The following is a 115,343-nucleotide window of genomic DNA, read 5'->3' on the forward strand; positions in this document are numbered from 1 at the left end:
GCAACTTTCGACGGCCGGGCACACAGCCGGTCGGGACAGGCAACCCTCGTCCACGTATATCCTTAGAACAAAAAACACGTTCGCAGCGGCGCGCCTGATCACTAACATGGCAGATCAGTCGGGTCGTCCGGCCCTGCACGCGCACCCCGCCGTGCGGCGCCTCCGGCCGCTACGGAAGGAGTATTGCGTTGACCAGTTTCGATCACACTCGCCGGCCGCTCGTCGTCGGAATCGGCGGTACGACGCGCGCCGCATCGTCGACCGAGCGCGCGCTCGGCTTCGCACTGCGCGGCGCTGAAAGCGCGGGCGCGCGCACGCACCTGTTCGGTGGCACGTTCCTGCACAGCCTGCCGCATTACGCGCCGGAAAGCGCGTCGCGGACCGATGAACAGCTCCAGCTGATCGAAGCCGTGCGCGACGCCGACGCCGTCATCGTCGCGACGCCTGGCTATCACGGCGGCGTTTCCGGCCTCGTCAAGAACGCACTGGATACCCTCGAAGAACTGCGCGCCGATGAGCGCCCGTATCTGGACGGCCGCGCGGTCGGCTGCATCGTCACCGCCTATGGATGGCAGGCCGCCGGTTCGGTGCTGACGTCGTTGCGCTCGATCGTCCATGCGCTGCGCGGCTGGCCGACGCCGTTCGGCGCCGGCATCAACACGCTCGAAACGCGCTTCGAAACTGTCGATACCTGTTCCGATCCGAAGGTTGTCGAGCAGCTCGCCACCGTTGGCCGCCAGGCCGCCGGATTCGCCCTGGCATTCGGCGCGCATCGCCCGGCAGAACGTGAGAGCGTTGCCCCGCAACCTCCTCGCGCGGCAAAAATCCTGTCGCTCGCCAGCTGAACGGCGCGCGTCATGCGCGCTTACCTGCCGGGCCGGCGTTCCCGGCATCGCCCGTCACCCGATACCCGTCACCCGCCGCCGGCATCCGTCGCGCGGCGGGCCTGCCTTCAGCGTGTGCCATCGCACACATCCCGCCTGGCCGCTCACGCAATGCGTATGCCATGCAACATACGGAAGCGTGTACGCGCCGGATAGTGTGAATAAGCGCATACGACACCGCCACATCCGGATCACCGATGACCGCCCAGGGCCACCCCTGATTTGCTTGCGACGAAAGATTGGTTCACTCGATACACGGCACGGCCTACGCTTGTCTCTGCCCGCTCATTGATCGATCGTCGCACTTCGCGTGAACTGCAAACGCAAGCGGGCACGATCACCGGCACGACCATGAAGAGACTCATTCACTATAAAGGCTACGCAGTTGCGCCGGCAGCACAGCAACTTCCTAACGGCCTCTTCGCCGCCAATCTGACCATCGAGAAGACCACCGCACCCCGGAGCCACCCGTACTCGTTCGACGCGCTCGACTACTTTTTCGACGAAGAACACGCGCTGGCCTACGCGTTCCGCTGGGGACGCCTGTGGATCGACAGCCACAGATAAAGGCCGCCGCGGCGTCCGGACTGTCGGAGTTGCCCACTTCGACGCCGTTTTTTCGGGGTTGTGACAGAATAAGCGACATGTCCGCTGACCGTTCTCGCTGCCATGTCCGATACCCTGACACATGCTCCCGAAGATCGCGCCCTGCGCCACTGGACCTTTCCTGACCCGGCGCGCGTCAAGATCGGCTCCGATGCTCACGAGCAGATGTTCTGCCGCATGCTGCTTGAGACACACAATCCCTACCGGCCCGCCGTTCTCGACTGGCCGCCGCTTCCGCCCGATGCACTACACCGCCTCACCTCGCTGCCCATCTGGGACATCGCCGTGCAGACCGAAGGCCACGCGGCGATCCGCGTCGCCACCTACGCCGCGCAGTTAAGCGACCCGCTGCTGCGTGAAACGATAGAAATGGACGCCGCCGAAGAAGCCCGCCACAAGATCGTGCTCTCGAAACTGGTCGCGGCCTACGGCATCGAGCTCGCGCCTGAGCCCGAATACCCCTCGCCGCGCGACGCCGAATGGGCATGGATGCTCACCGGCTACAGCGAGTGCATCGACAGCTTCTTCGCCTTTGGCCTGTTCCGCTCGGCGCAGCAATCCGGCTATTTCCCCGAAGCGCTCGTCGAGACGTTCGAACCCGTGATCCAGGAAGAAGCGCGGCATATCCTCTTCTTCGTGAACTGGGTCACGTGGTACCGGCGCACCATGCCGTGGTGGCGTCGGCCATGGCATTCGCTGCGCGTCGGGGCAATCTGGTTCAAGCTCGTATGGGAGCGCGTGGCGATTGCGAGGGGCATCGATGCGAACGGCGTCGCGCAAGATGCGAATTTCCTGGCGTCAAACGGTGGCTCGGTCGGCAAAGCGCTAACGACGCGCGAGCTCGTCGAACTGTGCCTCGCCGAAAACGAACGGCGAATGAGCGGCTACGACGCGCGACTTGTGCGGCCGGCCGTCGTGCCACGACTCGCGCGCCTCGCGCTGCGGTTTCTGAAGTAGCGGCGAAGGGCGGCCGCTGCATCTAGCAAATGCCGCCGCAACACGGGAGACAGCATGACATGGACGGTCGATGAACAACTTGCGCTGACGGCCACTGAAGCCGTCGCCGCGATCCAGCAAGGGCGCCTTCTCGCCACCGATTATGTCGCGACGCTGCTGGCCCGGGCGGCAGCGCTCTCGACGTTGAATGCGCTCACCGCCCTGAACATGGAAGGCGCACTCGACGCTGCAAGGCGTATCGATGCGCTATCGACCGCTGAAAAAGCCCGCCTGCCGCTCGCCGGCCTGCCGGTCGTCGTGAAGGACAACATCAACACCGTTGGTTTGCAGACTTCGGCCGGCACGCCTGCGCTCGAAAATTTCATTCCGAAGACCAACGCGCCATCTGTTCAACGGCTGCTCGATGCAGGCGCAATCGTGCTCGGCAAGGCCAACATGCATGAACTCGCGTTCGGCATCACCAGCACGAATCTGGCGCCGCACGCCGGGCCGGTGCGCAATCCGTACGATCCATCGCTGATTCCCGGCGGGTCGTCGGGTGGGACGGCTGCGGCGATTGCGGCGCGCATCGCGCCCGCCGGACTCGGCACCGACACCGGCGGCTCGACGCGCATTCCCGCCGCGCTGACCGGTACCGCGGGCTTTCGTCCGTCGGTGGGCAATGGCGGTGCCGCGCGCCGCTATCACGACACGAACGCCGTCGTGCCGATCAGCCGCACGCGCGACACGGTCGGTCCAATGGCACGCACCGTTGCCGATATCGCGCTGCTCGATGGCGTCATTACGGGCGACACCGCGTTGCCAGCAGTTTCGCTTGCGGGCCTGCGCATCGGCCTGCCTGCGCAGCTTTGGGAAGACCTGGAACACGCGCTGGCACGCGTTGCCCGCGATGCCTTGGCGCGCCTCGAAGCAGCCGGCGTGATTTTCGTCGACGTCGACATGCCCGACCTGATAACGCTTAACGACAAGGTCAGCTCGCCGGTGGCACTGCACGAACCCGTCGACGATGTACCCGCCTGGCTCGTCGCCAACGATGCGCCCGTAAAAACCGTGGTGGACATCGCGGTGCGCATCGCGTGCCCGGACGTGCGCAGCGCGTACGACGCGATCATCGCCGATGTGTTCGCCAGCCAGTACGAAGCGGCCATGAACACGTGGCGGCCGCAGCTTCAGGAGCTATATGACGCCACGTTCAGCACGCATCGGATCGACGCACTGCTGTTTCCCACCACACCGCTCGCCGCCGTGCCGCTCGACGAAGTGAACGGCTCGTCATCGGTGACGATCAATGGTGGCGAACCGCTCGATGAAATGTCCGCGTTCCTTCGCAATACCGATCCGGCGAGCAACGCAGGCATTCCGGGCCTCTCGGTGCCCGCTGGACTGACGAAGGACGGACGCCCCGTCGGCATCGAACTCGACGGACCGACTGGCAGCGACCGACGGCTGCTGGCAATCGGCATTGCGTTCGAGCAGGTACTGGAGCCGTTGCCTGCACCCGTGCTCTAGCGGCCTGACGCACACATTACGGCGCATCGCGGGGCATGCCTGCGCGGACGCTATAATCGCTGCGTTCCGGCGACGGCGGCCCTGCCTCGCGTCAACGACGTATATCGGGCCACGTCGTCGCCTATCGCCACGCCCGCCGACGCCATGCAATTTCGCCCGATTCCGACGTTCACCCGCAAGCGCCTCTCCGACGTCGTGTCGGACCAGATCAAGGCATTGATCTCGGACGGCGCACTGCGACCGGGCGACCGCCTGCCCGCCGAACGCGACCTCGCGACACAGCTCGGCGTATCGCGCCCTTCGCTGCGCGAAGCGCTGATCCGGCTGGAAGCCGACGGCTACATCGCGATGACAGGGCGTGGTGGCTTTGTGGTCGCCGACATGACGGCCGCGGTCATTTCGAAGCCGCTCGCTGAACTCCTGTTGCAGAACGCGCGTACCCGTTCCGACATTCTTGAGTTACGGCAAGGTCTTGAATCGATCGCTACCGTCTACGCCACCGAGCGCGCAACACCTGACGATCTCGAAGCGATTGGCACGGCCTTCGAAGCGTTGAAGGCCTGCGCGCTTTCATCCGACCGCACACACCTTGCCGATCTGGATGCCGCGTTTCATCTTGCGATCGCCGACTCGACACACAACGTCGCACTGGCGCATGTAATGCACGGCATTCATGCGCTAATCCGCGAATCGATGCGCCAGTCGCACCGGCTCATCGATTACGACGACGCAATGGAACAGCAGCTGCTCGACCAGCATCAGGCCATCTACGACGCAATCAGGGCACGCGACGCGCAAAAAGCGCGCAGCGCGGCCGAGCAGCATCTGGTGTACGTGCGAGCGCTTTACGAGCAGCACGCTACACCGCAACCATAAATCACCGAACGGAACGGACGCCCCATGCGCCTCGCTCTCTGGGCCTTCATCAGCATCGCCTTTGCCGCAACCAGCACCGGCTGCGCGACACTCGCAGCCGCCGATTCGAACGCGCTGTGGCGCATCGTCGACGGGCAATGCGTGATGTCGATGCAATCGTCCGGCACGCCGGGCTTCTGCACGCGCGTCGATCTGCAGGGGCGCTACGCGATTCTGAAAGACATCAACGGTACATCGCAGTACCTGTTGATCCCGACCGATCGCGTCTCGGGCATTGAAAGTCCGCAGATTCTCGACAAGGACGCGCCGCCCTACTGGTCGGATGCATGGGAAGCACGCACCTACGTGGAAAAGGCCGTCAAACAGCCACTCCGCGACGAACAGCTCGGGCTCGAAATCAACTCCACGTATCGCCGCTCGCAATCTCAGCTGCATATCCATATCGATTGCATGCGCAACGATGTGATCGACGCGTTAGCGCGGCATCATAGCGACACGCCCGGCAAATGGCGGTGGGAGGTGATCGACGGAAATCGTTACCGGATCATGCGCGTTACTTCGCTCGCAGCGGCCGACGATCCGTTCAGGGTTGTCGCGCGCGGTCTCCCGAAAGACGCTGTGATGGCCTCGCAAACGATCCTCGTGACCGGCGCGGGGCCGTCTGCTGCGAGCGATGGCTGGTTGATTGTCAACAGCAGCCTCGATCTCGACAATGGCAGCGGCTCAGCGGAGCCGCTGATGGATCACGCGTGCAGGCTTGCACGAAAGAGCTAGCGGCACGGCATGCGGCCGATATGCAATCGTCCCCATCCCGATCTGTTGAAACGTGCTTTTCCGCTTTTACGCACATGCTTTCCGCGAGAAATTGGTTCTGTCAGGAAGTGGAAGCCTTTACGATCGGCTCCAGTGTGCGTGCCGTCTGGGAGACGTCGCGCGATATCAGCAGCCTGACGAAAACGGTGCGAACCAGCCTATGGCCACGTATCTCGACGACACCCAGCGCCGTACGCTGGCCCACCTGACCACCACGTTGACGTGGCGCACGGAATGGCCGACATGGGTGTTGATCGCGACGATTTATGGGTCATGGTTCGGCGTCGCGATGCATGCGCGTATGCTCGGTTTGCCGGTCGGCACGGCTCTTCTTGCGCTCCTCAGCGCGTGGTACATGTCACTGCAGCACGAGCTGCTGCACGGCCATCCAACGCGTTCGCGCGTTGTAAACAGTCTGCTCGGATTCGCACCGCTTGCGGTGTGGTTTCCGTATCGCATCTATCACGACCTGCATCTTCAGCATCACAACGATCCGCATCTGACGCATCCTTCGTTCGACCCGGAAAGCTACTTTGTGACACATCAGATGTGGCAGCGCAGTGGGTCAGTCATGCGTGCACTGCTGACCGTGCGCAACACGTTCGCGGGACGCCTGCTGCTAGGGCCCGCGTTTTCAATTGTCGCGACCACGAACGACGCGGTTCGCAGGATCGCGGGCGGCGACTGGCGCGATGTACCCGTGTGGCTCGCGCATTTCGTTGCGCTCGCTGGATTGACGTACTGGCTGGACAGAGCGTGCGGTCTGCCCGCATGGCTTTTTATTGTTGTCACTGGCTATGCGGCACTCTCAGTCGCGTGTGTACGCTCGTTTCATGAGCATCGCACTGCTGGCCCCGATCAACATCGATCGGTCGTCAACGAGGCCGCTTTCTTCTGGCGGATCCTCTTTCTGAACAACAACTACCATCTAGTCCACCACGACTTGCCTCATGTCCCGTGGTTTGCACTCCGGGAAGTCTATGAAACGTCCCGCCAGCAATACATAGAACGCTCAGGAGGCTTTCTCGTACGGGGTTACAGCGAATGGTTGAGACTTTACGCATTTGCTCCGGTTGCGCGTCCGGTGCATGGCAATCTGTCCGGTTCCAACCAGAGGAATCCGCCTGCTTTGCGGGTAAATTGCGGGTAACACGCATGGCAGTTATCCGTCGAGGCCTTCCGATCCGGTCCTTGCGCGCCAGCCTCGAATCCCACTCGATTGTCAACGGCAGACCCCATTCCCCACATGCCCCGCGTTAATATGGAGAGATGACTGGCAAAGTGAGGATGCTTCATGAACGCATCGGTTATCTCTGCCCTGGCTGCGCTCGTCGGCGCCACCATTGGCGGCCTGACTTCGGTTCTTGCCACATGGCTGACCCAACGCACCCAGGTTCGCGCGGAGTGGCTAGCGCATGACCGCATGCGGCGGCAAGAGCTGTACAGGGAGTTCATCGAGGAAGCGACGAAATGCTATGTCGACGCGCTGCAACACGACAAGCCCGATCTCGCCGCACTCGGCAACCTCTACGCGAAGATCAGCCGCATGCGCGTCCAGTCGTCGCGCAAAGTCGCAGACGAAGCCGACGTGATCGGACGCAAGATCGTGGACACTTACCTTGCGCCGGACAAGACCTTCATCGAGATTCGCGAGATGCTCGCAGATGGCTCGATCGACATTCTCGGCAAGTTCGGCGACGTGTGCCGCGCGGAGTTCGAATCGCTTCGCGCACAGCAGTTCTGAACCCCATTGGCGCGCCGTTTAACGCGGCTTCAGTTCGACGGGCGGATCGGCGCGATAGCCGCCGCCGAGCGCCTTCGTCAACGCAATCTCCTGATTGAGCATCTGACCGTTGAGCGTGAGCAGCGCAACCTGTTCGGCGATCACCGGCTGGCGCGCTTCGAGCGCCGCGAGCCGGCTCGTCAGTCCGCGTTGATAATAGGCTTCGACGCTGTCCCTCGCGAACGCAACCGATTCGATCCGTTGCTTCTGCAACCCGGTCTCCGCATCGAGGTCCTGTAGACGGCTACCCGTTTGCGCGACGTCGCGTACCGCGTTGAGGACAGCCTGGTTGTACTGCTCGATCAACAGGTTGCTGCCCTCGCGTGCGCCGTTCAGGTTCGCGTTGAGCCTGCCGCCGTCGAAGATCGGCAAGGTCAGACCCGGAATCAGGTTGATCTGCTGGCTTGCATGCGTGAAGAGGTCCGCGAGGTGCAATGCGTTAAAGCCGAAGAACGCCTTGATGTCGAAGCTCGGATAAAAGGCCGCCTTCGCCGCGTCGATCCGGTCGAACGACGCCTCTACATACCATCGCATCGCCTGCAGGTCGGGCCGCCGGGCAAGCAGTTCGTACGCGAGCGTCGCCGGCAAGGCCGCCTGCGAGCGCGGCAGCGCGACGGGCTCGATCGCGGGCAGGCCATCGGGCCCCGCGCCGACCAGCGCCCGCATCGATTCGCGAAACTGCTTTATCTGCCCTTGCGCCGACACGATCTGCCGTTCGATGGCCAGTTGCTGCGCTCGTGCTTCTTCGAGCAGGGTGCGGGCTTCGAGGCCGCGCGCCGCACGCGCTTCATGTGCCTGCACCGCGAACACCGCTATCTCATGCGATTCGTTCAGCAGATCGATCAGTTGGTAAGTCGTTTGAATGCCGTAGTAAAGCTGCGTGACATCCGTCGAGATTTCGAGTTCGACAGCGGACGTCTCAGCGAGCCGCGCATTGCTCACGCCGAGCGAGGCGGCGACCTGCGCGCGTTGCTTGCCCCAGATGTCGATGTCCAGGCTTGCGCCAAGCCCGACGATGCCCTCGGTGTACCACGGCCCCGTCAGCCCCGCAGCCGGTTCGTTCTTCGCGAACGGGCCGAGAAAGCCGTTCGCGGAAATATGCTCGCGATCCAGCGACGCCAGCGCGACCACCTGAAGGTTCGTCCCCGCTCTGACAAGCTCGACATCAGACTTCGCCTGCGCGACACGCGTGCGTGCAATCACCATCGTCGGCGCATCGGCGAGCGCCTGCTCGATCAGCGCGTCGAGCTGCGCATCGCGATAGCGTGTCCACCAGCGCGCGGCGGGCCAGCCGTCGCGCGCGAGATGGATGTCGTTCGCGAGATTGATCTGCCCGGGCGCGATCTCGGTATAGGGCGTGCCGTTATGATGGATCAGCGCGCAACCCGACAGCACGGACGACATCCACGCGACGCATAAAAGGCATCGACGCCATCGCCAGTCGCGTACACCCGCTCGCGCGTTCATGATGCCTCTCGCCGGGCCGCCCCAAGGGAGGCACCCGCCCCCTCGGGGGGCAGCGAACGATAGTGAGCGTGGGGGGCGTTCATGTTCGTATGGCCTGAGATGAGGGCGCCGCAACGGGTGCCTCGACGCGCCAGTCCGGCAATCCCGCGATCTGCCGCGACAGTTCGTCCGCTGCGGCGATGAGCGAGCCGTCGGCCGGTTGGGTCGGTTGGGCCGGTTCGACAGCTTGCGCAGCGATCCCGATGCGTCGCGGCGCGCGGGTGTCGGGCGGGTTGGCCGCAAGTTCATCCGCGTACCGGTTGAGTTCGACGGACGCCTGTTCCTGCATCGAGCGCACTGCATCGACCGTTCGTGGGCTCGACGATCCCGCTTGCGCCGCCAGCGTGTTGCGCAGCGCATCGCCAGCGAGCATGATCTCGCGCCCCTGCGCGAGGACGGTTTGCGCGCGCAGTGTCAGCTGGGCCTGCTCCACTTCCTGCCAGTCGGGCTCGAGCGCGACGCGCGACAGCGTCGCTTCGCATTCGGCCAGCACGGCCCACGCCTGCAACTGGCGCTGCGCATAGGGCAACTCGTCCCGCTGGTCGACGCCCGCCTGTTGCGCACGCAACTGTGCGGCAATGGCGCGCAGCATCGTGGCGAGTTTCTGCCGCAGCACGTCGCCCTCGCCCTCGCGCCAGAACGACATCTGCACGAAGGTCGCCACGCAAACGCCGAGCAGAATGCCGACCATCCGGTCGCGGATTTCAGTCAGATTCGTGGTTGGGCTGAACTGGTCGAGCAACGCGAGCGAGAAGGTGAACACCACCTGCAGGCCGGCATAGCCGATCCGCTCCGAACCCGCCGCTATCCACGCCCCGAACGCGACGACAGGCAACGCCATCAGCAGCAGGCCGACGACATCGTCGAGATGCGGAACGACGAACACGACCATGAACAGCGCCAGCGCACTGCCGATGGCGGCCCCGGACAGCCGCAGCAACGCACGCTGCGTCGATGCGCCGAGGCTCGGCAGCGCGACGATCAAACAGGTCAGCATGATCGTGTGGATGCCCTGCCAGTCCACGGCGTTGTAGAACACGTAGCAGACCAGAACAGCAAGCAGCGTCTTCAGCGAAAAGCGCATGTACGCAGGATTGGTCCACGCGTCCGGCGCGACCATTGGCTCGCTCGCGGGCGGCTTGCCGGGTTCGGCATCGCTTGCAACGAGATCGGCGAATGCATGCAGCGCCCGCTGCAATTCGCCTGCGGCGGGAATCGCGTCGGCTGCATTGCGTTCTTCTGGTGTTGCCGTGCCGATGTAGCGATAGCGCTCGCCCGACATCACCGATTCGTCGAGCGCCTGGACGTTTGCGCGCAGCTCGCGCAACATCGCAAGCCGCGCCGCCGATGCCCCCGGCCACGTATCGGGCAACTCGCTCGCGCCGCGATAAAGACGCGACACCGTCGCGATGCACGCAAGCTGCAACGCCTGATGATCGCGATAATGGGCATCGCGCATGGTCGTGAACCGTAGCAGCTTCTGCAAGGTCAGCGCGCCTTGCTGGACGGCCGCCAGCGTAATCGGCGCGGCGCTCGTCGTGCCGTCGATCAGTTGCGTCAGGCGCGTTTCCAGCGCCGCGAGTTGCCGATGGATTTCCGCCTTGAGCTGCAACTGCGGTTCGGCAGGCAACAGCAACGCGTTAACCACGAGCGTCAGTGCGATCGGATAGTTGACGGCGACCCACACCCACAGCACCGCGCGGATCAGCAAGTCGGCCTGATCGGTCTGGTCCACGAAGCTCTGCACGTAGATCACGACGATGGCGACGATGAAGAACACCACGCCGATCTTGAGAACGCGAATCAGATAGACGCTGCCGAAGAACAGCAGACTCGCGGTCACGATGCGTAGCAACGGATAGTCGAATGTGAACTTCAGCACCAGAATCGACAGGCCGATCGCGAGCGTCGATCCGACCATGAACATCACGCCGACCAGCCGCGTGACCACCACATTCGACTGCGTAACGTAGAACACCACCAGCAGCGACAGCGCGAGCTCCGGCACTTCGAGCGCCATCGACGCGACGATCACGATGGCGCTCGTCAGCATGCAACGCAACATCACGTTGAGCCGCCCGGGGAAAGGCGCAAGCTCGCGCCTCAGGAAAGCGCCTGCATCGCGCAGCGTGACGGGCAGGTAGTCGGCGGCGGCCATGGGCGCTCCTCAATGGCGCTCGCCGTCATTGCCGCGCCCGGGTTCCAGCACGGCCACCGCCGACGTACCGATGCGAAACAGCTCCGGGTTCGGATTGTCGACCCGTATCTTCACCGGGAAGCGCTGCGATACATGGACCCAGTTAAGCGTGCGTTGAATGCGCGGCAAGCCGCCAGGCAATGCAAGGCCGGCTTCATCGGGCGCGACGCCGTAACTGATCGAATCGACCGCGCCCTGGAAGCGCTGGCCTGTATCGCTCATCAGGTAGACCGTGGCGGGCGTGCCCGTCCTGACGCCCTTGAGCTCGGTCTCGCGAAAGTTTGCGACCACGTACCAGTGGCGCGTATCGATCAGCGTGAAGACAGGTTTGAGCGCCGTTGCAAACTGGCCTGTCGATGTCTTCAATGACACAATGCGTCCGTCGAACGGTGCTCGGACCGTCGCATACTCGAGGTTCAATTCGGCAATCGCGATCTCCGCCATGACGACGGCACGTTGCGCGACCAGCGCATCGACGCCGCTCACGGCCGCTGCCGCCTGCTGCGCCTGCAGTTGCGCGGCGCTCAGTTCGGCCTGCGTCGCGCGTTGCGCGGTGCGCGCACGGTCGACGTCCTCCGCCGACACATAACCGTGTGACAAAAGTGGCTCCATGCGGTGCAGCGTATCGGACGCCTGGCTGGCTGCGGCTCGCGCGCGCTCGACGGCCGCACGCACCGACTGCGCGTTGTACTGCTGCGCATTGACCGTGCGCTGGGTCAGTTCGATCTGGCGGTCGAGCGCGACGAGGGACGCCTTGCCCCGCGTCAGCGCATCCTGATACGGACGCGGATCGATGCGGAACAGCAGATCGCCCTGCTTCACCGCCTGGTTGTCGTGCACGGCCATCTCGACGATGCGCCCGTTGACCTCGGGCACGACGTCGATCGTATCCGCGTAGACGTAGGCGTCGTCGGTGCGCGGCGCACGGTCAAGCAGCCGGATGACGAAAACCAGCAACAGCAGCGTCACCACGACCAGGATGATGGCCGGCCATTTGCTTTTCGATGTTTTGCTGGCAGTTGTCGCCATTGCATCCGCCTGAGGAGCTTCAGTGTTGGAACAGCATCAACCAGACAGCGAGCGCGAGGAAAGCGACAAGCGTGGGATACACCACGGCCGAAGGTCCCAGCAGATGGTCGGCCTGAAAACGCTTGACAATCAGATAGATGACGACCGTGAGCACAACGCCCGCGACGATACAGAACAGCCAGTCGGGAAAGTACGCGCCGAGCACGCCAATGGATGGCGAACCTGCACACCCTGACACGAGAACCGCGGCAATCGCGGCCATCCCGATTGCACGCTTTGAACATCTGCCTCTGGCGAGCGGAATATGTCGTTTCAAAGTCGTCCCTGCGGTTGGAATCAATGTCACACGAGAAGCTCCAACAAAGCATCGCCATCCAGGGGTTTTCTGAACAAACCGACGAGCGCCTTTTTCAAGTAGTAGCCCGCGCTCCGCTCGCCGAAAGATTGTAGATGTAGCAATTCGTCACAATAGCGCCGAAAGAGGCATTCCGCATTACATGAATATGCAATGTCTCCGCAAGAAACAACCATGCAAAATTGGGCACTGAGTTCGTCGCCACACGGTGCATGCCTCGACAGATTCCCGGGCTTTCGGCCCGGTTCTGCACACCCGCGGGCGTCACGTTGCCGCTAGCCGCTATCATAGATCGTTCGAGCGATAGTGATATCCAGACACGCTACTAGCCCATTTCAATCCAGAATCTGACACCAACCGTTCAAACGATACTATCCAGCAGATCCAGCAACGCATCCCCGTCGACAGGCTTTCTGAAGAAACCTAATGCGCCTCTCTGCAGATAGTAGTCTTCCGTATGCTCGCTCGGTTTGCCTGTGATAATGATAACCGGCGTGGCTGCGTCCGAATGAACCGTTCTTTCGAGCACTTGAATGCCGTCAATGGGCCGCATTCCCAGGTCGGTGATAACGCATACCAGTCCCGAGTGGCCGTCAGAAAAAAAATCGAGTGCAGATTCGTAGGCCCGTGTTCCGTAACCGCCAGAGGCCAGCAGATTCGCCAGAGACGTCAGAACGCGTCGGTCATCATCAATCACGGCAACGGTTCGAACCGGAGGCGTGGGCATTTTTTTCTCCAGATCCTCGAGTCCAACAACGAATTAGCGTTAGCGTCAGGCATCGGAGGTGGTCGTCGACGATGTTTCGAGCTGCAGTTTGCTCGCCTGCCTGACCAGAGCGGCAAATGAATTCACCTGCATTTTTCTCATGATGTGGCCGCGATGTACCTGCACGGTGTATTCAGTGATACCAAGGACTGCCGCCGCCTGCTTGTTGAGCAGGCCGCTTGCGAGTAACGGCAAAAGCTCCTGCTCTCGAGGCGTCAGCGATTGGTAGAGCGCCTGGAGCGCCGCTGTATCTTCCGCCTCCTTGCGAAGAACGTGCGCCCTGGCGAGTGCCGCATCAACCGCGCGCATCAACGCATCTTCATCGAGGGGCTTGGTGAGGAAGTCAACCGCCCCGCCCTTCATGGCCAGGACCGTGGACGGTACATCTCCCCTTCCGGTAATGAAAATGACGGGAATCTGTGAGTCCCTGCTGACAAGCTTCTGGACTTCCAGCCCACTCATGCCCGGCATTCTCATATCCAGGATCAGACATGCAACGACGTTTTGACGCGGTGTGTCCAGAAACTCCCTGCCGGATTCGAATGCGTGGACGTTCCTTCCGTTTGCGCGCAGCAGCGCAGAGAGTGCTTCTCGCACCCGCCTGTCGTCGTCGACCACATACACCAGCTCGCTTGCGGATTCCATGGAACCCCTCTGTGGTTAGGTGAAAACCTCTCCTAACGTTGGCACAGCCGGTCCACGATAATCTCGCTGAATGCCCCTCTCACGCGGTCGTGCCGACAAAAAATTATAGCCGTCGGAATCGTCGCCCGGAAGCACGGGCAGCCGTGTTTCGTATTACATGAATATGTAATGGCACCACAAAATATGAAGTTGTAGCCTTAGAAGCTGCTGCGAAGTGACCCATAGAGTCTGTTGAGGAAGGTCTGCAAAAGTCCTGGCATTGACGTGTGGGTGAACTATCCTGGGATGAGGGAAGTTAGTTGAGGAGAGCCTTGAGACACAACCTGGTCCAGGTCTGGATCTGTCAACGCGCTGTTGCGTTCGACCTCTCTATCGGAAGGCTGAAGCTGAAGGTTACGCCGCGAGACACATTGCGCACGGCCCAAATCCGACCGGCGTGTGCTTCGATGATGGACCGGCAGATTGCCAGTCCCATGCCCATCCCTGTTTCCTTCGTGGTGAAAAACGGCTCGAAGATCTTCTCAAAGTCCACATGTCCCGTACCGTGATCTTCCACGTCGATCACCACATTGTCCTCATCGCGACGCGAGCGGATCACTAGCAGCCTCGGTCGTTGCTCCGTTGCCGCTAACGCTTCGATTGCGTTGCGCACGAGGTTCACGATCACCTGCTGAATCTGAACTGCGTCCGCCCTGATCTTCGACACGTCTTCGCCCAATATTGTCTCGAGCGAAACCGCGTTGCGCTGGATGTCGTCGGCCATCAGCGTGCATACCTGAAGAATCAGCTTATTGATATCAAGATCGACCTTTTGGGGAGCCGTGTGCCTGAAGAGCGCCCGAATGCGGCTTACTACGTCTGCCGCGGCATTCGCGTCGCGGACGACCTGCTCGGCCGAGTATCTGGCTTCGTCGAGCTTGGGCGGCGTTGCAGCAAGCCATCGCACGCATGCGCTCCCATGCGCCACGATGGCCTGGAGCGGCTGGTTGAGTTCGTGGGCGATGGAGGCGGACAGTTCGGCGACAGCCGCGAGCCTCGACGCCTGCGCCAGCCTCTCCTGCGCATCGCGCAAGGCCTTCGACAGTTCTGCGCCGTCATCGATGTCGACATCGAGGCCGAAGAACTTCATCACTTGCGCGCCGGCCGCTTCAGTACCGCGTTGCTCTCGAGCGTAGTCGACTTCGAGCCTTGACAGCAGGTCCGGCTCGTCCGATAACTGCTCGAGGAGTGCGACGAGATGGTGTCGCACGCTTTCGGATCGACGCGCGCCTTCCTCGATTGCGATGGCCAATCCCGCCCACCGCGGCTGCCCATATTGCTCAGCCAGATAGGCCCGGACAATGATCTGCGCAATGAGATCGAAGTAGTCCAGGAGATACAGCGAGACGTCGGCCAGAAGTTCTTTGGCAATACGCTCGTCCAACTCTCCCAGCGCGATGTGTGTGCTCCAGATTTCTCGCAACCCCAGGCGCAGCGCCTGAAGGAAGCTCTGCAGCGGCACGCGCGGATGCTCACGTCTTTGGCTGATTTCCCGAAAGACGTCCATGTCCTGTGCCGATGGGGGTTCGCCCGACAACAGTGTCTCGAACCATACTTTGGCTGACAGCGCAACGGATTCGTAAACGTCCCGTTTCGCTGCCGGTGCGAGCAACTTGTATCCGTCGAACTGCGTCAGTATCGCAAGCGTGCGTTCGACGACGAGCGTCAGATCGGCTGCGATGGACACAGTCTTTTCCCGCAAGTGACTACTGATTCTTGGAACTTTGGCTAACACGGAAATATATCTATCAGTAACGGGCACACGATTTCGACTGACAAGGAGCGTCGGCGCAGCGACTTTTACGGGTGCGCACCGACCGGTTCCCGCCTGACACCCTGCAATGGGATTCGATGCGGCGTATCATCTGGCGAAAAACGAGTCGTTCCCGGCGAAGCGCCAGTGAGCCGCCCGGCAGTGATCGACAAGCGCGCTGCCCGTTGTCCGGGGTCGCGCTTCGATCTCAATCCGGTTCACGCATGGTCCCCTGGCGCGGCGCGGGCTACCATCCCCCTTATGGGGGGATGCCCACCATCCCCAGTAAGCGGGATGCGCTTCGATAGATGGGGGATGGCGGCAAGCACGGCCACCCCCAATAACAATGTGTGACTGAAAAATGCGTGTGGTTGGAGAATCGTTCGCGAGCGGGCCGCACCTTTTCCTTGCAACGAAGGTCGTTCCGCCGCGCCTGCCGGTGGATTTGATCGGTCGTCCGCGGCTCGGCGGTCTGGCTGGGCGCGCGGCGAGCAAACGTCTCACTGTGATCAAAGCGCCCGCCGGATTCGGTAAAACTTCGCTGGCGCTCATCTGGCTCGACTGGCTGCGCGCGAACGGGGCACAGGTGGCGTGGCTGTCGCTCGACGCAGAGGACGACGAACCTGCACGCTTCCTCAACTATCTGGCGCATGCGCTGCGGCATGCCTGCGGCAATGTAGGCGCTGCGGCGATCAGCCTGACTGCCGACGCCGCGTTCGTCCCTCCACACGCCGTCGTTTCCACGCTGATCAACGAGCTTGTCGAAGTCGACGACGAGGTCGTCCTGTTTTTGGACGACTATCACCTGGTCAGCCTTCCAGCAGTACACGACGCGATGTCGTTCTTTATCGAAAAGGCACCGCCACATGTGCATGTGGTCCTCTGCAGCCGCACAGAACCATCGCTGCCGCTCGCGAGGCTGAGAGCAGGAGACGACCTGCTGGAAATCGATGCGTCGGCGTTACGTTTCGACTTCGACGAAACGAGGCGCTTCGTCGAACACGCATTGCCCGGCATGCTGAACGCTTCCCGCATCGAGACGCTTTTTGCGAGCACAGAGGGCTGGGCTGCGGCGTTGCGGATCTCGATGTCCGTGCTGTCGCGCAAGGAATGCCAACCGCCTCGGGAGCGTAATGCGCCGTCAGGTACGTCGCGGCCGTTCGCCGCCTATATCGAACACATGTTCGAGCGGTTGCCCGCCGAAATGGTCGAGTTCATGCTGCGCACGTCGATACTCGATCGGTTGAGCGCGTCGCTCTGCGAGGCGATAACGGGCCTGCGCACGAGCCAGCGCATGCTGGACGAAATCTCCGAGGGCCAGTTGCTGTTGCAAGCACTCGACTGCGACGGGCAATGGTTCCGCTATCACCATCTGATGGGCGACTACCTGCGGGCGAAGCTCGGGGCACAGCACGCCGACGAGGTAGCGGAACTGCATTGCCGCGCGTGCGATTGGTATGGCGGGCAGGAGTTGTGGACCGAGGCAGCCAAACATGCGATCGCCGCAGGCAACACAGATAACGCGATTCGTCTTATGGAACGGTGCGCGATGGAGCTGGTCAAGAAAGGCGATCTGCTCACGCTGCTCGATTTGCAGCGTCGGTTTCCCGCGGGTCTGGCCGGTGCACAGGTGAAGGTGACGCTGGCGATCGCCTGGGGAATGGCGCTCGCCATGCATTTCGACGAGGCGCTCGCGATGCTAGATGCGGTCGAACATGATCTCCCGTCCCACACTGGCGCCGAACCCAAAGACATCCGGTGGGAATGCCAGGCGATCCGCTCGGTCGTCGCGGCACTGCAGGACGATCCTGAGCGGGCGCTCGCAATCGCTGAGCCATGCCTCGAGCGGCCGTCTGCCAATATCTGGACAACCAATGTGGCATCCAACGTCGTGCGCTTCGGGCATTGGAAAGCCGGCAACCTCGAAGCTCTTTACGCAACGCCGTGGATGTCCTATTCAATCGAAGAAGACCAGCGCAACCTGTATTCTTCGGTCTACCGGCTGTGTCTGCTGGGTCATGCGGAGATGCAACAGTTGCACGTTGGGCTTGCCGAACGGTATTTCACGGAATCGATGCGACTGGCCGAACGCTATACCGGTCCCGATTCGATCTCGGTAGCGCTGTGCGCACCGATGATCGGACAAATCTGGTACGAACAAGGCCGACTGGACGAGGCTGAAACGCTCGTTGCCGGGTTGATGTCAGTTATTGACGTTGCGGTCTTGCTCGATAGCGTGTTGATTGCCTATCGCCTCCTCATCCGAATCGCAGCCGCGCGTTCGGACGTCCGGCAGGCGTACGCATTGCTCGATCGGGCGCAGGCGTTGGGTTGCGCACGTCAATGGGAACGGTTGACCGCCGCCGCCCTTGTCGAACGCATACGGCTATATCTTGCGGAAGGCAGGATGCTCGAGGCTGATGCGTGCGTTGCGCAACTCGATCAGGTGGCGCGCTCCAATTCCCATCCTTCACGTTCCATCTCGCTCGAGATCGAGAACTATCGTGCACTCGGGGCGGCCTCTGTTGCCGCGGCCCAGCACCGGACCGAAGAGGCCACCGGGGTGCTGAGCGCCGCGCTGCAGAGCGCCGAACGACGACATGGAGATTTCCTGGCGATACGTTTGCGAACCCTGCTTGCGCTGGTCTGGCTGGCAGCGAACGAACGCACCCGTGCGATCGAGGTCTTTCGCGAAGTCCTGAAGGTCGCCGCGCCCGCAGGCGTGTACCAATCCATTCTCGACGTGGGTCCGGAAATCGGATCGCTGCTGCACGCCGTTTGCGAAGACGCGCGGCACACGGCGCAAACGAACGAGCTGATCTCCTACATCGATCATCTGCTCGATGGCTGGCGGATACTCTATCAGCCCGGCGGCAACCGTCAGCGAGACACTGAGCGCGGATCGCTGAGCTCAAGGGAGCGCGAAATCGTCGACTTGATTGCCCGAGGACAGTCGAACAAGGAAATCGCGAATACGCTCGGGATTGGAACTGAAACCGTCAAATCCCATGTGAAGAGCATCTTCATGAAACTAGGCGTCGATAAGCGAGCTCAAGCCGTTGCACGTGCGCGGGACCTCGGTCTTGTGGGTCCAGACTAGGCCGCATGCCGAGGTTATCGCTCAGCGCGTGAAGACGACGTTGCCGGGCACGCCTGCGAGATATGCGAATGCCGCGTCGATCTCCGCCGGCAGCCGCCGCGGCGGGTGGACGCCGCCATCGATCCAATCCGCGGGATAGTGGCGCTCATGATTTCTTCACGCGCACGGCCTTCGGCGCAGCCGGGCACCTGCTGGCAGGCTTCGCCACCCGCCAGAGGCCAACAGGTTCGCGAGAGACGTCAAAATGCGCCGGTCGTCATCAATTACGGCAACGGTTCGTCTCACGAAGAATTAATTAACGTCAGACATCGGACGTAGTCGTAGACGATGTTTCAAGATGCAGTTTGCTTGCCTGCCTGACCAGCGTGGCAAATGAATCCGCCTGCATTTTTCTCATGATGTGGCCGCGATGTACCTGCACGGTGTATTCGGTGATGCCAAGGACTGCCGCCGCCTGCTTGTTGAGCAGGCCGCTTGCGAGTAACGGCAAAAGCTCCTGCTCACGAGGCGTCAGCGATTGGTAGAGCGCCTGGAGCGCCGCTGTCTCTTCCGCCTCCTTGCGAAGAACGTGCGCCCTGGCGAGTGCCGCATCAACCGCGCGCATCAACGCATCTTCATCGAGGGGCTTGGTGAGGAAGTCAACCGCCCCGCCCTTCATGGCCAGGACCGTGGACGGTACATCTCCCCTTCCGGTAATGAAAATGACGGGAATCTGTGAGTCCCTGCTGACAAGCTTCTGGACTTCCAGCCCACTCATGCCCGGCATTCTCATATCCAGGATCAGACATGCAACGACGTTTTGACGCGGTGTGTCCAGAAACTCCCTGCCGGATTCGAATGCGTGGACGTTCCTTCCGTTTGCGCGCAGCAGCGCAGAGAGTGCTTCTCGCACCCGTCTGTCGTCGTCGACCACATACACCAGCTCGCTTGCGGATTCCATGGAACCCCTCTGTGGTTAGGTGAAAACCTCTCCTAACGTTGGCACAGCCGGTCCACGATAATCTCGCTGAATGCCCCTCTCACGCGGTCGTGCCGACAAAAAATTATAGCCGTCGGAATCGTCGCCCGGAAGCACGGGCAGCCGTGTTTCGTATTACATGAATATGTCATGTCACCTCCAGAAATGAGGTTGTAAGCTTAATTGTTTCGCCTCATCGGCTCGACCGGAAATTCTCGATGCGGCGCGCCTGGATACGCGTCACCGCTATCAGCCCGAGCATGCTGCGCGTCGACGCGAAGGGCAAACAGACAATCAGTCTGGCGGCGGTTGGACCCTTGACAGTTCGACTATGTTCTTCAAAACTGCGGCTTCGAAAAAGCTGATCCCCCAGATGCAGGCAGCCACTCGCAATGGTCTGACATATCTCCATTGCCCTCGTATTCGATTCGTGCCACAACGGTGTGCGCGACCAGACCTCGCCAGTACTACACAAAATAACCGGCGACACTCCCCGCTCAATTTGCCGGCAAGGCCCCGATGCGCTGGAAATCCCGTCATTTGCAGGGAAATGCAGAGTACCACTATCCAATGCGCCGACGAACTCCGAGGTTGACATGCTTACCGTGTTGATACCGCCCCCGTCCCGGGTTGTCGCCCTCAGCATCGCCATAGCCGGTGCGTCAGGAGTGGCAGGGCTACTCGAACCGATTACGGGCAGCCTCGGCCTCGTTTTGATTGTCCTGTTCACGCACTTTTTCGGCCGCAGCTGCGGGCGTCTGGCCGCTGGGTTCGCCTCGCTTGGGGTAGCCGGAGCGGTGTTGGCTTCCAGTCCCCCTCCTCTCGCCTCCGGTTCTATCGCCCGCTCCGCCCTCGCAATCGCCGCGGCATGGCTTTGTGCCGAGCTGGTCTCCCGGCGCCCCCGGCAGCCAGGCTCAACTGCCGGATTGAAGGATGAGCCGTTTGGCGAGCAAGTCTGCCAACAAAGCCAGACACTTCAAAGCATCAGCAATCTCTTTCCCGGGCGTGCGTGGACTGCGCTGCCCGATGGCTCCACCGAATACCGCAGTCCCAGCCTGTTCGAATACACAGGCATAAAAGAAGCACATAACTGCGACTCTTTCCGAGCCGCAATCCACCCCGACGACCTGCAGGCAAACGACCGATATTGGGCCGCACTCCGGGCCGGAAACGACCCGGAAGAGCTCGAGTTTCGACTCAGGCGGTCCGACGGCGAGTACCGGTGGTTCCTCTGCCGCGTCAAAGCCATAAGAAACGGCAGTGGACGGCTACTGCGATGGGTCGGCGTGAGCTGGGACATACATGATCGGAAGACTGCCGAATCGCTTCTTCGAACCGAAGAGGAAACCTGGCGGCGCATTGTGGATAGTGTGCCGGCATGCGTATGTGTCGGCGGTCCAACCGGCGACCTTCTCTACGTGAATAAAGTCGGTGTCGCCGCGCTTGGAAGACCGATGGAGGATTTAGCAGGCGACCGATGGATGGCTTACATTCACCCCGATGACGTGCAGGCCGCACGGCAACAATGGACAGCGTGCATTGCCGCGCGTGAACCGGTCGACATTGCCGTGAGGATGCTACAGCATGACGGTGTATACCGCTGGCAGCGTCTTCTAGCGGAGCCATCACGCTGCCAGAACGGGGACGTCATCAACTGGTACCTCGTCGGAATAGAAATCGAAGAGACCATCAAGGCTCAACAGGCATTAGCGGCAACTGAGAGAGAAGCCAGAGAGCTCCTCCACCGATTACCGGGCCGCTTCGCGACCCGGACAGAGCACGATTTCGACTTCATCAGTCAGCAGACACTTGAGGAAACGGGAACTACGCTTGAAGGCATAAAAAGTCTCGGCTATCTGAGTTTCATTCACCCCGATGACCGCGACAGAGTAAAGGAGGGGCATCTTCGCTCTGTTCAGGAAAAGAGTGCGCACGATACTACCTACCGATGGGCGGACCGCGACGGTAATTATCGATGGCGTCACTCGCGCTCTGTTCCCTACTTTAACGAAGACGGAAGTGTCTACAAGTGGTATTCCGTGACCGTCGACATTGATGATCTTTACAGGTCCAAAGAGGTCATTCGTGAACGGGAAGCGCAACTGAACTGGTTGACAGAGAATGTTCCTAGCCTGCTCTGGCGTACGGACTCCGATGGCCGCCTGGAATACGCAAACAAGCGCACTGAAGACTACACCGGGCTACAGCTCAATGATTTGAAAACGAACGGCTGGCTTCACCTGGTGCACCCGGATGACTCTGCGTCAACCATTGATGCCTGGCAAGATTCCCTCGATAGCGGGAGACCTTACGACCGGGTCCATCGGCTCCGCGCGGCCGACAACACGTATCGCTGGTTTCAATGCAAAGGCACCCCCATGCGGGATGCCAACGGCGATATTGTGAAATGGTATGGTCTTTCGACGGATATCCACGAGCGGCAGTTAGCCCAGGAGGTCCTTCGCACGGAAGAGCTTAATTTGCGAAGGCTCGTAGACGCATTGCCCGCGATGATCTGGAGGGCCACACCGCAAGGAGAAATCGACAGATGGAATCGGCAAATGCTAACGTTCATGGGAAAGAGCGGGGAAGAAATTGACAAAGAAATGTTACTTAACCTCATCCCGGAAGCTGACCGTCTTCGCGTCCGCTCGCGCCGGAAGCAAGCTGTCGACGAAGGTGCGTCGTACCAGGACACGTATCAGGTTACTGGCGCCGATGGGAAACTGCACTGGTACCTCGTTCGCGGCGAACCGTTTCGCGACGAAAGCGGGCAGGTTCTACACTGGTACGGCGTATGTACGGACATCAGCGATCTCAAACAAACGGAAGCAATGCTCGAACAGCGGGAGCACCAGCTACGCGCGCTTATCGACACCATCCCGGCCATGCTCTGGTGCAATGACCCACAAGGGCGGCTCACTTACATCAATCGGAAAACCTCTGAATTCCTTGGCCTGGGCATTTCGCAGCTCGTGGACCTTGGCGATATGTATCCCGTCCACCCTGACGACCTGGGCAGCCTGGCTCAAGCCTGGACACACTCGATCGAGACTGGCGAACCGCACTGCCACGTTGCCCGGCTTCGCCGAAAAGACGGTGTTTATCGATGGTACCAGCACACCGCTGAAGCAATGAGAGACGCCGACGGCAACATTGTTCAATGGTATGGACTCAGTCTTGATATTGACGAACGAACGCGTGCGGAGGACCGGCTCAGACAGACTCAGGCTGAACTCGCGCGGGCAACCCAGATTGCCACGGTCGCAGAACTCTCGGCATCCATCGCACACGAACTCAATCAGCCTCTCACGTCCGTTATCGCCAATGCGCAGGCCTGCAAACGGTGGCTCGCAGCGTCTCCGCCAAATTTGAGCGAAGCCAGGGCTTCTGTGGAAAGCGTCGTTCGAGATGCCCGTTCCGCTGACGAGACGATGCAAAGCATCCGCGCGCTGTTCAAGCGGCAAACATTCCGGAAGCGGGAACGGAATGTGAAAGACATGGTCCTCGAAGCCGTACGACTGCTACGGGAAGATGAAACCAGGCGTACCGCCGACATCGAGTTCGACTTGCCTGATGGCCTGCCTCCAGTGTTCGTAGACCAGATACAGGTTCAGCAGGTCCTTCTTAACCTTATCTCGAACGGGATAGAGGCCACGGAAAACTCGGGACGCACACCTAAAATTCTTATCACCGCAAGCCCCCTTGACGACCGGTTCGTGCTGCTCGAGGTCATCGATAACGGTTCGGGCATCGTCGGTGGCGACAGCATATTTGACGCATTCGTCACGACCAGGAGCAAGGGAATGGGCATCGGGCTTGCGGTGTCCCGCTCCATTATCGAAGCTCATGAGGGTCGTCTTACTGCCACCAATAACGAGGGCTACGGAGCAACCTTCAGCGTCGTCCTGCCAGTCTTGCCTGTCCAGATTTCCCAACAGGATGTGTGGGCGCCAAATAATGCATCCGGGGCGGCTTTTGCCGGTCATACCTCTACACGGGGGCTGTAGAGGAACTTGATTGGCTTTCGGAAAATTAGCCAGATAACTTCCGTTTTGGGCAGATTCCGCGTCGAAACGTCGATGTGAGTGCGGTGGTCAGTTATTTCGGACAGGCAGACAGGTTCTTTCACTGTCGACCTGTCTGGGGAGATTAGACCACTACACTGATTACATACCAGGCAGGCTTAACCTGAAGCTAACGCCGCCTTAATAAAGCAATCAGGTCGGCGATTCGAACATGACAAGACCCACCAACACGTTCAAGCGATACTATCCAGCAGGTCCAGCAACGCGTCCCCATCGACAGGCTTTCTGAAGAAACCCAATGCGCCTCTCTGCAGATAGTAGTCTTCCGTATGCTCGCTCGGTTTGCCCGTGATAATGATGACGGGTGTCGTTGCGTCAGAATGAACCGTTCTCTCGAGCACTTGAATGCCGTCAATGGGCCGCATTCCCAGGTCGGTGATAACGCATACCAGACCCGCGTAGCCGTCGGAAAAAAAATCCAGCGCAGATTCGTAGGCCCGTGTTCCATACCCGCCAGAGGCAAGCAGGTTCGCAAAAGACGTCAGAACGCGTCGGTCATCGTCAATCACGGCAACGGTCCGAACCGGAGGCGTGGTCATTATTTTCTCCGGGTCATCGAGCCCAACAAAGAATTGACGCTAACGTCAGGCATCGAATGTTGTCGCCGACGATGTTTCGAGTTGCAGTTTGCTTGCCTGCCTGACCAGCGAGGCAAATGAATCCGCTCGCATTTTTCTCTTCTCGCACCCGTCTATCGTCGTCGACCACATACACCCGTTCGCTTGCGGATTCCATGGAACCCCTCTGTTGTCAGGTGAAAGCCTCCCCTAACGTCGCACAGCCGGTCCACGATAATCTCGTTGAATGTCCCTCTCACGCGGTCGTGCCGACAAAAAAATTATAGCCGCCGGAATCGTCGGACGAAAGCACGGGCTGCCGTGTTGTGCACTACATGAATATGTAATGGCACCACCAGATACGAAGCTGTAAATTTATCGCTTCGCCTCGAAAATAAATCCCTTTGACGCTGACCGCGCCCTTTCCCACCGGTTGCCATTCCTGCGCCCAGCAGACGCTGGGTCAGGGCTCGGTGCAACTCAGCAATCACCTTTTCGACAAGCACGGTCGTCTGTACCTACCGAGATGGGTTTATCTTGGACGACTAATATCTTGTATTCTCTGATACTGTTTCAACGGTCGTAATGAATCGATCGTAGGCGCTCGATCATCGCCAGCCAGCCTGCCGCGCGCGGCCTTACAGCGTTCTCGCGGAGTACAGGAAAGGCGTCGCTCCTGCAGGCGTCGCAGGCCGGCCGCTCACGACGCGGGCAAGCACCAGAATGGACCGGCATTCCATGAACCAGATCGAACTCGATATGGATCGCGCTCCGTGGCTCCGTGCGCGTGACCGAATAGTCCTTGTTCCCGAAGATTCCAGCTACAAGCTTCTCGACGGTCTCCTCGATGCACCGATGGACTCTGGGACCTTCCTGCGCCTCGCTATTGGCATCGCGTCGGCGCTGGCCAAAGTCCACCGGAGTGGGCTCGTGCACAAGGACGTCAAGCCGGCCAACATCCTGGTCAATCCCGATAGTGGTGAGGCCAGGCTCACGGGTTTTGGCCTCGCGTCGCGGCTTACGCGAGAGCGTCAACGGTCCGAACCGCCCGAGTCCATCGCCGGTACGCTCGCCTATATGGCGCCGGAGCAGACCGGGCGGATGAATCGTTCAGTCGACTCCCGCAGCGATCTCTACGCATTCGGCGTGACGCTCTACCAGATGCTCACGGGAAGTCTGCCATTCACTGCAACCGATCCGATCGAATGGGTGCACTGCCACATCGCGAGAGAGGCGGTGCCGCCGCACGTGCGTGTCGCCCACCTGGCACCGGTCCTCTCCGCGATTGTGGTGAAGCTGCTCGCCAAGACCGCGGAGGAGCGCTATCAGACCGCGGAAGGCGTTGAAGTGGACCTGCGACGCTGCCTGGCGCTTTGGGAAACCGGGCGACGTATCGGTGAATTCCCGCTCGGCGAGAACGACACGCCAGACCAGTTGATGATTCCCGAGAAACTGTACGGGCGGTCGCGCGAGGTCGAGACATTGCTTGGCGCCTTCAGGCGCGTCGTCGAAGGGGGGGCGCCAGAACTGGTGCTGGTCTCAGGATATTCCGGCATTGGCAAGTCGTCCGTCGTCAACGAACTACACCAGGTGTTAGTGCCTTCGCGCGCGCTCTTCGCCTCCGGCAAATTCGATCAGTACAAACGCAACATCCCCTATTCGACACTCGCGCAAGCCTTTCGGAGTCTGCTACGGCCACTGCTTGGCAAAAGCGAGGCGGAGCTTGCGGCCTGGCGCGACGCGCTTCGGGAAGCGTTGGGACCGAATGCCGGACTCATCGTGGATCTCGTTCCTGAAGTGGCGCACATCATCGGAGAGCCCGCGCCAGTCCCCGAGTTGCCTCCACAAGAAGCGCACCAGCGGTTTCAGCTCATGTTCCGGCGGTTCATCGAAGTTTTCGCCCGGCCGGAACATCCGCTCGTGCTATTCCTCGACGATTTGCAATGGCTCGATGTGGCGACGCTCGACCTGATAGAGGACCTGTTGACCCGGTCCCATCCGCAGAACCTCATGCTGATCGGCGCCTATCGCGACAACGAAGTCAATTCCGCGCATCCGCTGATGTGCAAGCTCGATGCCATCAAGGCCGCCGGTGGCAAGGTGGCGGAGATCACGCTCGCGCCGCTTGCCCGGGAGCATCTGGAACAGTTGATGGTGGACGCGCTTCGCTGCAAGCCCGAGCGGGTCGCGCCGCTCGCGGCGCTGGTGCATGACAAGACCGCCGGAAATCCATTCTTCGCCATTCAGTTCATTGCTTCGCTGACAGAAGAGGGGCTGCTTTTCTTCGATCATGATGCGGCGCGCTGGTCGTGGGACCTCGATCGCATCCACATGAAGGGCTATACCGACAATGTGGCGGAGCTCATGGTTGGCAAGCTGACCCGCCTGTCGACCGAAACGCAACACGACCTGCAGCTGCTTGCGTGCATGGGGAACAGCGCCGAGCTCGCCCTGCTGGAAACAGTTTCCCGGCGGCCGGCAGACGATCTCCATGGCCGGCTTTGGGAAGCAATTCGAGCCGGTCTCATCGCCTGCACGGAGCAATCCTGCTGCTTCGTGCATGACCGGGTTCAGGAGGCGGCGTACTCCTTGATCCCGGAGGAGGCGCGTGCGCGGATCCATCTCCGGATAGGCAGAGTTCTCGCTGACTGCATGCCGCCGGAAAAGCTGCCGGAGATGATCTTCGAGATCGTCAACCAGCTCAACCGCGGCGCACACCTCATCACGTTACAGGACGAGCGCGAGAAGCTCGCCGAGCTGAACCTGATCGCCGGCAAGCGCGCGAAGACCTCATCCGCCTACGCCTCTGCGCTGACGTATCTGCGCGCCGGCGCGGCACTGATGCGGGAGGATGCGTGGGAGCGCCGGCAGGAGCTTGCCTTCGCACTAGAACTGCATGGGGCCGACTGCGAACTCTGGATGGGCACACTGCCGTCCGTGGAGGAACGTTTCGCGGCGCTGGCTACGCGCGCTGTTGACACGGTCCAACGAGCGGCCGTCGCGAGCCGGCGCGTGGATCTTTACACGATGCTCGGGGCAGGCGACCGCGCGGTCGCGCTGGGTTTGGAATACCTCCGGCATGTGGGCATCGATTGGGCAGCCCATCCCACCCAACAGGAAGCGCATCGCGAGTACGAGCGGATCTGGTCACAGGTCGGAAGTCGGCCAATCGAAGATCTCATCGACCTGCCGCTGATGGAGGATCCGGAGTCTCGCGCGACGCTCGACGTGCTGACCGCCCTTGGACCGCCGACGTTATACACCGACGAGAATTTGTACGCGCTCACCACCTGCAGGGCGGTGAATCTCAGCCTCGCGCGTGGCAACAGCGACGCCTCACCTGCGCATTATGTCGCGGTCGGGATTATCGCCGGCGACCGCTTCGGCCACTACGACGAAGGTTATCGACTTGGAGAGATGGCGTGCGATCTGACCGAACGCCGCGGATTGAAGCGCGTGGGAGGAAAGACCTATTCGATCTTCTCGCTCGTGGTACCTTGGACACGACCGCTTCGGGAGGGTATCGATCCGGCCCGACGTGGCTTTCAGATCGCGAATGAGCAGGGCGACCCGTCGTTTGCTGCATACGCCTGCAGCAATATCAGTTCCATTCTGCTGGCCTCAGGCGATCCACTCGATCAGGTTGCACGTGAAGCCGAGCACGGTTTGGAGTTCGCGCGCACGGTGCGGTTCGAGTTCGTCGTCGACATGATCTCTTCCTCGCTCGCGCTCGTTCGGGCTCTCAGCGGCGAGACCGCGAAATTCGGCTCGCTCGACGATGACTCGTTCACGGAGCACGCGTTCGAGGCGCGCCTCACCGGCCACCCGGCTCTGGCCTTGCCCGAATGTTTCTACTGGATCCGAAAGCTGCAGGCACGCTACTTCGCTGGCGACTACGCATCGGCTATCGATGCCGCGGAAAAGGCGGAAAAATGGTTTTCGACATCAGCGTCGCTTTCGGTCAAGCTGTTGGAGAGAGCGGAATACCACCTCTATGCCGCCCTTTCTCGCGCCGCCTGCTGCGAGCCCACGGGGCCCGATCGGTATGCAAAGCATCGCGAGGCGCTGTCGGCACATGACAAACAACTCCGGGCATGGGCGGAAAACTGCCCCCAGAACTTCGAGGATCGTGCGGCGTTGGTCGGCGCGGAGATTGCGCGCATCGAGGGGCGCCTGCTCGATGCAATGGATCTGTACGAGCGAGCCATTCGCTCTGCGCGTTCGAATGGCTTCGTTCAAAACGAGGCGCTGTCCTACGAACTGGCTGCCCGCTGCTACGCCGCGCGCGGCCTTGAGGAGATTGCACATTTCTACCGGGGAAACGCACGGCGCACCTATCTGCGGTGGGGAGCCTATGGGAAGGTGCGACAACTCGAACAGCTCTATCCCGCGTTGCGGCAGGACGATCGTGTCCCGGGCCCTGCGGGCACGATCGACGCGCCGGTTGGAGATCTGGATCTGGCCACTGTGATCAAGGTGTCGCAGGCAGTGTCGGGCGAGCTCGTCCCGGAAAAGCTCATCGAAACGCTGTTGCGCACGGCCATCGAACATGCCGGCGCGGAACGTGGTCTGCTGATCCTGCCTCGTGGCAACGAATTCCTGATCAAGGCGGAGGCGAAGACTTGCGGCGGATCCGTGACGGTCAGCCTGCGCGAGACGCCAGCTTGCGCGGACACGCTTCCCGAGTCGGTGGTCCGTTATGCCGCGCGTACCCGGGAGAGCGTGCTTCTCGACGATACTTCAGTCCCGGGTCCGCATACCGCCGATCAGTACATCGTTGCGCAGGGCGTCCGGTCGGTACTCTGTCTGCCGTTGATGAAGCAGGGTGCGCTGGTTGCACTGCTGTACCTGGAAAACAGGCTTGCTCCAGGCGTTTTCACGCCTGGCAGGATTTCTGTCCTGAAGGTGCTTGCTTCCCAGGCGGCGATTTCGCTCGAAAACAGCAGTCTGTACGCTGAAATCCGGGAACGGGAAGCGCAGATCCGCCGGCTGATCGACGCCAACATCGTCGGAATTTTGTTTTGGGACGAGGGTGGTCAGATTTTCGAGGCCAATGACGCGTTTCTTCGCATGGTCGGATACGAGCGCGAGGATCTCGTCTCGGGTCGCTTGCGGTGGACCGACTTGACGCCTCCCGAATGGCTCGACGGCCAGCGAGAACAAAACTTGCAGCAGTTCAGGCGGACCGGCAGCCTGCCTCCCTATGAAAAGGAATATTTCCACAAGGATGGCAGCCGGGTGCCGGTGCTGATCGGCGTGGCCGCTTTCGACGAGATATGCGAGCGCGGTGTGGCCTTCGTCGTGGACATGACGGAGCGCAAGCGCGCGGAGGTGGAGTTGCGGCGCAGCCGCCAGTACCTGGCAGAGGCGCAGAAGGTCAGCCACACCGGAAGCTGGGCATGGAGCCCCGTTTCAAATGCCGTTCTGTACTGGTCGGACGAGTGTTATCGTATCCTCGGCCACGATCCTGCGAAGGGCCTGCCTTCGTTCGAGCAATTAGCGGAGGACGTTTATCCGGATGACCGCACCCGGATCGTGGAGAGCCTGGGTAAGGCCGTGCGCGAAGGTTCCGACTGGGAAGCCGAGTACCGGCTCGGAAACTTCGATACCGGAGTGAGAACCGTCCGTTCCGTGGGGCATCCGGTTCTCGACCGCTCGGGCCAGGCGATCGAGTACATCGGCACCGTGATCGATGTCACGGAGCAAAAGCGTGCAGAAGAGGAACGCAGAGAGTACCTGTGGTTCCTCGAATGCATGGACCGCATCAACCGCGCCATGCAGCGAACGAACGAGGTCGAGGGCATGACGCGCGGCGTGCTTGAGGAGGCGCGGGCGATCTTCAATTGCGATCGGGCCTGGCTGGTATATCCCTGCGATCCCGATGCGCCAACGTGGCGCGCGGTGATGGAGCATACGCATCCGGACTATCCGGGCGCCTTCGCGCTCGGCCTGGAGCTGCCGATGGACGCCCGGGCGGCGGAATCCCTGCGCGACATGCTGCACGCCCCAGGGGCGATGGTGGATCCAGGCATCCCGCCGGAGATTCGCCATCGGTTCAACATCCTGTCGACGATCGCGATCGTGGTTCGCCCCAAGGGCGACAGGCCGTACCTGTTCGGGCTGCATCAGTGCTCGCATTTGCGCTCCTGGAGCGCCGTGGAGCGGCGGCTCTTCGAGGAAATAGGCAGGCGCCTGGAAGATGCGTTGACGAGCGCGCTCGCGCACCGCAACCTGCTCGCTAGCGAGGAGGCGCTGCGCACGAGTGAGGAACGCTTCCGAACCCTGGTCGACCACGCGACGGATGCCATTTTCCTGTACGACGAGGAAGGTATCGTGCTCGACGTGAACCGTCAGGCCTGCGAGGCACTGGGTTATACGCGCGAAGAGCTCATCGGCATGCGCAGCTGTCAGTTCGACCACGACATCACGCCGGAAAAGACCCAGTGGATCAGGCGGCGACTGCGCGAGGTCGGAAGTGTGACGTTCAACGGCCGCCGCCGGCGAAAAGACGGAAGTCTCTTTCCCGTCGAGGTGCGTGCACGGGCGTTCAACCGCGGTGGGCGCCTTTACGCCATTGCACTCGCCAGCGACATCACCGATCGCAGGCGCCGTGAGCAGCGGCAGCTCGCGCAATTCAGCGTCACACGGACGCTGTCGGAAGCGGGCTCGCTCGAAGAGGCGGTATCGCGCATTCTGCGCGAAATGTGTGAGGCACTCGAGTGGGATCGTGGCGCATTCTGGCGCGTCGATCCGGAAGCGGGCGTGCTGGTGCGCGTGCAAACATGGCCGTCGGCCACCTTCGCGCGGGCCGGCTCCGGGTTGGTGTCCAGGACGGGCGGCTTCGGCATGGGGCTCCCGGAGCGAGTCTGGTCGAGCGGCGCACCTGTATGGATTCCCGACATGGCGCTCGATCGGGAGTCCCAGCGGGCAGAACCGGCCGCGAAGAAAGGACTCCGTGCGGCCTTCGCCTTCCCGATCACGCTCAGGAGCGGCGTAGTGGGCGTGTTCGAATTCTTCAGCCGCGAGGTCCGCGATGCCGATCCCGAGCTTGTGCAGATGATGAACTCCGTCGGCTTCCAGGTCGGGCAATTCATCGAGCGCACACGAGCGGAAGACGCGCTGCGACACGCACGGGAAAAGCTTGCGCAGGCGTCACAGGTGGCGACTGTAGCCGAGTTGTCCGCGTCCATCGCCCACGAAATTAACCAGCCGCTGCAGGCCGTTGTGGCCAATGGGCAGGCGTGCCGGCGCTGGCTCGCTGCGACGCTGCCCGACATCGACAAAGCCCGACTCAGCGCCGAAGCCATCGTCCGTGACGGATATGCCGCGGCGGACGTGATAAGCCGTATTCGCGCGCTGTTCAAGCGCACGGCGCCGGCAAAGGTCGATCTTGACATCAATAAGCTGATACTTCAGGTCTGCACGCTAATGGCTGACGAAATCCAGGGGAACGCGATCTCGCTCGAGACCCAGCTAGCCCAGGACGTGCCGACGATCAGAGCCGATGCCGTGCAGATTCAGCAGGTGATCGTCAACCTTGTGCGCAACGCCATCGAGGCGTTGTCAGCGACGGAGGAACGACCTAAGTCGCTATTGATCCGCTCCCGGCGCGACGGGGGCAACGTGGTGGTCGACATTCAGGATGAAGGCATAGGGCTCGCGAATCTGGAGACGATATTTGAGCCATTTAACACTACAAAGGAAACGGGCATGGGTATGGGGCTCGCGATCTGCCGGTCGATTGTCGAAGCACACACCGGCCGTATCTGGGTCGTGCGCAATGAGGTCCGCGGCGTGACGTTCAGCTTTAGCCTTCCGACTGAGACTTCGGATACAACGTGAAACCCGCGTTCCCGAGGTGGACTGAGTACCAGGCTGCATCTGGCGGTCGATTCGACGGGTCGTCCGTTGCGACCGACCTCTGGCCAACATTCGACAGGCCTTCATTCGTCTTCCCTGGTTTCGACGGCTGCGAGCGGCAACGCAACGGTCAGTGCGAAGCCTTGATTGGGTGCGGTCTGGATCCGGATGGCGCCGCCCAGGCGGGCAGCACGCTCCCGCATTCCCAGCAGGCCGAAGCGTCCTCGCCGTCCTCTATCACATGCAGCGGATTCAGCACCTTGTAGTAGTCGAGAGGCGGGCTTCGGGCAGACCGGGCCGCTGTCGACGTTCCACGTCTGCGACACCATCGTTCAGGCGATAAGACGCACTCCACATTCATGTAGTAGCGGCCCGCAAGTCTGCTACGTATCATCAAGCCAAGGTCGCGCGTTGGCTCAACCCAGGCACGTCACATAAGACTGCGGCAATCCACTGGCGGCGCATCACCAGAAATTGATCGCGCGCGGCATCTTTTCAGGAATTCGGCGTCGCTACCTGACGGGACCACGCACGACGGTCGTTTGACATGTCATGAGGCTTTCTGTTTTTTTTCAGATCAATCGCCTGACCTCCTGTTTGTCTGGTGAGAATCGAGGAACCGCATCATGCAAGCTCCCTTTGAAGCAGACAGAACGTGGCAGTCAACGATCGCGCTCCTCTCGAGCGAAGGCGAAACAGGGCCGACCATTGTGTCCAGTCGCGTCCGCCCGATATCCGGCGAAGGCTGCTTTTCGAAATGTGCCATCCGGGTTCTGGAGCGCGATGGGCAGAACTGGGCGACCGTTGCGTGGAGCGACGCGACGTCCTGCTGCTACGGCGAACAGCTATGGCGGCGGTGCATCGCGAGGAAAGCTGGAGTTTGCGCCCTGAGTGGCCAGGCCATTGCAAGAGGCAATGCCGTGTATCGACCCAGGCGTGTTCGACTTCCACCACGAAACATCGAAGCGATGATTCTGGCCACAGTCATGGAAACTATCCCTGTGGAGGAAGCTGTCTGACGGTTCAAATCCGGCTTTTTCGTCAACGCCGCCGCGTCTGCCAGGCATCACGACCCGACTGCAGGACAACGGGCGCGCAGTGCAGCGCATCGTCCGCAAAACGTGAGCCGATCGAATACACAGTCACCATCCGAACTTCGCTTCGACGCCCACATAATCCGCATTGTGCGCCCCTAGTGCGCGAATCGAATCGCCGACTTCGAAATGCACCGCTTCCAGCGCGAGCGCCACGTTCGAGCTAACGAGCCAGTCGGCCCGAATCTGCGCATACATCCCCGTCCAACGCGTTCCCTTCCCTGCCGTGCCGGGCACCACAGCCATCCCCTGACCGTAGATCGCATCGGCTGCCGTCGCGCGCCACTGGAGACCGAGCGCCGTCAGTAACGTGACCTTCGGCGACACCTTGAACGTGATCGACGGCTTCACGTGAATCAGGTTGCTGTAGCCGGTGTATCCCGCCAGCGTGAAGTAGTAGCCGTTGGGAAACAGCGGATTGAACGTTTCGACACGTCCATCGCCGGGATGCCGGTCGCCCGATGCGCCATCCACCTGCAAGCCAACACGCGGCGAGCCCGCCACCGATGCGAACGTATAGCCGCCCAGCAGCCCGAACGCCCACGCGCCAATCGTGCTCTTGCCGACGCGCCCCGTCTGCACCATCGTTTCCGCGTCCCAGTCGAACGGCGCGACCTTGCCCGCGTAACGCACGTCGAATACATCGCGATGCTCGGTGCCTGCCGCATCGAGAAAGCGCGCGTTGTCGCGGTCATAGCGCGACCAGTACGCGGACAGATCGCCCGGCCCCGTGTTCGCGCGTTCGACGCGCACGCCGCTGAACGTGAGATGCCGGTTCGACACATCGTCGAAGGCCGTGACGTCGCGGTTCTGCACGGGTTGCGTCATATAGCCGATGAAGCGCCACTTGTCGATTTCATAGTCGGCCCACAGCGCATCGAACGCCTGACGCACGTTCGGCCCGTCGCGCACCGAGACGAACCGCTGCAAGTCGAAAGCCATCTCCTGGCGGCCGACGCGCGCCTTGAGCGTGCCGCCGCCCACCCCATAGACGAACGCGACGAACGCCTGCTCGATATCGAGGGGATTCTTGTCGACGGGCGAAACGGAATCCTTGCCGAAGGGCCGCGCATCCTCGAGTTGAAAAAACGCCTGCACATGCTGACCGATGCGGGCATCGGCATGCACTTCGGCGCGCTGGATCACGTAGCTGTCGGGCCGCGCGCTGCCAAGCCCGAAGAGCGGCGTGTTGTTCAGTTCGAAGCGCTCGCGCAGGTCCGCGCCGAGCGACAGATACGTTGACGGATCGCTGCCGAGTGGGATGTACTTGAGCGCATCGAACGGCTTACGCGGCACGCACGGATTCGCCAGAACCGACCAGTCTTCCTGCCAGCGGTTGAACGACAACGCCGACGGCCGCTTCGCGGTGCATTGAGGCGCAGCGGCCGCGCCCGCATCCGCCGTGTTATCGGCGGCGAACGCGGTCGCGCCGTCTGTCAAACCGCACACCGCCAGCGCGGCGAACGTGGCCGCGGTCGACATCTTGCGTCTTACCGATGGACGCATCGTCATTTGCTCAGTTCGTGAATCTCGGCGACATAGCCGCCGGGAAACTCGACCATCGCCGTGCGCCCTTCGACCGTACGGTTCGGCGCCGCCAGCAGCTTCACGCCGGTGCCCTGCGCCTTCGCAAGCGTCGCCTCGAGATCGGCAACCTGATAACCGGTCATCTCGCGGCCGAACGGATAAGGCAGCTTGCCGTCCGTCACGAACACGAGCATGTTGCCGAAGCCGGACGCGATGCGCACGCGCCGGATCGTCTCGCCGGGCCGGCCGATTTCGCTGCCGTCCGCATGGCGGTTGTCGGAGACGACCTTGCCGTGCGAGAAGCGCAGGAAGCGTCTGATCAAGTTATCCGCGGATTGCCCGGACACATAGACGCGATTGTCGGGCACCGTCTCGAGCGGAGCATACGAAGGCGCCTTCGTATGCCAGTACAGTTGCATGTTCAGGCCGCCGGGCCACTGGATGATCGCATCCTTCCCGATCGGATCGTCGAACGTATCGACGATCACGTCCGCACCCGCTGCGCGTGCGGCACGCACGGCCTTGTCCATATCGGTCACGAGATAGCCCGTGCGCTCGTTGCCGAACGGATACGGTATCGGCGTCTGGAACGCGAACACCGACAACATGCCGACAGGCGTCTGCACGTATTGCGAAGCCGTCTTGCCCGGCGTCGGCGTGACCGTGAAGACCGCGCGCTGCGAAGCCTTGCCGCCGAACGTCGCAACAATGCTGTCGACGAACGCGTCGATGTCCTGGCTCGAGACATACACATGCGTCGTGTCGTACTGCGGACCGACCGACACGACGGGCACGCTCTTGCCCGCGTTCTGATGCTCGGCATCGGCGAAAGCCGGCGAGCCGGCCAGCGCCACGCCGAGCGCCGCGATCGACACGACGGCGGCCCGTAACAATCGATACATCTTGACGGTACTCATAAAAACACTCCTTGCGGGTGATGGATGCCGCAGCTTCGCGCGGTGCAATCAGATTCCGACTTGCGGCGTGCCCGTCTTGCGCGCCAGCACAGCGAGCAGGCATAACGTGGCGAGCGGCAGCAGCAGCGCCCAGAATGACGCGAGCAGATATCCCGCCGCGCCTGCACACGCGCCCATTGCAAAACCGGCGATGGGCGGCAGCGTGCGCAACAACCGGCTGCGCGCCGCGCGCCGCGCTTCCAGGTCGCCGGATGAGAACAGCAGATCAAATGCGTCGATCACGGCCTGCGTGACGTTGCCCGTCATCACCGTGTTCGCGACGACAGAGCGCGCCGTCAAACGCCCATGCGCGTTTTGCACGCCCATCGCTGCTGCGCCGAGCAGGCCGCAGGCGATGGTCATCGGCGCGTCGGCATCGGTGACAGGCACAGCCAGCTCGCCCACAGCCATGTAGCCCGCCAGCAGCGCCGCCTGCAGCATATATAACGCGCATGCGCGCACGCCATGTCCGCGATGAGGCAGCCTGTTGTCGAGCACGCGAGCGAACACGATTCCCGCGATGAATGCGGGAAACGCGAGCCACTTGATCAGCAGGCCATGCCCGGCGTTCGCGAGCTCCGAGCCGATGAGAATGAAGTTGCCCGTCACGTGCGCGGTGAGGAGACCGAACAGCGCAACGAAGCCGAACGTATCGACATAGCCCGCTGTCAAGGCCAGCCACGTGTCCTCGCCCGGGACGTGATCGAGCGGGTGCGCCGCGAGCCGCGCATCTGCGCCTACTGGTCGCTGCTGCATGACGAGGTCGGCTTGCCGCTGGCGACGGGCGGCGCGTTTTGAGTTTGCGCAACGGGCGGGCGTATCTGCGCCTGCACGAGCGGAATCGCATGCTCGCCGATGACGATGCCAAGCAGCCCCGCGAGCGCGATCAGCGGCGGCGCGGGCGATTGCACGCGCACGAAGTAATACAGCAGGCCGACCACGAGGCCCGCGCCCAGTGAAATCAGATATGGCATGGCTCACTCCTCATGCGCAGCTCAGGCCTGCCGTAGCCCGGACGCATGCGTCCATGCACGAGCAGCACGAGCACGCTCGCTGCGACGCGCAGGAACAGCAGCGCGGCGGCGGGGGCGGAAAGGCGGTTCATTGCCTGCTTGCGCCTAGAACGCGAAGCAGCTGCAACCGAGCGCGCCCCAGAACGTATTCGCGTCGCTGGCGGGCACGTTGCTGCGCCACGCCCACGCATGCGCATGACGATGCACGCCACACAGGTTCACACACGCGTCGTTGCACGACTGCTGCAGCGACGCCGTGGGACGATAGCGCGCATAGCCGCCGTACTCCGCGACGGGCGACCACGTCGGGCTGACGGGCAGCGCGGGCGGGCCGAACCTTTCGAACTCGTCGGCAGCGTAGACGACGCGGCCGTTGACAACCGTCAGCACCGAAGTCAGAAGCTTGATGGCGCCTTCGTCGATCGTGAAATAGTCGTCGCTAAGCACCGCGAAATCGGCAAGCTGGCCAGGCACAAGCGCGCCCTTCTTCGTCTCGTCGTTCGAGAACCATGCGCTGCCCACCGTATATCGGCGCAGCGCCTCCATGCGATCCAGACGGTCCTGCGCCGCGTACATCGGCGTGCCGCCCACCGTGCGTCCCGAAACGAGCCAGTACAGCGAAACGAACGGATTGAAGCTCGCGACGCGCGTCGCGTCCGTCCCCGCGCCGACGGGCAGCCCTGCCGCGAGCATCTGCCGAACAGGCGGCGTGTGCGCGACGGCCTCGGCGCCATAGCGGGCGATGAAGTATTCGCCCTGATACGCCATCCGGTGCTGGACGGCGATGCCGCCGTCCAGCGCGGCAATGCGTTCGATATTGCGCGCAGAAATGGTTTCGCAGTGGTCGAAGAACCAGCGCAGGCCGTCGAAAGGTGTGTCCTGATTGACGCGCTCGAATACGTTGAGAAAGCGCTCGATCGACTCGTCGTAGGTTGCGTGCAATCTGAACGGCCAGCGGTTTTGCACCAGCAGTCGCACGACAGCTTCGAGTTCGCTCTCCATTGCGCCCGGCAGGTCGGGACGCGGCTCCAGAAAATCTTCGAAGTCGGCGGCGGAGAACACGAGCATTTCGCCCGCGCCGTTCATCTTCAGGAAATCGTCGCCGTCGCCGGGCTTTGTGAGCTTGACCCACTTCGCGAAGTCTTCGATTTCCTTCTTCGCGTTCTGCGTAAACAGGTTGTAGGCGATACGCACTGTCAGTTCGTTGCGCTTTGCGAGCTCCATGATGACCGCGTAGTCGTCGGGATACGCCTGATAGCCGCCGCCCGCATCGATAGCGCTCGTCACGCCGAGCCGGTTCAGTTCGCGCATGAACTGGCGTGACGAATTCAACTGGTCGTCGAACGGCAGCTTCGGTCCTTTTGCGAGCGTCGCGTACAGCAGGCCCGCATTCGGACGCGCGATCAGCATGCCCGTCGGATTTCCACGCCGATCGCGCTGAATCTCGCCGCCCGGCGGATTCGGCGTTTCGCGGTCATAGCCGACAGCGCGCAGCGCCGCGGCGTTGAGCAGTGCGCTGTCGTAGAGGTGCAGGATAAAGACAGGCGTATCCGGCGCGATCGCGTTGATCTCTTCAAGCGTCGGCCCTCGCTTCTCCGCGAACTGGAATTCGTTCCATCCGCCGACGACGCGCACCCATTGCGGCGCAGGCGTGCGCGCGACCTGCGCACGCAGCATCTCGAGTGCATCGCGCAGCGACGGCACGCCATCCCAGCGCAGTTCGAGATTGAAATTCAAACCGCCGCGAATGACGTGAAGATGCGAATCGTTGAGGCCCGGAACGACGGTGCGCCCCTTCAAATCGATGCGACGGGTGGACTCGTTCGCCCATTGCATCATGTCGTGATCGTTGCCGCTCGCGACGATCACGCCTTTCGCGACAGCGAGCGCAGTCACGAACGAACGCTTGTCGTTCTGCGTCGCGATCTTGCCGTTATAGATCACTATGTCCGCAATGCGGGTGGGCCGAATAGACGCGGTCATCGTCGCTCTCCTTGGTCGTGGTCAGGCGCATCTCACGCGCGACGACAGCGGCGTCGCGCGTGAAAGCATGGTGTGGGAATGCTTGGGGCGATCAGCCCCGATCAGCCCGCCTCGCTCGCGTGTTCGCCGAGAATCTGCTTCGCATAGCGCACGCCAATGCCATACGAGGTGTGCGCCTTGAAGATATCCATGGCGCCGTCGTACGTTTCGCCGCGCGCCCAGTCGCGTTGCAGTTCGCACATGAACTGCACCGACGTCATCGGCACGGCGCCTGCCTGGACGACGCGCTGCACGGCACGCTCATGGGCTTCTTCGGTGATGTCACCGCAGGCATCCGTCGGCACGTAGATCTCGAAGCCTTCGGCCAGCATCTGCACGGTCGGGAAAGCGACGCACACTTCCGTCCACAGACCGGCGATCACGATCTTCTTGCGGCCCGTGGCCTTGATCGCATCGCGAAAGCCCTTGTCTTCCCACGAGTTCATCGACGTGCGATCGATCGGTTTCGTCTCCGGAAACACCGACTGAACTTCCGGCAGCAGATGGCCGCTAAAAGAATCGGCGGCGACCGTCGTCAGAACGGTCGGCACCTTGAAGAGCTTCGCGCTCTTCGCGAGAATCTGGACGTTGTGCAGGATGGTCGAGCGCTCGTGCGAGTGCGTGCCGAAGAACATCTGCGGCTGGTGGTCGATAAGCGCGAGTGCGCATGTGTCGGGCGTCAACAGTTCATAAGCCACGAATAGCTCCATTTTGCGAGAATGCGAGGGACCCGCACGGTTTCATGAAGGCAACTGTGCCAGCGTCCGGTTAGTGGATGAGTTCAGTCGACGTTGCATCGGTGAGGCAAGCGTCCACGGAAACAACATATAACGTTGCGCTCGATCGAGACATTGCATGTTTATGTAATCGGAGGCACGTCCAGGTGCCTGGCCTCGTTGTTCAACAAGTGTCGAGCGCCGATAGCCTCGCTGGGCTGATTCCAGATTCATGTAATAGCCGTCCTTTGCCCCGACAACTATTATCAATAACATGGCACAACGAAACGTTCAGTTCAGTCACTACGGCTTGGTGATTGCACCGCGGACCTCGACGTGACCGCGGGCTAGCGAGACGCAACCGTCCGAATTCATCCATGCACTGGCTTTGATCTGCACGGACTGATCACAGGAGTATGCCGAGATGAAACTCGACGCGACTACTTTCCGGCAACTGCGTCGTCTTGCTCCAGTACTGGACGACGTACTCAACGCGGGCGAGGTTGAGTATCCACATCAGGCCGTGAATCTGGCTGCACTGGCAGCCTTGTGTTCGCAGCTATTCCAGACATACGAGCTCCGCAAGCCAGTCGGGATGGAGCAGGCACGCGTCGACGCGAAATAGGTTGGCCGTCGAATGCAATCCGCAGTCGGTGGAAAACACCGACGACAGCGCAAACGACGGGTAATCAGGTGACGCTATCGAACCGGCCGGCCTTGTGCAATTTGCGCGTAACAGTTCGCCGTGAAAGTAAGGCCCCTCGGGCTTTTTTGAACTGCCACAGGAAAACAGACATGGGCAAAAGGAAAGTAATCCGCGTCTACAGCGACCCTGCAGGCGGTTGGGGCGCGCTCAAGGCAACAGGCGAAGCCCTCGCGCTTCAAGGCATCGCCGTTTCCGGCGCGACGACACTATTGCATATGAATCAGCCGGAAGGCTTCGACTGTCCTGGCTGCGCGTGGCCCGACCCGAAGCACACGTCGTCGTTCGAGTTCTGCGAGAACGGCGCAAAGGCAGTCGCGTGGGAAGCGACGGCGAACCGCTGTACGCCGGAGTTCTTCGCCGCGCACAGCGTGTCCGAACTCACCGCATGGGATGACTACGACCTCGAAATGGTCGGACGCCTCACGCATCCGATGGCCTATGACCGCGCATCAGATCGCTATCTGCCCATCAGCTGGGAAGATGCATTCGCGCTCGTGGGCCGCCACCTGAATGCGCTGGATCATCCCGATCAGGCCGATTTCTACACGTCGGGCCGCGCGTCGAACGAAGCCGCGTTCCTCTATCAACTTTTTGTCCGTGAATTCGGCAGCAACAATTTCCCCGACTGCTCGAACATGTGCCACGAAGCAACGAGCGTCGGCCTGCCGCAATCGATCGGCGTCGGCAAAGGCACGGTCCTGCTCGAAGACTTCGAGCACGCCGACGCGATCTTCATCTTCGGACAAAACCCCGGCACCAACAGTCCACGGATGATGAGCGACCTTCATTCGGCGTCGCGGCGCGGCGCGAAGATCGTGTCGCTCAATCCGTTTCGCGAACGCGCGCTGGAACGGTTCGCTTCGCCGCAGAATCCGATCGAAATGGCGACGCTTGGTTATACCCCCATCAGCACCTTCCTGTACCAGGTACGTGTCGGCGGCGACGTCGCGGTGCTCAAGGGAATGATGAAGGCCATCGTCGAAGCCGACGACGCCGCGCTTGCCGCCGACGTGCCACGCATCCTCGACATTGAATTCATTCAGGGCCACACGCAGGGCGTCGAAGCGCTGCTGGACGACCTGCGCGCGACATCGTGGGACGCCATCGAGCGGCACTCGGGTCTCCCGCGCGCCGACATCGAGAACGCGGCACAGATCTACATGCAGGCGAAGAACGCGATCCTCGTCTACGGAATGGGCATTACGCAGCATCATCGCGGCACGGAGAACGTGCAGCAGATCGCGAACCTGGCGCTGCTGCGCGGCAACGTTGGGCGACTGGGCGCCGGCATTTGCCCCGTGCGCGGACATTCGAACGTGCAGGGCAACCGCACGGTCGGCATCACGGAAAAACCGTCGGCGCAGCTGATCGAAGGGATCGAGCGCGCCTTCGGGTTCCGCGCGCCGGAAGGCCACGGCCACGATGTGATTGCAACGATCGACTCGATGATGCGTGGCGACGCAAAGGTTTTCATCGCGCTGGGCGGCAATTTCGCAGCGGCGATTCCCGACTGGTTCCGTGTGCAGGCGGCGATCCGCAAGCTCGACCTGACAGTGCACATTGCGACGAAACTCAACCGCAGCCATCTCGTGCACGGCAAGGATGCGCTGATCCTGCCATGCCTCGGCCGCACGGAGATCGACATTCAGGCGGGGGGTCCGCAATCGATCACCGTCGAAGATTCGATGTCGATGGTGCACGCGTCCGCAGGCCGCAACGAACCCGCTTCGCCGCATCTGCTCAGCGAACCGGCCATCGTCGCGGGCATCGCGCGCGCGACGCTCGGCAAAAAATCCCGCGTGCCCTGGGAACACATGGTCGCGAACTACGACCGTATCCGCGATGCGATCGAAATCGTGTTCCCCATCTTCCAGGCGTTCAACGAGCGCATCCGCGTGCCGGGCGGCTTTCATCTCGCATCGACGGCGCGCGAACGCGTGTGGGCCACGCCGACGGGCCGCGCCAATTTCCTCGTCTTCAAGGGGCTCGACGAGAACCCCTGGCACAACGACCCCGAAGCGCTCTGCCTCACGACGATGCGCAGCCACGATCAGTACAACACCACGCTCTATTCGCACTCGGACCGCTATCGCGGCGTGTTCGGACAACGCGACGTCGTGTTCATGAACCAGCGCGAACTGGAAAAGCGCGGACTGCATCCGGGCGAGCGCGTCGATATCGTCGCGCTTTCGACGGATGGCATCGAGCGCGTCATCCGCAGCTTCAAGGTGGTCGAGTACTCGCTGCCCGACGGCTGTTGCGGCGCGTACTACCCCGAAGCGAATCCTCTCGTGCCGCTCTACGCGTTCGACCTGAATAGCCGCGCGCCGTCATACAAATCTGTGCCGGTGAAAGTGGTGCGTGCCGCCGCCGTGGGCCCGGATTCCGCGACGCGTGCAGTCGCCCTGCAACGCGAGGAGCCCCACCATGCCTGATCATGTTCTCGACCTGTCGCGCGCGCAGTTCGCGATGACCGCAGTCTTTCACATCCTCTGGCCGATCTTGACGATCAGCCTCTCCGCGTTCCTCCTGCTGATCGAAGCGCTGTGGATCAAGACAGGCGACGTGATGTACTACCGGCACGCGCGTTTCTGGAGCAAGCTGCTGGCACTGAACTTCGCAGTCGGCGTGGTCAGCGGCATTCCGATGGAGTTTCAGTTCGGCACCAACTGGGCGGGCTTCTCGCAGTACAGCGGCCAGTTCATCGGCAATATTCTCGGCTTCGAAGGCGCGATGGCCTTCATGCTCGAAGCAGGGTTCGTCGGTGTCATGCTGCTCGGCTGGGGACGCGTGCCGCGCGGCGTCCATCTGTTTGCGACGGCGATGGTCGCGCTCGGTTCGAGCATCTCGGCGTTCTGGATCATGGTCGCCAATTCGTGGATGCAGACGCCGGCGGGCTATGCCATCGTCAACGGCAAGATCGAGGTGACCGACTATGTCGCCGCGATCTTCAACCCCGACATGGTGTGGGGCGTGTCGCACATGTGGGTCGCGGCAATCGAAACAGGCATGTTCGTGATTGCGGGCATCTCGGCATGGAGCCTCTTTCGCAAGCGCCAGCCCGAGTTCTTCGCGCGTTCATTCAAGATCGCGCTCACCTTGCTCGTCTTTGTTGCGCCGCTACAGATCTGGCTCGGCGATTCGAGCGGCGTGAGCGTGTTCGAATCGCAGCCCGCAAAGGGCGCGGCAATCGAAGGCCACTGGCACACCAACCCGCCGGGCACGGGCGCATCGTGGTCGCTGCTCGCATGGCCAGATCAGAAGGCGCAGCGCAACGACTGGTCGCTGGAAATCCCCGGCATGCTGAGCGTCCTCGGCACGCACTCGCTGCACGGTCACGTAAAGGGTCTCACCGACTTCAAGCCCGAAGACCAGCCGCCGATGATTCCGCTCCTCTACTACGCCTTCCGCGTGATGGCGGGGATCGGTTTCGCTTTCATGTTGCTCGCGTTCTGGACGGCGTACGCGTTGCGCAAGACGCGCGGCAGCCTATATGCGCTGCTTGCGCAACGCAAGCTGTTGCTTGCCTGGGTGCTGTGCATACCGCTGCCTTATGTCGCCGTCGAGGCGGGCTGGATCGTCCGCGAAGTGGGACGTCAGCCGTGGGTGGTCTATGGGCTGCTGCGCACGAATCAGGCGGTATCGAGCGTGGCCGCGACGTCGGTCTCGCTCAGCATGGCGATGTTCTTCGCGTTCTATGTCGTGCTGCTCGTCACGTTCTTCGTCCTCGCGCGCCGCTGGCTGCGCAAAGGCCCCGATCTGACCAGTGTGCCGCCCGCCAACGTCACCGCACGCGGCGCTTCCGCCACGACCACCCCGCCCCCCACTTCCGGCTATTGATGCCGCTTACCCAGCTCACGAGGTTGCCTCATGGATAGCTCTGCCCATTCGCTGCTGGCCTATATCTGGTTTGGCCTGCTCGGCCTGATGCTGGTGTTCTACGTTGTCACAGACGGCTTCGATCTCGGCATCGGCATTCTGAGTCTGCTGCGCTCGCGGCGCACGGATCGCGACGTCATGGTCCAGTCAATCGGGCATGTATGGGACGCCAACGAAACATGGCTGGTCGTGCTTGGCGGCGGGCTGTTTGGTGCATTTCCCATCGCGTACGCACAGCTGATGCAGGACCTCTATCTGCCCATCATGGCGCTGATCGCCGGGCTCATCATGCGCGGAGCCACGATCGAATTCCGTCATAGCGTCGAGCACGGTCCGCTGTGGGACAAGGTGTTCGGCTTTGGCAGCCTGATCGCGGCGCTCGCGCAGGGCGTCGTGCTCGGCAAGGTCATCACGGGTTTCGTGCCGGGCGAGTTGAACAGGGCGTTCATCGTCGTGGCAGCGATCGGCGTCGTCGCGGGCTATGCGTTGCTGGGCGCGACGTATCTGGTGGCAAAAACTGTCGGCATGATTGAGCAATGGGCGCGGCGCATGGCGTTGCTGAGCGCGGTCCTGACGGTTGTCGCCGCAGTGCTGCTGACGGCTGCGACCTGGTTCTTCGGTGGCGTCGGCCTCGAACGCTGGTCGCAGCCGGGCGTCATGCATGTGCTGATCGCGCTCGGCCTCGCAGCAGCGCTTGCGTTCGCCTTCATCATGACATCGCTCTATCTTGGCGCGGCGCGCGGTCCGTTCCGCGGCGCGGTGGCCCTCTTCATCGTGTCGTTCGTCGGTCTAGCGGTGAGCCTGTTCCCGGACTTCGTGCCCGGCAAGCTGGGCATCATCGAGGCCGCTTCCGATTCTCGGACACTCGCGTTCATGCTCGCCGGTATCGGGCTGATCTTTCCCGTGATGATCGGCTATAACCTGTACCAGTACTACATCTTTCGCGGCAAGGTGGTTGGCGAAGCACATGCGGGCGATTGATCTGCGCCATCCCTTATTAGACAACTTTATCGGCTGCGGTAGTGACAGTCCAACCACGCGATACGGCGAAGCATTCCTGGAGTACGGTACGATTGCACGCCGCGTTCATATGATGTCTGGACAACGCGAAGTACTGCCGGATCGTGCCGAAGCATGAGAGAAATGCCTGCGTGCCTCACCGGCCCGCTGATATACCGTGTCACGCCTGGCGCGACCAGTTGAAAGGCTGGCTATTGGAAGACCTCGCGACGTCAGCCTGGATATGGTCACGCCTCGCCCTTTGATCAAGCGTCCGCAGAAACAACATATACCGTTGTGCCCGGCCGAGACATTGCATGTTTATGTAATCCGGGGCACGTCCAGGTGCCTGGTCTCTGCTCAACAAGCGCCGAGCGCCAATAGCCTCGCTGGGCTGATTCCAGATTCATGTAATAGCCGTCCTTCGCCCCGCCAACTATCCTCAAGAACATTCAGGTTTTCATCGTCCCATCTCAAAGGACGACGCGCTCACGCGGGATGTGTCTCTTTTGTCTCTCAGGGAAGCATCCGGCTTGTAGTAATTTTCTAATCTATGGAGATATGAAATGGCAACGATAGCTGCCGACTACATGGTTGGTGCACTGGCAAATGCGGGAGTGAAGCGTGTGTTCGGTGTGGCGGGGGATTCGCTTAATGGATTCACGGATTCCCTGCGCCGGGATGGTTCGATTGAATGGGTTCACATGCGGCACGAGGAAAGCGCGGCTTTCGCCGCTGGCGCCGAGGCTCATCTCACGGGGCAACTCGCAGTCTGCTGTGGGAGCTGCGGTCCGGGGAATCTGCACCTTATCAACGGCTTGTTCGACTGCCATCGGAGCGGTGTTCCTGTTCTCGCTATCGCCGCGCATATCCCAAGTACGGAAATCGGCACCGACTATTTTCAGGCTACCCACCCCGAAGTGCTGTTCAAGGAATGTAGTCACTACGTCGAACTCGTTCACAGTCCCGACCAGCTACCGCAAATTCTGGGCCGCGCCATCCGGACGGCAGTTGCGCGTAACGGCGTCGCTGTTGTCGTCGTACCTGGAAATGTGGCACTCGGGCCACTCGCAAAACCTGTGCCGAACTGGAGCGCGCCTGCCGCTCCTGTGATTCGCCCATCGAACGACGACGTCGCGGAACTCGCACGTCTCTTGAACCGGTCGTCGCGAGTGACGTTGCTGTGTGGGGCGGGTTGCAAGGATTCCCACGCGGAAGTCGTAGAACTCGCCCGCAAGCTGCAAGCGCCAATCGTGCACTCGCTGCGAGGAAAGGAGTACATCGAATATGATAACCCGTTCGATGTGGGAATGACGGGCCTCATCGGTTTCGCCTCCGGTTATGCCGCGATGAAGAGTTGCGACATGCTCCTGATGTTGGGTACCGACTTCCCTTATCGACAGTTCTACCCTGAGGGGGTGACCATCGCGCAAGTCGATACAAGGGCGGAAGCGCTCGGCAATCGATGCCCGATAGAGCTCGGCGTATTGGGAACAGTCAAGGATACGCTCAATGAACTTCTTCCAATGATTCAGGAGAAAGCGGACAGCAGCTTCCTGAATCACGCGCTCGACGACTATCGCAAGGCTCGCAAGAGTCTGGATGCGCTGGCGGAGCCGGAAGCGGGCAGCAGCATCATCCATCCGCAGTACGTAACCCGGCTCGTCAGCGAACTCGCAGACGAGGATGCCATCTTCTCCTGCGACGTCGGCACCCCCGTCGCATGGGCAGCCAGATATCTGAAGATGAACGGCAAACGACGACTGGTTGGTTCGTTCAATCACGGCTCGATGGCCAACTCGCTGTTGCACTCGATTGGCGCGCAGGCGACTTTCAGGGACCGACAGGTGATCTCGATGTCAGGTGACGGCGGCTTCAGCATGATGATGGGTGAATTTCTCACGCTGATTCAGACAGGTTTGCCGGTCAAAGTCGTCGTGCTTAACAATGGAACGCTGGGTTTCGTGGAAATGGAGATGAAGGCCAGTGGGTTCATTGATACGGGATGTGACCTGAAAAATCCGAACTTCGCCGCAATGGCCAATGCGATCGGAATCAAAGGCGTGCGCGTCGAGCACCCTGCGGAGCTGGAAGGAGCCCTACGCGAAGCATTCGCCCATCCGGGTCCGGCTCTCGTCGACGTAGTGAGTGCACGCCAGGAGCTCGTGATGCCTCCTGCGACCACCGCTGACCAGACTTATCACTTTGGGCTGTTTATGCTTCGTGCCGTCATGGACGGTCGAGGCCAGCAGCTCATCGATCTCGCGAAGGTCAATCTGTTCCGGTAGTGCGGTCCGTAAGTGTGCAGGGACCGTTATCCAAACCCCTCACTTGTTACGTCACCCGTCCCGAACATCGGCAACTCAAAGGGAATCGAACCATGTCCAGCAAGGTCGTAAGCACGGTAAATATTCCATCAGACCGCGAGCCCATACACATGGGTTTCGTCATCGCCTGGCTTTTCTGTGCCGCGTTCTACTTCATGCAGTACATGCTGCGTTCCGCGCCGGGCGTGATGATTCCCGAGTTGAGTACGGCGTTCGCCCTGGATACGCTGGGCGTGGGCGCGCTCGTTGGCCTGTACTACTACACCTATGCGCTGTTCTCGATCGTTTGCGGTGCGTTGCTCGATCGACTCGGCGGCAAGGCTGTCATTCCGGCCGGCATCGTTCTCGTTGCCGTCGGGGCGGCCCTGTTCGGCCTGGGCAGCGTGGAGGCCGCGCAGATCGGCCGCCTGCTGCAAGGCGCGGGTTCGGCGTGTGGGTTCATCGGCGCGGTGTATCTCGCCACGCACGGCTTTCCTCCGCGTTCTCTCGCGACGGCGGTCGGTTTTACTCAATGCTTCGGCATGCTGGGCGGCTCCGCGGGTCAGTTCGCCGTTGCGCCGCTCATTCACGGCCTCATCACGTGGCAGCAGTTCTGGTGGTTGTCCGGCCTCGTCATCTTTTTGATCGCCGTGCTGGTGCTCATCGCGACGCCGGCAGCCCATGACGACAGCCCAGCCAGCCAGGGCTCGTGGATGAAGATGTTCGCGCCGTACAAGGAAGTGCTGTCCAATCCGCAGTCGTACCTTTGCGGTTTCTGCGCCGGCCTGCTGTTCTTGCCGACTACGGTAGGCGACATGATCTGGGGCATTCCGTTCCTGCGCAACGGTCTCGACGTCAGCTATGCGGAGGCCGTCAATCGCGCGAGCATGGTGCCGCTCGGCTGGGTGATCGGCTGCCCACTGTTAGGCTACCTGTCTGACCGTCTGGGCCGCCGCAAGCCGGTGTTGATCGCCGGCGCACTGCTCATGCTTGCGTCGGGCGCGGGCATTTTCTATCTGCCGGCCGGCGTGGCGCCGCCTTACGTGCTCGGCCTGCTGCTCGGCATCGGCTCCGGCGCGGCAATGCTGCCTTACACAGTGATCAAGGAAGTCAATCCGGACAACGTGAAGGGCAGCGCCACCGGCGGGATCAATTTCATGGTGTTCGCGTTCAGCGCGTTGCTCGCGCCCGCGTACGGCAAGCTGCTCACCCACTTCGCGAACGGCGGCGCAATGAGCCTGCCGGTGTTCCGCGCAGCCGGCTCGTGGCTGCTCGGTGGCATCGTGCTCGCAATGGTGCTTGCGATGTTCATGCGCGAGACCGGACCGCGCGGACGCGCTAACGCGTGAGGCTGTACATTCAGGCCAGCAGGTTCGCAAGAGATTTCAAAACCTGTCGCGCACGTCGTGCATCCGTTTGCCGACGGCGTGCCGGCTCGCACCGTCTTCGCGACGCGGTTGTCGATCGATGCCATCGGCGCTGTCAGTAACGATGAAAACGCGCGGCTTGCCGGCTGATATGCCAGAATCTGCGACATGAACTGGATCACAGCGCTTCCGATGTACAACGTGACGCCCGCCCTGACCGCTGACTGGCGCGCGTTTCTCGCCGACGTCCTGCGTAAAGCGGCACCGCAGGCACTTATCGTCGATCCCGATAATTCGCTGCACGCATTCTGGCGTCGCCCCGATCTCCTGATTTCGCAAACATGTGGTTATCCGCTGATGCATGGCCTGCGCGACCATGTGCAGTTGATTGCCACACCGCATTTCGATGCGCCGGGTTGCGTCGGTGCGGACTATTCGAGCGTGATCGTGACGCGCGCAGAGGGGCCCGTTCACTCGCTTGAAGCATCGCGCGGCCTGCGCGTCGCATTCAATCAGGATGATTCGAACAGCGGGATGAATGCGCTGCGGCACGCGATCGCGCCACTTTCACGCGACGGCTCGTTCTTTGCGGACGTGGTTCAGACCGGCTCGCATATCGGCTCACTCACGGCACTCGCAGAAAATCGGGCTGATGTTGCCGCGATCGATTGCGTGACAATGGCTTTCGTACGGGATACGCTGCCGCAGCTCGCGCAAGCGGTGCGGGATATTGGCTGGACACAGGCGTCGCCGGGACTGCCGCTGATTGCCAGCAGGCATGTGCCAGTGCCCGTGGTGGAGGCGCTTCGCAGCGCACTGGATCATGCCCGGCGTAGCGATCCCATCCGTGCAAAACGCCTGCGTTTAAAGGGCTTTTCGACGCTGTCGCTGGCGGACTACGCCCGCGTCGAACAACTGGAGAGCGAGGCGCTGTCCTACGGTTATCCACACCTCGCCTGAAGCGCGTGCGAGGTCAACCCACTTCCATCACCAGCAACTGGGCGCCATCGGCGACCTGATCGCCGACCGCGTACAACACTTCGGCGATCTTTCCAGCTGCGGGCGCGCCGATCGTGTGCTCCATCTTCATTGCTTCCATCACGATGAGCGGCGTCCCCTTTTCCACTACCGCTCCCGGTTCGACCAGCACCGCGATCACCTTGCCCGGCATCGGCGCGGTGAGCCTGCCTTCGCCGTGCTCGGCGTCCGCCGCATGCGCAAGCAGGTTCTGCCATTCGAACGCAACCGCCGATCCGCGGCAGAAAACGTGAAACGTATCGTCATCGATAAATACGCGGCCTGTGACGCGCGAATCGCCGATGGTCGCACCGAACTCATGCGCGTCTTCGCCGCTCCACCACGTGAAGCTGTCGCGACGGCCCGCGTAATCGAGCGTTTGCGTTGCGCCGTCGCGCGCGAATGTGACGGCAATCGCCGTTTCGCTATCGATCTCGCGCCATGAAAGCGCCTGCGTATAGCCGCCATTCAGTCGCCAGTGCGATAGCGCGTCCCATGGCGAAGCACCATGCGCCGTACCGCCTTCGCGCGTCAGCAACGCGGCGCACGCAAGCGCGAGCGCTTCCCTGGAGGGCTTTTGCATCGGCGCAAAGAGCGCATCATGATGGCGCTCGATCAGGCCCGTATCGAGATCCGCCGACGAAAACGGTTCGCTGGTCACGATCCGCTGCAGGAATTCCACGTTCGTGTGCGGCCCGACGACTTCGCATTCGCGCAGCGCGCGATTCATCCTTGCGAGCGCTTCGTCGCGTGTCGCGCCGTGCACAATCAGCTTCGCAATCATCGGATCGTAGAACGGCGTGATCGTGTCGCCCTCGCGCACCCCGCTATCGATCCGCACCGGCGCGCGCACACCCGCATCACCCAGTGTAAATTCGACGCCTTCCGGCATGCGCAGATGCTTGAGCGTGCCCGTCGACGGCAGAAAGCCCCGTGCTGGATTTTCAGCGTAAATACGCGCTTCGATCGCGTGACCGTCGACGCGTAGTTCGTCCTGCGTCAGCGGCAACGGTTCATCGGCGGCAACACGCAACTGCCACTCGACGAGATCGAGACCCGTCACCATCTCCGTCACCGGATGCTCGACCTGCAGACGCGTATTCATTTCCATGAAGTAGAACGCGTCGCCCGTCATGATGAATTCGACGGTGCCCGCGCCCACGTACTCCACCGCGCGTGCCGCTGCAACAGCCGCTTCGCCCATCGCGATACGCAACGATGTATCAAGGCCAGGCGCGGGCGCTTCTTCCAGCACCTTCTGATGCCGACGCTGCACCGAGCAGTCGCGATCGAACAGCCACACCGCGCCGCCATGACGGTCCGCGAACACCTGCACTTCGACGTGACGCGGCCGTGTCAGATACTTTTCGATCAGCACGCGATCGTTGCCAAAGCTGCTTGCTGCTTCGCGCTTGCATGAAGCGAGCGCAGCTGCGAAATGTTCGCTACGCTCGACCACGCGCATGCCCTTTCCGCCACCGCCCGCGCTCGCTTTCAGCAGCACGGGATAGCCGATTGCGTCCGCTTCACGATGGAGCAACGTCGTGTCCTGATCGTCGCCGTGGTAGCCCGGCACGAGCGGCACCGCAGCCGAATGCATCAACGCCTTGGCTGCCGCCTTCGAGCCCATCGCGGCAATCGCGCTGACCGGCGGGCCGATAAAGACAATGCCCGCCTTTTCGCACGCATGCGCGAAATCCTCGTTTTCCGACAGGAAGCCGTAGCCCGGATGCACGGCCTGCGCACCGGTGGCACGCGCGGCCTCGATGATGCGTTCGATACGCAGATAGCTCTCCGCCACCGTCGATCCGCCGATATGGACCGCCTCATCGCACGCGGCGACGTGCTTCGCATGCGCGTCCGCGTCCGAATACACGGCGACGCTCGCAATGCCAAGGCGCTTGCACGTGGCCGCGACGCGGCACGCAATCTCGCCCCGGTTCGCAATCAGGATCTTGTTGAACATGAGGTGTCTCGCTCTCGGGCTGTTCTTTCTGCTGGGTGTCGTTGGATGCGCGCCGCGTTACTTGCAGGCATCAGGTACGCCATGCGGGCGCGCGTTTTTCAAGGAACGACGCGACGCCTTCGCGACCTTCCACGCTCGCGCGCACGCGCGCGATTCGCGCTGCGGTGTCCTCGATCAGCGCGGCGTCGAGCGTGCGGCCTGCTACGTCCTGCACGAGCTGTTTGCATTCGCGCACAGCATGTGGACTGTTTTCAGACAACGTTTCGGCAAGTTGCTGTACGGTGGCATCGAGTTGATCGGCGTTGATCATTTCGCTGACGAGACCCAGTCGCAATGCAGTCGCGCAATCGAACTGCTCCGCCGTGGTGAAGTAGCGGCGCGAAGCCTGCTCGCCGAGCGCGCGAATCACGTACGGTGCAATCGTGGCGGGAATCAGGCCCAGACGTGCTTCGGACAGACAGAAGCGCGCGGTATCGACGGATATCACGATATCGCAGGCGGAAACCAGCCCCATGCCACCCGCGTACACATCGCCATTCACGCGCGCGATCACAGGCTTGTTGCAGCGGTAGATCGCGCTCAGCATGTTCGCAAGACGCATCGCGTCGGCGCGGTTTTCCTCGTCGGAGAAACCGGCCATTTTCTTCATCCAGTTCAGGTCCGCGCCCGCGCAGAACGCCTTGCCGTTCGCGGCCAGCACGACGGCACGCACATCGTCGCGTTCGTTCAGCGATTCGAACGCGGCTGTCAGTTCAGCGATCATTGCCTCGTTGAATGCGTTGCGTACGTCAGGTCGATTCAGCGTCACGGTCGCTATCTGACCAGCAAACGCGACGTCCACGTTTTCGTATTGCATGATGCTGGACTCCTTCGCGTGCATCACATTCTGAACACGCCGAACCGCGTGTCTTCGATCGGCGCATTCATCGACGCCGACAAACCCAGACCCAATACGTCGCGCGTCTGCGCCGGATCGATCACGCCGTCATCCCAGAGGCGCGCGCTCGCGTAATACGGATGCCCCTGATGCTCGTACTGATCGCGGATCGGCTGCTTGAATGCTTCTTCCTGTTCCGCAGTCCACGTGCCGCCCTTGCCTTCGATGCCATCACGCTTGACAGTCGCCAGCACCGACGCAGCCTGCTCACCGCCCATCACCGAAATGCGCGCGTTCGGCCACATCCACAGGAAACGCGGCGAATACGCACGGCCACACATGCCGTAGTTACCGGCGCCAAACGACCCGCCGATGATCACCGTGAACTTCGGCACCTTCGCGGTCGCGACGGCTGTCACCATCTTCGCGCCGTTGCGTGCAATGCCTTCGTTCTCGTACTTGCGGCCCACCATGAAGCCGGTGATGTTCTGCAGGAACACGAGCGGAATCTTGCGCTGACAGCACAGTTCGATGAAGTGCGCGCCCTTGAGGGCGGATTCGGAAAAGAGAATGCCGTTGTTCGCGATGATACCGACCGGGTGACCCCAGATATGCGCGAAACCGCAGACGAGCGTCGTGCCATAACGGGCCTTGAATTCATCGAACGCGGAATCGTCGACGACACGCGCGATCACCTCGCGGATATCAAACGGCTTGCGCGTATCGACGGGAATCACGCCATATATGCTCTTGACGTCATGGCGCGGCGGCTTCGGTTCGCGCAGCGCGAGTGGCGCCTGCTTCGTGCGATTCAGATTACCAACGATGCTGCGCGCAATTGCGAGCGCATGCGCGTCGTTCTGCGCGAGATGATCAACGACGCCTGACAGACGCGTATGCACGTCGCCACCGCCGAGATCTTCAGCGCTCACCACTTCACCCGTCGCGGCTTTCACAAGCGGCGGGCCGCCGAGAAAAATGGTGCCCTGGTTCTTGACGATGATCGACTCGTCGCTCATCGCGGGCACGTATGCGCCGCCGGCGGTACACGAGCCCATCACAACCGCGATCTGCGGAATACCTTCAGCCGACAGGTTCGCCTGGTTGTAGAAAATGCGACCGAAGTGATCACGATCGGGAAACACGTCGTCCTGATTCGGCAGATTCGCGCCGCCCGAATCGACGAGATACACACACGGCAAGCGGTTTTCCGCAGCGATTTCCTGCGCACGCACGTGCTTCTTCACCGTTATCGGGTAGTAAGTGCCACCCTTGACGGTCGCATCATTGCAAACGATCACGCATTCCTGACCCGCAATGCGCCCAATGCCCGTGATGACGCCCGCGCCCGGCGCGTCGTTGCCGTACATACCGAATGCCGCGAGTTGCGACAGTTCGAGAAACGGCGTGCCTGGGTCGAGCAGTTGCGCGATGCGGTCGCGCGGGAGCAGCTTGCCGCGCGACACGTGCTTGTCACGCGCCGCTTCTCCACCGCCCAGCGACAGTTTTTCGATCTTCGTTTTCAGATCGGCAACCAGCGCTTCGAGCGCGGCCGCGTTTGCGCGGAAATCATCCGAGCGTGGATTCAGCTTTGTTTCAATGATCGGCATCGCGTGGCTCTCCGTTTCGCCGGGTAGTCCAACTTACATCGTCTCCGCGAACAGTTCGCGGCCGATCAGCATGCGACGGATTTCGCTCGTGCCTGCGCCGATCTCATACAGCTTGGCGTCGCGCCACAGACGCCCCACCGGGTACTCGTTGATGTAGCCATTGCCGCCCAGAATCTGGATCGCTTCACCCGCCATCCACGTCGCCTTTTCGGCCGTATAAAGAATCACGCCCGCGCAATCCTTGCGCACCTGGCGCACATGCTCCCCTCCGATGGTGTCGAGCTGACGACCGACCGCGTACAGATACGCGCGACACGCCTGCAACGTGGTGTACATATCCGCGACCTTGCCCTGAATCAGCTGGAATTCGCCGATCGACTGGCCGAACTGCTTGCGGTCGTGGATGTACGGCACGACCGAATCCATGACGGCGACCATGATGCCCGTCGGGCCGCCAGCCAGCACGGCGCGCTCATAATCGAGCCCGCTCATGAGCACTTTCACGCCGCCGTTCAGCTGGCCAAGGATGTTTTCTTCAGGCACTTCGACGTTTTCGAACACGAGTTCGCCCGTGTGCGAACCGCGCATGCCGAGCTTGTCGAGCTTCTGCGCGACTGAAAAGCCCTTCATGCCTTTCTCGACGATGAACGCGGTGATGCCGCGCGGACCGGCTTCGATATCGGTCTTTGCGTAGACAACGAGCGTGTCGCAGTCCGGCCCGTTCGTGATCCACATCTTGGTGCCGTTCAGCACATAGCGGTCGCCCTTCTTTTCGGCGCGCAGCTTCATGCTAACTACGTCCGAGCCGGCATTAGGTTCGCTCATCGCGAGCGCGCCGATGTGTTCGCCCGACACCAGCTTCGGCAGATATTTCTGCTTCTGCGCTTCGGTGCCGTTGCGGTGGATCTGGTTCACGCACAGGTTGGAGTGCGCGCCATATGACAGACCGACTGACGCCGACGCACGCGAGATCTCTTCCATCGCGACCATGTGCGCGGTGTAGCCCATGTTTGCGCCGCCGTACTCTTCGGAAACCGTCATGCCAAGCACGCCCAGGTCGCCGAATTTGCGCCACAGGTCCATCGGGAATTGATCGGTGCGGTCGATTTCCGCGGCACGAGGGGCGATTTCTTTGGCAGCAAACCCTGAAATGCTGTCCCGCAGCATCTCGATCTCTTCACCAAGCGGAAATTGCAAACCGGGCAGATTAGTCATTGATGTCTCCTGGAATTCTATGGCGGCCGTCCTGCTGGGCGGGCCGGCTTTCTGAGCGAGGCTCAGCGATCCTGTCAGGCCGTCCCCATCATGATCCATGAGGCTCAGCCGCTCAAGGCGAATTTCACGCCACATTTACGTATACGTCAACAGTTTTTTTGAGTATGGCTCAGTTATCTCCGATACGCCCTTCAAGGCTTCGTAGCCGTGCTAACATGGTTTTCATCGGGCGCATTGAGCGCACAAAACTGAACTGGACTCAAATCATGGCCGTCCTGAAGGCCGAACTGCCTCCGTCGCGCCGCCAGCCGGCCGGGCGCAAGTCGCAACAGCGTGTGAAGGAAATCCTTCAGACGGGGCGCGACGTCTTCTCTGAAAAGGGTTACGAGCGGGCGACGACGTCTGAAATCGCGCAGCGTCTCGGCGTTTCCGAGGCTACTGTATTCAGTTATTTCCGCGGGAAGCGTGAACTGTGCGCACGCGTGATCGGCGACTGGTATGACGAGATCATCGATGCCATCGAATCCGGCCTGCCGCGCGACGGCACTGTTCGTCAGCAGTTTGCGTTCATCGTGCGGATGCATCTGCGGCTGATGCTCGTCAACGGCACGGGGCTGTGTTCGCTCGTGCTGTCGGAAGGCCGTGCACGTCAGCACGAACTCAGTGAAGCGCTGGTTGACCTGCAGCGTCGTTACACGGCGCCGCTGATGCGGGTGCTCGCGCAAGGGCAGGAAACGGGGCAAATCCGGCAGGATGTGCCGCTGCGGTTGCTGCGCTCGATGGTGTTCGGGCCAATGGAACATGTGCTTTGGGACGCCACGCTGGTCAATCGCCGGATCGATATCGACGCCACCGCTGATCGTCTGATCGACGTGTTGTGGTCAGCGCTGCAGCCGCCCGATGCTTCGCTTGGCGCGCTGCTGCAGTTTCGCCATGTCGTCGGCGAGGCGACGCGGCAGCTCGAAGCGGCAGAAGCGGCGCAGAAGGTGGGAAATGCGGGCAATGCGGCACCCACCGCCCGGCGTACGCGCAAGGCATCGGGCGCGGGCGCAGCCTGACGACGAAGGCGGCCCGTGCGCGCCTTTCACATAAAATGAGTATCCTGACCGAAGTCCCGACGCCGCCTGACGGCGGGTCGCAACGGAGGAGCCCACTTTGACTGATCACCGCAACCCAACCGCAACACCGCAGCCTTCTACGGAAGTTGATCCTGACCTCATCGAGGTGGCGCGCGAAGTCTTCGAACTCGCGCGACGCGGCGACGCGGCCACGCTCGCCGTTGTCATTGAGAAAGGCGTGCCGCCGAATCTTCGCAATGAGAAAGGCGACAGCCTGCTGATGCTCGCGGCGTATCACGGCCACGTCGACGCGGTGCGCACGCTCGCGGAACGCGGCGCGGACCCGAATCTGCGTAACGACAACGGGCAGACGCCGATTGCGGGCGCGGCGTTCAAAGGGTTCAAAGGCGTTGTCGAAACGTTGCTCGCTCATGGTGCGGATGTCGAAGGCGCCTCGCCCGATGGCCGCACGGCGCTCATGATCGCCGCGATGTTCAATCGCACGGAGATCGTCGATCTGCTGATCGCAAACGGTGCTAACCCCAACGCGCGCGATGCCGGCGGGTTTACGCCGCTGGATGCAGCGAACAAGATGGGCGCGCCTGATACGCCAGCGATTCTTGCGAAGGCTAAGTCCTGAAAGGGGATGTCGGCCAGCGCAGATGACTTCGTCGTGATACGGGTGGCGCTTGCGTAAAGGCTTCGCCCTGGTTCTGCATTCTTCACGCTGACGCCGCCACGTCAGCCTGAAGCGCTGAACTCCTCGCAGACGGCTTAACTGGCCACCCCATAAGAATCCACCAGCGAGAGACTAAAGCGCGTGACCTCCGCTGGCGCTTCGCAACGCGCGGCGATATCTTTCGAATACGCCTTGAACGCTGGAAGCTCCGTGAGCGCGGTGGAATCGTCCGCGCCAAGATTCATGAAGACGTGCACGAATTCCAGATCCTTCCTGAACAATGCATAGGCAAGGTGTTCAGGCGCCGAAGCCCGGAGCGCGTCAAACACCGCGCGCGCTAGCGCCTCGTTTTCTGCCCCCTTTTCCGGTTTGACGACATAGCGCACCAGAGCGATACGTTGCATGGTCTTTCTCCTGTCATGATGGGCGGCACAGATATGCGCCGTCTATCAGACAGACGACCGTCACGTATCGAAGGATGCCCGGTCACGAAAAATTTTCTACGAGGCGCATCCTTTCACTCGCATCGAACGTCTATTCGATATTGACCGGTAGCGCCAAAGGGAGCCCGACGCCTTGGATCTGGACGGATTAACCCAACTGATGGAAGCGATGCGGCCGCGTCTGCACCGCTATTGCACTCGCATGATCGGATCGCCGTTCGAGGGCGAAGACATCGTTCAGGACGCGCTCGCCAGTGCGGTAGCGGCGTTTCCCGTCACGGGAGAAATCGAACGCCCGGAAAGCTGGCTCCTGCGCATCGCCCACAATGCCGCGCTGGACGCACTGCGCCGCCGCAAACGGCACGGACTGGAGCCGCTTGATGATCTGCTTCCCGAACCGGTAGATCACAGCGCACACGCCGATGCGCGAGTGGTGGCGACGGCCAGCCTGGCGGCCTTTCTGCATCTATCCGTGATCGAGCGATCGAGTGTAGTGCTCGTCGATGTGCTCGGCTACTCGCTTACGGAAACCGCGCATATCCTTGGCGTTAGCGTGCCGGCGGTCAAGGCCGGCCTGCACCGGGGGCGCGTCCGGCTTCGCGAACTCGTGGATGCCCCGGCCAACCCGCCGCCCCCGCTTGCTTCAGTGGACCGCGAGCGACTGCGTGCATACGCGGACCGTTTCAATGCCCGCGACTTTGACGCACTACGCGATCTGCTTTCGGAAGAAGTACGCCTCGATCTCGTGAGCAGGACCCGCCTCAGGGGTCGCAAGGATGTCTCGGTCTATTTCACGCGCTACCAGCAGGTTCATGGCTGCCGGTTGATACCTGGCTGGGCAGAGAACTATCCGGCCCTGCTGGCGTGCGATCCGGAAATCGCAGCCACGCCCGTCGCCTATATCATCCTGCTCGACTGGGCCGATGATCACATCGTTTCGATCCGCGATTTTCGACATGCTTCGTACGTCATGGCAAGTCTCACCACGCGCCTCGATTAACGCCTGCGCAAAATTCGCAGCCGAACCTTGAATTTCCACTTCGATGTGTGCATACTGCATATATGCACGACGCACATATCGAGGTGCTTTCATGACGCAGCGCACAGAGAATCTGCTGGGCGTACTTGCCCTTCTCGTCACTGACGAAATGAACGCTCAGGACACGCATGAGGCGCTAGCCGGCCCCACGTCCCGCGCGATGCTCAATGCGATCGGCATGTATCCGGATTCGTCGATCGAGCTGCTGCGCGATGCCGTTGAGCTTTCGCACCCGGCTGCGGTGCGCGCGGTTGCCGGCCTTGTCGACGCGGGTCTCGTTGACAAGAAACCGGGGCCTGACAAACGGTCCGTCGCGCTTGCCCTCACGTCCACAGGTAAACGCGAGGCAAATCGCTTGCGGCTTGTGCGCGAACGCATGCTGAAGCGTATTGTGGGCCGCCTTGAAGATAACGAGCGCCAGATCTTCGAAAACCTTCTCATCAAGATTCTCTGGCACGAAACCCGCGACGCGTCGCACGCCATGCAGTTGTGCCGCCTGTGCGACGACGGTCCTTGCCTCAAGGCAGGGTGCCCGGTCGAATGTCGCGACCTGGGCTTACCGATGCCTGCGCGGAGTCAATCGTGACCTCGCGTCAGACCACGCCGTGGCGCGCCATCGCTGCGCTCAATGTCGTGTCGATGCTCTCGCAGATCGGCCAGTTCGGCATGGGCTTTATCGTGCTGCCGGTATGGCTCGTGCATCAAGGAATTGACGCGCCGCGCGCCGGGCTGTTCTCGGCCGCGCAATGGGCAGGCATTCTGGCTGGCCTGCTTGCGGCTCCTCCGCTCGTTGAGCGGTTTGGCCCACGATCGACGGTACTCGCCGGCCTTGCTTCGAGCATCGTCGCATTCGCCACGATGGGTATGCTGGGCTGGCCGTTGTGGATGGCGCCGGGCGCACTGATCGGCTTCGGCATCGGCCTGCGCTGGATCGCCAACGAAACATGGCTCTACAGCCTGGTGCCGGCCGAATCGAGTGGACGTGTCGTCGGTTTTCATGAAACGCTGATCGCAACTGCCGGTGTCATCGCGCCGGCATTCGCGGCATGGTGCGGCGTCGATGGACGTATGACGTTTATTGCGGGCGCGGCCTTCACGTTCGCCGCTGCCATTCCGCTTTGCCTGACGGGAAGTGCATGGTCGCCTGCATCAGCACAAAAGGCAGTGCCGCGTCTCGCAGACAAGCCCTCGGCACGCATCGGCACGCTCGTTTCGTTTGGCATGCTGGTCGGTGTGGTCGCGGGTCTGAGCGATGGCACGCTCTATGGGCTGTTTCCACTCTTCGCGGCGGGACGTGGACTGGGTAACACGCAGACGGCAACCCTGCTCATGCTCTTTGGCGTCGGAGCAATGGCATTCCAGTATCCGGTTGGATGGCTCGCCGATCGCGCAGGCCTGACCGCATCGGTGATCGCGTTCGGCGCTGCCGATACGCTGGCCATCATTGCGTTTGGCTTTGCCGCGCCGTCGTCCGTGTCGCAGCTGATTTGCGCGATCCTGCTTGGCGGCATGAGCACCGCGCTTCTCACGCTAAGCATGTATGCGGTTGCGGCGGGTGATACCGCGACGCTCGCCCGCAGCATGCGGCTGGTTTCGCTCGCCTTTACCGCGAGTTCAATAGCCGGGCCGCTGGTGGCCGGCGTTGTCATGCAGGCGCTTGGCAGCGACAGTTTGATGTGGCAGCTCGCAATCACCAGCGGCGCGCTGGCCGTCTATGCGCTGGGTATCTGGCAAGGTCGGCGTCAGCCTGCACAATCGCCATCCGCAGGCTGAGCCGACCTGTGATGCCTTTACGTTAGCGGGAAGTCTTCATCTTGCGTTGCCGCCACATGCACAAAAGATCACACGCGATATGCGCCGCCGCGAGCGCCGTGATCTCGCTCTGGTCATAGGCCGGCGAGACTTCCACCACGTCTGCGCCTACGATATTCACCGCGCCGAGACCGCGCACGATCGCGAGACCCTGCGCGGATGACAGTCCGCCCGCAACCGGCGTGCCCGTTCCCGGTGCAAACGCCGGGTCAAGGCAGTCGATATCGAACGTCAAATACGTGGGCCGATCACCGACGATCGACACAATACGCTCGACTGCAGCGCGCGGACCATGCTCATGCACCCACGCTGCATCGAGGATATTCATGCCCAGAAAATCCTCGTTCCAGGTGCGGATGCCGACCTGCACCGAGGTTTTCGGATCGATCAGGCCTTCTTTCACCGCCTTGTAGAACATCGTGCCGTGATTCAGGCTGTCGGGATTGTCGTCGGCCCAGGTGTCGCAGTGCGCATCGAAGTGGATCAATGAAAGCGGCTTGCCGTATTTCTCGACGTGCGCGATCAGCAACGGATACGTGATGTAGTGATCGCCACCGAAAGTCAGCATCCTGGCTTCGGAGCGCAGGATCGTGCGGGCGTGTTCGATGATGGCGGGCTTGATCGACAGCGGATTGTGCGCGTCGAACCAGCAGTCGCCATAGTCGGTAACAGCAAGATGGTCGAACGGGTTAAAGCCCCACGGGTAAGGATGCAGCTCGGCGAGTTGCACGCTTGCCGCGCGTACCGCTGAAGGGCCAAGCCGTGCGCCTGAGCGAAACGTTGTCGCGACATCGAGCGGAACGCCCGACACGACGACATCGACGCCATCGAGTTCGCGCGTATATTTGCGTCGCATGAACGACAGCACGCCCGCGTAAGTGTTTTCGATCGATGAACCGTAAAGGGACGGACGACGGATCGCGCCGTCGCCATAAAGGACTTCAGTCATGGGATGACCTGATGGAACATGCCGTCAACGCACGCGGAGTTTCCGGGTTGTGCGCGCGCTTCCGGCGTCGGATTCATTGGGAACGCGGCAGCGCACGCAGTGTGCGCGCCGCGCTGGCTTGCGAATCCTTTAGCGCAGCCGAACCAAGGTGGACTTCAACTCGGTGTACTTCTCCAGTGCGTGCAACGACTTGTCGCGGCCGTTGCCCGATTGTTTGTAGCCGCCAAACGGGAAGTTCATGTCACCTCCCTCGTCGTAGCAGTTGACCCACACAGTGCCCGCACGCAGGCTGCGTGCAACTTCGTGCGCCGTCGTCAGGTTGGAGGTCCAGACAGCAGCGGCGAGGCCATAGTCGCTGTCATTGGCGATGCTGATAGCTTCCTCGACGGTGTCGAACGTGATGACCGATAGCACCGGGCCAAAAATCTCTTCGCGCGCGATGCGCGAATCGGGCCGCGTATCGAAGATTGTCGGCTCGATGTAAAAGCCGCCGGCTTCCGCTTCCACACGTGCACCGCCAAGCAGGAGCTTTGCTTCAGCACGCCCTGCTTCGATATAGCCCAGCACGCGTTCGAGCTGGACCTCGTCGACGATGGCACCCATCGACGTCGCCGGATCGAGCGGATTGCCCGGTTTGTAACCCCTTGCGGCCGCAACCAGTTTATCGAGGAACACGTCCTTGATGTCGCGATGCACGAGCAGCCGCGAGCCGGCCGTACACATCTCGCCCATGTTATAAAAAATCGCGCCGGCAGCGGCATTGGCTGCACGATCCATATCCGGACAATCCGGCATGACGATGTTCGGCGACTTTCCGCCAAGCTCAAGCCATACGCGCTTCAGGTTCGACTGGCCCGCGTACTGCATGATCAGCTTGCCGACGTTCGTCGAACCGGTGAACGCGAGACAGTCGACGTCCTGATGCAGCGCGAGCTGCTTGCCCGGCTCGCCACCACCCGGTACGACATTGAACACGCCCGCAGGAATACCTGCATCGAGCGCGAGTTGTGCAAGGCGGATGGCCGTTAGCGGCGATTTTTCCGAAGGCTTCAGCACAACGCTGTTGCCCGCTGCCAGCGCAGGACCGAACTTCCAGGACGCCATCAGGATCGGAAAATTCCATGGCACGACAGCAGCGACGACGCCGATCGGCTCGCGCGTCACGAGGCCGACGAGATGGTGATCGCCCGGCACCACTTCGCCACCCGTTTTGTCGATCGCCTCGGCGAACCACTCGACGCAATACGCGGCGCCCGGAACATCGACCGTGGTCGTGTCGCCAATGGGCTTGCCGGCATCGAGCGTTTCCAGCAGCGAAAGCTCATCGAGATGCTCGCGCATCAATGCGGCCCAGCGCAAGAGGATCGCCTTGCGTGCACGCGGATTCAGCCCGGCCCACACGCGCGCATCGAATGCACGCCGCGCTGCCGCGACTGCTGCATCGACGTCCGCAGCCGCGCTATCCGCGACTTTGGCGAGCACCTTGCCATCGATCGGGCTCACGCAGTCAAACGTGCGACCGGACAATGCATGACGATATTCGCCATCGATAAACGCGCGGCCCTCGATCGAAAGCGTTGCGGCTTTGTCTTTCCAGTAAGCAAACGACTTCTTGTCCATCAGGATGCCTCAATGTTGAGCGTTCCGACGTTCGATACGTTGCGTGGAAACGCACGTATCGCAAACGCCGGGACGCGTTGACGTGGCGTCAGAAGCTGGGAGGTGAATTCGCTGAAACGACCTCGCAGATCTGCTTCGCGCCTGGATTGCGAAAACGATGCGGGAGACGGCTCTCGAAGTAGTAACTGTCGCCGGGGTCGAGCAGCCACGTAGTGCCGTCGACCGTCAATTCAAGCTGGCCGCTGACCACCACGCCGCCCTCATGCCCGCTGTGCTGAAGCATTTCAGTGCCCGTATCGGCAAGCGGCTGATAGACCTCGCGCATGATGCACATGTTGCGATCCTTCACGCTCGAGCCCGCCAGATAAAACTCGATCGCCTCATTACCGAGGTTCGGCATCTCCGCGCGACGCGAGACGACCGACCGGTCCTCTTCGAGTTCGAACGTGAAGAACTCAGCGAGACTCATCGGTATGGATTCGAGCAGTTTCTTCAGCGATCCAACCGAAGGGCTCACACGGTTCTGCTCGATCAGCGAGATCGTTCCGTTCGTGACACCCGCGCGCTTTGCGAGCTCGCGCTGAGAGAGGCCATTCTTCTTGCGGATGTACTGAAGACGGGTTGCAACTTCGATGGACATCGATCGGCTCTCGAAACAGGGATGGAAAGTCAGCGCGAGTGTTGAATATTCTAATCACTTTAATGCCAGCGCTGCTCGGGAAAACCCTGAAAGGAATTCGAAATAATACTTTCAGCAGGACACATTCCCGATAGATGCACTTTTGCACACGACTCAGGGAAAGCCCTCATGAAGCTTTTTTAAAAATGATTTGACGCCGATATTGGCTCGTATATCCTGAACTAGAGGTCAGCGTCATGCAGGTGTTACGGGCCACAACGAGGTGGGCCGCCAACCCGCGAACTACGGTTCGCAACTGCTTGCACGAATGACCGGCGTCCTGTTTCTTTAAACGCTGTTGGGTTTGATAGAGCAAGGCGTTCAATAATTTCAACGCCGTCCAGTCGAGTGTAATCGTGAGAGTCCGAGGCCCTTTGGTGAGGTGGGATCGAAGTCAGCGTGCGAGAGTTTCTCGCGCTGACCGTACCATCGCCGACGGCAGCAACGGCAGGTCCACGCTTCGCCGTTTTCTGTCCGTCTTCACGATCCTTTCCCGCCGTTCAGTTCGACGTCACAACGCCATCTCCGCACGCGCATTTATCGCAGTTCGCACCGACGAAGTCGCGTCGCTGCTGCCGTAGCGCCTCTCTGCATTTAATCGTTCGATTCATTCGTTCGCGTCAGCGAGTTTTGCGCTCGTCGCATTGGCTCGCGTTCGGCCGGGTGTCGCCCGCGCAATCTGCATCGTCTGCGCCTGCCGCCCTTCGCAACGAACCGGATCGAACGGTTTCCTGAATGACACGCGCGGCGCGGTCCGCTCACGACCGTCGCCCCATGTACTACCAGCGGCTTTGCGCTCTGCGCACGGCTGCGGAATCGTGCCGCGCCTGCTCAACGTTGTTTTCGCCGCGTCCCGCGGTAACCCGAAACACGACTGTCAGCACACTGTTAGTCATGCAAACCAGGCCACTCGTCGGCATTACCGCCGACAGAACCATGATGGGCTCGCACCCGTCGCATGTGACCGGCGAGAAGTACATCGCCGCGATCGTAGATGGATCGGACGCGCTGGCCCTGCTTCTGCCGGCGCTCGGCACGCGCCAGGCCTTCAGCGATGTACTGGCCACCGTCGACGGACTGCTTTTCACAGGCAGCTATTCCAATGTCGAGCCACATCACTATGGCGGCGATACCAGCGCGCCTGGCACGCTGCACGACGCCGCACGCGATGCGACGACGTTGCCGTTAATGCGCGCTGCTATCGAAGCCGGCGTGCCGGTTCTGGCCATCTGCCGTGGCTTTCAGGAAATGAACGTCGTGTTTGGCGGGACGCTGCATCAAAGCGTTCACGCAGTGGACGGTCTCAACGACCACCGCGAGAACAAAGACGACGAGCTTGCCCTGCAATACGCACCGTCCCATTCGATCCGTCTGACAAAAGGCGGCCTGTTACAGCGCCTCGCATCCGGCGCGAATGAGGCACGAGTGAATTCATTGCATGGGCAGGGCGTCGAGCGGCTGGGCGTCGGTCTTACGGCCGAAGCTGTCGCGTCTGATGGATTGATCGAAGCGATGAGCGTCAAGGAGGCGCGCGCGTTTGCGCTGGGTGTGCAATGGCACCCGGAGTGGAAGCACGCGGACGACGCGCTTTCTACCGCGATCTTTCAGGCCTTCGGCGCCGCCTGCCGCGATCGAATGCGCATCAAGGCCGGTCTTGCAGCGGCATCCGCCGCAGCAACCTGAGCAGCAGGCAACGCTCAACCGGCCGCGCAAACAAATAGAGAGAAAATCATGCATGACATCGATGAGTTCCTGAAGAAGCACCGCATCACCGAGATCGAAGCAATCATTCCCGACATGGCTGGGACCGCGCGCGGCAAGATCATTCCGCGAAGCAAGTTCGAATCCGGCGAGTCCATGCGTCTGCCGCAGGCGGTCATGATCCAGACTGTGACAGGCGAGTACCCGGAAGACGGGACCCTGACCGGCGTGACCGATCCCGACATGGTGTGCGTCCCCGATCCTTCGACGATCCGCATCATTCCGTGGGCGGTCGACCCCACGGCTCAGGTTATCCACGACTGCGTCCACTTCGACGGCACACCCGTTGCGATTTCGCCGCGCCGCGTGCTGCGCCGCGTGCTCGAACTCTATAAGGCCAAGGGCTGGAAGCCGGTCATCGCACCGGAACTCGAGTTCTATCTGGTCGACATGAACAAGGATCCGGATCTGCCGCTGCAACCGCCTATCGGCCGTACGGGTCGTCCGGAAACGGGGCGTCAGGCATATTCGATCGAGGCGGTGAACGAGTTCGACCCGTTGTTCGAAGACATTTACGAGTATTGCGACATTCAGGAACTGGAAGTCGATACGCTGATTCATGAGGTCGGCGCCGCGCAGATGGAAATCAACTTCATGCACGGCGACCCGCTCAAACTCGCCGACAGCGTGTTCCTGTTCAAGCGTACGGTGCGCGAAGCCGCGTTGCGTCACAAGATGTACGCAACCTTCATGGCCAAGCCGATGGAAGGCGAACCGGGCTCCGCGATGCACATGCACCAGAGCATCATCGACGAAGAGACTGGCCAGAACATCTTCACCGGGCCGGACGGCAAGTCGACTGCATTGTTCGACGGCTATATCGCCGGCCTGCAGAAGTACACGCCTGCGCTGATGCCGATCTTTGCGCCGTATATCAACTCGTATCGCCGTCTGTCGCGCTTCATGGCTGCTCCGATCAATGTGCAGTGGGGTTACGACAACCGTACGGTCGGTTTCCGCATTCCGCACTCGGGGCCCGCCGCACGGCGTATCGAAAACCGCATCCCGGGCGTCGACTGCAATCCGTATCTTGCGATCGCGGCCACGCTTGCTGCCGGTTATCTCGGCATGACGCAGCGCCTCACGCCGACCGAACCGCTGTCGAGTGACGGCTATGAGTTGCCCTATCAGTTGCCACGCAACCTCGAAGAGGGACTCACGCTGATGGGAGCCTGCGAACCGCTCTCCGAAATTCTCGGCGAAAAGTTCGTGAAAGCGTTCCTCGCGCTAAAGGAAACCGAATACGAAGCGTTCTTCCGCGTCATCAGTTCGTGGGAACGCAGGCATTTGTTGCTGCACGTTTAAGACGTCGATCGCAACGGTCAAGCATCTGGAGGCAACATGAGTTACAGAACAGAAGAAGTCGCATACGCGCAACCCGCCGCTGGCGCGCAGGCTTCGCAGCAACGCAGCACCGCTGAATATCGTGCGCTCGACGCCGCACATCACATCCATCCGTTCTCGGATATGGGATCGCTTAACCGCGCCGGTAGCCGCGTGATCGTGAAAGCAAAAGGCGTCTATCTGTGGGATTCCGACGGAAACAAGATCATCGACGGTATGGCGGGCCTGTGGTGCGTGAACGTGGGCTACGGCCGACGCGAGCTTGCAGACGCTGCATATAAGCAGATGCAGGAACTGCCGTTCTACAACACGTTCTTCAAGACGACGCATCCGCCGGTCATCGAGCTGTCCGCGTTGCTGGCAGAGCTTGCGCCCGCGCCGTTCAATCACTTCTTTTACTGCAATAGCGGTTCGGAAGGTAACGACACCGTGCTACGTATCGTCCACCACTACTGGGCGACGCAGGGCAAGAAGCAGAAGAAGTACGTGATTTCGCGCAAGAACGGCTACCACGGTTCGACGATCGCAGGCGGCACGCTTGGCGGCATGGGCTACATGCATGAGCAGATGCCCTCGCAGGTCGAGCACATCGTTCATATCGACCAGCCTTACTGGTTTGGCGAAGGCGGCGACATGACGCCGGAGGAATTCGGTCTGGAACGCGCCCGTCAGCTTGAAACCGAGATTCTCGAACTCGGCGCGGAGAACGTTGCGGCGTTTATCGGTGAGCCTTTCCAGGGGGCGGGTGGCGTGATTTTCCCGCCGTCTACCTACTGGCCGGAAATCCAGCGTATCTGCCGCAAGTACGACATCCTGCTCGTCGCAGACGAAGTGATCGGCGGTTTCGGTCGTACGGGCGAATGGTTCGCCCATCAGCACTTCGGCTTTGAGCCGGACCTGATCACGCTTGCCAAGGGCCTGACCAGCGGTTATGTGCCGATGGGCGCCGTCGGTCTGCATGACCGCGTGGCGAAAGCGATCATCGAAAACGGTGACTTCAATCACGGCCTCACTTACTCGGGTCATCCGGTGGCCGCTGCAGTTGCGGTCGCGAACCTGAAACTGCTGCGCGACGACAAGATCATCGAGCGCGTCAAGAACGATACAGGTCCTTACTTCCAGAAGCTGCTGCGCGAGACTTTCGCAAATCATCCGATCGTCGGCGACATCTCGGGTGCAGGACTCGTGGCTGGCATTCAGCTCGCGCAGGATCCGAAAACGCGCAAGCGTTTCGAAAACGGCGGCGACGTGGGCACGATCTGCCGCGACTTCTGTTTCAACAGCGGCCTGATCATGCGCGCAACGGGCGACCGGATGCTCCTGTCGCCGCCGCTTGTGATCACGAAGGAAGAAATCGACGAACTCGTATCGAAGGCCAAAAAAGCCATCGACGCGACCGCACGACAACTGGGTCTTTTGTAACGGCAGTCCAATCCGGTACGAGCGCGTCGGGATACACGCTCGTGCCGGACATCACCTTAAAAGGGAAAAAACCATGAGCGTTTGTCATCTTCGTCATGCGGTCGCGGGGGCCGCGCTTCTCGCCGCTTCGGGGCTGTCGTTATTGTCGGCCACGCCTGCGGTGGCGGCCGATACCGAACTGAACGTCTACAACTGGTCGGACTACATCGCTAAAGACACGATTCCGAACTTCGAGAAGCAGACCGGCATCCACGTGAAGTACGACAACTATGACAGCGACGATACATTGCAGGCCAAGCTGCTCGCAGGCAGTTCCGGCTATGACATCGTCGTGCCGACGTCGAACTACATGGCCAAGCAGATTCAGGCAGGCGTGTACCAGAAGCTCGACAAATCGAAGATGCCGAATCTGTCGAATCTGAATCCGGTTCTGATGAAGATGATCGCCGACGCGGATCCGGGTAATCAGTACGGTGTGCCCTGGGCTTACGGCACCGACGGCATCGGCTACAACGTGCAGGCAGTTCAGAAGGCGCTTGGCGCCAACGCGCCGGTGGACAGCTGGTCGCTCGTGTTCGATCCGGCCAATCTGTCGAAGCTGAAGAGCTGCGGCGTGTCGTTCCTCGATCAGGCCGTGGACGTGTTCGCAGCCACGCTGCAATACATGCACAAGGATCCGAACAGCACCAACCCAGGCGACTATCAGGCCGCCTTCGAAGTGCTGAAGAAAATCCGCCCGTACATCACCCAGTTCAACTCGTCGGGCTACATCAACGACCTCGCCAATAACGACGTCTGTGTGGTGGTCGGCTGGTCGGGTGACGTCGGTATTGCACGACGCCGCACGATGGAAGCGAAGCGCTCGTATGAAGTCAAATTCTCGAACGTGAAGGAAGGCGGCCTGCTGTGGTTCGACGTGATGGTCGTGCCTAAGGATGCACCGCATCCGGAAGCCGCGATGAAGTGGATCAACTACATCTCGGACGCGAAAGTCAACGCCGCAATCACCAACGAAGTGTTCTATCCGACGGCCAACCTCGCCGCGCGACAGTTCGTGACCCCGTCCGTCGCACAGGACCAGACCGTCTACCCGCCGGATGACGTCCTCGCGAAGATGACGCTGATGAGGCCGATGCCGACCGACATCCTGCGCCTTGAAAACCGTCTCTGGGCGCAGCTGAAAACCGGTCACTAACCGCGATCAATCAATCGATTTGACAACACGCTGATATCCCCGGTGCAGGGGTCGCTTGACCCCTGCCCGAAAGAAGCACGCAGTACGGCAGTCAGCCTGCGCCGTTAAACGCGCAGTCCCCATGTTTCCCGATCGCTGCATACCCTGTGAGCCGCTTTTGTGCTTCGCACGGGGACGCTTACGCCCGCGATCCGCAACGAATGGCACCATCATGAAATCGACGCCCTCACTTAGCACCACTCCGGTGGCGCGCAACTCGGTCGCGACGCAGACGAAGCAGGACGAATTCGTTCGCATTGAAAACGTCGTGAAGAAGTTCGGCGACAGCACCGCTGTCGACAACGTCAACCTGACGATCGCAAAGAACGAGCTCTTTGCGCTGCTCGGCAGTTCCGGCTGCGGCAAGTCCACGCTGCTGCGCATGCTTGCGGGCCTGGAAACCGTCACCTCGGGCCGGATCTTCGTCGACGGCGAAGACCTCGCCACGCTCCCGCCCTACCGCAGGCCCGTGAACATGATGTTCCAGTCGTACGCGCTCTTTCCGCACATGTCGGTCGAAGCGAACGTCGCGTTCGGGCTCAAGCAGGAAGGCACGCCAAAGAACGAGATCAAGGAACGCGTCGCCGATGCGCTTCACCTCGTGCAGATGAGCAAATACGCGCAGCGCAAGCCGCATCAGCTTTCAGGCGGCCAGCAGCAACGCGTGGCGCTCGCGCGCTCGCTCGTCAAGCGGCCCAAGCTGCTGCTGCTCGACGAACCGATGTCCGCGCTCGACAAGAAAATCCGCCAGAAAACCCAGCTTGAACTCGTGAACATCATCGAGAAGGTCGGTGTCACCGTTGTGATGGTGACGCACGATCAGGAAGAAGCGATGACGATGGCGAGCCGCCTTGCCGTAATGAGCGAAGGTCGCATCGTGCAGATCGGCTCGCCGAGCCAGGTCTACGAATTCCCGAACAGCCGCTTCTCGGCCGAGTTTATCGGCTCGACCAACCTGTTCGAAGGGTTCGTCGTCGAAGACGAGCCGGACCATATCTTCGTCGAGAGCGAAGAACTCGAAGCACGCATGCACGTGAGCCACGGCATCACCGGTCCGCTCGGCATGCCGGTCGGTATCTCCGTGCGCCCCGAACGCGTCAGGGTTTCGCGCGACAAGCCTTCCACGCCGCACAACTGGGCGCGTGGCGTCGTATCGGATGTGGCCTACATGGGCAGCTATTCGCTGTACCACGTGCGTCTGCCGAGCGGCAAGACGGTCGTGTCGAATCTTCCCAGCTCGTACCTGATGAACGACGGTGCGCCGGTCTACAACGACGACGTGTTCGTCTCATGGTCGCCTGCAAGCGGCGTGGTGCTGACACAATGAGAACTCCCGCCCCCACCTCTTCCGCGCCGCTTGCCGGCGCCTCCGCGAATCTTCGCTTCGTCGCGTTGCGCAAGCTCGTTTCGCCTTTCGTGCCGTCCGGCCGCAGCACGGTAATCGGTATTCCGTTCCTGTGGCTCACGGTGTTCTTTGCGCTGCCGTTCGTGCTGGTGCTCAAAATCAGCTTTGCCGATCTGCGCATGGGTATTCCGCCCTATACGGAACTCGTGACCGTCAAGGACGGCGTCGTGCACTTCGCCATGCAGCTCGGGCACTACGCGTTCCTGCTGCAGGACAGCCTGTATGCGGCGACCTACATCAGCTCGCTCAAGATGGCGGCCGTATCGACAATCTGCTGTCTTCTGATCGGCTTTCCGATTGCGTACTACATCGCGCGTTCGGATCCGGATAAGCGCAACCTGCTGATGATGGGCGTGATGCTGCCCTTCTGGACGTCGTTTCTGATCCGCGTCTACGCGTGGATCGGCATTCTGAAGGACGACGGTCTGCTCAATCACACGCTGATCGCGCTTGGCGTCATCCACTCGCCACTGCGGCTGTATCACACGGATATCGGTGTCTATATCGGCATGGTTTATTCGTATCTGCCGTTCATGGTGATGCCGCTATACGCCCACCTCGTCAAGATGGACCTGACGCTGCTCGAAGCGGCTTACGACCTCGGCGCAAAGCCGTGGACCGCCTTTACGCGCATCACGTTGCCCCTGTCAAAGAACGGAATCATCGCGGGCAGCCTGCTCGTGTTCATTCCCGCGGTTGGCGAATACGTGATTCCAGAACTGCTCGGTGGCGCCGACACGTTGATGATCGGTCGCGTGATGTGGGACGAGTTCTTCAACGATATGGACTGGCCGATGGCGTCTGCCGTCACGGTCGCGATGGTACTGCTGCTGCTCGTGCCGATGGCCGTCTTCCAGTACTACCAGGTCAAGGAACTGGAGGGCACGAAATGATCAAGCCAAACAAACCCCTTTCCGCCAGCGTACTCACGTTCGGGTTCCTGTTCCTCTATATCCCGATCATCAGTCTCGTGGTGTTTTCGTTTAACGAGTCGAAGCTCGTGACCGTCTGGTCCGGTTTCTCGCTCAAGTGGTATGCCGCGTTGCTGCAGGACGGAGAACTGCTCACCGCCGCGTGGCTCTCGCTGAAGATCGGCTTGATGACGGCGTGTGCTTCCGTTGTGATCGGAACATGGGCCGGCTTCGTGCTCGCCCGGATGGGGCGCTTTCGCGGCTTCACGCTCTTTACCGGGATGATCAATGCGCCGCTCGTGATTCCCGAAGTGATCCAGGGCATTTCGCTGCTACTGCTCTTCGTCGCGCTCGAACAGATGCTCGGCTGGCCAAAGGGCCGCGGCGTGATGACGATCTGGATCGGTCACGTGATGCTGTGCGTGTCCTACGTCGCGATCATCGTGCAGTCGCGCGTCAAGGAACTGAACCGTTCACTCGAAGAAGCCGCACTCGATCTTGGCGCAACGCCGGTCAAGGTGTTCTTCCTGATCACGCTACCGCTGATCTCGCAGGCACTGATGTCGGGCTGGCTGCTGTCGTTCACGCTCTCCATTGACGACCTCGTGCTGTCCGCGTTTCTTTCCGGCCCGGGCTCGACGACGCTGCCGCTCGTCGTGTTCTCACGTGTTCGCCTGGGCTTAAACCCGGAGATGAATGCGCTCGCAACGATCTTCATCACGGCCGTCACCATCGGCGTCATCGCGGTCAACAAATGGATGATGTCGCGCGAACGCAGGCGCATGCGTGACATGCAGATGGCGTTTGCCGTGGCCGAAGCCGCTGACAGCACGCCCGTAGCACCACAACCAGCCACCGTACGGAAGTCTCTCGATACGGCCAGAGCATAAGAAGTTCTTGCAATACGACCAATAAGGAGAATTTTGCATGAGAAAGAAGCTCATCTGTCTGCTGGTCGCGGGGGCCCTTCCGGGCGTCGCGCTAGCCGACTCGACCAGCTCGCAGATCAAGGCTCTACAGGCGCAGCTCAACGCACTGCAAAAAGAGGTGAAGGAATTGCGCGCGCAGGTTGCGCCGAAGCAGGCTGGGGTGCCTGCTGGAGCGCCGTCAAAGCCGGTTGTCGCGACAGCGCCGGTGGACATCACCTCGCCTGACTATGGCAAGGCACAGGCCACACTGACGAACGACGAAGTCACGACGATGAAGCAGCAGATCGCGAATCAGCAGTTGAAGGTCGATTCGCTTGAAGATGCGGCCAACACGGGTCCGATCGCGGGGCTGTCGGTCACGGGTTATATCGATCCGACTTATCTGTACAACCGGGCGGCGAGCAGCTCGTCGTTCCTGTTCGCGAACCACGAAAGCAGCTACAACTACTTCAACAGCACGTTCGGGGACCTGTACCTCGACATCAAGAAGACGTTCGGCGTTGGCCCGATGGCGCCTTCGGCTGAAATCACGCTCATGCCGAACCGTGGCAACGGCATTACGCTGCTGCAAAACTCGCATGGCAACATCGGCAACAACATCCTGAATACCGCCGTCGTCAACGTGCCGATGACAGCGGAAGCCACGTTCGTGGCCGGTTTGATTCCGAGCTTCGGCGGTTATGAAGTGCAGCAGTCGAACCAGATGCTGACGCTTACGCACAACCTGCTCTATGACTTCTCGGATCCGGGTAGCTATATCGGCGCGGGTGTGAACTATACAAAGGGCAACTGGGCCTCGAAGTTCTTCCTCGGCAACGAACAGTACCGCACGTTCGGCGCGATCACGCAGACCGGCACGAACGCGTTCGGCGATCCGATCACGACGAGCAACAAGATACCGTCGTTTACGGCTCGCACGGACTACACCTGGTCGAGCGCACTCGATATCGGCGGATCGTTCAACATTGGCCGCCAGACGCTGCCTTCCGCACAGGCGGTCGACGCCAATGGCAACCCGATTCCGGGTTCGTTTGTCTACGGCGCAGGCGGCGCGTCGCCGAGTTCGGGCGGCACGTTCTTCTTCGGCGAAGTGGACATGACGTACCTGCTCGCCGACGTTCAGTACAACGCCGAAGTCGATTACGGTCAGCAGCAGAATGCCGCATTCAACGGCGGTCAGGCACAGTGGTACGGTATCTCGCTGCTTGCGCACCGCAAGTTCAACCTGCCCGCGGTCGGCCGGATGGGCGCGACGCTGCGCTATGATCTGCTTGTCGACAGCAAGAATGGCGGCGGTGGTGGTGGCATCGCGCTGAATGGGAACGGCATGGATCCGGCAGACGGCTTCGGCATTGGTGCGGACTGTCTGGCAAACTCCAAGGCCAACGGTGGCGTCGGTTTCGAGTGCAAGGGCGCAACCCGTCAGGACGTTGCCCTCGATCTGTTGTTCTATCCGACCCAGCAGATCACCGTCAAGGTCGAATACCGGCACGACTGGGCCAACAAACAGGTCTTCCTGCGTAACGATGGCTCGTACGGCAAGTCCAACGATCTGCTCGCCACGCAGTTCATCTACTCGTTCTAACGCTGCGGGCCGAAGCGCGTACCCTGCAGCCGGGTGTTTCGCTTCGGCCATTTCTTTTACTGCTGCCTATGCCCAGCTTCTCAAACCAGCCGCACGCCGCGTCGTACTATGCGGCCACGGCAAACGATACAACCCGTCACGCGCCGCTTGATGGCGCGATCAGTGTCGACGTCTGCGTGATCGGAGCCGGCCTGACCGGCGTCTCTGCGGCGCTGAACCTCGCCGAACGCGGCCATTCGGTCGCGGTGCTCGAAGCATCGAAAGTGGGCTGGGCCGCGAGCGGTCGCAACGGCGGCCAGTTGATTGGCGGCTTCGCGTGCGACATCGATACATTCGGCAAATACATGCCCGCCGACGACGTCAGACGCATCTGGCGCATGGGTCTGGAAACACTTGATATCGTCAAGGACCGGGTCGCAAAACATCAGATCGATTGCGACCTCACATTCGGCTACCTCACCGCAGCGAACAAACCGCGCGATGTAGACGCGCTGCGTCAATGGCGCGACGAGGCCGCCCAACGCTTTGGCTATGACCGTTTCCGCTACGTCGAGCGTGACGAAATGGGGCAATACCTACAGTCGTCACGATACCCCGGCGGCCTGTTCGATTCCGATAGCGGCCATCTTCACCCGCTTAACTACACATTAGGGCTCGCTCGCGCAGCGGTTGCGGCCGGCGCGCAGATCTTTGAAGACAGTTGCGTCACGTCGCTTCAATCGGAAGGTGGACGGCATGTCATCAAAACGGCGCGTGGCACGGTAAACGCACGCTTTGTCGTGCTCGCGTGCAATACATATCTCGGTGCGCTTGCGCCCGCTGTATCGCGCAAGATCATGCCGGTCGGCACGTACGTCGTAGCAACGGAGCCACTCGATGAAGCACGCGCCAGGGCGCTGATGCCAGCCCACGCGGCCGTCTGCGACTCGCGCTTCGCACTCGACTATTTCCGGCCATCGCGCGACAACCGGCTGATCTGGGGCGGCAAGGTCAGCTATTCGACATTCGCACCGCGCAATCTCGCGCAGGCCATGCGCAGCGACATGCTCAAAACCTTTCCGCAACTCGCCGATGTCAAAATCGACTATGCGTGGGGTGGCTATGTCGATATCACAATGAATCGCGCGCCGCATTTTGGCCGTCTTTCGCCCACGGTTTATTTCGCGCAGGGGTTCTCCGGACACGGCGTCAACACCACCGGCCTCGCGGGCAAGCTCATCGCTGAAGCGATTGCGGGCCAGGCCGCACGTTTCGATCTGTTCGGCAAGATCCGCCACCACGATTTCCCTGGCGGCGATACACTGCGCACCCCTGCCCTCGTGCTCGCGATGGCGTGGTATCGAATGAAGGATATGCTTTGACCGCTGATACGCTCGACCAGCGCGCCGACGCACTAGCGCGCAATTCCTACTATGAAGCAACGGCGAAGCGGCCGCCCGCCGACGACCCCACGCTCGAAGGTATTCACGAAGCCGACGTCTGTGTCATCGGCGCGGGCTTTGCTGGTTTGTCCGTCGCACTCGAATGCCGGGCGCGTGGTTTGTCAGTGATTGTGCTCGACGCGCATCGTCCTGGCTGGGGCGCATCCGGACGCAATGGCGGCCAGACGCTTGCCGGCTTCGCTAAAGACGAAATCATCGAACAGCAACTCGGTCTCGAAGGTGCACGTGCCGCATGGGCGATGTCGATCGAAGGCGTCGCGCTCGTGCGCGAACGGATCGAACGATATGGAATCGATTGCGATTTCACGCAGGGATATCTGACCGTCGCGACGAAACCGAAACGCGTGCCGGATCTGCGTGCATGGATGGATGCTGTGTCGTCGCGCTGGGGCTATGAGCATCTCTCCTGGCTCGACACGGATGCGATACACGCACGCGTCGCCTCGCCGCGCTATCTTGCGGGCGTCTACGATCCATTTTCGGGTCACCTGCATCCACTCAAATACTGCCTGGGTCTCGCGCAGGCCGCGCGACGCGAAGGCGCCTCGCCGTTCGCGCACTCGCCTGTGCTGAAGGTCGTGCGCGGTACACGGCCCGTTGTGCACACTGCCACGGGCGAAGTACGTTGCCGGTTTGTCGCGGCATGCGGCAATGCAACGCTTGGCGATGTGTTGCCCTCTGTCGTTGCCTCACGCATCGCGCCAATTGCGTCCTACATCGTCGCCACCGAACCGCTGGGCAAGGCGCGTGCCGACGCACTGATAGCGGGCCGCGCAGCCGTGTGCGACAACAACTTCTTTCTCGACTACTTCCGCGTTTCCGCCGACCATCGCGTTCTGTTCGGCGGCCGTGCCAGTTCGACGGGCGCCTCACCTGGGCAGCTCACGGAAGAGATCCGCCAGCGGATGGTCAGCGTATTTCCGCAGCTATCGGATGTGCGCGTCGAATTTGCGTGGGGCGGCTTCGTCGATGTGACGCGCAATCGGGCACCCGATTTCGGCGCAATCGATCCGAACTATTACTACGTGCAGGGCTTTTCCGGGCATGGCGTGGCGCTCACGGGCATCGCGGGACGTGTCGTTGCGCAGGCGATGGCCGGTGAAAGCGCTGCCTTCGATCTGTTCGCCGCGCTGCGCCACAAACGCTTTCCAGGCGGTCCAGCCTTGCGCGGGCCGGCGCTCGAACTGGGCATGCTTTATCACCGGATTCGTGAGTTGCTGTAAGCGCCAGAGGATGTGACACGAGACACAAACGGCGTATTCGAGGCACAATAAATACGTGCCTGCGCGACGCAGGCTAACGCTTTCGCCGATACCCCGATGACCACTCAACTCACCTCCGCTATAGCATCGAAATTCGCAATGCTGGCGCTCGATCACCTGACGCGCGAATACCCGAACAAGCTGACGCATTCGCTTGCCGGTCCGCAGGATGTGCAAGGGCCCCGCGCGCTTCATCCGATCTTCTACGGCAGCTACGACTGGCATTCGTGCGTGCACGGCTACTGGCTCGTGCTGCGATTGATCGACCGCTTTCCTGATCTGCCGGAAGCGGATCGCATCATCGCTGTCGTCGATGAGCATTTCACTGATGCCAACGTCGCGGGTGAGCGCGCCTATCTCGACCTGCCGCTCAATCGCGGCTTCGAACGTCCATATGGCTGGGCCTGGCTGCTTGCCCTCGCAGCACAGGTGCAATCGATGAAGCTGCCGCAGGCCGCGAGATGGACCAAAACGATCGCCCCGTTGACAGAGGCCTTTGTCGAGCGCTTTGAGGAATTTCTGCCTAAGGCAACCTATACGCTACGTGTCGGCACGCATTTCAACATGGCATTTGCGCTTTCGCTTGCGCTCGATTTCGCGCGTCAGACATCACGTGAATCGCTCGCCGACCTGATCGTCGAAACGTCGAAGCGGTGGTATCTGAATGACGCTGCCTGTCAGGCGTGGGAACCTGCGGGTGACGAGTTCCTGTCGCCCTCGTTGATGGAAGCGGAGTTAATGCGGCGCGTGTTGCCGTCGGCGGAATTTGTTGAATGGTTCACACGCTTCCTGCCGGATGTTGCCACGCGCAAGCCGGCGACGTTGTTCGTGCCGGCAACGGTGACCGATCGCACCGACGGCAAGATCGCGCATCTTGACGGTTTGAATCTTAGCCGCGCGTGGTGTCAGCGCTCGATCGCGCGGGCGCTGCCGTCAGGCGATGCGCGCGCCGCCGCGCTTTACGAGGCGGCGGATACGCATCTGGACGCCGCGCTGGCACACGTAGCAGGCGACTATATGGGGGAGCACTGGCTCGCAACGTTCGCATTGCTCGCGCTAGAGGCTTAAGCAATGCAACACCGGGACGATCCCATCGGGATTGTCCCGGTCAGCGCGAAATCGTTTCGAGCGCACGACCTTTCGTGCGCGGCCCCATGAATCCAATCGCCGCCATAACGATCAGCATTGCGCCAGCGATCAGCACAAAGACGCCCGTCGAGCCAAACTGCTTCAACGCGGCAGCAATCAAAAACGCCGTAAAGATCGCAGAGAAGCGGCTCCACGAATAGACAAAGCCAACTGCACGTGCACGGATGCACGTCGGAAACAGCTCGGTTTGATAAGCGTGAAAGCTGTACGACATGATGTTGCTCGCGAGCGTCAGACACACGCCAAGACTCACCAGCAAAACCGCATTCGATATCTGGCTGAACCACAACCCGCACACAATAATCGCACCTGCCATCACGACAATTACGCTCTTGCGCTCAAAGCGATCCGCAATGAAAAGCCCGATCACCGGACCCAGTGGCGCAGCAATTGCGATGATGCTCGAGTAAAGCAGGCTCGTCGTGATCGTGATGCCCTGCTTGATCAGCAGCGTCGGCACCCAGTTCGCAAAGCCGTAAAAACCGACCGTCTGGAATATGTTGAAGATCACCATCATCAACGTACGCGACCGATACGGCGGCACCCACATGTCGCTAAAGCTGCCTCGTTCAGGCACCGCGACGGCCTGCTCGGGTGGCGGCAGAGGGCGACCGTACTCAGCCTGCACTTTTGCTTCAAGCGCCGCCATGACGCGATCCGCTTCGTCGAGACGCCCCTGTTGCGCGAGCCAGCGCGGGCTCTCGGGCAACGCGCGGCGAATCCACCAGACGAACAGCGCGCCGTGCGCGCCAATCAGGACCACCCAGCGCCAGCCATCAAGCCCGAGCGGTGCGTCGGGCACCAGCAGATACGCGAGAAACGCGACCACAGGTACCGCCGTAAAACCAACCGCCTGCTCGCAGGCGAACGCGCGACCCCGAATCTGCTTCGGCACCAGCTCGGAAATATACGTGCCGATCGTGACGAGCTCGACGCCGATACCAACACCCGCGATAAAGCGCCAGATATTCAGCCCAGCCGCTGTGTCCTGGAACGCCATGATGACGTTGGCCACCGTGTACCACAGCAGCGAATACGTGAAGATTGCGCGGCGACCAAAGCGGTCGGCAAGAAAGCCACACGCGATCGTACCGACGAAAAGCCCGGCAAAAAGCGCGGCGATAAAACTTGCGATGCCTGTCGTACCGAACAGGCCACGCGTTGTCACGGTGAGCAGACCGCTCTTGACGAGACCCGGCGCAATGTAGCCGGTATAGAGCAGGTCATAAAGTTCGAAGAAAAATCCGAGGCTCAACAGGACGACGAGCTTCCAGATGGAACGCGTGGCGGGCAGACGGTCCAGACGCGCGGAAATGGTGCCGGCGTCGATTGCCATGGCGGCGGATCCGCGGGAGGCCGTCGCGCGCACCGCGGCCTGGTCCTGTTCAGGTGTTGCCATGCTTGTCTCCAGTGTGAGGCCGGTCTTGCGCCGGCTTTTTCGCTTCACACACGTGCCATGAGCACGTACACCCGCGGGCGCAAGGTCCGGCAGCATTCTAGCGGTGAGCGCGCCCGAATTGTTCGAACGTCGTGATTTTTCCCACACATGCCACCGGTCTCGCTCCGCACACAGCCAACCTCAAACGTCCACGATCACTTCGAATCCGCCGTAAATCATCCGCTTGCCGTCAAAAGGCATCGGGTTTGTCTCGGGCTGCAATCGCGGGTCCGCCATCGCGGCCTGCATGCCCTTGTCACGCGTCTGACGCGACGGCCAGAGAATCCACGAGAATACGACCGTCTCGTCATCCTTGCGTTTGACCGCCATCGGAAACGAGGTCAACGTCCCTTCTGGCACGTCATCGCCCCAGCATTCGACCACCTGCAACGCACCCTGCTCCTTGAACACGGCCGCAGCGATTTCAGCATGGCGTCTGAACGCTTCACGCTTGTCCGTAGGCACCGCTACGACAACACCGTCGACGTAAGTCATCAATATGCTCCTTTCGGTTAGACAGGAAATGAGGGCGGGAAGCCGCATCGCTCGAACCAGCCGGACGTCGCGTTTTCCCCGTCCTGCATTTACGACGAACGGCGCGCCGCACAATCGACAACGCAGCGCACGCGTAGACAGTAAAATTACGCCAAAAGATGAGCATTGAAAGGCGAACGTTTGACTGAGCAACATCAGGGGTTTCTTCTGACCCGTCACTGGCGCGATACGGCTACCGGCACGGAAGTCGAGTTCTGGCTGGCGACGGACAATGGCCCGCGTCATATCCGCCTGCGTCCGCAGCCTTCGGTGGCGTTCATTCCCGCTGAACAGCGCGAGCGCGCCGAGACCGTATTGCGTCGTGAATCGCAGGCCGAACTGCGTCCACTCGGTCTGGTCGACTTCCATCACCGCCCCGTGCTGGGGCTCTACTGTCAGCACTATCGGCAGCTCACCGGGCTGGAGAAACGGCTAAGACAGGGCGGCGTCGATGTCTATGAAGCGGACGTCTTTCCGCCCGAGCGCTACATGATGGAACGATTCATCACGGCGCCCGTCTGGTTCAGCGGCGAGACGGGCGAAAACGGCATCTTGCTGAATGCCGAGATGAAACCCGCCACGGTTTATCGCCCGCAGTTAAAGCTCGTTTCGCTCGACATCGAAACCAGCGCTCACGGAGATCTCTATTCCATCGCGCTGGAAGGCTGTGGTCAGCGGCAGGTTTATATGCTGGGCCCCGCGAATGGCGACAACAGCGTGGTCGACTTTCAGCTTGAGTATTGCGAAAGCCGGCCGCAACTGCTGGAGAAGCTTAATGAATGGCTCGCCGTTCACGATCCCGACGCGATTATCGGCTGGAACCTGGTGCAGTTCGATCTGCGTGTACTGCAGGAACACGCTGAACGTCATCGTGTTCCGCTCAAACTGGGCCGCGGCGGGAGCGTCATGGAATGGCGTGAGCACGGTCACCAGAAGAACCATTTCTTTGCAGGTGCGGCCGGGCGCCTGATCATCGACGGCATCGAGGCGCTGAAGTCCGCTACGTGGAGTTTTCCGTCGTTCAGTCTTGAATACGTCGCGCAGTCTGTTCTGGGCGAAGGAAAATCCATCGACAATCCGTATCAGCGTATGGAAGAAATCCAGCGCCGCTTCGACGAAGACAAGCCCGCTCTCGCGAAGTACAACCTCAAAGATTGCGAACTGGTCACGCGAATCTTTGCGAAGACAGAGTTGCTAACGTTCCTGCTCGAACGCGCGACGGTCACGGGACTCGCTGCAGATCGCAGTGGCGGATCGGTGGCTGCGTTCACGCATCTCTACATGCCACGGATGCATCGCCAGGGGTTCGTTGCGCCGAATCCTGGCGACGTGAGCGGGCAGGCGAGCCCAGGCGGCCTTGTGATGGACTCGCGTCCGGGTCTGTACGATTCGGTGCTCGTGCTGGATTACAAGAGTCTGTATCCGTCGATCATTCGCACGTTTCTGATCGACCCGGTCGGCCTCGTCGAAGGCATACAGCATCCTGGCGATGACGATTCAGTGCCGGGCTTCCTTGGCGCGCGCTTCTCGCGCAGCAAACACTGCCTGCCGGCCATCGTCAGCCAGGTCTGGGATGGACGCGAAGCCGCTAAACGCGAGCAGAACAAGCCGCTGTCGCAAGCGTTGAAAATCATCATGAACGCGTTCTATGGCGTGCTGGGTTCCACCGGATGCCGCTTCTTCGACCCACGCCTCGCGTCGTCGATTACGATGCGCGGGCACGAAATCATGCGCAGAACGCGCGAACTCATCGAAGCTCAAGGCTACGAAGTCATCTACGGAGATACTGATTCGACGTTCGTCTGGTTAAAGCACGCACACACGGAAGAACAGGCTGCGCAGATCGGTCGTCAGCTCGTTGCGCACATCAACCAGTGGTGGCGACATCACGTGCAAGCGCGTTTTGGTCTGGAAAGCGCGCTGGAACTTCAGTTCGAAAGACATTACCGCCGCTTTTTCATGCCCACCATCCGCGGCGCGGAGGAAGGCAGCAAGAAGCGCTACGCCGGATTGACAGTTTTGCCGGACGGCAGCGAAGACGTCATCTATAAAGGGCTGGAAACAGTGCGGACTGACTGGACGCCGCTGGCGCAGCGGTTTCAGCAGCAGCTCTATCTGCGGATCTTCAAGCAGCAGCCCTACCAGGATTACATCCGCGACTACGTTCGTCGCACGCTAAGCGGTGAGTTCGATGACCTGCTGGTGTATCGCAAGCGGCTTCGCCGCCCGCTTGGCGACTATCAGCGCAATGTCCCGCCTCACGTCCGCGCTGCGCGCCTGGCTGACGAAGTCAACCGCGAAAAAGGCCGACCGCTGCAATATCAAGGCGGTGGCTGGATCAGCTACGTGATGACGGGCGCGGGGCCGGAACCGCTGGAAACGTTGCGCTCCGACATCGACTACGAACACTATCTGACGCGCCAGTTGGAGCCGGTAGCGGATGCCATCCTTCCTTTGCTGGGCGACGATTTCGAAACGCTGATGTCAGGGCAGAAAGCGCTGTTCTGACGCCACGCATCCCGCCGCTCTGCTTTCCGCCTACGGAATTACCCTTATTGATGCCGCACGATGCTGCACTGCGCCAACACCTTAAAACGCTTGCTGGGCGGGCTTCCGGGCGTTTCATGAGGCATTTCTCAAGACGTACGGCAACTTTTCCCCCGCCTTGACTTTCAACTCTCCAGGGTACTAAATCACATCAAGTGATTTAGTTTCTGCCGCGTTCAACGTTCATGTTTTTGACGGACCGCGCGCTGTTACAGGCGCCTGCAGAATAGCTGTCGATCACAGCAGCGAGCGGCCAGTCCCGAGCCCATATTCAAAGAGGCGCACCCAGCGCCCGCAAGCCATTGAATCGACCTTGAAGTCGAAACGTCGTTGCCAATAACCCGGAGGAGCGATCCATGAATTCCAGCAAGCATCCCGTTGCGAAGCGCATTGCGTCGATGTGCGTAGCCGCCAGCACCCTATGGTGCGTAAGTGTGACCCACGCCGCCGATCAACCCGTCGTCGGCCTGATCACGAAGACCGACACCAATCCCTTCTTCGTGAAGATGAGACAGGGCGCCGACGCCGAAGCGCAGAAAGACGGCGCGAAACTGATCACGGCCGCCGGCAAGTTCGACGGCGATAACGCGAGCCAGGTCACCGCCATCGAAAACATGCTGACGGCCGGCGCCAAAGCGATCCTCATCACGCCAAGCGACACGAAGGCGATTGTGCCGAGCATCAAGAAAGCGCGCGCGGCTGGCGCGCTTGTGATTGCGCTCGATACGCCAACCGATCCGCAGGATGCCACTGACGCCCTCTTCGCCACCGACAACTTCAAGGCAGGCGTCTTCATCGGTGAATACGCAAAGGCGGCGCTCGCCGGCAAGCCCGCAAAGATCGCGACGCTCGATCTCGCGCCCGGCGTATCGGTCGGCATTCTCCGTCATAACGGCTTCTTGCAAGGCATGGGCATCAAGGCGGGGGACCCGTCCATCGTCTGCAGTCAGGACACACGTGGCGATCAGGGCAAGGGCCAGACAGCGATGGAAAACTGCCTGCAGAAATCGCCGGACATCAACGTGGTCTACACGATCAATGAACCGGCTGCCGCTGGCGCGTATCGCGCGCTAAAGGCCGCAGGCAAGGAAAAGAACGTGATGATCGTGTCGATCGACGGTGGCTGCGAAGGCGTCCGCGCAGTGAAGGACGGTGCAATCGCCGCGACCTCGCAACAGTATCCGCTCAAGATGGCGTCGCTTGGCGTGAGCGCCGGCGTCGATTATGCAAAGACCGGCAAGAAGGCCACCGGCTATCACGACACGGGCGTCACGCTCATCACCGACAAGGCGATGTCTGGCGTCGACAGCAAGGACTCGAAGTTCGGTCTCGACAATTGCTGGGGCAAGTAACGCGCGATAACGCCACGTAGCAGGCGTACGCATCGTTTATGTAGCAGGGGATCCGCGCCCGCGGGTCCCAGCGGATTCGCGCGTGCAACCGTCACGCGATCGTATCGAGGAACACATCATGTCTACTCCATCGGCTCCCGGCGCCCGCCGCTTCGGCGAACACCTGCCCTCTCTCGCCGAAATCGGCCCGCTGCTCGCGCTGCTGCTCGCATGCGCCTTCTTTATCTCGCAGAGCAGCCGCTTCCTGTCGTTCCAGAACCTGTCGCTGATTCTTCAGCAGACGATGGTCGTCGCCGTCATTGCGATTGGCCAGACCTTGATCGTGCTCACCGGCGGCATCGATCTGTCGTGCGGGATGGTGATGGCGTTCGGCTCCATCGTGATGACCAAGTTCGCCGTCGTGCTGGGCGTGCCGCCTGCGATTGCGATTATTTGCGGCATCGGCGCGAGTACGCTGTTCGGTTTGCTCAACGGTCTGCTGATCACGCGCATCAAACTGCCCGCTTTCATCGTGACACTCGGCACATTGAACATCGCGTTCGCACTCACGCAGCTCTACTCGAACGCCGAGAGCGTGACGAATCTGCCCAATGCGATCATGTTCTTTGGCAACACCTTCAGCATCGGGCCTGCAGAAGTGACATACGGCACGGTTCTCACATTGCTGATGTATCTGGCGACGTGGTTCGTGCTGCGCGATACGGTTCCGGGTCGACATCTCTACGCGCTTGGTAATAACGCGGAAGCGGCGCGCCTGATGGGCCTGAAGTCGCAACGTATCCTCGTCACGGTGTATTCGCTGGCAGGCGTGTTCTATGGCATCGCCGCGCTGCTTTCGGTATCGCGTACCGGTGTCGGCGATCCGCAGGCCGGACAGACCGAAAATCTCGACAGCATTACGGCAGTCGTGCTCGGTGGAACGAGTCTCTTCGGCGGACGCGGATCCATCGTCGGCACTTTGCTTGGCGCGCTGATCGTCGGTGTATTCCGAAACGGACTGACTTTGATCGGTGTCTCTTCGGTGTATCAGGTGCTGATCACGGGCATTCTCGTGATTCTCGCCGTCGCCGCCGACAAACTGTCACATCGCCGCTAACGCGACCAGGAGCCTGCCATGTCGATCCCTCAATCTGCTTCGGCCGCCACGCCTGTTCTGCAGGCACGCGGACTCATCAAGCGCTACGGCTCGGTTACCGCACTCGACGGTTGCGATTTCGAAGTGCTGCCCGGCGAAATTCTTGCCGTTATCGGCGACAACGGTGCCGGAAAATCCTCGCTGATCAAGGCGCTTTCAGGCGCGACCATACCTGACGAAGGCGAGATGCTGCTCGACGGTGTGCCCGTCAAGTTCCGCAGCCCGCTCGATGCACGCGCGCAAGGCATCGAAACGGTCTATCAGGATCTCGCTGTCGCGCCTGCAATGAGCATTGCGGAGAATCTCTTCCTTGCACGCGAACTGGTCAAGCCGGGCTGGCGCGGCTCGATCTTCAAGATGATCGACAAACGCCGCATGCTCGAAGAAGCAACCGCACACATGAAAGGCCTGCAGATCGGCATCCGCTCGATGCGGCAGGCAGTCGAAACGCTATCAGGCGGACAGCGTCAGGGGGTGGCCGTGGCGCGTAGTGCGGCGTTTGCACGGCACGTCGTGATTCTCGATGAACCGACCGCGGCGCTCGGCGTGAAGGAAGGCAACATGGTGCTCGAACTGATCCGGCGCGTGCGGGATCGCGGGCTGCCCGTTATCCTGATCAGCCACAACATGCCACACGTGTTCGAGGTCGCCGACCGCATCCATATCCAGCGGCTTGGACGGCGCGCCGCGCTCGTGAACCGGGCGGATATCCATATGTCGGAAGCAGTCGCGATCATGACGGGCGCAAAAGAAGCTGATGTGAAGGCCATCGCATGACGTCGATCCTGACAGCCGGTGCGTGACGATGGATAACGCCCCACGTTCGCCGCTCAAGCGCCCGGTCGGGTCGAACCAGGTCGGCATGCGGCAGTTCAACGAACGGATCGTGCTGCAGGCGATACGGCTGCACGGTCCGTTGCCGAAAGCCGATGTGGGACGTCTGACGCGTCTGTCGATGCAGACGGTATCGATGATCGTCGACCGTCTGATCGACGACGGTCTGCTGGCCAAACAACCCCGTGTACGCGGGCGTATCGGGCAACCCTCTGTGCCGATCGCGTTGCGTCCAGACGGCGCATTCACGATCGGCATCAAGGTCGGGCGGCGTAGCCTCGATGTGCTGGCAATGGATTTCATGGGGAATGTGTGTAGCCGCGACGTGTTCGAGTACACGTATCCGGATCCGGCGATGCTCTTCCCCGCGCTGGAAGCCCGACTCGCGCGGACCAACGCGGCCCTTGGCGCACACGCGAAAAAGATCGTGGGTGTCGGCGTTGCGGCGCCGTTGTGGCTAGGGGGATGGCGTGACTTTTTAGGCGCGCCGCCTGAGGCGCTCGAAGCATGGAACGACATCGATATCCGTGCGCGCATCGAAGCGATGACGGGCCTGCCCGTCGAGTTCGCTAAAGACACAACCGCGGCCTGTGCTGCCGAACTCGTGATGGGCCAGGGCCGGGGTATTCACAGTTTCCTGTATCTGTTCGTCGGTACGTTTATCGGCGGCGGGCTCGTCATAGATGGCCGTCTGCACGGCGGTCCACATGGCAACGCAGGTGCAGTGGGATCGATTCCGCTTGCGCGCACGGAGACGCAACCTGCGCGTCAGTTATTGCATGCGGCTTCGGGCTTTGTTCTCGAACAGATCTTCAGCGACGCAGGCGCGCCACCTGCAGCCGCACACGATCATCGCGCACTGGGCCCGGACCTCTGGCGATTGACGGAACAGTGGCTCGACTCGGCATGCCCCGCCATCGCGTCAGCGCTAACGAACGCGTCGGCACTGCTCGATCTCGAAGCGGTGGTCATAGACGGCGAACTCGACAGGCAACTCCTGCGCGAAATCATCCGTCGCACGGAGCGTGTGCTCGATCGCTTCGAGTGGGAAGGCATGGTGCGACCGCAACTGCTGGAAGGCGCAATCGGTGCCGACGCGCGTGCGATGGGCGGTGCCATTCTGCCGCTCTATGCGCATTTCGCGCCGATGCATGAGCTGTTTCTCAAGCCGGCGGTGGAAGTCAATTATTAATCGACTTCCTTTAGCCTTTTCGGCACAGCTTCATCAGCCCTTGGTCGCGCCGAACGTCAGCCCGGCAACGAACTGCCGCTGCATCGCAAAGAACATCGCCACCGAAGGCAAGGCCGCGAGTATCGAACCTGCGGATACGAGATTCCACGCGGTCGTCCATTGGCCCTTTAGCGCTGCAACGCCGACTGTGATCGGCGCGGCCTCATCGCCTTGCGTCAGACACAGTGCCCAGAAATAATCGTTCCACACGAACGTGAACACGAGAATGCCAAGCGCCGCGAGTGCCGGACGAATCAAGGGCAACACGATGCGGAAAAACACCGTCCACTCGCCTGCCCCTTCGATACGCGCGGCTTCCACGAGTTCGAACGGCAGTTGCTTGATGAAGTTGCGCAGGAAAAGCGCGCAAAAACCGGTCTGAAACGCGATATGAAACAGGATCAGCGCACTGACCGTGTTGAACAGGCCAAGCTGCAACGAGAGATCGCGCACCGGAATCATCAGGATCTGGATCGGTACGAAGTTGCCCGCAACAAAGGTGCCGAACAGCAGCATGTTGCCGCGAAATCGATAGATCGCCAGCGCGAAACCGGCCATCGACGCGAGCGCGATCGAACCCGCCACCGCGGGAACGGTGATCAGCACGCTATTCCAGAAGTAATGCAGCATCGGCGAGGTGGTCAACGCCTCGCGATAGTTGGCAAGCAGTGTGATGTGTTCGGGCCAGCCCCAATAGTTACCGCGGGAGAGTTCGTCGGTCGAGCGCACCGAGGTGACGAGCACGGCGATCATCGGTAGCAGCCAGATCACAAGCGCAACCGGCAGCGACATCTTGTACAGCGCCCGGTTGGCCGGTTTCCATTTTTCGACGGGAAGCGGATACATGGCGATCTCCTTTACTGCTCTTCGCGCACCATGCGGCGCAACTGGAAGACGATATAGACGAGCACGATCGCGAACAGCACCACTGCAATCGCCGCTGAATAGCCGAGGCGGTAGTACTTGATCGCCTGGTCATACATGTAATAGGCCAGCACGGTCGAGCTTTCGAATGGACCGCCGCCGCTCATCACGGCGATCAGATCGAAACTGCGCAGCGCGCCGATCACCGTGACGACGATTGCCATGAACGTCGTAGGCCGCAGCTGCGGCAGCACGACGTGCCACAGCATCGCCCAGCCTTTCGCGCCTTCCATCCGCGCGGCTTCCAGCTGCTCCGCGTTAAGCGATGTGAGACCCGTCAGATAAAGGATCATGCAGTAGGCGGTCTGCGGCCACAGCGCAGCGAAGATAATGCCGAGGGTCACGTAACGCGGATCGCCCAGCACGGGCACCCCGTGCCCAATGATCACCTTGAGCAGACCAAAGGTCGGATCGTAAAACCAGCTAAAGATCAGTCCAACCACGACACCAGACAGCACAAAGGGCGCGAAAAACAGCGACTTCACGAAACGGATGCCACGCACCGCCTGGTTCAGATACAGCGCGATCGCGAGCCCCATCGGCGGCGAGAGCATGAACAGTACGAGCCACAGCAAGTTGTTCTTGAGCGCCGTATAGAAAGTCGGCGCATGGAACAGTTCGACGTAATTCGCAAGGCCGACGAAGGTCTTTTCCGTCATGCCGTCCCAGTTGTAGAGACTCAACGACAGCGACGAAATGATCGGCCACACGACGTAGATGGCCACCATGACGCAGGCGGGCGCGAGAAACAGAAACGCGGCGCGCCGCTGTTGCCGCGCACTCGGCGACGCTCGATGCGGTTTCGCGCGACGCGGCACAACAGCCTGCGGCACGTCGACGTCCATACGATGGGTCGGGACAGTTTTCATGACGGATTACCTCTACGGCCTCTTCAATTTTCAGCGGTGCCGGCATGCACAACACACGCGCATGCCGGTACCGTTCAATGCTCCGCTTACTTCTTGTAGATCCGCTTTCGGGTCTGCTCGAGTTGCGCGAGGATCTCGTCGATCTTCGTCGGATCCGACATGAACTGCTGCATACCCTTCATGCCTTCGTCGGCCATTTCCTTGGTCATGTCGCGATCGTAGAACTGCGCAATGCCGCCCTTCGTATTCGACAGGATCTGGAAGCCGATCTTCGAAATCGGATCTTCCGGTTCCGGCGACTTGCTGTTAGCCGGCAGTGAACCCAGCCCCTGCGCGAGCTTCGAGCTGATATCCGGCGTTTCCATGAAGGCAAGGAACGTATGCGCGTCGGCCTTGTTCTTCGCTTTCGACGGAATATGCAGCGATTCGACCGGGCCATCTTCGGCTGTCGGCACCTTCGCATCGATGATCGGGAACTGGAAGTAGCCCATCTTCGGTTTCACGTCCGCCGGAAAACCGCCGGTGATGAACGTGCCCATCAGCATCATCGCGGCCTTGCCCTGGAACAGGAACGGCTGCGCCGCATCCAGATCGTACGAAAGCGAGTTGTCGATAAAGACCTTATCGTCGATCAGCTGCTTCCACGTCGTGTAGACCTTCTTCACGCGCGGATCGGTGTACGGCACTTCACCCGCCATCAGCTTCTGGTGAAACGCGTTACCGTTGATGCGCAGGTCGAGATAGTCGAACCATCCCGCGAGCGTCCATGCATCGCGGCCAGCCACTGCGACCGGCGTGATGCCTGCGGCTTTCAGCTTCTTGCACGCGTCGAGGAATTCGTCCCACGTCTTCGGCTCGGCCGCGATGCCGGCCTTCTGGAACAGGTCCTTGCGATAGAACATGCCCCACGAGTAGTACACGGTCGGCGCGGCGTACTGCTTGCCGTTATACGACGAAGCTTCCTTCGTCGACGCGTACATGCTGTTCCAGTTGTTCTTGTTCCAGTCATTGGTGAGATCTTCCAGGAGACCACGACGTGCGTAATACGCCATCCGTTCGCCGTCATGCCAGTTCACCACATCAGGCGCGACCGTCGAGAGCCAACCCGGCAACTGCACCTTGTACGCTTCTTCATCGACGAACGACACCTTCACGTCGATATCCGGATGCGCCTTCTTGAAGTCGTCGATGGCCGATTGCCAGACGGCTCGCTGGCTCGCGCCCTTGAACGCGATGTTGACCGCGAGCGTGCCAGCCTGCGCGATGTTGCCGACGACTGTCGTCAGTCCGGCGGCAGCCAGCGCGATGCCGATCAGCCCCTTGCGTACCGCACTTTTCGTGCTTGTCATACCTGTCTCCTGATGGGTGATGGAATGTTATACGGCGCGATAAACCGCCACGCCCTGCGGTTCGACCGACGACGACCCGATCACGAAAGCATCCGCACGGACGCCGTCGATCGTATAAGCGGTATCGCCGTAGTTGAAAACGTATTTGAGCGCGCCACGCTGGCTCACGCGCACTGTATCTGCCAGAGGCACTGGGTCGAGCTTTGCGACCTGTGCAACCTGCCGGAAGATGCGTTGCGTCAGCGCATCGTCGAAGAGGCTTGCGCAGTAATGTAGCGTGCCATGGCGCACCACGGCCGGATGACCGTCGTTAAAGCGCGCGAGCACGTCCATATTCGCGGGTACGTCGAGCAGGTCACGCCAGTGACGCGACTCACCCCGTAGCGCCGCGTTATCGCTTTCGACGGCCACAGTCACGTTCGGACGCATCGAGTCGACACGCCATACGCGGACCGGCAGCACATCGGCCATGGCGCCCGGCGGCAGATTCGCGGGAATCTGCAGATCGCGCGTCTTGGACCCGGTGCGCGGACCGAGGACAACCTGCGCGCCGCTTGCCACGAGCCTTGCGCCGAAATCATCGGACACCACCGGCAGCGGCGGCACGACGATCATGCGATAGCCTTCAAACGAAGCATCTGACGGAATCACGTCCACGTCGAGACCGAGCGAACGAAGCGCCGAGTAATACTCGAACGCAAAACGCGGATAGTGGAAGTCAGCGGCCTGCGGATGAATCTCGAAGAGCCACTTCGCCTCATAGTCATAGACGAGCGCGACTTTCGCATGCACCTGCGGTTCACCATCGGCGGACACCACGTCGCGGATTTCCTTCGCGACGCGTGCGGCCTCTTCGCCGCCGATATCGAGCCGGTTGTCGGGCGTATTGAGCCCGGCATGCATCTGCTCCTGCGCGAACGGCGCCTGACGCCAGCGGAAATACGACACGCAGCCCGCGCCGTGCGCAAACGCTTCCCAGCTCCACAGACGCACCATGCCCGGCAGCGGAGCCGGATTCCACAATGCCCAGTTCACCGGGCCCGGTTGCTGCTCCATCACCCAGAACGGTTGCTTCGACATGCCGCGATAGACATCGTGGTTGAACGACGCAAAATCCGGGTGACCGGTGCGCAGGAAGCGCGCCTTGATGTCAGGCGCAAACCACTGTTCTTCGAGCGCGCCGAGCGGATAGCTGTCCCACGTCGCGATATCGAGATCGGCCGCTACCTTGTAGTGATCGAACTCGGTGAAGAGCTGCATGAAGTTGTGCGCGATCGGGCGACCCGGTGAATGCTCGCGCAGAATCTCCGTCTGCATGTGATTGAAGCGCACCAGCTCGTCGGAAGCGAAACGGCGATAGTCGAGACGGTGCGACGGATGCGCCTCCGTCACCGTTCCGATCGGCGGATCGATTTCGTCGAAGCTGCGATATTCCATGCTCCAGAACACCGTGCCCCACGCCGTATTCAGCGCCTCGATGCTGCCGTAGCGTTGCGCGAGCCAGCCGCGAAAGCGCTTCGCCGCCGCAGGCGAATAACTGACAACGGTGTGGTGACAACCATATTCGTTATCGGTTTGCCAGAAGGCCACTGCCGGATGCGAACCGTAACGGCGCGCCACCGCCTCGCAGATACGTCGCGATGCTTCGAAATACGACGGCGAAGAAAAATCGTAGTGACGTCGTGAGCCGAACGCGCGCTGACGGCCGTCCGCGCCTACCGCGAGAATGTCCGGATGCTGGTCGATCAGCCACTTGGGTGGCGTGGCAGTCGGCGTACACATGACGACCTTCAATCCAGCTGAACCGAGCACATCGATGGCGCGATCGAGCCAGTCCCATTGATACACGCCCGGCTCCGGTTCGATGCGGCTCCACGCGAATTCGCCGATGCGCACGCGCTCGATGCCAAGCGCCTTCATGCGCGCAGCGTCGTCGCTCCACATATCCGACGACCAGTGTTCCGGGTAATAGCAGACTCCTAAACGCATGCAGCGCTCCTACGCGACCTGAGTGATGGGATGAGTCGAGGCGCTCGCACGATGTGGCAGCGCGAAACCGTCCTCGGTGAAGAGATGACACGACGCGGCGGGCACGTTGAGCGTCAGACGCTCGCCCGTGCGCACATTGATATCGCCCGGCGCTTTCGCGATCAGCACGTCGCCGCCAGGTTGATCAAGATGCAGATAACTGTGCTCGCCCAGCTGTTCGATCAGCGCGACGCTTCGCTGAATCGATTGCGAAGACACTTTAGAGGAGGTCTCACTGGTTGTACCCGCAACGATGCTGACTTCAAGATGTTCGGGCCGGATGCCAAGCGTCACGACCTGGCCGACCGTCAGCGTGTCCGCCACAACCGCTACATCGAGCGTTTCACCCGTGTGCGCAAGCGTGATCTGAGCGTATTGAGCGTTGAGCCCCGCGACGGTGGCAGGCAGAAAATTCATGCGCGGCGAGCCGATAAAGCCTGCAACGAAACGGCTCCTGGGGCGGTGATACAGTTCGAGCGGCGAGCCGACCTGTGCAATGCTGCCGTAGCGCTCTGTGTCCTTACCCGCGTGCAGCAATACGATACGATCCGCGAGCGTCATCGCTTCGATCTGGTCATGCGTCACGTACACGACGCTCGCCTTCGCAAACTGCTTGTGCAGGCGTGCGATTTCGATGCGGGTCTGGCCACGCAATGTGGCGTCGAGATTCGACAGTGGCTCATCGAAAAGAAACACGCCCGGTTCACGCACAATCGCCCGGCCAATCGCGACCCGCTGCCGCTGACCGCCGGAAAGGGCGCGGGGTTTGCGGTCCAGCAGCGCTTCGAGCTGCAGCACGCGTGCGGCTTCCTTCACCCTGCGATCGATTTCGTCTTTCGGCTTTTTGGCGAGCTTCAAGCCAAACGCCATGTTCTCGTAGACGCTCATATGCGGAAAGAGCGCGTAGCTCTGGAACACCATCGCGACGCCACGTTCCGCAGCGGGCACGTCATTCATGATCCGTCCGCCGATATGCAGATCGCCATCGGTGACATCTTCGAGACCCGCGATCATGCGCAGCAACGTCGACTTGCCGCAGCCCGAGGGTCCGAGGAACACGCAGAATTCGTTTTCGCCGATCTCCAGGTCCACGCCGCGAATCACCGGCGGGTGGTCGCCGTACGCTTTGTACACTGCTTTCAACGAGATACTGGCCATAGCCTTGCCTCCATGTTCTAATGCATCACAACAGGAGGTTAAGCGCTTAATCAAGCGGCAGAGAAAAAGACGATTGGATCTCAATCGCCTGATCTTGCGCTGTCTCCGGTGCGTTCTGTTTCGATGACTTTATCGCGACGGCCGCCGTTGTTGCAAATGTCAGGATGCCATCCCACATGTTAGACCGTCAACGCTTATGACCACGCTGAACGAAGTTGCCACGCACGCCGGCGTCACGCCTGCGACGGTGTCCAACGTATTACGCAACCGCGGACGGGTCGGCGCGGCGACGCGCGAACGTGTATTGCTGGCGATCAAGCAGCTCGGCTATCGCCCTCACCTCGCGGCACGCGCGCTCGCCGAAGGCCGCGCCCCGACGTTTGCGCTGATGGTATCGAGCATCGCAAATCCGTTCTACCCGGAATTTACCCTTGCTGCCGAACGGGCCGCGCGCACAGGCGGCCACTTTCTGATCGTCTGCAATACCAACGACGACAAGGAAACCGGCCGCGCGTATCTGGAGCAGATTGCGGGCACGCTGTCGGAAGGCGTGCTCGTGACGAATGCCGAACTCGTTTTCGACGATCTGCGCGCCACCGCCGAACGCGGCACGCCGGTCGTGCTGTGCATGTGGGAACGTCCCGACGATCCGCCTGATCTGCCGTGCGTGGCGGTCGATTTTCGTCTCGCAGGTGCGCTCGCCGCACAACATCTGCTCGACCTCGGCCATACGCGCATTGGTGCGCTGGTCGGCAGCAAAAGCTGCCACGGCGACCGCTCGCCTTTCGGCATTCATGGCGCACGGCGTGAGGGATTCGTCGAACGAATCAACGCTACGGGCCAGGCCCGGATCGTGGCCGAATTCACCTGCGAAGCAGACACGATACGCGGCGGCTATGACGCAGCGCTGAAACTGCTCGAAGCGCATCCCGACGTCACCGCGCTCTTTGCAACGAACGACCTGCCTGCGCTCGGCGCGATGCACGCAGCGGCCGATACAGGATTGTCGGTGCCCGATGACCTGTCGGTTGTCGGCATCACCGACATTCAGCTCGCGCGCGATTCGCGCCCTGCACTATCGACCGTCGCCGTGCCAACGGAAGAAGCCGCACGCATGGCCGTCGACCTGTTGCGTGAACTGATCGACCGTGCACCGCGCGGCTCACGCGGCAACGCCGGCGACACGCCGATTCGGGTGACTTCCGCGCCCGTGATGGTGCCGCGCGCGTCCACCGCGCCGCCTCGCACACGCAATCAACGCACGCGTTCGAGCTTGCGCAGGCGTTGAATGAATTGCTGCGCAGGCGACGAGAGCACCCCGCCTTTGCGCGTGACGATGCCAAATGTCGGCGAAGGCGACTTCAACGCGACAGGAAGAATGCGCAACATCTTCTGCCGCACGAATAGCTGGGCGATGTCGGTGGGCAATAGCGCAACCAGATCGGTACGCTGCTGGAGCAGCGCGACGGTGACGAACGTCGACGCAGTCGAAATCGGATTCGCCGGCATGCTGATTCCCGAAAGATCGAGTTCGCGCTCCAGCAGCGCATGCAACGGCATGTGGCCCGGATACGTGATCCATCGATAGCCGCTCAGGTCATGAAGGCTGAGTTCCTTGCGCACAATACGCGGATGATCGTAGCTGACCACCACCGAAAGCGGTTCATCACCCAGCGATTGATAGTGATAGCGTGAAGGCTCGTCGCTGACAATCGAGCGGCCGATCACCAGATCGAGCCGCCCATCGTCGAGCAGCATCAGCATGCGCGCGCTCGTATCTTCGACAATCTCCACCGACAGGTTCGGCAGACTCGCGTGCAGTTCATCGAGAACAGGCACCACGACTTCGGGAATCGCCCCCATGATCGTGCCGATCGCGAGCCGGCCTCCCTTGCCGGAGCGAATCTCCGCCATGTCGTCGCACAGGGCGGTCAGGTCCGTCGCGACAAGCCTTGCATAGCGAATCACGCAATGGCCAAACTGGTTCACGATCAGCCCGTTTTTCGCGCGCTCGAACAGCGGCGCTTCGAGCATCGACTCCAGTTCGTGCAATGCCTTGCTCGCCGCCGACTGGGTCATCGACATCACGCCGGCGGCCTTGTGCAGCGACTTGTGATCGTCAAGCGCGATGAGCAGCTGAAGCTGCTTCATGCGCAGCCTCGACATCAACACGTTCAGCGTGTTTTTCATGTGAGTCGTAAAAGTGATCGCTGGATGGAAACAATTCACTATACAGCGTGCCAGAGCGGCTCGTATAGTCGGCGGTGGAGACAACAGAAAACCGCGCTGCAAACCGCGCAGGAACCCGATCATGAACTCGAACACCATGCAAACGCCGTACCGCGGCGTATTCCCCGTAGCACCCACGATCTTCGATGAAGCCGGTCGCCTCGACCTCGATGGGCAGCGCCGCTGCATCGATTTCATGATCGACGCGGGCTCGAACGGCATTTGCATCCTCGCCAATTTCTCTGAGCAGTTCGCGCTTTCCGACGACGAGCGCACGACGCTGATGCACGCGATACTCGAACATGTCGCGGGACGCGTGCCGGTGATCGTCACCACCACGCATTTCAGCTCGCGCGCGTGTGCGCAACGTAGCCGTAGCGCGCAGGATGCGGGCGCGAACATGGTGATGATCATGCCGCCGTATCACGGCGCGACGATCCGCGTCGGCGAACGCGGAATCTTTGAATTTTTCAGCGCGGTGTCGGACGCGATCGATATTCCCATCATGATTCAGGACGCGCCCGTCAGTGGCACGGCGTTGCCTGCGCCTTTTCTCGCGAAGATGGCAAAGGAAATCGCTAACGTGTCGTACTTCAAGATTGAAACGCCGCAGGCAGCCAGCAAGCTGCGCGAACTGATCGCGCTCGGCGGCGATGCGATCATCGGCCCGTGGGATGGCGAAGAAGCCATCACATTGATGGCCGATCTCGACGCTGGCGCGACAGGCTCGATGACGGGCGGTGGATATCCCGACGGCATCCGTCTGATTCTCGATGCCTATGCCTCAGGCGACATTGAACGCGCCGCGCAGCATTATCAGCAGTGGCTTCCGCTCATCAACTATGAAAACCGTCAGGGTGGCCTCGCGTCATGCAAGGCACTGATGAAGGAAGGCGGCGTGATCGCCTGCGACGCCGTGCGTCATCCGTTGCAACCGATGCATCCGGAAACGCGCGCCGGTCTCATCAAGATTGCGCGCCGCCTCGATCCCGCTGTGCTGAGTTGGGGCAAGTAACCTGCATACGCGCCACGCGCGAGACGCCTTCCGCCTTCGCGCAATCTGGTCAAGCCAGTTAACCCCTCCGAAAATTGGCCTGACCTTCTCACCCCCGACGAAATACGACGCGGCGCACCACTGAAAACCTGCGCGGCGCCCTCGTCAACCCTATGTAGGCCGCCCGGCAAAACTTGAGTAACATAGCCGCGCATGCCATCCCTCCTTTCTCCATGAAAGCCAACTCACCAGAACTGGCGCCGGAATCACTCGTCGCGTTGCTCGAGCGTGTCGCCGGTGAGGATGCTTCGGCACTGCGCGAGCTCTACGACGTCGCGTCGCCGAAACTGTTTGGGCTCGCGCTCCGTATATTGAGCAGACCCGAGTGGGCTGAAGAGGTGTTGCAGGACAGCTTCGTCAATATCTGGCGCTATGCGGGCGATTACCGCCGTGGCCTGTCAGCGCCGATGACGTGGATGTCCGCCATCGTTCGAAACCGGGCGCTCGACCATCTGAGACGGGTAAACGCGATGGAAACCGAATGGAGCGATGCGTTGGACGATCTTGTCGCCTCGAGCGACCCAAACCCAGAAGAACTATCGTCGATGAGTATCGAAGCGCGTCAACTCGCCCATTGCATGGACACGCTCGAACCGATGCAGCGGCAGGCCGTCGCGCTCGCCTATCTGCGCGACCAGAGCCATAGCGAGATCGCTCAGGCGCTCACCGTGCCGCTTGGCACCGTCAAGTCATGGATCCGGCGTGGGCTGCAGAAGCTCAAAACCTGCATCGGGGGTCTGTGATGGATCTGCACCGATACCCTGAAACGGTCGACATGCTGGCGGCAGAATACGTCGTAGGGACACTGCGCGGAGGCGCCCGTCGCCGGTTGCAGCGCTATGCCGAACATGATTCGGCGATTCGCCGCGCGGTGTCGGACTGGGAAAATCGCCTCGCGCCAATAGCTGGACTCGCGCCGGCGCGCATGCCGCCGGCCCGCGTCTGGCAGGCCATCGAGGAACAGCTGGGATTCGCCGCGCGACGTCAGCTCGAAGCGCGCGCCGCCGAGGCCGCGCGGCCCGAACCGCGGTCGTGGTTCGACAACCTCGCCTTCTGGCGCGGCTGGGCAATCGGCATCACGGCGCTTGCTGCAATCGCGCTGGTGCTGGCGGTGCGCGGTCTGCTGCCGCCTGGTCCCACCCAGCCAGCACAGCCGCCGACCGTCGCGCAGCAGCCCGTCCCCGCCATCTCGCACGTCGCCGTGCTGAGCAACAAGGACGCGCAGGCGGTCATGCTGATCTCGTGGGACTCGGCTCATTCGTCCGTCAAGCTGCATCGCCTGAGCGATGCAGCGCCGCCGTCCGGCAAAACGATGCAGTTGTGGGGTTTGCCTGCGAACGGTCATCCGGTTTCGCTCGGTGTGATGCCGGATCATGGCGACGCCACGATGCCGGCCGGCCAGCAGCAGCCACAGCAATATCCGGCGCTGGCGGTGTCGATCGAACCATCGGGCGGCTCGCCAGATCCAGACGGCCCGACCGGGCCCGTCGTATTCAGCGGCAAGCTGCTGCCGGTCTCCTGAACCCATGTTGAGCGTCCGGCGCGCGCTTGCCGCGCGGGACGCATGAATCCTTATGCAAAGTTTTTACGAAGCCACCGTTACGCGTCCCGAGCGCGCGCGTCTGACCGGCAGACGCAGCGCGGAAGTGTGTATCGTCGGCGGCGGACTGGCGGGGCTGTCGACGGCGCTCGGACTCGTCGAGCGCGGCATGCGTGAAGTCGTCGTGCTCGAAGCGAAGCAGGCGGGCTTCGGCGCGTCGGGGCGCAACGGCGGCTTTGTGTTCGGCGGCTACAGCCTCGATTGCGCCGACCTGCTGAAAGCGCTCGGCCCGCAACGCGCGCGCGAGCTCTATACGCTCACAACCGATGCCGTCGATCTGATGCGTGAGCGCATCCGGCGCTATCACATCGACTGCGATGCGACGCACGGCGGCGCGATTCTCGCGAACTGGTTCGATGAGCCCGCGCGGCTCGAAACACAACGACGTCTGATGAAAGCGTCGTTCGGCGTCGACTGGGAACCGCTTTCCGAAGCGCAGCTCGCCTCACGACTGAAGACGCGCCGCTATCACGGCGGTCTGCTCGAACACAACGCGTTTCACTTTCACCCGCTGAAATACGTGCTCGGCGTCGCGCGTGCCGCTGTTGCGGCCGGCGCCGATATCTACGAGCAATCGCCGGTGGTAAGCCTTGAGCGTCAGGGCAGCGGTTTTCTCGTCAAAACGGCTGACGGCGTCATCGAAGCGAAGCACGTAGTGATGGCCGGCGGCGGTTATGCACGCAACGTGTATCGCCAGGTCGAACGTGCGGTGTTGCCGATCGCCACCTACGTCATGGCCACCGAACCGCTCGGCGCACGTCTGAAAGACGCGATCGACTGCACGTCGGCGATCTACGACACGCGCTTCGCTTTCGATTACTACCGCGCGCTGCCCGACACGCGGATTCTGTGGGGCGGCCGCATTTCGGTGCTGGACCGTCAGCCCGATGCGATCGCACGTCTGCTTCGGCACGATCTGTTGAAGGTGTATCCGCAGTTGCACGACGTGCGCATCGAGTACGCGTGGGGCGGCCTGATGAGCTACGCGCGACACAAGATGCCGCAGATCGGTCAGAGCGCCGACGGCGTCTGGTACGCGGTCGGCTTCGGTGGACATGGCATGGCGCCCACCACGGTCTCGGGCGAACTGCTCGCGGCGGCTATTTCCGGCGAGCGTCCGGTTCCCGAAGCGTTTGGACATTTCGGCCTGACGCGCACGTTCGGCGCGCTCGGTCTCGCGGCCGCACAACTCACCTACACGACGATGCAGGCACGCGATGCGTTCGCCGCGCGAAATACATCGAGCAGTTGAAGTCCCGCAATGGTTCAATTGAATCTGACAAATTCAGTCAAATACTTCGACATCCTGATTATTATCAACCGCTCGTCGTATCGGCTTTGACGGCACTGCAGTGCACGCATGACAGTACCTACGGCAGTACCTGTCCGCGCAGTCCTTTCAAAGAACATACAACGAGAACCTGAAGATGCCGAATGCAAGAAAGTCATCCGCCCCGCCCGCCCCTCACGTCCCCCAGGCCCCTCACGCGGCGTCTCACGCAGGTAAAAGCTCAGCGACTCACAATCGCTACCCGATCGTGCTCGTCCACGGCATGTGTGGCTGGGGCCGCGACGAAATCTTCGGGCAGCATTTCCGATACTGGGGCGGTGCCAAAGGCGACATCCAGGAATACCTGAACAGCAAGGGTTACGAGACCTTCACGGCTTCGATGGGACCACTGTCCAGCAACTGGGACCGCGCCTGCGAGCTGTACTACTTCATCCGGGGCGGAGTTGTCGATTACGGCGCCGTTCACTCCGCGCGTTACGGTCACGCGCGTTACGGGCGCAGCTACCCTGGTGTCTTTCCGCAATGGAGCGAAGCGCACAAGGTCCATCTGATTGGTCACAGCATGGGCGGCCCTACGGCGCGCACCCTGATTCAGCTGCTCGAACACGGCGATCCCGACGAGGCCGCATTCACGCCCGGCTCGCACGAAGCGCCCACGTCTGACCTGTTCAAGGGCGGAAAGAAATGGGTGCATAGCCTCACCTCGGTCGCGGGTGTACAGAACGGCGCGCTCACCGCCGATGACTACGACAGTTTTCCGCTGGTTCTCAGAGATATTTTTTATAGCGCCGCAACACTGGCTGGCCTGGGCGGCAAGGAACCGTTTTTCGATTTCAACCTGCAGCATTGGGGTCTCATGCGCGAGGAAGGAGAGGGTCACGAGGAATATATCCGGCGCGCCCTGCAAAGGCGCGTCTGGAAAACCAATGACGGTTGCATCTATGATCTGTCGACCGTCGCGGCGCATTTCCAGAATACATGGGCGACAACGTCGGACAACGTTTACTACGCGTCGTACGCGATAGACGGCACGTTTCCCGGTCCGCAAGGCATTCGCGTGCCGACGCCCAACATGAATCCGCTGTTGAAACCAACCGGCGCGGCGGTTGGACTGAACGAAAAAGACCTCGGTGGCGGGTTTGCCGCGTGGCGCCCCAATGATGGTCTCGTCAGCGTGCCTTCAGCGCAATTTCCGCTCGGACATGCCCATGCGTTTATCGAGCCGGGCAAGCCGTTCGAACCGGAAAAAGGCGTCTGGTACGTACACCCAACCCTGATGGGCAAGGATCATTTCAATATCGTCATGCCGATGCACGAAGTCACAATCGACGAGTTGAACGCATTCTACGAAGGGATCGCTCAATACAACCACGCGTTGCCCGCCTGACGCACGCGACATCCGGCAAAAGCCCGACGCTGGTCATTTCAGCAACGACTGGAAGTGCGTGAACATTCGCTCAGCGTCAGGTTCGAGCCTGGTGGAGCGCAGGGTTGCCGAAAGGCCTCCCGGGCCGCGCCCGATATAATGACGGTTAATCCGCACCATCGCTGCTGCCCGTGTTCACGCTGAAATCCGGCTTGACGGCGCCATCCTGGCGCCACGAACACAGCCCGCGCGGACTGAAAAGGCCAGGAGAGTCATGAAGAAATTTGCCGCAACCCTGTCGATCCCTCTTTTTCTCGCTGCCTGTGCGCAGTTCCAGAATCCGGATGCCGGCGAACCGGTCTCCGACCATCCGACACAACGCTCCGTCAGCGATGTAATCGATTGCCTGACCGGGCAGGCCCAGAAACACAACGCCCAGTTCAAGACGACGCCGATTCCGCAAGGCGCGATGCTCGACTTCGGTGATTCAAATATTGTGAAGGTCCGCAGCGACAACGGCGCAACACAGTATCGCTTCTACGCGGGCCAGCGTCACATGGACAACCTGTGGCTCGAAAGCGCGAGCAAGAGCTGCGCGCCGTGACGCCGGAGGCGGCATGAACCGGCGATGTACGCAGTGGCAAGCGGTCGTGACGGGGCTGTAAGCGCCGGTAATTTGTGCCGGCTCACGTCGGCAGACGCCCCGCGTCGCCTTAATAATCGTTTAAGAAACGATCCGTAGTATGAATGGCACGCCAACGTAGACAAGGTGCGCCCAATGAACGATCGCAACACCAGACAAGATGAAGCTCCTGCCGCCACGAAGCGGCCGACGATCCTGCGCCGGCTGCTGAGCCATCACGAACTCGCCACGCTGCTGCTTCTGCTGCACGCACCGGTCGACGCGATGGCCAAGCCCGAAATTCCCGGACTGCAGGAAGCGGGCCTCGTCGAACAGGTCGCGTCTTCAGATGCGAGTGCGCCGCGCATCCGCTTGACGCCGGAAGGCAACGCAATTCTGCGGGGATTGGGCGTTAAATAGGCGGCAGGTCAGGTTTTACGCGCTGATTGTCTACGTCAGCGCGTTCAGGCGTACGAGCGCCGCGGAAGTGACCCAACCATCACGCCTGCCACACCGCATAGCCCGCTTCGCGCAGTCCAATTCCCAGTTCCACTTCCATATCCGCTGCGCCGTCATACGGCATCGGATTGAACACCTCGTACAAATGCGGCAGCAGCCGCAAGCCATAGTCGCGCACGAAGCGGTTCGACTGAACGCCCGCCTTGTGCCGGTCGAAGCGCAAATCCGGGTCGAGCCCCGTCATTCCTACATACACGCACGGTTTGTCGAAACGGTAATCCGGATTCGCGCGGCGAAAGCGCGCCTCGTTCCATACGGTTTCATCGAGTTCGACGACGTACACGTAATAGTGATAAGTCTTCTTCTTCAGACGCGCCATGTGCCGCCGTGTCAGCTGCGCGCGGTGCCGTGCAGCAGCATCCGGTATTCGGTCGGCGTGATGCCGACCGTCGCCTTGAACTGTCGCGTGAATGCGCTGTGATCGGTGTAGCCGCAGAGCGCGGCGACGTCGGTGACCTTGTCGGTGGTGACGAGCAGCGCGGTGGCTGCGTCGAGGCGCGTTTTCAGCAGCACCTGTCGCGGCGTCAGGTGAAACACCTTGTGAAAATACCGTTCGAGCTGCGCGACCGACATGTCCGCCATCACCGCCAGCTGCTTGAGATTCAGCGGCTGCACATAATTTTCCTGGATGTACTGCACCGTTGCCGCAAGCTTGCTGTACGCGGGATGATTGCTTTCGTCGGCCTTGAGGTCGCGCGAAATGCCTGCGAGGCCCACGACGTGTCCTTCCGGATCGCGCAGCGGCTGCTTGCACGTCAGACACCAGCCGGGTTGCCGGCCGGGATACAGGTGCAGTTCGAGCTGGTCGATCATCTGGTTGCCTACGCTGATGATCGCCTTGTCCTGCGCGGTATAGATGCGGCCGAAACGGCGCGGAAACACGTCCTCCGCAGTCTTGCCAAGCAGCGCGTCCTTCTCCTTGAAGCCGCAGCGCGAGGCAAGTGTACGGTTCACGAGGACGTAGCGCGCCTGCGTATCCTTGATGAAGAAGACCACGTCCGGCATCGCATCGAAGACCGGCTCCAGCAGCGTGAAGTGCGAGAGCATGCCGGTCAGCGTCGCGGCGGCCGGCTCGAGCGTTGCTGCCAGCGTGTTCATCGTGCAGGTCCAGTGGTGTCGGTAGTGATGCGAAGGGTGGCGTCCGGTCGATTATAGAGCCGCACGGTGTGTGGAAAAAATCGGTGGGGAAAACGGGTTGGCGCTTGCCGGCTCTAGCTGACGCGTGGCGGTTCGTCTTCGTCAATCGCGGTCATTAGCGTCGCGATCTGCGCGGGACTGAACGGCGGACGCGGTTGTGCCGCATCCCAGCCGAACCAGGTCTGCGCGGCCGCACCGCAGATGCGCCCCTGACACGCGCCCATGCCGCAGCGGGAATGCAGCTTCGCGTCGCGCCAGCTTGTGTGCGTGCGGACTTCGCCAGTCGTGACATCTTCGCAACGGCACAACAGCGTATCGTCGGATGGAACGGCGCGCGCCGCTTCGGTCAGCGCGAACGCGTTCTCGACGCGGGCGGCAAAGCGTCGCCAGTGATTAAGTTGTGCGTGCAACGAAGTGCGGGATTGAGCGGCATTGCCGGCGGCCGTGAGGCCCGCAATCCGCCCTTCGATTTGCGCCAGCTCCATGCCGCCGATGCCTGTGCATTCGCCCGCCGCGAGAACACCTTCGATCGACGTGCGCTGCGCATCGTCAACCACAATTGCGCCCGCGGAATCCAGCGCACAGCCGAGCGCCTGAGCGAGCGTCACGTTCGGCACGAGCCCGTAGCCACATGCGATACGATCGCATGCGAGCGTCTCTTCTGTGATACCGCGCCGGATGACGACCGCTTCGACGCGCCCCTTTCCTCGTGCCTCGTTCACCACACTATTCGTCCAGTAACTCAACCCTGCGAAACCGCGCGTCAATTGCGCGGCCTGCAGCAGTTTCGACGGCGTAATCGCGAGCGACATGCCGAAGCGTGCGATAGAAGCCGCCGATGCCTGCTCAACCACCGCCACGACATGCGCGCCCGCGTCGCGCGCGCTCGCGAGCGCGGCGATCAACAGCGGCCCGCTGCCCGCGATGACGACGCGTTCGCCACGCACAGGCGTGCCGCCTTTGATCAATGCCTGCAAGGCGCCCGCGCCAGTCACGCCCGGCAACGTCCAGCCCGCGAACGGCAGGAACCGCTCGCGCGCTCCCGTCGCAAGAATCAGCCGACCATAACGCAATGTGACGCCGCCCTGTGCCGCCGATTCGAGCAGCAATCCGCGCCCGGGCAATGGCGCGATGACGCGCGTCGAAGGCCAGAGACAGACCTTCTGAGTTTCGTTCAACGTTGCGATTGCGCTTTTCAGCGATGCGCCCGGTGGATGCAATGGGCCTTGCCGCCAGACCTGTCCGCCGGGGCGCGGGTTGTCATCGAGAACGGCGACGCGCGCGCCCTGCGCCGCAGCTGCGCATGCAGCTTCCAGCCCGGCAGGACCGGCCCCCACGATCACGACGTCGTAGCGCTCCATCATCGCGACCCCGTCGTCTCGATGACCAGGCCGTCACGGCACAGCGTCTGACACGCCAGCACATGCGCGCGGCCATCGATCGTCACGCGGCACTCCTGACACACACCCATGCCGCACAGTGGCGCGCGCGGCTGGCCGCTTACGGAAGTACGCGAGCAGCGCGTACCTGCAATAGCAAGTGCGGCCGCGACGGTTGCGCCTGCAACGACGCTGATCTCGTCGCCATTCACCGTCACGTGAAACAGCGCGGCGCTTACGTCAGACATGGTGGCTTCCCTGCTCGAATCGCGATGGCAGATACGGCTCGACTGGAATCGGCGCCTCGCTCCGCGTGACCTGCGCTGCGAGTATTTTCGCGGTCGCAAGCGATGTCGTCACACCGAGGCCTTCGTGTCCGAGCGCGAGCCACACGCCTGGCGCCATATCGCCTGCCGGCCCGATCAGCGGCAGGCCATCGGGCGACGCCGCGCGAAACCCTGACCATGCACGTATGCCATTGAGCGACGGCAACGCGGGCAGGTAGCGCGCCGCGCGCCGCAGCATCTGCGCGAGTACGGACATCTCGACAGCAGGGTCGACCGTATCGAACTGGCGTGATGAGCCGATCAGCAGTTGCCCCGTCGGACGCGGCTGCGCATTGAATGCGACCGACGTGCCGGTCGCGTGGTGCGCGCTCTTGATGTAGCCGAGTTCCAGCAACTGATGCTGGATCAAACCGGGATATCGGTCCGTGATCAGCAGATGACCCTTCTTCGGCTGCAGTGGCACCGAAGACACAAGATGCGGAGCCGCGATCCCGCTCGCGACGATCACATGCGCCGCACTGACGCGCTCTCCGCTGGCTAACGTGACGTGCTGCGCGTCGACGTTCATCACCTGGGTATTGAGCCGAACGCTGATCTTCGCTGCATGCGGTGATCGCGCGAGCAACCATTCGGCGACGGCCGGCGCATAGACGATGCTGTCGTGTTCGATACGCAGTCCGCCCGCCATCGAAGGCGCCAGCGCCGGTTCGCACGCACGCAACGCGGACGCGTCCAGCAACTGGGCCCGAACGCCCTGCGCCGCAAACGCGTCGTGCATTGCACGCGCGGCGTCGTACTCCTCGTCGTCGGAAGCGACCCAGAGCGTGCCGCAACGCGCAAAAGCATCGCGTGTGCGCAGATGCGGCGCAAGTTCGAGCCACAGGTCGCGCGAATAGCGGCTCAGCGCAAACTCCGCTGGCGAATCGTTCATCACGACAATGTGGCCCATGCCGGCCGCCGTCGCGCCGCCGCCGATGCCGCCCGCGTCGATCACTTCGACCTGCATGCCGCGCGCCGCCAGTTCCGCCGCGCAGGCAGCGCCGACAATGCCCGCGCCGACGATCACCGCGTCCGCCGTCATTGCGTCCGGATGCCCCACGCGAACGGATCGCGCTCGTCGAAGCACAGCTTGCCTTCGGCCATGATGTGCGCGTGGCCCGTAATCGTCGGTATGACTGTGATGCTGTTATCCCCTGCGCGCCAGCTCGCTTCGAACACGCTGCCGATGATGCTTTCCTGACGCCACACCGCCCCTTCCGCGAGCTTGCCGTCTGCCGCGAGGCACGCAACTTTCGCGCTCGTGCCGGTGCCGCACGGCGAACGGTCGTATGCGTTGCCGGGGCACAGCACGAAGCTGCGGCTGTCGTTGCCCGTCTGCGATGGCGGCCCGAAGAGTTCGATGTGATCGATCAGCGCGCCGTCGGCGCCCGTGACATTCGCGGCGACCAGCGCATCGCGGATCGCCGAGGTGAACGTGGTGAGTTCCGCGATATTGGCCGGCACCAGCGTGCGTCCGTGATCGGCGACGAGGAAGAACCAGTTGCCGCCCCAGGCGACGTCGCCCGTGAGCGGGCCGTATTCCGGCACATCGACCGTCACGGCGCGGCGAAAGCGATACGCGGGCACGTTGCGCACCGAGACGCTGCCGTCGGTGTTGAGCGTGGCCTCGACGACGCCGACGGGCGTTTCTATCCGGTGCTGGCCCGGCCCGATGCGTCCCATATGCGCGAGCGACACAACGAGGCCGATCGTGCCATGCCCGCACATGCCGAGATAGCCGACGTTATTGAAGAAAATAACGCCGGCCGCGCTTTCGGGATCGTCCGGCTCGCACAGCAGCGCGCCCACGACAACGTCCGAGCCGCGCGGCTCGGTGACAATGCCCGCGCGCCAGTCGTCGAAGCGCGTACGCAACACGTCGAAACGCTCCGCAAGCGTGCCGTTGCCGAGATCCGGGCCACCCGACACCACAAGGCGGGTCGGTTCACCGCCGGTGTGCGAATCAATCACGTTGAGGGTTTTCATGTCGCCATATTAGGAACGCGCCTGCCGCCAGTCTTGGTGACATTACGCTCGGATTGTGACGATTTCAGCATAGTCATTCCGCACAGCCGGTCGCTGGTACGCGCCGCCTCCGTTTCGTGTGCGGACCATGAGAAACACGACGTCCTGCGCTATGTTGAAACCCGCCATTCGCGCTGTCCGGCAACCTCGACACCGTGCGACAGACGCCCCGTCACGCAAACGATACAGTCATGTTTATCAGGGTTTTTACGCAAATCTCCTGTGCCGAAATCGTCATTCGATGCGCGCGAATCACGCAAGACGACAGATTTTTCCCTGCTTAAACTGCGATCGACTCATCACAATCAGGAGAGCAGTCGTGGCGCATATCTGGGAAGGCGTATTGCCCGCAGTCACCACCAAATTCAACGCGGATTTCAGCATAGATCGCGTATGGACGAAGAAGAACATCGAAGCGCAGATCGACGCCGGTGTCGACGGGATCATTGTGTGCGGCTCGCTCGGCGAAGCGTCCACGCTGTCGCTCGATGAAAAGCTCGAGGTGCTCGACATCGCCGTCGACGCATCGCGTGGCCGTGTGCCGGTGCTGCTCACCATCGCTGAAAACAGCACGCTCGACGGCTGCCGTCAGGCGGAAACCGGCGTGAAGCGCGGCGCGGCCGGTTATATGGTTTTGCCGGGCCTGCGCTATCTGTCGGACCGTCGCGAGACGCTGAACCACTTCCGCATGATTGCGGACGCGAGCGCGCTGCCGCTGATGATCTACAACAATCCGCTCGCGTACGGCGTCGACATGACGCCGGACATGTTCGCGGAAATCGCCGATGAACCGAAGATCGTCGCGATCAAGGAATCGTGCGGCGACGTGCGACGCGTGACGGATCTGATCAATGTCGTCGGCGATCGCTTCGCGATCCTGTGCGGCGTCGACAACCTCGCGATGGAAGCCGTGCTGATGGGCGCGCACGGCTGGGTCGCGGGCCTCGTGTGCGCGTTTCCGCATGAAACCGTCGCGATCTTCAAGCTGCTCAAGGCCGGCCGTATCGAAGAAGCACGCGCGATCTACCGCTGGTTCGCGCCGCTGCTCGCGCTGGATGTGTCGGCGAAGCTCGTGCAGAACATCAAGCTTGCCGAAACAATCGTCGGGCTCGGCACGGAGCCGGTGCGTCCGCCGCGCCTGCCGCTCGCGGGTGATGAGCGCAAGAGCGTCGAAGCACTGATCCGTCATTCGATCGAGACGCGTCCGACGCTGCCGAAGCTCTGAGCGTTGCGGACAGCGCTGCATTCACGAAGCAACCACGCATCAAACAGCAATAAAGCCATCCAGCAGTCGCAGCACAACGCTTGTTACGAGACCCCGACGGAACCGCCGGGGTTCATCCACACGCAGGGGGAGTGAAAGTGAAGCTCAAGGTATTGCATATCGGCATCGCAACGGCACTGGTCTGGGGAGGCGCGCAGGCGTCGGCGACGGATGTCGTCAAGATCGGTTTCGCCGCACCGCTGACCGGTCCGCAGTCGAACTACGGTATCGACATGCAGAAAGGCGCGCAACTCGCCATCGACGATTTCAACGCAACGCATCCGGTAATCGGTGGCAAGCCGGTCACGTTCGCACTGGCATCTGAGGACGACCAGGCCGACCCGCGCACCGGCACCACCGTCGCACAACGGCTGATCGACGGCGACGTGCACGGCGTAATCGGACACTTCAACTCGGGCACGAGCATCCCCGCCTCCGATCTGTACGATCGTGCAGGTCTGCCGCAAATTTCGATGGCGACGTCGCCGCAATACACGGCGCGCGGCTACAAGACCACGTACCGTCTACTGACAAGCGATTCGCAGGCCGGCAGCATCATGGGCACGTATGTGGTGAAGAACCTGAAATACAAACGCATTGCGATCATCGACGACCGCACCGCGTACGGCCAGGGCATCGCCGACGAATTCGCCGCAGCCGTGCAGGCAGCGGGCGGCACCGTCGTCAAGCGCGACTTCACGAACGACAAGGCGCTCGACTTCGCCGCGATTCTGACCAACCTGAAGGGCATGAACCCGGACGCCGTGTTCTACGGCGGCGGTGACGCGCAGTCGTCGCCGATGATCCGCAAGATGCGACAGCTCGGCATCCAGTCCGCGTTCATCACGGGCGAGATGTCGAAATCGCCGACGTTCCTCAAGGTGGGCGGCACATCGGCGGAAGGGTCGATCGTCTATATGGGCGGCCTGCCGAACCAGCGCATGCCAGGCTTCCAGGGGTTTGAATCGCGCTACAAGGCACGCTTCCACGAAGAACCGGTGACGTACTCGCCGTATTCGTACGACGGCACGATTGCGCTACTGACCGCGATGAAGAGCGCGAATTCGACCGACCCTAAGGTCTACAACGCGTATCTGGGAAAGACGAGCATCAAGGGCGTCACGTCCGACAATATCGCCTATGACCTGAAGGGCGATCTGAAGGACGCGCCCGTGACAATCTATAAGGTGCAGCAGGGCGCGTTCAAGCCGATCGACACGATTGGCGGCAAGAGCTGACCGGTCGAGCGGCCAATGAAAAAAGGCAGCGCTACGTGCGCTGCCTTTTTCATGTCTGATGATGCTGACCGCGTCGAAGCGGCTCAAGCCGCCCGTTGCGTTTCCGTCGGCTTCGACGGTTCGTTGAGCCGTTGATCCGGCCGCTGTTCTGCCCGCAGATACAGCAGCCGGTAACCACTCTTGTACACCGGCTGCAGCCGGAAGTCGTTTTCAGGTTCGATTGCGAGCAGCACACGCAGCCGTGACACATGGCTGTCGATCGTGCGGGTGAACTCGCGGAATTCGCGTCCCCACACCATCGCAAAGATGTGATCGCGCGACAGTACGCGACCGATATTCGAAAAGAACAGCGACGCCAGCCGGTACTGCGTGCCAGACAGATGAATCGGCGTGCCGCGCAGCTCCACCAGCTGGCGACGCGTATCGAAGTGATACGGCCCGCAGTCAAAGCGTGCCGCGCCGTGCCGCTCCGGATACGCGCGGCGCAGCAATGCACGAACGCGCGCGCGAAATTCGAATGGACGCAGCGGCAACGTCACGTAGTCATCTGCGCCGAACGTGAATGCGCGCACCATACTCTCTTCCGAACCATCCGTCGACGCGAACATGACGGGCAACTGGTCCCCGCCCACCGAGCGCACCGATTTCAGAATGTCGCCGCTCGCAAGACGCATGCCATGCCAGTCGAGGATCAGCATGTCGACGGTCGAGTGCGCCAGCGCTTTCGACAGAGTCAAGCCGTCCTGATACGTCAGGCACGCGTGCCCTGCCTCGATGATGATCTTTTCGATGCTCTTGCAATAGACGGGGTCGCGCTGAAGGATGGCAATACGCATGAGAGGGCTCTTACAAGTGGGTTCGCCCGCGATTCTGTTGGCGCCTCCTCCCCCGGCCCATAAGATCAGTCCGAATTTCAACGCGCATGCCGGTGCTGTTGCCCGTCTCGCGCGTCTTCGCCGCACTGGCCGCTCCCGACGGTGCTTCGCACGGCCCAAGCTTTCATCCTGTAAAATCGCGGGCTGGCAAAAAGTCGTCAACACGCGTGTCCTTATCCGGGCGGGCGTGCCCGTGTTCCGTGCCCTACCCCTGCGCTTTCCACACCTCTCGCCCGACGACGCCGCATTCCACGCCCCGCGCGTGACGTTTCAATTCACAACTACTACATCGCAATGCAAGCTACGGAACTGGGTAGAGCACAACCCGCTACACCACGCGCCCTCACCGGCCGCGACTACAAGACTTTAGGACTGGCCGCACTCGGCGGCGCACTCGAGTTCTACGACTTCATCATCTTCGTGTTTTTCGCGCCGGTTCTCGGCCACCTGTTCTTCCCCGCTTCGATGCCCGAATGGCTGCGTCAGGTGCAGACCTTCGGCATTTTTGCCGCGGGATATCTTGCACGGCCGCTGGGTGGCATCATCATGGCGCACTTCGGCGACCTGTTCGGACGCAAGCGGATGTTCACCCTGAGCGTGCTGCTGATGGCGCTGCCGACGCTTCTGATGGGCCTGTTGCCGACCTATGCCAGCATCGGCGTGATGGCGCCGGTGCTGCTGCTTCTGTTTCGCGTGATGCAGGGCGCGGCGGTCGGCGGCGAAGTGCCGGGCGCGTGGGTGTTCGTCTCGGAGCATGTGCCGCAGCGTCATATTGGTTATGCGTGCGGCACGCTGACGGCGGGTCTTACTGCCGGCATCCTGCTTGGCTCGTTGATCGCGGCCGCGGTCAATCATCAGTTCGCGCCTGCTGAAATTGCCGACTACGCGTGGCGTGTCCCGTTCCTGCTCGGCGGCGTGTTCGGCCTCTTCTCGGTTTATCTGCGTCGCTGGCTGCACGAAACGCCGGTGTTTGCCGAAATGAAGCAGCGCAAATCGCTTGCTGCGGAAATTCCGTTGAAGGCCGTCCTGCGCGATCACGGCCGCGCAGTGATCATTTCGATGCTGCTCACGTGGATGCTGTCAGCGGCGATCGTCGTCGTGATCCTGATGACGCCGACGCTGCTGCAGAAGCAGTTTCACATCTCACCGGAAACAGCGCTGCTCGCCAACTCTGTTGCGACGCTGTGTCTGACGGTCGGTTGTGTGATGGCGGGCTCGATCGCTGGCCGTATTGGCGCGGCGCGCACGATCTTCATCGGTGGCCTTGCGCTGGCGGCGTGCTACTACGCAATGTTCCGGCAATTCACCGTCGATACGTCGTCGCTCGTGCCGTTTTACGGCGCGACGGGCTTTCTCGTGGGCGTGATCGGTGCGATTCCGTTCGTGATGGTCAAAGCGTTTCCGCCGGTCGTACGGTTCTCCGGCATTTCGTTTTCGTACAACGTCGCATATGCCGTGTTCGGCGGCCTGACGCCGATCGTCGTGTCGTTGATGATGAAGTCGGATCCGATGGCGGCACCGATGTATGTCGGCACGATCTGTATCCTCGGTGCGCTGACGACGATCTTTATCAAGGACGCTCCCCAGTCGCGTTAGACGGGTCGTCAGTGCGTCATGCGGCGACGTATCATTCGCGCATGCCGACGCGCCCAGGCCTTGCGCGCGAGCCGCGAGCCGCGTCAGCAATAAACGGCGCGTTCAGGTGCAGGGTGACGTACCGGGTGCGCCAAAAGCACAACACCCACGAAGCGTGAGCATCGTGGGTGTTGTTATATTCAGAAACGCCTGATGAAGCGCCTCATGGAATCGCCGTCAAAGCGTGGTTTCCTGGATCTCGCCCGTATCGAGCGCACGTTCGACAAGCCCTTCTTCCTGCACCTTGCGGATCGCGTTTTCAATCAGCTTTGGGGGATCCTCGATTTCCGCCTTGATCGTGCTGATGAAGCCGGATGCGTCGAGAATCACCAGCGTTTTCGCCGAATCAGCCTCGCTGATGATCACGCGATGAGGTGTCGGTCCTTCGCCGAGGCTCGCGCAAAGCCGCAGCACCTTGCCACCGATAGTCTGCTCGAAGCTTTGAATCATCATCTGCTCCCTGCATGGATATTCCGAAATCATCCTCGCATAGCTGATCAATCCCTGCTCGCGCCCGCCTGCTGCATCCACTAAAGTCCAGCAGGACCAGCAAGTTACAGACCCAGCCCGCTGCGCGGCGCCCGCGCACCGTCGATGCTGATACGGCCCGCGCCGGTCACGAACAGCAGCAGGAAACCACCGGCAATCGCGATGTTCTTCCAGAAATGAATGACCATGTCATGCTGGACGGCCGCATCGGTGATGTTCCAGAAATCGTGACCGATGATCGCCGTCGCGACCGCGTACAGCGCCATGATGATGCCGAGTGGCCGGATCTTGAAGCCGAGAACCAGGAACAGCCCGCCGAGGGCTTCGATTGCAACCACGATCGGCGCGGTGACCTGCACGAACGGCACGCCCTTTGACTGCAGATATCCCACGAAGCCTGCGTATCCAACCAGCTTCATGACGCCCGACCATAGAAACAGTGCAGCAAGGGCGATACGTGCAATGAAGATTACGCCGGAATCGACGGGACGCGTCATGAGAGGGCTCCTGTGAAGAATAAGCAGAAGACCGGGCTAAAGCGTGACAGTTCCCGGACGCTGATCGTCAGAATATGTGCATTGCCGTCGTTTTCCAAGGGAAAAGACGCACGTTGACGTTGCGCCCCGGGCCGCCGGCTCAGCGCGTCCCAGCGCCCGTTCGCGGTGCATGCCCCAAGGGCACTTCCTTCGGTGCACCCCCCAAGGGGACTTCCTTCGGGGCGTGCCCCAAGGGGACTTCCTTCGGGGCGTGCCCCAAGGGCACTTCCTTCGGGGCCTACCCCAAGGGGGCGTCCGGCGCGAGCAGCACGCCCTTCTTGAAGACGAAGCAGCCATAGCCACGCTGTTCGCCCGTCGCGATCACGCAATATGCCTCTCGCGCGCGTTCATAAAATGCAAAACGGTCGAGCGATGCGAGCGGCACATCCCGACCTTCGGCGGCATTGATTTCGGCCTGCACTTCACGCTGCACGACGGGAATCGTATCCGGCTCGCCGACCACTTCCATGCGCAGCGCAGGATGATCGACGAACGTATCGAGCGGCAGCACGGACAGCACCGCGCGAATGGCACGCGCCGAATCGACACCATCGAGACGCAGCAACGTGCCGAGCACCGTTGCGCGCGCAACAGAGTCGGACGGGAAATTCGCATCGCAGATGACGAGTTCATCGCCATGTCCCATCGCGCGCAGTGCATGCAGTATGTCGGCGTTCAGCAGCGGGTCCAGATTCTTCAGCACGTCCTGTTCTCCTGTTCAGTTAGCACAACGGCCGCCTTCGCAGGCAGTCCGTGTCCGTACGGTACCGGCATACTGGCCGACTGCACAACCCGTCGCATCGCTGATGCATCATCGGATAGGGGTGCAGTGCACGGCGGGAGACAGCACGCAGCGACGGCCCAACGGGCGCGGTACCGGCGCATTGTAATGGCAGGCGCCGGGCCGCGCAGGCTTCGGGCGCTGCGCGACTGTCCAGGCCCTCAGACGCTGTTACGCGCCGCCCGGCACCTGATCCAGAAAGCCGGTGACGGTCCGCAACCGTCCGCACGCCTCGACGACGCCGAAATCCGAGCCCTTCACAATCGGCGTGCCTTCGGGTGTTTCGAGCCACCACGAAAAGCGCACGTTGTTCGCGAAGCCATCGACGTCCGACGCGCGGCGAAACGAGTGCCCTGGAAAGCGTTCGTGGACCGCACGGATCATCGCGTCGATGCCGTCGTGACCATTACCGGCGAGCAGCGGGTCGACATAGACGCAGTTGTCGGTCCAGGTCGCCGCGATCAGCTCACGGCGACGCGCGGCGTCGGTTTCGTTCCAGGTGTCGAAATACTGGTCGATCAATTGGGTATAAGCGCTCATCACAGCCTCCTTCAGCGGGTTTTCAGGGAAAGGGGACCCGGCACCGCGGATACTTTTTCCACGGCAGGCCCTGACTTAAGGTTCGGTGATGAAAGGCAGCGGGTCGATTACGTTGGAGGTAATGGAATCCCGGCGTCGTTTGGCTATCATCGGCAGCATGAACACACTTTCCGCTTCCCAACCTCCTTCCCGGATCGTTCCGCCCGGTACGTCGGCGGCCCGTCGCACTGTCGGCGAACTGCTGCGCGAGTGGCGTCAACGGCGACGCATGAGCCAGTTGCTGCTCGCGTCCGAGGCGGACATCTCGACGCGGCATCTGAGCTTCGTCGAGTCGGGGCGCGCGGTGCCGAGCCGCGAAATGGTGATGCATCTCGCCGAGCGTCTCGACGTGCCGCTGCGCGCGCGCAATGCGCTGCTCATCGCGGCAGGCTATGCGCCGCTCTTTCGCGAGCGGCCGCTGACCGATCCGCAGCTCACGGCCGCACGCGAAGCGGTCGATCTCGTCCTGAAGGGTCACGAACCGTATCCGGCGCTCGCCGTCGACCGGCACTGGACGATCGTCGCGGCCAACAGTGCACTCGCGTTGCTGGCCGGCAATGCGAGCCCGGCGCTGCTGGAAGCGCCCGTCAACGCGCTGCGGCTCAGCCTGCATCCAGACGGACTGGCTTCGTCGATCGTCAACTGGCACGCGTGGCGCGCGCATATCCTCACGCGTCTGCAACGCCAGGTCGATGTCAGCGGGGACGCAACGCTCGCCGCGCTGC

At 61.4% G+C, this 115,343-nt stretch carries 96 protein-coding genes and 2 pseudogenes (1 of these 98 cut by a window edge); 54 read left to right on the plus strand and 44 right to left on the minus strand.

The annotated features are described in order from the left end of the window. Nucleotides 1–188 precede the first annotated feature (188 nt). The 8 genes from P3T21_RS10265 (at nt 189) to P3T21_RS10300 (ending at nt 7,389) form a co-directional block, all read left to right on the plus strand. Nucleotides 189–845: an NADPH-dependent FMN reductase gene (locus P3T21_RS10265; RefSeq protein WP_429255819.1), complete on the plus strand. Its 657-nt coding sequence runs from the start codon at nt 189–191 to the stop codon at nt 843–845. A gap of 390 nt (nt 846–1,235) precedes the next feature. After that, nucleotides 1,236–1,451: a transcriptional regulator gene (locus P3T21_RS10270; RefSeq protein WP_429255820.1), complete on the plus strand. Its 216-nt coding sequence runs from the start codon at nt 1,236–1,238 to the stop codon at nt 1,449–1,451. 102 nt (nt 1,452–1,553) lie between these two features. After that, on the plus strand, nt 1,554–2,447 hold the full coding sequence (locus P3T21_RS10275; RefSeq protein WP_429255821.1) for a ferritin-like domain-containing protein: 894 nt from the start codon (nt 1,554–1,556) through the stop codon (nt 2,445–2,447). A gap of 54 nt (nt 2,448–2,501) precedes the next feature. Next, nucleotides 2,502–3,956, plus strand: a complete 1,455-nt coding sequence (gene iaaH, locus P3T21_RS10280) for an indoleacetamide hydrolase (RefSeq protein ID WP_429255822.1) — start codon at nt 2,502–2,504, stop codon at nt 3,954–3,956. 144 nt (nt 3,957–4,100) lie between these two features. After that, nucleotides 4,101–4,832, plus strand: coding sequence for a FadR/GntR family transcriptional regulator (locus tag P3T21_RS10285; RefSeq protein WP_429255823.1), 732 nt, complete (start codon nt 4,101–4,103; stop codon nt 4,830–4,832). Between the two features lie 24 nt (nt 4,833–4,856). Beyond that, nucleotides 4,857–5,606 carry a CDP-diacylglycerol diphosphatase gene (locus P3T21_RS10290; RefSeq protein ID WP_429255824.1) on the plus strand — a complete coding sequence of 250 codons (750 nt, stop codon included), beginning with the start codon at nt 4,857–4,859 and terminating at the stop codon, nt 5,604–5,606. Between the two features lie 199 nt (nt 5,607–5,805). After that, complete coding sequence (locus P3T21_RS10295; protein WP_429255825.1) at nt 5,806–6,795, plus strand: fatty acid desaturase; 990 nt, start codon at nt 5,806–5,808, stop codon at nt 6,793–6,795. A 144-nt stretch (nt 6,796–6,939) separates the two neighbouring features. After that, nucleotides 6,940–7,389, plus strand: a complete 450-nt coding sequence (locus tag P3T21_RS10300) for a hypothetical protein (protein ID WP_429255826.1) — start codon at nt 6,940–6,942, stop codon at nt 7,387–7,389. A gap of 18 nt (nt 7,390–7,407) precedes the next feature. Here the strand turns inward: P3T21_RS10300 and P3T21_RS10305 are convergent, their stop codons facing one another. The 7 genes from P3T21_RS10305 to P3T21_RS10335 form a co-directional block, all read right to left on the minus strand. Beyond that, on the minus strand, nt 7,408–8,895 hold the full coding sequence (locus tag P3T21_RS10305; protein ID WP_429255827.1) for an MdtP family multidrug efflux transporter outer membrane subunit: 1,488 nt from the start codon (nt 8,893–8,895) through the stop codon (nt 7,408–7,410). A gap of 79 nt (nt 8,896–8,974) precedes the next feature. Then, nucleotides 8,975–11,092 (minus strand): FUSC family protein, encoded by a 2,118-nt coding sequence (locus tag P3T21_RS10310; protein ID WP_429255828.1) that lies wholly within the window; start codon nt 11,090–11,092, stop codon nt 8,975–8,977. 9 nt (nt 11,093–11,101) lie between these two features. Then, nucleotides 11,102–12,160, minus strand: a complete 1,059-nt coding sequence (mdtN, locus tag P3T21_RS10315) for a multidrug transporter subunit MdtN (protein ID WP_429255829.1) — start codon at nt 12,158–12,160, stop codon at nt 11,102–11,104. Nucleotides 12,161–12,179: 19 nt separating this feature from the next. Beyond that, nucleotides 12,180–12,422 (minus strand): YtcA family lipoprotein, encoded by a 243-nt coding sequence (locus P3T21_RS10320; RefSeq protein ID WP_429255830.1) that lies wholly within the window; start codon nt 12,420–12,422, stop codon nt 12,180–12,182. A 454-nt stretch (nt 12,423–12,876) separates the two neighbouring features. Next, nucleotides 12,877–13,242, minus strand: coding sequence for a response regulator (locus P3T21_RS10325; RefSeq protein ID WP_429255831.1), 366 nt, complete (start codon nt 13,240–13,242; stop codon nt 12,877–12,879). A 45-nt stretch (nt 13,243–13,287) separates the two neighbouring features. Further along, nucleotides 13,288–13,926 (minus strand): response regulator transcription factor, encoded by a 639-nt coding sequence (locus tag P3T21_RS10330; RefSeq protein ID WP_429255832.1) that lies wholly within the window; start codon nt 13,924–13,926, stop codon nt 13,288–13,290. Nucleotides 13,927–14,269: 343 nt separating this feature from the next. Continuing rightward, on the minus strand, nt 14,270–15,577 hold the full coding sequence (locus tag P3T21_RS10335) for a sensor histidine kinase (RefSeq protein WP_429255833.1): 1,308 nt from the start codon (nt 15,575–15,577) through the stop codon (nt 14,270–14,272). 502 nt (nt 15,578–16,079) lie between these two features. On the opposite strand from P3T21_RS10335, the gene P3T21_RS10340 reads away from it, so the two are divergent. Next, complete coding sequence (locus tag P3T21_RS10340; protein WP_429255834.1) at nt 16,080–18,818, plus strand: LuxR C-terminal-related transcriptional regulator; 2,739 nt, start codon at nt 16,080–16,082, stop codon at nt 18,816–18,818. Between the two features lie 301 nt (nt 18,819–19,119). Here P3T21_RS10340 and P3T21_RS10345 read toward each other — a convergent pair whose 3' ends face one another. Then, on the minus strand, nt 19,120–19,758 hold the full coding sequence (locus P3T21_RS10345; protein WP_429255835.1) for a response regulator transcription factor: 639 nt from the start codon (nt 19,756–19,758) through the stop codon (nt 19,120–19,122). Nucleotides 19,759–20,372: 614 nt separating this feature from the next. Between P3T21_RS10345 and P3T21_RS10350 the strand changes: the two genes are divergently transcribed. Further along, on the plus strand, nt 20,373–23,786 hold the full coding sequence (locus tag P3T21_RS10350; protein ID WP_429255836.1) for a PAS domain-containing sensor histidine kinase: 3,414 nt from the start codon (nt 20,373–20,375) through the stop codon (nt 23,784–23,786). A gap of 251 nt (nt 23,787–24,037) precedes the next feature. Here P3T21_RS10350 and P3T21_RS10355 read toward each other — a convergent pair whose 3' ends face one another. Then, a complete protein-coding gene (locus P3T21_RS10355) occupies nt 24,038–24,403 on the minus strand; it encodes a response regulator (RefSeq protein ID WP_429255837.1) in 366 nt (121 codons plus the stop codon). A 756-nt stretch (nt 24,404–25,159) separates the two neighbouring features. On the opposite strand from P3T21_RS10355, the gene P3T21_RS10360 reads away from it, so the two are divergent. Together P3T21_RS10360 and P3T21_RS10365 are read left to right on the plus strand one after the other, a co-directional pair. Then, the gene (locus P3T21_RS10360) at nt 25,160–32,263 is read left to right on the plus strand and encodes a PAS domain S-box protein (protein ID WP_429255838.1); all 7,104 of its coding nucleotides are present in this window, start codon (nt 25,160–25,162) and stop codon (nt 32,261–32,263) included. A gap of 6 nt (nt 32,264–32,269) precedes the next feature. Continuing rightward, nucleotides 32,270–32,350, plus strand: a pseudogene (locus P3T21_RS10365) (IS5/IS1182 family transposase); the annotation flags it as partial. Nucleotides 32,351–32,364: 14 nt separating this feature from the next. On the opposite strand, the pseudogene P3T21_RS10370 reads toward P3T21_RS10365, so the two are convergent. Further along, nucleotides 32,365–32,502, minus strand: a pseudogene (locus P3T21_RS10370) (histidine kinase); the annotation flags it as partial. A gap of 405 nt (nt 32,503–32,907) precedes the next feature. On the opposite strand from P3T21_RS10370, the gene P3T21_RS10375 reads away from it, so the two are divergent. Continuing rightward, a complete protein-coding gene (locus P3T21_RS10375; protein WP_429255839.1) occupies nt 32,908–33,300 on the plus strand; it encodes a DUF3331 domain-containing protein in 393 nt (130 codons plus the stop codon). Between the two features lie 123 nt (nt 33,301–33,423). Here P3T21_RS10375 and P3T21_RS10380 read toward each other — a convergent pair whose 3' ends face one another. The 7 genes from P3T21_RS10380 to P3T21_RS10410 all read right to left on the minus strand — a co-directional run bounded on the left by P3T21_RS10380 (nt 33,424) and on the right by P3T21_RS10410 (nt 39,591). After that, on the minus strand, nt 33,424–34,887 hold the full coding sequence (locus P3T21_RS10380) for an alginate export family protein (protein WP_429255840.1): 1,464 nt from the start codon (nt 34,885–34,887) through the stop codon (nt 33,424–33,426). After that, the gene (locus P3T21_RS10385) at nt 34,884–35,819 is read right to left on the minus strand and encodes a glyoxalase (RefSeq protein ID WP_429255841.1); all 936 of its coding nucleotides are present in this window, start codon (nt 35,817–35,819) and stop codon (nt 34,884–34,886) included. The genes P3T21_RS10380 and P3T21_RS10385 overlap by 4 nt, the downstream gene beginning before the upstream one ends. 48 nt (nt 35,820–35,867) lie before the next feature. Then, nucleotides 35,868–36,614 (minus strand): YoaK family protein, encoded by a 747-nt coding sequence (locus P3T21_RS10390; protein ID WP_429255842.1) that lies wholly within the window; start codon nt 36,612–36,614, stop codon nt 35,868–35,870. Beyond that, entirely contained in the window at nt 36,596–36,832 is a 237-nt protein-coding gene (locus tag P3T21_RS10395) for a DUF1427 family protein (protein WP_429255843.1), read from the minus strand. The genes P3T21_RS10390 and P3T21_RS10395 overlap by 19 nt, the downstream gene beginning before the upstream one ends. Next, entirely contained in the window at nt 36,820–36,963 is a 144-nt protein-coding gene (locus tag P3T21_RS10400) for a hypothetical protein (protein WP_429255844.1), read from the minus strand. Before P3T21_RS10400 ends, P3T21_RS10395 begins: the two co-directional genes overlap by 13 nt. Nucleotides 36,964–36,976: 13 nt before the next feature. Next, nucleotides 36,977–38,854 carry an amidohydrolase gene (locus tag P3T21_RS10405; protein ID WP_429255845.1) on the minus strand — a complete coding sequence of 626 codons (1,878 nt, stop codon included), beginning with the start codon at nt 38,852–38,854 and terminating at the stop codon, nt 36,977–36,979. Between the two features lie 101 nt (nt 38,855–38,955). Next, nucleotides 38,956–39,591 carry a hydrolase gene (locus tag P3T21_RS10410; RefSeq protein ID WP_429255846.1) on the minus strand — a complete coding sequence of 212 codons (636 nt, stop codon included), beginning with the start codon at nt 39,589–39,591 and terminating at the stop codon, nt 38,956–38,958. 442 nt (nt 39,592–40,033) lie between these two features. Between P3T21_RS10410 and P3T21_RS10415 the strand changes: the two genes are divergently transcribed. From P3T21_RS10415 to P3T21_RS10445, 7 genes are all read left to right on the plus strand, one after another. Beyond that, complete coding sequence (locus tag P3T21_RS10415) at nt 40,034–40,234, plus strand: hypothetical protein (protein ID WP_429255847.1); 201 nt, start codon at nt 40,034–40,036, stop codon at nt 40,232–40,234. A gap of 170 nt (nt 40,235–40,404) precedes the next feature. Beyond that, a complete protein-coding gene (locus tag P3T21_RS10420) occupies nt 40,405–42,750 on the plus strand; it encodes an FdhF/YdeP family oxidoreductase (protein ID WP_429255848.1) in 2,346 nt (781 codons plus the stop codon). Then, on the plus strand, nt 42,743–44,155 hold the full coding sequence (locus tag P3T21_RS10425; RefSeq protein ID WP_429255849.1) for a cytochrome ubiquinol oxidase subunit I: 1,413 nt from the start codon (nt 42,743–42,745) through the stop codon (nt 44,153–44,155). Before P3T21_RS10420 ends, P3T21_RS10425 begins: the two co-directional genes overlap by 8 nt. 30 nt (nt 44,156–44,185) lie before the next feature. After that, complete coding sequence (locus P3T21_RS10430; RefSeq protein WP_429255850.1) at nt 44,186–45,175, plus strand: cytochrome d ubiquinol oxidase subunit II; 990 nt, start codon at nt 44,186–44,188, stop codon at nt 45,173–45,175. Nucleotides 45,176–45,759: 584 nt separating this feature from the next. Continuing rightward, nucleotides 45,760–47,481: a ubiquinone-dependent pyruvate dehydrogenase gene (gene poxB, locus P3T21_RS10435; RefSeq protein ID WP_429255851.1), complete on the plus strand. Its 1,722-nt coding sequence runs from the start codon at nt 45,760–45,762 to the stop codon at nt 47,479–47,481. 92 nt (nt 47,482–47,573) lie between these two features. Continuing rightward, complete coding sequence (locus P3T21_RS10440) at nt 47,574–48,848, plus strand: MFS transporter (protein ID WP_429255852.1); 1,275 nt, start codon at nt 47,574–47,576, stop codon at nt 48,846–48,848. 186 nt (nt 48,849–49,034) lie between these two features. Further along, on the plus strand, nt 49,035–49,826 hold the full coding sequence (locus tag P3T21_RS10445) for a phosphate/phosphite/phosphonate ABC transporter substrate-binding protein (protein WP_429255853.1): 792 nt from the start codon (nt 49,035–49,037) through the stop codon (nt 49,824–49,826). A 13-nt stretch (nt 49,827–49,839) separates the two neighbouring features. On the opposite strand, the gene P3T21_RS10450 is transcribed toward P3T21_RS10445, so the two are convergent. The 4 genes from P3T21_RS10450 to P3T21_RS10465 form a co-directional block, all read right to left on the minus strand. Next, nucleotides 49,840–51,849: an acetyl/propionyl/methylcrotonyl-CoA carboxylase subunit alpha gene (locus P3T21_RS10450; protein WP_429255854.1), complete on the minus strand. Its 2,010-nt coding sequence runs from the start codon at nt 51,847–51,849 to the stop codon at nt 49,840–49,842. Nucleotides 51,850–51,919: 70 nt separating this feature from the next. Next, complete coding sequence (locus P3T21_RS10455) at nt 51,920–52,705, minus strand: enoyl-CoA hydratase/isomerase family protein (RefSeq protein WP_429255855.1); 786 nt, start codon at nt 52,703–52,705, stop codon at nt 51,920–51,922. 23 nt (nt 52,706–52,728) lie between these two features. After that, nucleotides 52,729–54,336: a carboxyl transferase domain-containing protein gene (locus P3T21_RS10460; RefSeq protein ID WP_429255856.1), complete on the minus strand. Its 1,608-nt coding sequence runs from the start codon at nt 54,334–54,336 to the stop codon at nt 52,729–52,731. Between the two features lie 33 nt (nt 54,337–54,369). Then, entirely contained in the window at nt 54,370–55,551 is a 1,182-nt protein-coding gene (locus P3T21_RS10465; protein ID WP_429255857.1) for an isovaleryl-CoA dehydrogenase, read from the minus strand. A 263-nt stretch (nt 55,552–55,814) separates the two neighbouring features. Here P3T21_RS10465 and P3T21_RS10470 point away from each other — a divergent pair, with 263 nt between their 5' ends. Both P3T21_RS10470 and P3T21_RS10475 read left to right on the plus strand, forming a co-directional pair. Then, the gene (locus P3T21_RS10470; protein WP_429255935.1) at nt 55,815–56,609 is read left to right on the plus strand and encodes a TetR/AcrR family transcriptional regulator; all 795 of its coding nucleotides are present in this window, start codon (nt 55,815–55,817) and stop codon (nt 56,607–56,609) included. A gap of 97 nt (nt 56,610–56,706) precedes the next feature. After that, nucleotides 56,707–57,249: an ankyrin repeat domain-containing protein gene (locus P3T21_RS10475; RefSeq protein ID WP_429255858.1), complete on the plus strand. Its 543-nt coding sequence runs from the start codon at nt 56,707–56,709 to the stop codon at nt 57,247–57,249. A gap of 134 nt (nt 57,250–57,383) precedes the next feature. On the opposite strand, the gene P3T21_RS10480 is transcribed toward P3T21_RS10475, so the two are convergent. Continuing rightward, a complete protein-coding gene (locus P3T21_RS10480; protein WP_429255859.1) occupies nt 57,384–57,692 on the minus strand; it encodes a hypothetical protein in 309 nt (102 codons plus the stop codon). A gap of 172 nt (nt 57,693–57,864) precedes the next feature. Here P3T21_RS10480 and P3T21_RS10485 point away from each other — a divergent pair, with 172 nt between their 5' ends. From P3T21_RS10485 to P3T21_RS10495, 3 genes are all read left to right on the plus strand, one after another. Next, the gene (locus tag P3T21_RS10485; protein ID WP_429255860.1) at nt 57,865–58,731 is read left to right on the plus strand and encodes a sigma-70 family RNA polymerase sigma factor; all 867 of its coding nucleotides are present in this window, start codon (nt 57,865–57,867) and stop codon (nt 58,729–58,731) included. Between the two features lie 91 nt (nt 58,732–58,822). Next, on the plus strand, nt 58,823–59,356 hold the full coding sequence (locus P3T21_RS10490) for a MarR family winged helix-turn-helix transcriptional regulator (RefSeq protein ID WP_429255861.1): 534 nt from the start codon (nt 58,823–58,825) through the stop codon (nt 59,354–59,356). Continuing rightward, a complete protein-coding gene (locus tag P3T21_RS10495; protein ID WP_429255862.1) occupies nt 59,353–60,543 on the plus strand; it encodes an MFS transporter in 1,191 nt (396 codons plus the stop codon). Before P3T21_RS10490 ends, P3T21_RS10495 begins: the two co-directional genes overlap by 4 nt. A 22-nt stretch (nt 60,544–60,565) precedes the next feature. Here P3T21_RS10495 and speB read toward each other — a convergent pair whose 3' ends face one another. The 3 genes from speB to P3T21_RS10510 form a co-directional block, all read right to left on the minus strand. Further along, entirely contained in the window at nt 60,566–61,531 is a 966-nt protein-coding gene (gene speB, locus P3T21_RS10500; protein WP_429255863.1) for an agmatinase, read from the minus strand. Nucleotides 61,532–61,660: 129 nt separating this feature from the next. Then, nucleotides 61,661–63,151, minus strand: coding sequence for an aldehyde dehydrogenase (locus tag P3T21_RS10505; RefSeq protein WP_429255864.1), 1,491 nt, complete (start codon nt 63,149–63,151; stop codon nt 61,661–61,663). Nucleotides 63,152–63,239: 88 nt separating this feature from the next. Continuing rightward, nucleotides 63,240–63,791 (minus strand): cupin domain-containing protein, encoded by a 552-nt coding sequence (locus P3T21_RS10510; RefSeq protein WP_429255865.1) that lies wholly within the window; start codon nt 63,789–63,791, stop codon nt 63,240–63,242. Nucleotides 63,792–64,204: 413 nt separating this feature from the next. On the opposite strand from P3T21_RS10510, the gene P3T21_RS10515 reads away from it, so the two are divergent. The 12 genes from P3T21_RS10515 (at nt 64,205) to P3T21_RS10570 (ending at nt 78,193) form a co-directional block, all read left to right on the plus strand. Further along, nucleotides 64,205–64,411, plus strand: a complete 207-nt coding sequence (locus tag P3T21_RS10515; protein WP_429255936.1) for a hypothetical protein — start codon at nt 64,205–64,207, stop codon at nt 64,409–64,411. 313 nt (nt 64,412–64,724) lie between these two features. Further along, a complete protein-coding gene (locus P3T21_RS10520) occupies nt 64,725–65,513 on the plus strand; it encodes a gamma-glutamyl-gamma-aminobutyrate hydrolase family protein (protein WP_429255866.1) in 789 nt (262 codons plus the stop codon). Nucleotides 65,514–65,561: 48 nt separating this feature from the next. Then, complete coding sequence (locus tag P3T21_RS10525; RefSeq protein WP_429255867.1) at nt 65,562–66,896, plus strand: glutamine synthetase family protein; 1,335 nt, start codon at nt 65,562–65,564, stop codon at nt 66,894–66,896. Between the two features lie 36 nt (nt 66,897–66,932). Then, nucleotides 66,933–68,357 carry an aspartate aminotransferase family protein gene (locus P3T21_RS10530; protein ID WP_429255868.1) on the plus strand — a complete coding sequence of 475 codons (1,425 nt, stop codon included), beginning with the start codon at nt 66,933–66,935 and terminating at the stop codon, nt 68,355–68,357. A gap of 73 nt (nt 68,358–68,430) precedes the next feature. Then, nucleotides 68,431–69,552 carry a polyamine ABC transporter substrate-binding protein gene (locus P3T21_RS10535; protein ID WP_429255869.1) on the plus strand — a complete coding sequence of 374 codons (1,122 nt, stop codon included), beginning with the start codon at nt 68,431–68,433 and terminating at the stop codon, nt 69,550–69,552. A gap of 211 nt (nt 69,553–69,763) precedes the next feature. Continuing rightward, nucleotides 69,764–70,918 carry an ABC transporter ATP-binding protein gene (locus P3T21_RS10540; RefSeq protein ID WP_429255870.1) on the plus strand — a complete coding sequence of 385 codons (1,155 nt, stop codon included), beginning with the start codon at nt 69,764–69,766 and terminating at the stop codon, nt 70,916–70,918. Beyond that, a complete protein-coding gene (locus P3T21_RS10545; protein ID WP_429255871.1) occupies nt 70,915–71,889 on the plus strand; it encodes an ABC transporter permease subunit in 975 nt (324 codons plus the stop codon). Before P3T21_RS10540 ends, P3T21_RS10545 begins: the two co-directional genes overlap by 4 nt. Further along, nucleotides 71,886–72,797 carry an ABC transporter permease subunit gene (locus P3T21_RS10550; protein WP_429255872.1) on the plus strand — a complete coding sequence of 304 codons (912 nt, stop codon included), beginning with the start codon at nt 71,886–71,888 and terminating at the stop codon, nt 72,795–72,797. The genes P3T21_RS10545 and P3T21_RS10550 overlap by 4 nt, the downstream gene beginning before the upstream one ends. A gap of 37 nt (nt 72,798–72,834) precedes the next feature. After that, a complete protein-coding gene (locus tag P3T21_RS10555) occupies nt 72,835–74,421 on the plus strand; it encodes a DUF3138 family protein (protein ID WP_429255873.1) in 1,587 nt (528 codons plus the stop codon). 68 nt (nt 74,422–74,489) lie between these two features. Then, nucleotides 74,490–75,782 carry an NAD(P)/FAD-dependent oxidoreductase gene (locus P3T21_RS10560; protein ID WP_429255874.1) on the plus strand — a complete coding sequence of 431 codons (1,293 nt, stop codon included), beginning with the start codon at nt 74,490–74,492 and terminating at the stop codon, nt 75,780–75,782. Continuing rightward, complete coding sequence (locus P3T21_RS10565) at nt 75,779–77,086, plus strand: NAD(P)/FAD-dependent oxidoreductase (protein ID WP_429255875.1); 1,308 nt, start codon at nt 75,779–75,781, stop codon at nt 77,084–77,086. The genes P3T21_RS10560 and P3T21_RS10565 overlap by 4 nt, the downstream gene beginning before the upstream one ends. A gap of 96 nt (nt 77,087–77,182) precedes the next feature. Then, on the plus strand, nt 77,183–78,193 hold the full coding sequence (locus P3T21_RS10570; RefSeq protein ID WP_429255876.1) for a DUF2891 domain-containing protein: 1,011 nt from the start codon (nt 77,183–77,185) through the stop codon (nt 78,191–78,193). 40 nt (nt 78,194–78,233) lie between these two features. Here P3T21_RS10570 and P3T21_RS10575 read toward each other — a convergent pair whose 3' ends face one another. Both P3T21_RS10575 and P3T21_RS10580 read right to left on the minus strand, forming a co-directional pair. Further along, complete coding sequence (locus P3T21_RS10575) at nt 78,234–79,673, minus strand: MFS transporter (protein ID WP_429255877.1); 1,440 nt, start codon at nt 79,671–79,673, stop codon at nt 78,234–78,236. Between the two features lie 180 nt (nt 79,674–79,853). After that, nucleotides 79,854–80,207: a DUF1428 domain-containing protein gene (locus P3T21_RS10580; RefSeq protein ID WP_429255878.1), complete on the minus strand. Its 354-nt coding sequence runs from the start codon at nt 80,205–80,207 to the stop codon at nt 79,854–79,856. Nucleotides 80,208–80,387: 180 nt separating this feature from the next. Between P3T21_RS10580 and P3T21_RS10585 the strand changes: the two genes are divergently transcribed. From P3T21_RS10585 to P3T21_RS10605, 5 genes are all read left to right on the plus strand, one after another. Beyond that, nucleotides 80,388–82,754: a DNA polymerase II gene (locus P3T21_RS10585; protein WP_429255879.1), complete on the plus strand. Its 2,367-nt coding sequence runs from the start codon at nt 80,388–80,390 to the stop codon at nt 82,752–82,754. A 395-nt stretch (nt 82,755–83,149) separates the two neighbouring features. Beyond that, nucleotides 83,150–84,145, plus strand: a complete 996-nt coding sequence (locus P3T21_RS10590; protein ID WP_429255880.1) for a sugar ABC transporter substrate-binding protein — start codon at nt 83,150–83,152, stop codon at nt 84,143–84,145. Between the two features lie 118 nt (nt 84,146–84,263). Then, entirely contained in the window at nt 84,264–85,241 is a 978-nt protein-coding gene (locus P3T21_RS10595) for an ABC transporter permease (protein WP_429255881.1), read from the plus strand. A gap of 18 nt (nt 85,242–85,259) precedes the next feature. Further along, nucleotides 85,260–86,057 carry an ATP-binding cassette domain-containing protein gene (locus P3T21_RS10600; protein WP_429255882.1) on the plus strand — a complete coding sequence of 266 codons (798 nt, stop codon included), beginning with the start codon at nt 85,260–85,262 and terminating at the stop codon, nt 86,055–86,057. A gap of 28 nt (nt 86,058–86,085) precedes the next feature. Continuing rightward, entirely contained in the window at nt 86,086–87,306 is a 1,221-nt protein-coding gene (locus tag P3T21_RS10605; RefSeq protein WP_429255883.1) for an ROK family transcriptional regulator, read from the plus strand. A gap of 33 nt (nt 87,307–87,339) precedes the next feature. Here the strand turns inward: P3T21_RS10605 and P3T21_RS10610 are convergent, their stop codons facing one another. From P3T21_RS10610 to P3T21_RS10630, 5 genes are all read right to left on the minus strand, one after another. Beyond that, nucleotides 87,340–88,191 carry a carbohydrate ABC transporter permease gene (locus tag P3T21_RS10610; RefSeq protein WP_429255884.1) on the minus strand — a complete coding sequence of 284 codons (852 nt, stop codon included), beginning with the start codon at nt 88,189–88,191 and terminating at the stop codon, nt 87,340–87,342. 11 nt (nt 88,192–88,202) lie between these two features. After that, nucleotides 88,203–89,114 (minus strand): carbohydrate ABC transporter permease, encoded by a 912-nt coding sequence (locus tag P3T21_RS10615; RefSeq protein WP_429255937.1) that lies wholly within the window; start codon nt 89,112–89,114, stop codon nt 88,203–88,205. A gap of 110 nt (nt 89,115–89,224) precedes the next feature. Further along, the gene (locus P3T21_RS10620) at nt 89,225–90,487 is read right to left on the minus strand and encodes an ABC transporter substrate-binding protein (RefSeq protein ID WP_429255885.1); all 1,263 of its coding nucleotides are present in this window, start codon (nt 90,485–90,487) and stop codon (nt 89,225–89,227) included. A 27-nt stretch (nt 90,488–90,514) separates the two neighbouring features. Continuing rightward, complete coding sequence (locus tag P3T21_RS10625) at nt 90,515–92,476, minus strand: beta-galactosidase (protein WP_429255886.1); 1,962 nt, start codon at nt 92,474–92,476, stop codon at nt 90,515–90,517. 9 nt (nt 92,477–92,485) lie between these two features. After that, nucleotides 92,486–93,673, minus strand: coding sequence for an ABC transporter ATP-binding protein (locus tag P3T21_RS10630; protein ID WP_429255887.1), 1,188 nt, complete (start codon nt 93,671–93,673; stop codon nt 92,486–92,488). A 196-nt stretch (nt 93,674–93,869) separates the two neighbouring features. Between P3T21_RS10630 and P3T21_RS10635 the strand changes: the two genes are divergently transcribed. Continuing rightward, nucleotides 93,870–94,961 (plus strand): LacI family DNA-binding transcriptional regulator, encoded by a 1,092-nt coding sequence (locus P3T21_RS10635; protein WP_429255888.1) that lies wholly within the window; start codon nt 93,870–93,872, stop codon nt 94,959–94,961. Here the strand turns inward: P3T21_RS10635 and P3T21_RS10640 are convergent. After that, a complete protein-coding gene (locus P3T21_RS10640; protein WP_429255889.1) occupies nt 94,928–95,863 on the minus strand; it encodes a LysR family transcriptional regulator in 936 nt (311 codons plus the stop codon). The two genes, P3T21_RS10635 and P3T21_RS10640, sit on opposite strands and share 34 nt — an antisense overlap. A gap of 121 nt (nt 95,864–95,984) precedes the next feature. On the opposite strand from P3T21_RS10640, the gene P3T21_RS10645 reads away from it, so the two are divergent. The 7 genes from P3T21_RS10645 (at nt 95,985) to P3T21_RS10675 (ending at nt 102,255) form a co-directional block, all read left to right on the plus strand. After that, on the plus strand, nt 95,985–96,917 hold the full coding sequence (locus tag P3T21_RS10645) for a dihydrodipicolinate synthase family protein (protein ID WP_429255890.1): 933 nt from the start codon (nt 95,985–95,987) through the stop codon (nt 96,915–96,917). A 212-nt stretch (nt 96,918–97,129) separates the two neighbouring features. Continuing rightward, nucleotides 97,130–97,699, plus strand: coding sequence for an RNA polymerase sigma factor (locus P3T21_RS10650; RefSeq protein ID WP_429255891.1), 570 nt, complete (start codon nt 97,130–97,132; stop codon nt 97,697–97,699). After that, nucleotides 97,699–98,478: an anti-sigma factor gene (locus P3T21_RS10655; RefSeq protein WP_429255892.1), complete on the plus strand. Its 780-nt coding sequence runs from the start codon at nt 97,699–97,701 to the stop codon at nt 98,476–98,478. The genes P3T21_RS10650 and P3T21_RS10655 overlap by 1 nt, the downstream gene beginning before the upstream one ends. Nucleotides 98,479–98,530: 52 nt before the next feature. After that, nucleotides 98,531–99,808, plus strand: coding sequence for an NAD(P)/FAD-dependent oxidoreductase (locus P3T21_RS10660; protein ID WP_429255893.1), 1,278 nt, complete (start codon nt 98,531–98,533; stop codon nt 99,806–99,808). 175 nt (nt 99,809–99,983) lie between these two features. Beyond that, nucleotides 99,984–101,234 carry an esterase/lipase family protein gene (locus P3T21_RS10665; RefSeq protein ID WP_429255894.1) on the plus strand — a complete coding sequence of 417 codons (1,251 nt, stop codon included), beginning with the start codon at nt 99,984–99,986 and terminating at the stop codon, nt 101,232–101,234. A gap of 253 nt (nt 101,235–101,487) precedes the next feature. Then, nucleotides 101,488–101,817: a hypothetical protein gene (locus tag P3T21_RS10670; protein ID WP_429255895.1), complete on the plus strand. Its 330-nt coding sequence runs from the start codon at nt 101,488–101,490 to the stop codon at nt 101,815–101,817. A 174-nt stretch (nt 101,818–101,991) separates the two neighbouring features. Then, nucleotides 101,992–102,255 (plus strand): hypothetical protein, encoded by a 264-nt coding sequence (locus P3T21_RS10675; protein ID WP_429255896.1) that lies wholly within the window; start codon nt 101,992–101,994, stop codon nt 102,253–102,255. A 79-nt stretch (nt 102,256–102,334) separates the two neighbouring features. Here P3T21_RS10675 and P3T21_RS10680 read toward each other — a convergent pair whose 3' ends face one another. From P3T21_RS10680 to P3T21_RS10705, 6 genes are all read right to left on the minus strand, one after another. After that, nucleotides 102,335–102,673 carry a hypothetical protein gene (locus P3T21_RS10680; protein ID WP_429255897.1) on the minus strand — a complete coding sequence of 113 codons (339 nt, stop codon included), beginning with the start codon at nt 102,671–102,673 and terminating at the stop codon, nt 102,335–102,337. An 11-nt stretch (nt 102,674–102,684) separates the two neighbouring features. Further along, the gene (locus P3T21_RS10685; protein ID WP_429255898.1) at nt 102,685–103,452 is read right to left on the minus strand and encodes a helix-turn-helix domain-containing protein; all 768 of its coding nucleotides are present in this window, start codon (nt 103,450–103,452) and stop codon (nt 102,685–102,687) included. A gap of 113 nt (nt 103,453–103,565) precedes the next feature. Further along, the gene (locus P3T21_RS10690) at nt 103,566–104,855 is read right to left on the minus strand and encodes an FAD-dependent oxidoreductase (protein WP_429255899.1); all 1,290 of its coding nucleotides are present in this window, start codon (nt 104,853–104,855) and stop codon (nt 103,566–103,568) included. After that, nucleotides 104,852–105,118, minus strand: a complete 267-nt coding sequence (locus P3T21_RS10695; RefSeq protein WP_429255900.1) for a 2Fe-2S iron-sulfur cluster-binding protein — start codon at nt 105,116–105,118, stop codon at nt 104,852–104,854. Before P3T21_RS10695 ends, P3T21_RS10690 begins: the two co-directional genes overlap by 4 nt. Continuing rightward, on the minus strand, nt 105,111–106,238 hold the full coding sequence (locus P3T21_RS10700; protein ID WP_429255938.1) for an NAD(P)/FAD-dependent oxidoreductase: 1,128 nt from the start codon (nt 106,236–106,238) through the stop codon (nt 105,111–105,113). The genes P3T21_RS10695 and P3T21_RS10700 overlap by 8 nt, the downstream gene beginning before the upstream one ends. Continuing rightward, nucleotides 106,235–107,182: a 4-hydroxyproline epimerase gene (locus tag P3T21_RS10705; RefSeq protein WP_429255901.1), complete on the minus strand. Its 948-nt coding sequence runs from the start codon at nt 107,180–107,182 to the stop codon at nt 106,235–106,237. Before P3T21_RS10705 ends, P3T21_RS10700 begins: the two co-directional genes overlap by 4 nt. Nucleotides 107,183–107,540: 358 nt before the next feature. On the opposite strand from P3T21_RS10705, the gene P3T21_RS10710 reads away from it, so the two are divergent. Then, a complete protein-coding gene (locus P3T21_RS10710; RefSeq protein ID WP_429255902.1) occupies nt 107,541–108,446 on the plus strand; it encodes a dihydrodipicolinate synthase family protein in 906 nt (301 codons plus the stop codon). Nucleotides 108,447–108,583: 137 nt separating this feature from the next. Then, nucleotides 108,584–109,723: a branched-chain amino acid ABC transporter substrate-binding protein gene (locus P3T21_RS10715; RefSeq protein WP_429255903.1), complete on the plus strand. Its 1,140-nt coding sequence runs from the start codon at nt 108,584–108,586 to the stop codon at nt 109,721–109,723. Between the two features lie 83 nt (nt 109,724–109,806). Here the strand turns inward: P3T21_RS10715 and P3T21_RS10720 are convergent, their stop codons facing one another. After that, entirely contained in the window at nt 109,807–110,559 is a 753-nt protein-coding gene (locus P3T21_RS10720; protein ID WP_429255904.1) for a response regulator transcription factor, read from the minus strand. A 333-nt stretch (nt 110,560–110,892) separates the two neighbouring features. Between P3T21_RS10720 and P3T21_RS10725 the strand changes: the two genes are divergently transcribed. Continuing rightward, nucleotides 110,893–112,194 carry an MFS transporter gene (locus P3T21_RS10725; protein ID WP_429255905.1) on the plus strand — a complete coding sequence of 434 codons (1,302 nt, stop codon included), beginning with the start codon at nt 110,893–110,895 and terminating at the stop codon, nt 112,192–112,194. Between the two features lie 216 nt (nt 112,195–112,410). Here the strand turns inward: P3T21_RS10725 and P3T21_RS10730 are convergent, their stop codons facing one another. The 4 genes from P3T21_RS10730 to P3T21_RS10745 form a co-directional block, all read right to left on the minus strand. After that, entirely contained in the window at nt 112,411–112,683 is a 273-nt protein-coding gene (locus P3T21_RS10730) for a hypothetical protein (protein ID WP_429255939.1), read from the minus strand. A gap of 104 nt (nt 112,684–112,787) precedes the next feature. Further along, complete coding sequence (locus tag P3T21_RS10735; RefSeq protein WP_429255906.1) at nt 112,788–113,219, minus strand: DoxX family protein; 432 nt, start codon at nt 113,217–113,219, stop codon at nt 112,788–112,790. A 277-nt stretch (nt 113,220–113,496) separates the two neighbouring features. Beyond that, complete coding sequence (locus P3T21_RS10740) at nt 113,497–113,961, minus strand: RbsD/FucU family protein (RefSeq protein WP_429255907.1); 465 nt, start codon at nt 113,959–113,961, stop codon at nt 113,497–113,499. A gap of 249 nt (nt 113,962–114,210) precedes the next feature. After that, entirely contained in the window at nt 114,211–114,579 is a 369-nt protein-coding gene (locus P3T21_RS10745) for a nuclear transport factor 2 family protein (protein WP_429255908.1), read from the minus strand. Nucleotides 114,580–114,700: 121 nt separating this feature from the next. Between P3T21_RS10745 and P3T21_RS10750 the strand changes: the two genes are divergently transcribed. After that, a protein-coding gene (locus P3T21_RS10750; protein WP_429255909.1) for a helix-turn-helix domain-containing protein crosses the window boundary here: on the plus strand, nt 114,701–115,343 show its 5' portion. It continues 278 nt past the right edge of the window; 643 of the gene's 921 nt are visible here — the first part of the coding sequence; the start codon lies at nt 114,701–114,703; its stop codon lies off the right edge, out of view.

Origin of the sequence: Paraburkholderia sp. GAS334 (genome assembly GCF_050436625.1) — a bacterium.
In the GTDB taxonomy this organism is placed as follows: Bacteria; Pseudomonadota; Gammaproteobacteria; order Burkholderiales; family Burkholderiaceae; genus Paraburkholderia.

What these genes read in the sequence shown, in the direction of transcription:
- P3T21_RS10680 (WP_429255897.1), bottom strand. Translation starts at nt 102,673, where the DNA reads ATGGCGCGTCTGAAGAAGAAGACTTATCACTATTACGTGTACGTCGTC.
- P3T21_RS10655 (WP_429255892.1), top strand. Translation starts at nt 97,699, where the DNA reads ATGGATCTGCACCGATACCCTGAAACGGTCGACATGCTGGCGGCAGAA.
- P3T21_RS10405 (WP_429255845.1), bottom strand. Translation starts at nt 38,854, where the DNA reads ATGACCGCGTCTATTCGGCCCACCCGCATTGCGGACATAGTGATCTAT.
- P3T21_RS10355 (WP_429255837.1), bottom strand. Translation starts at nt 24,403, where the DNA reads ATGACCACGCCTCCGGTTCGGACCGTTGCCGTGATTGACGATGACCGA.
- P3T21_RS10390 (WP_429255842.1), bottom strand. Translation starts at nt 36,614, where the DNA reads ATGCAGCAGCGACCAGTAGGCGCAGATGCGCGGCTCGCGGCGCACCCG.
- P3T21_RS10630 (WP_429255887.1), bottom strand. Translation starts at nt 93,673, where the DNA reads ATGGCCAGTATCTCGTTGAAAGCAGTGTACAAAGCGTACGGCGACCAC.
- P3T21_RS10615 (WP_429255937.1), bottom strand. Translation starts at nt 89,114, where the DNA reads ATGGACGTCGACGTGCCGCAGGCTGTTGTGCCGCGTCGCGCGAAACCG.
- P3T21_RS10275 (WP_429255821.1), top strand. Translation starts at nt 1,554, where the DNA reads ATGTCCGATACCCTGACACATGCTCCCGAAGATCGCGCCCTGCGCCAC.
- P3T21_RS10460 (WP_429255856.1), bottom strand. Translation starts at nt 54,336, where the DNA reads ATGCCGATCATTGAAACAAAGCTGAATCCACGCTCGGATGATTTCCGC.
- P3T21_RS10570 (WP_429255876.1), top strand. Translation starts at nt 77,183, where the DNA reads ATGACCACTCAACTCACCTCCGCTATAGCATCGAAATTCGCAATGCTG.
- P3T21_RS10350 (WP_429255836.1), top strand. Translation starts at nt 20,373, where the DNA reads ATGCTTACCGTGTTGATACCGCCCCCGTCCCGGGTTGTCGCCCTCAGC.
- poxB (WP_429255851.1), top strand. Translation starts at nt 45,760, where the DNA reads ATGGCAACGATAGCTGCCGACTACATGGTTGGTGCACTGGCAAATGCG.
- P3T21_RS10575 (WP_429255877.1), bottom strand. Translation starts at nt 79,673, where the DNA reads ATGGCAACACCTGAACAGGACCAGGCCGCGGTGCGCGCGACGGCCTCC.
- P3T21_RS10310 (WP_429255828.1), bottom strand. Translation starts at nt 11,092, where the DNA reads ATGGCCGCCGCCGACTACCTGCCCGTCACGCTGCGCGATGCAGGCGCT.
- P3T21_RS10730 (WP_429255939.1), bottom strand. Translation starts at nt 112,683, where the DNA reads ATGATTCAAAGCTTCGAGCAGACTATCGGTGGCAAGGTGCTGCGGCTT.
- P3T21_RS10625 (WP_429255886.1), bottom strand. Translation starts at nt 92,476, where the DNA reads ATGCGTTTAGGAGTCTGCTATTACCCGGAACACTGGTCGTCGGATATG.
- P3T21_RS10545 (WP_429255871.1), top strand. Translation starts at nt 70,915, where the DNA reads ATGAGAACTCCCGCCCCCACCTCTTCCGCGCCGCTTGCCGGCGCCTCC.
- P3T21_RS10705 (WP_429255901.1), bottom strand. Translation starts at nt 107,182, where the DNA reads ATGAAAACCCTCAACGTGATTGATTCGCACACCGGCGGTGAACCGACC.
- P3T21_RS10580 (WP_429255878.1), bottom strand. Translation starts at nt 80,207, where the DNA reads ATGACTTACGTCGACGGTGTTGTCGTAGCGGTGCCTACGGACAAGCGT.
- P3T21_RS10290 (WP_429255824.1), top strand. Translation starts at nt 4,857, where the DNA reads ATGCGCCTCGCTCTCTGGGCCTTCATCAGCATCGCCTTTGCCGCAACC.
- P3T21_RS10320 (WP_429255830.1), bottom strand. Translation starts at nt 12,422, where the DNA reads ATGGCCGCGATTGCCGCGGTTCTCGTGTCAGGGTGTGCAGGTTCGCCA.
- P3T21_RS10510 (WP_429255865.1), bottom strand. Translation starts at nt 63,791, where the DNA reads ATGTCCATCGAAGTTGCAACCCGTCTTCAGTACATCCGCAAGAAGAAT.
- iaaH (WP_429255822.1), top strand. Translation starts at nt 2,502, where the DNA reads ATGACATGGACGGTCGATGAACAACTTGCGCTGACGGCCACTGAAGCC.
- P3T21_RS10685 (WP_429255898.1), bottom strand. Translation starts at nt 103,452, where the DNA reads ATGAACACGCTGGCAGCAACGCTCGAGCCGGCCGCCGCGACGCTGACC.
- P3T21_RS10610 (WP_429255884.1), bottom strand. Translation starts at nt 88,191, where the DNA reads ATGTATCCGCTTCCCGTCGAAAAATGGAAACCGGCCAACCGGGCGCTG.
- P3T21_RS10675 (WP_429255896.1), top strand. Translation starts at nt 101,992, where the DNA reads ATGAACGATCGCAACACCAGACAAGATGAAGCTCCTGCCGCCACGAAG.
- P3T21_RS10660 (WP_429255893.1), top strand. Translation starts at nt 98,531, where the DNA reads ATGCAAAGTTTTTACGAAGCCACCGTTACGCGTCCCGAGCGCGCGCGT.
- speB (WP_429255863.1), bottom strand. Translation starts at nt 61,531, where the DNA reads ATGACTGAAGTCCTTTATGGCGACGGCGCGATCCGTCGTCCGTCCCTT.
- P3T21_RS10590 (WP_429255880.1), top strand. Translation starts at nt 83,150, where the DNA reads ATGAATTCCAGCAAGCATCCCGTTGCGAAGCGCATTGCGTCGATGTGC.
- P3T21_RS10450 (WP_429255854.1), bottom strand. Translation starts at nt 51,849, where the DNA reads ATGTTCAACAAGATCCTGATTGCGAACCGGGGCGAGATTGCGTGCCGC.
- P3T21_RS10690 (WP_429255899.1), bottom strand. Translation starts at nt 104,855, where the DNA reads ATGATGGAGCGCTACGACGTCGTGATCGTGGGGGCCGGTCCTGCCGGG.
- P3T21_RS10415 (WP_429255847.1), top strand. Translation starts at nt 40,034, where the DNA reads ATGAAACTCGACGCGACTACTTTCCGGCAACTGCGTCGTCTTGCTCCA.
- P3T21_RS10695 (WP_429255900.1), bottom strand. Translation starts at nt 105,118, where the DNA reads ATGTCTGACGTAAGCGCCGCGCTGTTTCACGTGACGGTGAATGGCGAC.
- P3T21_RS10640 (WP_429255889.1), bottom strand. Translation starts at nt 95,863, where the DNA reads ATGAAAAACACGCTGAACGTGTTGATGTCGAGGCTGCGCATGAAGCAG.
- P3T21_RS10720 (WP_429255904.1), bottom strand. Translation starts at nt 110,559, where the DNA reads ATGCGTATTGCCATCCTTCAGCGCGACCCCGTCTATTGCAAGAGCATC.
- P3T21_RS10380 (WP_429255840.1), bottom strand. Translation starts at nt 34,887, where the DNA reads ATGACGATGCGTCCATCGGTAAGACGCAAGATGTCGACCGCGGCCACG.
- P3T21_RS10420 (WP_429255848.1), top strand. Translation starts at nt 40,405, where the DNA reads ATGGGCAAAAGGAAAGTAATCCGCGTCTACAGCGACCCTGCAGGCGGT.
- P3T21_RS10700 (WP_429255938.1), bottom strand. Translation starts at nt 106,238, where the DNA reads ATGACGGCGGACGCGGTGATCGTCGGCGCGGGCATTGTCGGCGCTGCC.
- P3T21_RS10555 (WP_429255873.1), top strand. Translation starts at nt 72,835, where the DNA reads ATGAGAAAGAAGCTCATCTGTCTGCTGGTCGCGGGGGCCCTTCCGGGC.
- P3T21_RS10605 (WP_429255883.1), top strand. Translation starts at nt 86,086, where the DNA reads ATGGATAACGCCCCACGTTCGCCGCTCAAGCGCCCGGTCGGGTCGAAC.
- P3T21_RS10645 (WP_429255890.1), top strand. Translation starts at nt 95,985, where the DNA reads ATGAACTCGAACACCATGCAAACGCCGTACCGCGGCGTATTCCCCGTA.
- mdtN (WP_429255829.1), bottom strand. Translation starts at nt 12,160, where the DNA reads ATGGCGACAACTGCCAGCAAAACATCGAAAAGCAAATGGCCGGCCATC.
- P3T21_RS10745 (WP_429255908.1), bottom strand. Translation starts at nt 114,579, where the DNA reads ATGAGCGCTTATACCCAATTGATCGACCAGTATTTCGACACCTGGAAC.
- P3T21_RS10550 (WP_429255872.1), top strand. Translation starts at nt 71,886, where the DNA reads ATGATCAAGCCAAACAAACCCCTTTCCGCCAGCGTACTCACGTTCGGG.
- P3T21_RS10560 (WP_429255874.1), top strand. Translation starts at nt 74,490, where the DNA reads ATGCCCAGCTTCTCAAACCAGCCGCACGCCGCGTCGTACTATGCGGCC.
- P3T21_RS10340 (WP_429255834.1), top strand. Translation starts at nt 16,080, where the DNA reads ATGCGTGTGGTTGGAGAATCGTTCGCGAGCGGGCCGCACCTTTTCCTT.
- P3T21_RS10520 (WP_429255866.1), top strand. Translation starts at nt 64,725, where the DNA reads ATGCAAACCAGGCCACTCGTCGGCATTACCGCCGACAGAACCATGATG.
- P3T21_RS10535 (WP_429255869.1), top strand. Translation starts at nt 68,431, where the DNA reads ATGAGCGTTTGTCATCTTCGTCATGCGGTCGCGGGGGCCGCGCTTCTC.
- P3T21_RS10480 (WP_429255859.1), bottom strand. Translation starts at nt 57,692, where the DNA reads ATGCAACGTATCGCTCTGGTGCGCTATGTCGTCAAACCGGAAAAGGGG.
- P3T21_RS10595 (WP_429255881.1), top strand. Translation starts at nt 84,264, where the DNA reads ATGTCTACTCCATCGGCTCCCGGCGCCCGCCGCTTCGGCGAACACCTG.
- P3T21_RS10375 (WP_429255839.1), top strand. Translation starts at nt 32,908, where the DNA reads ATGCAAGCTCCCTTTGAAGCAGACAGAACGTGGCAGTCAACGATCGCG.
- P3T21_RS10455 (WP_429255855.1), bottom strand. Translation starts at nt 52,705, where the DNA reads ATGCAATACGAAAACGTGGACGTCGCGTTTGCTGGTCAGATAGCGACC.
- P3T21_RS10445 (WP_429255853.1), top strand. Translation starts at nt 49,035, where the DNA reads ATGAACTGGATCACAGCGCTTCCGATGTACAACGTGACGCCCGCCCTG.
- P3T21_RS10650 (WP_429255891.1), top strand. Translation starts at nt 97,130, where the DNA reads ATGAAAGCCAACTCACCAGAACTGGCGCCGGAATCACTCGTCGCGTTG.
- P3T21_RS10530 (WP_429255868.1), top strand. Translation starts at nt 66,933, where the DNA reads ATGAGTTACAGAACAGAAGAAGTCGCATACGCGCAACCCGCCGCTGGC.
- P3T21_RS10295 (WP_429255825.1), top strand. Translation starts at nt 5,806, where the DNA reads ATGGCCACGTATCTCGACGACACCCAGCGCCGTACGCTGGCCCACCTG.
- P3T21_RS10425 (WP_429255849.1), top strand. Translation starts at nt 42,743, where the DNA reads ATGCCTGATCATGTTCTCGACCTGTCGCGCGCGCAGTTCGCGATGACC.
- P3T21_RS10490 (WP_429255861.1), top strand. Translation starts at nt 58,823, where the DNA reads ATGACGCAGCGCACAGAGAATCTGCTGGGCGTACTTGCCCTTCTCGTC.
- P3T21_RS10330 (WP_429255832.1), bottom strand. Translation starts at nt 13,926, where the DNA reads ATGGAATCCGCAAGCGAGCTGGTGTATGTGGTCGACGACGACAGGCGG.
- P3T21_RS10305 (WP_429255827.1), bottom strand. Translation starts at nt 8,895, where the DNA reads ATGAACGCGCGAGCGGGTGTACGCGACTGGCGATGGCGTCGATGCCTT.
- P3T21_RS10395 (WP_429255843.1), bottom strand. Translation starts at nt 36,832, where the DNA reads ATGCCATATCTGATTTCACTGGGCGCGGGCCTCGTGGTCGGCCTGCTG.
- P3T21_RS10385 (WP_429255841.1), bottom strand. Translation starts at nt 35,819, where the DNA reads ATGAGTACCGTCAAGATGTATCGATTGTTACGGGCCGCCGTCGTGTCG.
- P3T21_RS10345 (WP_429255835.1), bottom strand. Translation starts at nt 19,758, where the DNA reads ATGGAATCCGCAAGCGAGCTGGTGTATGTGGTCGACGACGACAGACGG.
- P3T21_RS10270 (WP_429255820.1), top strand. Translation starts at nt 1,236, where the DNA reads ATGAAGAGACTCATTCACTATAAAGGCTACGCAGTTGCGCCGGCAGCA.
- P3T21_RS10400 (WP_429255844.1), bottom strand. Translation starts at nt 36,963, where the DNA reads ATGAACCGCCTTTCCGCCCCCGCCGCCGCGCTGCTGTTCCTGCGCGTC.
- P3T21_RS10735 (WP_429255906.1), bottom strand. Translation starts at nt 113,219, where the DNA reads ATGACGCGTCCCGTCGATTCCGGCGTAATCTTCATTGCACGTATCGCC.
- P3T21_RS10430 (WP_429255850.1), top strand. Translation starts at nt 44,186, where the DNA reads ATGGATAGCTCTGCCCATTCGCTGCTGGCCTATATCTGGTTTGGCCTG.
- P3T21_RS10440 (WP_429255852.1), top strand. Translation starts at nt 47,574, where the DNA reads ATGTCCAGCAAGGTCGTAAGCACGGTAAATATTCCATCAGACCGCGAG.
- P3T21_RS10670 (WP_429255895.1), top strand. Translation starts at nt 101,488, where the DNA reads ATGAAGAAATTTGCCGCAACCCTGTCGATCCCTCTTTTTCTCGCTGCC.
- P3T21_RS10725 (WP_429255905.1), top strand. Translation starts at nt 110,893, where the DNA reads ATGCAAGCTACGGAACTGGGTAGAGCACAACCCGCTACACCACGCGCC.
- P3T21_RS10635 (WP_429255888.1), top strand. Translation starts at nt 93,870, where the DNA reads ATGACCACGCTGAACGAAGTTGCCACGCACGCCGGCGTCACGCCTGCG.
- P3T21_RS10300 (WP_429255826.1), top strand. Translation starts at nt 6,940, where the DNA reads ATGAACGCATCGGTTATCTCTGCCCTGGCTGCGCTCGTCGGCGCCACC.
- P3T21_RS10540 (WP_429255870.1), top strand. Translation starts at nt 69,764, where the DNA reads ATGAAATCGACGCCCTCACTTAGCACCACTCCGGTGGCGCGCAACTCG.
- P3T21_RS10285 (WP_429255823.1), top strand. Translation starts at nt 4,101, where the DNA reads ATGCAATTTCGCCCGATTCCGACGTTCACCCGCAAGCGCCTCTCCGAC.
- P3T21_RS10620 (WP_429255885.1), bottom strand. Translation starts at nt 90,487, where the DNA reads ATGACAAGCACGAAAAGTGCGGTACGCAAGGGGCTGATCGGCATCGCG.
- P3T21_RS10600 (WP_429255882.1), top strand. Translation starts at nt 85,260, where the DNA reads ATGTCGATCCCTCAATCTGCTTCGGCCGCCACGCCTGTTCTGCAGGCA.
- P3T21_RS10505 (WP_429255864.1), bottom strand. Translation starts at nt 63,151, where the DNA reads ATGGACAAGAAGTCGTTTGCTTACTGGAAAGACAAAGCCGCAACGCTT.
- P3T21_RS10665 (WP_429255894.1), top strand. Translation starts at nt 99,984, where the DNA reads ATGCCGAATGCAAGAAAGTCATCCGCCCCGCCCGCCCCTCACGTCCCC.
- P3T21_RS10525 (WP_429255867.1), top strand. Translation starts at nt 65,562, where the DNA reads ATGCATGACATCGATGAGTTCCTGAAGAAGCACCGCATCACCGAGATC.
- P3T21_RS10465 (WP_429255857.1), bottom strand. Translation starts at nt 55,551, where the DNA reads ATGACTAATCTGCCCGGTTTGCAATTTCCGCTTGGTGAAGAGATCGAG.
- P3T21_RS10325 (WP_429255831.1), bottom strand. Translation starts at nt 13,242, where the DNA reads ATGCCCACGCCTCCGGTTCGAACCGTTGCCGTGATTGATGATGACCGA.
- P3T21_RS10360 (WP_429255838.1), top strand. Translation starts at nt 25,160, where the DNA reads ATGAACCAGATCGAACTCGATATGGATCGCGCTCCGTGGCTCCGTGCG.